Raw genomic sequence first — 81,557 nt, 5'->3', positions numbered from 1 at the left:
CCCACTTTTAAACGCACCTTCCGCAATACGCTTTTTTTGTTTGTGTGGGGGGTTGGTTTTTTTTTATACGCCCCCGGCTGATGACTGGGGGGGGGCGGGCCCGCGCGCGCGCCGGACCCTTGCCATGTGAGCGCTCCCGGGCTAGCTTGGCCCCGCAGGACGTCGCCGCCGTTCCTCAATGGAACGGAGCGACATGAAGACGTTCACACGCCTTGCCGCAACGGTTCTGTGCGCGGCGGTCCTCGTCACGCCCGGCACCGCGAACGCGGCGGACCTGAACGACCCGCGCCTCAAGGACATCGCGATGCAGCTGGTGTCCAGCGCGGAGAACTCCTCTTTGGACTGGCGTGCGCAGTTCGGCTACATCGAGGACATCGACGACGGCCGCGGCTACACCGCCGGCATCATCGGCTTCTGCAGCGGCACCGGCGACATGCTCGACCTGGTGCGCCTCTACCGCGACTGGAAGCCCGGCAACGTCCTGGAGAAGTACCTCCCCGCACTGGAACGGGTGAACGGCACGCCGTCGCACGATGGCCTCGACCCGGACTTCCAGGGCGACTGGGAGTCCGCGGCGCGGGACGGCACGTTCCAGGGCGCGCAGGAACACGAACGCGACCGCGTCTACTTCGACCCGGCCGTGAACCGCGCGAAGCAGGACGGTGTGCAGGCGCTCGGCCAGTTCGCCTATTACGACGCAATCGTGATGCACGGTGACGGTTGGGGTGATCTGGACTTTTCGAGCATCCGCCAGCGCGCTCTGAACACCGGAGCCCGTCCGCCCGCTCAGGGCGGCGACGAAACCCAGTGGCTGCACGCGTTCCTGGACGCACGGGTGTGGGCGATGAAGCAGGAGCCCGCGCACGAGAACACCAGCCGCGTCGACACCGCGCAGCGCCGCTTCCTCGACGAGGGCAAGCTCAACCTCGAAACCCCGCTCCAGTGGCACGTCTACGGGCAGCAGTTCGACATCGCGTGACCTGACGTTCCGGCGGAAGCGTGTGCAGGACAAGCGTTTCCGCCGGAATGCGCCACCAGAAGGCAATTGTCCGTTTCGCGAATTAGTAAAGACTCTTGCTAATAAAGGTGTGGACCCCTTACCGTTGCTCCCACGCCGCCCGGGCCCCCACAATCCCTGCCCCGGAGGGAACTTCGTGAAAATCACTGGTCGCATCGCGGCCGCACTGCTGACGTGCGCCGCTCTCTTCACCACCACCGTCGGCACCGCCTCGGCGGCCAACCTCGACGAACCGCGCCTCAAGGACATCGCGATGCAGATCGTGTCCAGCGCGGAGAACTCCTCCACGGACTGGAAAGCGCAGTTCGGCTACATCGAGGACATCGACGACGGCCGCGGCTACACCGCCGGCATCATCGGCTTCTGCAGCGGCACCGGCGACATGCTCGACCTCGTCGAGCTCTACAAGACCAAGAAGTCCGGCAACGTGCTGGAGAAGTACCTCCCCGCGCTGCGCAAGGTGAACGGGACCGACTCCCACTCGGGCCTCGACCCCAACTTCACCAAGGACTGGAAGACCGCCGCCAAGGACTCCGTCTTCAAGGCCGCGCAGGAGTCCGAACGCGACCGCGTCTACTTCAACCCCGCTGTGGCACAAGGAAAGGCCGACGGCGTGCGCGCCCTGGGCCAGTTCGCGTACTACGACGCGATCGTCGTGCACGGTGACGGTGGCGACAAGACGAGCTTCAGCAACATCCGCAAGCGCGCGCTCGGCAAGGCGAAGCCCCCGTCGCAGGGTGGCAACGAGACCACGTGGCTCAACGCCTTCATGGACGCCCGCGTGTGGGCCATGAAGCAGGAAGCGGCGCACGAGGACGTCTCGCGCATCGAGACCGCTCAGCGCGTGTGGCTCAAGGCCGGCAACTTCGACCTGAAGACGCCGCTCAAGTGGAAGGTCTACGGCGACAGCTTCTCGATCAGCTAGACGGTTCACGCATGAGAACGTGGAGGGCGTCCTGACCAGGGCGTCCTCCTCTTTCGTAAATTTGTAAACAGTCTTGCCGATAGAGGTCTGAACCCCTTACCGTTGCCACACCGCCGCCCGGGACATCCCGGGAGGAACCGCGTGAAGATCTCAGGCCGCATCGCGGCCGCAGTTCTGACCTGCGTCGCGCTCGCCACCGCGACCACAGGCACCGCTCAGGCAGCCGACCTGAACGACCCGCGCATGAAGGACATCGCGATGCAGATCGTGTCCAGCGCGGAGAACTCGTCCACGGACTGGAAAGCGCAGTTCGGCTACATCGAGGACATCGACGACGGCCGCGGCTACACCGCCGGCATCATCGGCTTTTGCAGCGGCACGGGCGACATGCTCGACCTCGTCGAGCTCTACAAGTCCCGCAAACCCGGCAACGTGCTGGAGAAGTACCTCCCCGCGCTGCGGCGGGTGAACGGCACCGACTCCCACTCCGGCCTGGATCCCAACTACACCAAGGACTGGAAGACCGCCGCCAAGGACTCCGTCTTCAAGGCCGCGCAGGAGTCCGAACGCGACCGCGTCTACTTCAACCCGGCCCTGCGCCAGGCGAAGGCCGACGGCGTCCGCGCGCTCGGCCAGTTCGCGTACTACGACGCGATCGTGATGCACGGTGACGGCTGGGGCAGCCTGGACTTCTCCGGCATCCGCAAACGCGCACTGGCCAAGGCGAAGCCGCCGTCGCAGGGCGGCAACGAGACCACCTGGCTCAACGCGTTCATGGACGCCCGCGTCTGGACGATGAAGCAGGAGCCCGCGCACGAGAACACCAGCCGCGTCGACACGGCGCAGCGGGTGTGGCTCAAGGCCGGCAACCTCGACCTCACCACCCCGTTGAAGTGGAAGGTCTACGGCCAGAGCTTCAGCATCAACTAGCCCGGACAGCAGAGGAGGGGCACCCCGACCTGGGGTGCCCCTCCTCCCCGGTCCTACAGCTGGGTCCAGTCCAGCACCGGTGCCGCGAAGTCGCGGATCGACGCCAGCAACCCGAGCCGCGCGGCCTTCACCTTCTCGTCCTCGGCCATCACGAGCACCTCGTCGAAGAACGTGTTGATCGGCGCGGTCAGCCCCTCGGCGGCGGCGAAGAACGCGGCCAGGCCGACGACGTCACGAGAGACCCCGTCGAACGCCTTGTGCAGCGCCACCTCGGCGGGCTCGGACAGCACCGAGGCGTCGTAGGAGGCCTCGACGGTCCCCGGCACGATCCTCCGGACCCGCTGCAGCGCGGCCGCCAGCGCGTCGAAGGACTCGTTGCCCGCCAACGACTCCAGCTGCGTCAGCGTCTCGTCGGCGAGCACCGGCGAGTCGGCCAGCGGCAGCACCGCCTGCACGAACCGGTGCTCGTGCCCGCCGTCGAGCAACGCCTGCTCGTACCGGCGGACCGCGAACTCCCGGGCCGTCTCCAACGCCTCGGCGGAGACCTCGAGACCTTCGGCCGCAAGGGAGAGCGCGACCGGCAGCGTGATCGCCCGCAGGTCCGGGAACGCCCGCAGCACCGTCACCGCACCGAGAGCGGCGCGACGCAGACCGAACGGGTCGGACGAGCCGGTCGGCTGCGCACCGATCCCGAACAGCCCGGCCAGCAGGTCGAACCGGTCCGCCAACGAGAGCAACGCGCCGGGCACCGACGACGGCAGCGCGTCACCGGCCGACCGGGGAAGCTCCATCTCCCACAGGGCCAGGGCGACCTCGGTGGTCTCCCCCGCCCGTGCCGCGTACTCCCGCGCCATCACACCGGCGAGCGACGACAGCTCGATCACCATCTGCGAACCGAGGTCGAACTTGGCCAGCGCACCGGCCCGGTCCAGCGTCTCGCGGTCGACCTCGACCACCGACGCGAACCGGCCGGCGAGCGAGGCGATGCGTCCCGCGCGGTCCGCCATCGAGCCGAGCTTGTCCGCGAACGTCAGCTTCGCGAGGCCGGCCTTCATCTCCTCCAGCGGCGTCTTGAGGTCCGCCCGCCAGAAGAACGCCGCGTCCTCGTACCGCGCCCGCAGCACGGCCTCGTTGCCCGCCCGGACCAGGTCCGCGTCGACGGACCCGTTCGCCACGGCCACGAAGTGCGGCAGCAACGACCCGTCCGCCGCGCGCACCGGCAGGTACCGCTGGTGCTTGCGCATCACGGTCGTGAGGATCTGCGCGGGCAGCTCCAGGTACCGCTCCTCGAACGAGCCGAGGATCGGCGTCGGCCACTCGACCAGGTTCGTGACCTCGTCCAGCAGGCCGTCGACCTCGACGACACCGCCGACCGACGCCGCGAGCTCCTGCGCGGCCTCGACGATCGCGGCCGACCGGGCGGCCGCGTCGACCTGGATGCCGTGCGAGGACAGGAACTCCAGGTAACCGTCCGCGGTGGACACCGCGACGACCGGTTCGGCGGCGGTCCGGTGCACGCGCGTCGTCGTGCCCGAGGCGAGCGAAGACACCGCGACCGGCACCGGGGTCTCGCCCAGCAGCGCGAGCAGCCAGCGGATCGGCCGGGTGAACGACAGCTTCGGGTCGTTCCACTTCATGTTCTTCTCGGAGCGCAGGTCCGACACGACCTCGCCCAGCAGGCCGCTCAGCACCTCGACGGCGCCACGACCGGCGTCGGACTTGGTCAGCGCCACGAACTCGACGTCGTTCTCGACCACGCGGCCCAGCGCCGAGACCTCGACGCCCTGGCCGCGGGCGAAGCCCTGCACGGCCTTCGTCGGGTTGCCGTCGGCGTCGAAGGCGGCCGAGACGCGCGGGCCGCGCACGGTGCGTTCGGCGTCGGGCTCCCGCGGCGAGACCGCGGGCACCAGCACGACGATCCGGCGCGGCGTGCCGTGCACGGTCACCTCGCCGAACGTCAGCCTGGTCGCGGCGAGCTTCGTCGACACGGCCGAGCGCACCGCGTCGACGGTCCGCAGCACCTCGTGCGGCGGCAGTTCCTCGGTGCCGATCTCGAACAGCAGCGTCGCCGGGGCGACGACCTCCGCGAAGGACGAGGGCTTCTCGACGGCGGCGGGCAGTTCCGCGACGCCCAGCGGGTGCCCGAGCTCGGAACGACGCTCGGCCCACAGCGCGGCGACCTCACGTGCCAGCCCGCGCATCCGGCCGAACGCACGGGCGCGCTCGGTCGTGGAGATCGACCCGCGCGCGTCCAGCACGTTGAAGATGTGCGAGCACTTCAGCACGAAGCTGTGCGCCGGGACCGGGAGGCGGGCGTCGAGCATGCGCCGGGCCTCGGCCGCGAACTCCTCGAAGAGGCGCTTGTTCGCCTCCACGTCCGCGTCGTCGAGGTAGTACCGCGACATCTCGTACTCGGCCTGGCCGAACGCCTCGCCGTAGGAGATGCCCGGCGCGTAGGCGATCTTCTTGAAGTGGTCGACGCCCTGCAGCGCCATCATGATCCGCTCGATGCCGTAGGTGATCTCCACCGACACCGGGTCCAGCGTCATGCCGCCGGCCTGCTGGAAGTAGGTGAACTGGGTGATCTCCAGGCCGTCGAGCCAGACCTCCCAGCCGAGGCCCCAGGCACCGAGGGCGGGCGAGGCCCAGTTGTCCTCGACGAACCGGACGTCGTGGCCGCGCACGTCGATGCCCAGCGCCTCGAGCGAACCGAGGTAGAGCTCCTGCGGGTCGCCCGGGTCGGGCTTGAGGATCACCTGGAACTGGGTGTGCGTCTGCAGCCGGTTCGGGTTCTCGCCGTAGCGGGCGTCGTCGGGCCGCACGGACGGCTCCACGTAGGCGACGCGCCACGGCTCGGGACCCAGCACCCGCAGCACGGTGGCCGGGTTCAGCGTCCCCGCCCCGACCTCGGTGTTGAACGGCTGCACCACGATGCAACCTCGGTCGGTCCAGTACTTGGTCAGCGCGAGCAGCGCGTCCTGCATCGTCAACACGGCGACGAGTCTACGAAACAGACGAAACCGCTGGTCAGGGGGCCTTGATCAGGTGGTCCTCGCCACTGTGTCACCCTTTGCACAACCGAGTGGACCTCCCGCACGTCTACTTGGGGTACCCGGATGTGCTGAGAGGAGTGGGTGTGGACAACCGGCCGCCGCGGCCGGGAGACCCGAACGGGAATCCCAGGCGACCTTCCGCCCCGCGTCCTCAGACGGGCCAGCCCCGCCGCCCGCAGGTGCCACCGCGGGCCTCCGAGCCCCCGCGCAAGCCGGGCCGGGCCGAACCCCCGCGCCGGGAGCCCCCGAAGCGCTCGGAACCACCGCGCGGCGAGCCTCCCCGCAGCGATACCCCCCGCCGGGAGTCCGCCGGCCGCAGCGAGCCCCCGCGCCGTGCCACGTCGTCCGCCCCGCGCCCGCGTCCGGTCGCCGACCGCCCCACGGTCCGCACCACGCCCGCGAAGGCGAAGGCCGCCGCTCCCGCGCCCCGGCCGAGGCCCAGGCCCGCGGCCGCCCGCAGGCCGAGCAGGGCCGACCGTGGCGCGCCCACCGGTGCCAAGATCTTCATCAGCATGCTGTCCGCCACGATCCTGCTGGTCACCGGCATCGCGTGGCAGAACCTGACGGCCCTGACCGACGGCCTGACCAAGCAGGACCTGAACCTCGCCGACGCGGGTGAGAAACCCGCCGACGGCGCGATCGACATCCTGCTCGTCGGCATGGACAGCCGCACCGACTCCAAGGGCAACCCGCTGCCGCAGAACATCCTCAACGAGCTGCAGGCGGGCGGCACCGACGACGGCGGCTTCAACACCGACACGCTGATCCTTCTGCACATCCCGAACGACAGCGGCAAGGCCTACGCCGTGTCGTTCCCGCGCGACTCCTACGTGAAGATCGCGGGCGGGTACGGGCGACACAAGATCAACTCAGCCTACGGCTACGCGAAGAACGACGCGGCCGAGAAGCTGCAGGGCAGCGGCAAGACCGGGCCCGAGATCGAGATGGAGTCGCGCAAGGCCGGCGCGAACAACCTCATCGAGACCATCCAGACCCTGACCGGCGCGACGATCGACCACTACGCCGAGGTCAACCTGGTCGGCTTCTACGACATCACCAAGGCCATCGGCGGCATCGACGTCTGCCTCAACACGAAGGTCCGCGACAGCTTCTCCGGCGCGAACTTCCCCGCGGGCCAGCAGACGATCGAGGGCAAGAACGCGCTCGCGTTCGTCCGGCAGCGCCACGGCCTGCCGATGGGCGACCTGGACCGAGTCGTGCGCCAGCAGGTCTTCATGGCGGGTCTCGCCAAGAAGATGCTGTCGGCGGGCGTGCTCACCGACAGCACCAAGCGCAACGACATGATCAAGGCCGTCAGCGGCGCGATCGTGCTCGACGACGGCTGGGACATCACCAAGTTCGCCCTGCAGATGAAGGACATGACGGGCGGCAACATGACGTTCCAGACGATCCCGACCGGCAACCCGGACCTGCAGACGCCGGAGGACGGCTCCGCGGTCGAGGTGACCGAGTCCGAGGTGCGCACGTTCGTCAAGAACCTCGGCAAGGCGCCCGCGACGTCGAACCCGGCGGACCCGAAGTTCGACAAGTCCGCGGTGACCGTCGACGTCCGCAACGCCTCCGGCCAGCCGGGCCTCGCGGGCCAGGTGCTCGGGTCGCTCGTCGCGAAGGGCTTCAAGGAGGGGCAGGCGGGCAACGCCGCGGCCCTCGCGAAGTCGATCGTCCGCTACGGCAAGGGCGGCGAGGCGGGTGGCAACGCCGTCCAGGAGGCTCTCGGCGGCCTGAAGGTCGAGGAGGACGTCAACATCCCGGCCGGCACCGTCCGAGTCTTCCTCGGGGCGGACTACTCGGGTCCCGGCGCGCAGGGTTTCACCGGTTCCGGAGTACTCGCCCTGGACGGTGCGCGTCAGCAACCGGCTGACCCCGCGGCCCCTCCGCCCATCTCCGCAGACGGCGTGCGCTGCGTAAACTGATACTCAGAGTAGAGATGTATAGCCCGTTCGGGGGATTCTCCCAGTAAGTTGCGTAAGCGACGAAGCAATGGCGCCTTCCATCACCGTGAGACCCGCTCACGGGGTGGAGGGACCAGTGCAGACTGCGAACGGCCAAATCGACACAGCGGCGTACCAGCGCGTGCTCGGTGATGAGATCCGCAGCCTTCGCAAGCAGCGCGGATGGACCCGCAAGGAACTGAACAAGCGGCTGCAGACCGAGATCTCGCTGCAGACGCTGGCGACGTACGAGCTCGGCACGCGGCAGTGTTCCGTCGTGCGTCTCGTCGAGATCTGTCACGCGCTGGACGTGCCGGCTCATCAAGTGCTCGCGCGTGTCCACGAACGCTTCTTCGGCGACACCCCCGCCGGGCACCTGTCGCTGAGCCTCACCGCGATCGCCGCGACCGACAACCCGCGCATCCTGCCGCTCAAGCGGTGGGCGGCCGGACGGCTGCACGCGCTGCCGCCGGGTGCCTCACCGGAGGTGCACCTCGACCTGCCCGCGCTGGAGAACATGGCGCAGCTGTGTCAGCTCCCGACCGTGGAACTGGTCCGGATCCTGCGTGGTCTGTCCCGATGACGAGCACAGGTGCCCGATCAGGCAATGCTGGAGAACATGACTCCAACGACTGTCAGCTCCCAACCGTGGAGCTCGTCCGGATCCTGCGCGGACTGAGCCGGTAGTTGTACCGAACCCCGTTCACACCAACGCAACGACCGTCCAGAAAGGGCGAATTCCAACGCCGGTAGAGTCGCTGGGGTGAACGATTCCCCCGCCCGCCTCCCTCTGCGGACCGCAGCCGCCGTGAAGCTGGGCAACCTGAGCTCCACGTTGTCGCAGAAGATGGGCCTCGGCGCCGGTGGCATGATCGGCGGCCGGGTCGCGCTGAAGCTGGACCCGCAGGCGCTCAACCGCCTCACCCAGGGCCGCAGGGTCGCCGTCGTGACGGGCACCAACGGCAAGACCACCAGCACGATGATGCTGGCGCGGGCCGTGGGCGCGCTGGGCGAGGTCGCCACCAACCACAGCGGCGCGAACATGCCCGACGGCCACGTCACGGCGCTCTCGAAGCAGCCGGACGCGCCGTACGCGGTGCTGGAGTGCGACGAGGCCTACTTCCCGGCCGTCGCGGGTGCCAGCAACCCGTCCGTCGCCGTGATCCTGAACCTGAGCCGCGACCAGCTCGACCGCGTCGGCGAGGTCCGCACGATCGAGCGCTCGCTGCGCGACGCCGTCAACAAGCTGCAGAACTGCACGATCATCGCGAACTGCGACGACGTGATGGTGACGAGTGCGGCGTGGAACGCCTCCAAGGTCGTCTGGGTCGCCACCGGCACCGGCTGGCACCACGACTCGGCGAGCTGCCCGCGCTGCGGCAACCCGATCCGCTGGCAGGGCGAGCACTGGCACTGCACGGGCTGCGACCTCGCCCGGCCGCACCCGAACTGGATCACCGCCGACGAGGCGATGATCACGCCGGAGCACCAGAAGCTCGAGCTGCGCCTCACGCTGCCGGGCAAGTTCAACCAGGCCAACGCCGTCATGGCGTCCGCGGCCGCCCACGCGATGGGCGTCTCCGCCGACGAGGCCGTGCGCCGTCTGCGCGGCGTCTCCAACGTGAGCGGCCGGTACCGCACGATCCAGCGCAACGGCCGCAGCGCGCGCCTGTTGCTCAGCAAGAACCCGGCGGGCTGGAGCGAGACCCTCACGGTCGTCAAGGAGGCCAACCACCCGGCCGTCCTGGTGATCAACGCCCAGGAGGCCGACGGTCGCGACCTGAGCTGGCTGTGGGACGTCCCCTTCGAGCGCCTGCAGGGCCGCACGGTCATCGCGTCCGGCGAACGGGCGACCGATCTCGCCGTCCGCCTGACCTACGCCGAGGTCCAGCACACGATCGTGCCCGACCCCCTGAAGGCCATCGACCAGATGCCCCAGGGCGCCGTCGAGGTCATCGCCAACTACACCGCGTTCCGCGACTTGAATGCCAGGGCTGCCGCTGATGAGTGAGTCGACAATCCAGATCGCGCTCGTGCTGCCGGATCTCCTCGGTACGTACGGGGACTTCGGCAACGCCGTGGTCCTCGAGAAGCGCATGACGTGGCGCGGGATCAAAGCCGAGATCGTGCCGATCAACTACGGGCAGCCGGTACCGGACTCGTGCGACATCTACGTCGTCGGCGGCGGTGAGGACACCGCGCAGACGCTGGCGGTGAAGCACCTGCGCGAGCACCCCGGCCTGCAGCGCGCCGTCACGAAGAACGCCGTGGTGCTGGGCGTCTGCGCCGGCATCCAGATCTTCGGCGAGAGCTTCACCCGCGCCGACAACGTGACGCACCCCGGCATGGGCCTGATCGACTCGTCCTCGCACGCCGGCGGCAGCCGCGCGATCGGCGAGGTCGTGGCCGAGCCCGCGGACGGCATGTTCGCCGGCCCGCTGATCGGGTTCGAGAACCACCAGGGCCGCACCACGCTGGGCCCGGCCGCCCGTCCGCTCGCGCACGTCAAGGTGGGCACGGGCAACGACGGCAGCGTCGAGGGCGCCGTCCAGGGCCGGATCGTCTGCACCTACCTGCACGGTCCGGTGCTGCCGCGCAACCCCGCGCTCGCGGACATGCTGATCGAGTGGGCCACCGGTACCAAGGTCGCGCCGATCGACCTGCCCGCCGTGACCTCTATGCGTGCTGAGCGGGTGAAGGCAGCTTCTTGACCGGAGCGAAAGGGCGTGCGGTCATGGGAACCACGACCGCTTGCTTTCACTCCGATCAAGCCTTCGGTTGCAGGAGTTTCACAGCCACACCCGGCCAGATCACGTTCATCACGTAGTCGGTCGCGAGCGCAGGTCCTACCGAGGGCCTGCGCTCCATCCACACCGCGAGCCGTTCCGTCGCGCCGACGACGATCTCCGCGAACGCCTCCGCCTCCAGCGGGTCGATCTCCGGCGTGAACGACGCCAGCACGGCCCCGATCATGTCCGTCTGCTGCTGACGGATGCCTTCCACCTCTTCTTGGGCCGACGGCACGGCCACGGCCGCCTCCTGCCGCAGCAGCGCCCACGACCGGCGGTGCTCGTCGATGAACTCGAAGAACGCCAGCAGGCCCAGTCTGAGGAACTCCTCCGGGCTCGCCGCGCCCGCGATCGCCGCCGCGGTCTTCTCCCGCAGCTCCGTGCGCGCGCGGTGGATGCAGCCGATGAGCAGGCCTTCCTTCGAGCCGAAGTACTCGTAGAGCATCGGCTTCGAGACGCCGACGCGTTCGGCGATCTCGTCCATCGACGTGGCCAGGTACCCCTGCTCGGCGAAGATCTCCTCCGCGACGGTGAGCATTTGAGCCATGCGCTGGGCCTTGGGCATGCGGCGCCGCGGAGCAGTCACGAAGGGAGTCTACCGCTCGTAACTTACTTCGAGTAACCTACCGAGAAGTAGCCACCGCGAGCGGAGGGACCTTCCCATGCACCGAGAGACGAAAGTGCTCGTCATCGGCACCGGCTTCTCCGGCCTCGGCATGGCCATCGAGCTGAAGCGCCGCGGCGAGCACGACTTCGTGGTGCTGGAGAAGGCAGCCGACCTCGGCGGCACCTGGCGGGACAACTCCTACCCGGGCTGCGCCTGTGACGTGCCGTCGCACATGTACTCGTTCTCGTTCGAGATGAACCCGAAGTGGTCGCGGATGTTCGCGCAGCAGGGCGAGATCCAGGGCTACCTGCAGCGCGTCGCCGAGAAGTACCGGCTGCGGCCGCACATCCGCTTCAACACCAAGGTGTCCGGCGCGCAGTGGGACGACGAAGCGAAGCGCTGGCAGGTCACGACCGAGCAGGGCGACACGTACACGGCGCAGGCACTGGTCGCGGGCGTCGGCGCGTTGCACATCCCGAACGTCCCGGAGCTGCCGGGCATCGAGAACTTCAGCGGCAAGACGTTCCACTCCGCGCAGTGGGACCACGACTACGACCTGACCGGGAAGCGCGTCGCCGTGATCGGCACGGGTGCGTCCGCGATCCAGTTCGTGCCGGAGATCGCGGGCCAGGTCGGCTCGATGAAGATCTTCCAGCGCACGCCGCCGTGGATCATGCCCAAGGCCGACCGCGAGATCAACGGCTGGGAGCAGAAGCTGTTCCGCGCCCTGCCCTTCACGCAACGGGCGTACCGCAACTTCGTGTACTGGACGCGGGAGTCTTCCGCGCTGGGCTTCGCGGTGAACCCGAAGATCATGCAGTTCGCGCAGGGCATCGCGTTGCGGCACCTGAAGAAGCAGGTGCCGGACCCGGCGCTGCGCCGCAAGCTCAAGCCCGACTACACCATGGGCTGCAAGCGCGTGCTGATCTCCAACGACTTCTACCCCGCGCTGGGCTACCCGAACGTCGACCTGGTGACGGACAAGGTCTCCGAGGTGCGCGAGAAGTCCATCGTGGACAGTGCGGGCGTCGAGCACGAGGTCGACGTCATCATCTACGGCACCGGGTTCCACGTCGTCGACTCGTTCGACTACCTGGACATCCAGGGCAAGGGCGGCGTCGACCTCGCGAAGCAGTGGCGTCAGGAAGGCATCGAGACCTACTTCGGCATCACGGTCTCGGGCTTCCCCAACCTGTTCTTCCTGCTGGGCCCCAACACCGGACTCGGGCACAACTCGGTCGTGTTCATGATCGAGTCGCAGATCCGGTACATCTCGCAGTGCCTCCAGCTCCTCGACAAACACCGCGCAGCGGAGCTGGACGTGCGGTTGGAGGCCCAGCAGGAGTTCAACACCGAGCTCCAGCGCAAGCTCACCAAGGGCGTGTGGACCCAGGGCGGCTGCAAGAGCTGGTACCTCGACGCGCAGGGCGTGAACCGCACCGTGTGGCCGGGATTCACCTGGCGGTACTGGATGCGGACCAAGCGCGTGCGCGCCGAGGACTACGTGCTCACGGCTGGACGATGACCTTCAGGGCGGTCCGCTCGTCCATCGCCTGGTAGCCCAGCGCGACGTCGTCGAGCGAGACCGTCCTGTCGAACACGGGACCGGGGTCGATGCGGCCGGCGAGCACGTCGGCCAGCAGCTCCGGCAGGTATGCGCGTGCCGGGGCGACACCGCCGCCGATGGCGATGTTGCGGCCGAACAGCTTGCCCAGCGGCAGCCCCGGCATCTCGTGCGGCACGCCGACGTACCCGATGCGGCCGCCGTCGCGCACGATGCCCATCGCGGTCTCCCACGACTGCTCGGTGCCGACGCACTCCAGCACCGCGGACGCGCCGAGGCCGCCGGTCATCTCCTTGATGCGCTCGATCGCGGCCTCACCGCGTTCGGCGACCTGGTCCGTCGCGCCGAAGAGCGTCGCGATCTTCGCCCTGTCCTCGTGACGGCCCATCGCGATGATCCGCTCGGCACCGAGCCGCTTGGCCGCCAGCACGCCGCACAGGCCCACGGCGCCGTCACCGACGACCGCGACCGTCGCGCCGGGACCGACCCCGGCGCCCATGGCGGCGTGGTGGCCGGTGCCCATGACGTCGCTCAGGCTCAGGAACGCGGGCAGCAGCGACGCCGGCGCGTCCGCGGGGACCCGGACCAGCGTGCCGTCGGCCTGCGGCACCCTGACCGCCTCGCCCTGCCCGCCGTCGCTGCCCTTGCTGCCCCAGAACCCGCCGCTGCGGCAGGACGTCTGCAGCCCGGCCTGGCAGTACGCGCACGTGCCGTCGCTCCAGACGAACGGCGCGATGACCCGGTCACCGACCTGGACGCTCTTCACGTCCCCGCCGACCTCCTCGACGATGCCGAGGAACTCGTGGCCGATCCGCTGCCCGTCCGCGCGCTTGGCGACGCCCCGGTACGCCCACAGGTCGCTGCCGCAGATGCACGCGAGCTCGACCCGGACGACGACGTCGGTGGCCTCCTGGACGGCCGCGTCCGGCACCTCCTCAACGCGGATGTCTCGGGTGCCGTAGATCGTCGTAGCCCGCACGGGCGCCTCCTCTTCGTTCGTTGCCCAACCGTCACAGCGTCCTCCTGTCCCGGCGTTTCCGCCGAATCGAGACGCTGTGGAATTGGTTACGCGTGCTTAGTATCGAGAGCGTGATCACTTCCGATGGCCTCGTCCGGGCACGCGGTATCCGTTATGCGACAGCCGCCCGATTCGCGCCACCGGAGCCGTTGCCCTACGACGGTGCGCGCCCCTCCGACCGCGGTCCCGCCTGCCCGCAGCCGCCCTCGGCGCTGGTCGCGGTGGTGGGCAACTCCGTCGAGGGGCTGTCCTTCGACGAGCACTGCCACGTGCTCTCGGTGACCGCTCCCGCCGGCGCGTCCGGCCTGCCGGTGATGGTCTGGTTCCACGGCGGCGCCTACGTGACGGGCAGCGGCGAGTCCGCGAAGTACGAGACCTCGCTGCTGGCCTCGGAAGGCGTGGTGGTCGTCAGCGTCAGCTACCGCCTCGGCGTCTTCGGGTACCTGCACGACAACCTGGGGCTGCTCGACCAGCTCACGGCGTTGCGGTGGGTGCGGGACAACATCGCCTCGTTCGGTGGCGACCCGGCGAACGTGACGGCGTTCGGGCAGTCCGCGGGTGCCGACTCGGTCTACGCGTTGATGCTCACCGACACGGAGGGCCTGTTCCACCGGGCGATCCTGCAGAGCGCGCCGCTGGGCACGCGCAGCCCGGAACGTGCCGAGATGACGGCCGCACTGCGTGCCGCGGTCTCGGTCGACGGCTCCACCTCCGTCGAGGACGTCCTGGCGGCCCAGCTCGCCGCCGTCGCCGAGGTGGGACCGAAGTTCGCGCCGTCCGGCGGCATGCCGTTCGCCCCGGAGCTGGCCCCGGCCGATCTCTCCACCGCGGCGCCGCGCGTCGAGCTGCTCGTCGGGCACACGGCCGACGACGGCAGCCCGTACGTGCCGAGCCGCGAGCACTGGGAGGCCGTGACCGAGCTGATCTTCGCCGCCGGCGCCCGTGAGCTGGCGCGGGACTGGGCCGTGGCGGGTGGCCAGGTCGCCACCTACAGGTTCACGTGGGCACCCGCCGACGCGCCGCTGGGGTCGTGCCACTGCATGGAGCTGCCGTTCCTGTTCGACCCGGAGGCCTGGCTCGGCGCGGGCATGCTCGCGGGACAGGAGCCGGATCCCGTGCTGGCCAAGACGATCCGGGGAACCTGGGCCGGGTTCGCGCGAAACGGGATGGACGCGCTGCCGTCCCGGTCGCTTGAATTCGGCGGGTGACCGACCGCGAGCGTTTGCGCACCACGTTCGGAGAGGACGCGGCCCGCTACCACCGGGCCCGTCCCACCTATCCCCCGCGGCTGTTCGAACGGCTGCGCGGCCCGCGCGTCCTGGAGATCGGCCCGGGCACCGGACAGGCGACGCTGCCGCTGACCGCCCTGGGTTCGGTGACGGCCGTCGAACTGAGCCCCGACCTGGCCGAGGTCGCCCGTTCCCACGCACCCGAGGCGGATGTGGTGGTGGCGGACTTCGACGTCTGGCCGTTGCCCGCGGAGCCGTTCGACCTCGTCGTGTCGGCGACGGCGTTCCACTGGCTCGACCCCGCGACCCGGATGGCGCGCTGTGCGGCGGCACTGCGTCCGGGCGGCTCGCTGGCCGTGATCTCGACGCACCACGTCCTGGGCGGGACCGAGCGGTTCTTCGCGGACGTGCAGGAGTGTTACGAGCGGTGGGACCCCACCACGACACCGGGGTTCCGGCAGTCCCCCGCGTCGGCGATCCCTTGCGAGTTCGACGAGAGCCCGCTCTTCGGCGAGCCCGAGTTCCACCGGTACGAGTGGGAGCAGGCCTACGACACCGAGGCCTACGTGGACCTGCTGCTGACGTACTCGAACCACATCGCGCTGCCGGACCGCGACCGGTTGATCGCGGACATCCGGCGGTTGGTCGACACGCGGCACGAGGGGCGGATCGTGAAGCGGTACATGACCCAGCTCGCCCTGGCGACCAAGAGGTAGTCCTTTGTGGACACTTCCGGACGGCCTCCGGCGTAGATCACTCACAATCCAACCAAAGACATCAGAATGCAACAAACCGGGTGCTGCTCACCCTGCAAGAGGGGCAAGACGCCTAGGATGTGCCGCCAAAGGGGCGGGGAGGACACGCACTAGCCGTGCCCTGGTACGAGGAGGTGGCATGGCCGTGTCGACAACGGCGTTCAACGAGGGAAGGGTCCCCCAGCGGGGCCGTCCTCGCGACGCCAGCAGGGACGACGCTTTACGTCAGGCAGCGCTCGAGGTGATGGCCGAGGTCGGGTACCGGGCCCTCACCATGGACGCGGTGGCGGCCCGTGCGAGAGCGGGCAAGGCGACGATCTACCGGCGGTGGGAGTCGAAGCTCGATCTCGTGATCGACACGTGCACCCAGCTCGCCACGCAGAACCTCGCGGCACCGGACACCGGTTCCCTGGCCGGAGACCTGCGCGAGTTCCTCTCGTCGTTCGCCGCGTTCCTCTCCGGACCGATCGGCAAGGCCGCGCAGGCACTCGTGGGCGAGCTGCCGCACGAACCCGAGCTGGCGACGGCGTTCCGGGAGACCTTCCTGATCTCGCAGCGCGACGTGCTGCGCGGCATCCTCGACCGGGCCGCCGAACGGGGCGAGCTGAGGGCCGACGCCCCGCGCGGCATGGCGGTCGAGATCGCGGGCGCCGCCCTGATCTACCGGCTGATGCTGACCGGGGACCCGCTCGACGAGCCGTTCGTGGAGAAGGTCGTCGAGCAGGTGCTCCTGCCGTTGGTGCGGGTCTCCTAGCGGAAGAGCTTGCGCACCAGCGCGAAGCCGACCACCGCGCCGACCGCGATCAGCGTGTACTTGACCTTGGGCTGGCTCAGCACGTCGAGCACGGACGACTTGCCCTGCTCGACGAGCTTCTGCGGGTTGGCGCGCTCGCTGAGCTCGTCCAGGGTGGCGGCCAGCGCGGTGCGAGCCTGCTCGATCTCGCGCTGGATGGTGTCGGGATCGCGAGCCACATGTCCTCCTAGCAGCGGTTCTGCCCGCAACCGTAGTGGACGGCCGGTGGCGGGGCTTCGCGCGACCCGCGAGAGCGAGTCCATGGACGGGCTATAGGCTTCCAACCGAGGGGTCGTAGCCCAATTGGCAGAGGCACTGGGTTTAGGTCCCAGCCAGTGGGGGTTCGAGTCCCCCCGACCTCATTGATCAGCGGTTATGAGTGGCTCGCCGCGGGGGTTGCCCCGCGGCGGACCGGTTCCCGAGTGCTCCGCCAGCCGTTCCCTGCCGTAGAGCCGGACCGACTCCAGCTGCTCGAACCGGCCGGCGCCGGTGAACGTGAGCAGCGACTTGGCCACGAGCGCGGACAGCAGCACCAGCACCCGGTCCGAGGGCAGGTCGCACGCCTGGACCGCGCCGTCGAGCCCGAACCCGCCGGGCCCCTGCGAGATGCACCGGAACACGTGTTGCTCGTCGGCGCTCAGGTGGTCGTAGCTCCAGCTGATCGCGGCGCGCAGGCTCTGGTGACGTTCGGCGGCGGTGCGGTTGCCGCGGTTGAGGAGCTCGAGGCGGTCGTCCAGCCGCGCCAGCAGCTCCTGGACGGGCAACAGGGTCACGAGCCTCGCCGCGAGCTCGATCGCCAGCGGGAGACGGTCCAGGCGCGCACACAGGGCGGCCAGCGCGTCCCGGTCGCCGAGCCGCAGTCCCACCTGGTTCGCGCGGGCCCGGTCGGCGAACAGCTCCACCGCGTCCGTGATCGACAACGGCCGCACCGCGAACAGCACCTCGCCGGGCACCCGCAACGGTTCCCGGCTCGTCGCGACGACCGTGAGACCGGGACAGCCGAGCAGCAACGGCTCCAGCAGCGTCGCGCACTCCGCCGCGACGTGCTCGCAGTTGTCCAGCACCAGCACCGTCTCGCGGCCCGCCAGCGCGTGCACCAGCGTGCTCAGCACGGGCTCCTCGGCGGGTTCGCCGAGCGCCCTCGCGCACGCCCGCGCCACGTCCGTCGCCGAGGCGAGCTCGACCCACGTCGCCCGGTCCCCGGTGAACTCCTTGACCAGCCTGCTCTTCCCGACACCCGCGGGTCCGACGAGCGTGAGCACGCGCGTGCCGACGATCCCGCCGAGACGGACGAGTTCTGCGTCACGCCCTATGAAACTGTCCAGTGCCGTAACGGGTTCGTTGACGCGCTGCCGGTAGGCCCGCTGGCGGCAGGCGTTCGAGCAGTACCGCGCGTGTCTGCGCCGGGAGGTGGCGGTCGAGGTGCCGCAGATCGCACACGTCCCCACCTGGTCAGCCATCGAAGTCCATCGTAGTCAAACGATTACATGCCGGAAAGGCCTTTCCGGCACCTTGTAGACCAATGACCAGTCTGGTCTTTTGTGGACTGATCCCTTTTGGTGGCGACGCGTGCGTGCGATCACACGTCGTGAAGATCAAGAGAATCCCGTTCACCGCCCGACGTGAGGACTCTCACCCTGCGCGTTCTGGCTGGTGAAGCGCCTGCACGCTTCTCGATGCGACACAAGGATTCACGACCCGTAGGGGTCATCACCGAGAAGGAGGTGAGGTTTACCCCACCCCAACCTTGCGGTTTCCCCCAATGTCCCCCGCCCTCCCCCTCCGTACCGTGGATCCCATGAACTTGGTCGACTGGGTCACCGACCTGATGCACACGGCCGGCGCACCCGGAGCGGCTTTGGCGATCGCGCTGGAGAACCTGTTCCCGCCCCTGCCCAGCGAGGTCTTCCTGCCCCTGGCCGGCTTCACCGCGGCCCAGGGCAAGATGTCCCTGCTCGACGCCATCGCGTGGACGACGCTGGGCTCGGTCGCGGGCGCGCTGCTGCTGTACTGGATCGGCGCCCTGCTGGGCCGCGAGCGGGTCCGTCGCATCGCCGCCCGCATGCCGATGGTCCGGGTGTCCGATGTGGACAAGACGGAGGCCTGGTTCCTGCGCAACGGCTACCGCGCGGTCTTCTTCGGCCGCATGATCCCGGTCTTCCGCAGCCTGATCTCGATCCCGGCCGGCGTCGAACGCATGCGATTAGCACCGTTCCTCGCCTACACCGCGGCGGGCAGCCTGCTGTGGAACACGGCGCTGATCCTCGCGGGCTACCTGCTGGGCGACAACTGGCACCTCGTCGAGCAGTACGTGGGCATCGGCTCGAAGGTCGTCCTGGGCCTGGCCGTGGTGGCCGCGCTGATCTTCGTGGTGACCCGAGTGTCGAAGAGGCGCGAAAAGTCCCGCGTCTGACCGCCGCCCACTGGTCGGCAGCAATCCGCAGTGCGGACACGACACCCACCATCGCGCCCACCGCGTGTCTCCAGGGGCCGCCCCACCCCGCGCCTGACGGCCCCGCACCGACCTGCGGCGGTCGGCGGCACAAACACAACGCCCACCACCATGCCTACTGTGCGTCTCCATCAGCCGCCCCACCCCGCGTCTGACGGGACCGCGCCGGTCCGAGGCCTGGGCACGACACTCACCACCGCGCCCACTACGTGTCTCCACCCAGCCGCCCACCCCGCGTCTGACCGCCCGCACCAGTACGCAGCGGTCCGCAGCGCAGACACGACACTCACCACCACGCCCACCGCGCGTCCCCGCCAGACGCCCCAACCCACGTCTGACCGCTCCACAGCGGTCTGCGGCGCAGACACGACCCACCACCGCGTCCACCGCGCGCCTCCACCAGCCGCGTCAACTCCGGCAGCGTCAACCCCAGCCGCACCAACCCCAGTAGCGAAGCGGCCGTCCCTCAAGACCCGCGGTTCTCCACGAGCCCCTCGGGCTAGTTCGCGACCCTGAGGCTGTCCAGGTACCCCGTCAACTCCCGAACGGCACTCCGCCCGGCCCGGTTCGCGCCGATCGTGCTGGCCGAAGGCCCGTACCCCACAAGATGAATCCGCGGGTCGGACACCACCCGAGTCCCGTCCACCTGGATCCCCCCGCCCGAAGCACGCAGGTGCAACGGCGCGAGGTGGTCGAGGTCGTGCCGGAACCCGGTGGCCCACAGGATGACGTCGGCGTCGAAGCGTTCCCCGGACGCCCACTCGACACCCGCCGGCGTCACGCGCTCGAACATCGGCCTGCGGTCCAGCACCCCGGAGGCCAGGGCCGCGCGCGTCGCGTCGTTCAGCGGCAGCCCGGTGACGCTGACGACGGAGCGCGGGATCAGGCCTGCGCGGACGCGTTCCTCGACCATTCCGACCACCCAGCGGCCGTAGTCCTCGGTGAACGGGCCCTCCCGCCACACCGGTTCGTGCCGCGTGACCCAGCGGGTCTCCGCTGCGAGAGGAGCGAGCTCCATCAACAGCTGCGTGGCGGAGGCGCCGCCGCCCACGACCACGACGCGCTTGCCCGCGAACTCGGCGGGGCCCTGGTAGTCGGCGGTGTGCAGCTGGCGGCCCCGGAACGTCTCCTGGCCCGGGTAGTACGGCCAGAACGGGCGGCGCCACGTGCCGGTCGCGTTGATCAGGCCGCGGGTGGTCCACACGCCATCGGTGGTCTCGATTTTGAGCAGCGGGCCGTCGTTCACGACCTGGGTGACGTTGACCGGGCGCACGACGGGCAGGTCGAAGAGCTGTTCGTAGCGCTCGAAGTAGGCCGGGATCGCCTCGTTGGCGGGCTCGTCGGGTGCGGGCTGCTCGAACGGCATGCCCGGCAGTTCGTGGATGCCGTGCACGGTCCGCATGCGCAGGCTCGGCCAGCGGTGCAGCCACGCGCCACCGGGTGCGGTGTTCGCGTCCAGCACCACGTGGTCGACACCGCGCCGCTGCAAGAAGTACGAGGCGGACAGGCCCGCCTGTCCCGCGCCGATCACCACCACATCCGTCACATCACGAACAACGGGAGGAGCCGGTCAGTCCTTCTCACCTGTGACCCACAAAACATCGCACAAAAGGATCAGGTTGCCGCTAGCTTCCGGGGGCGTGCACCTAATTCTGACGATGGCGTTGCTCGCGGCACCTGTGTCCACGACGGCGCCGGTCCCCGAACCGACTGCCTCCTATGCGGTCTACGACCGGATCACGCACAAGGTGACCGGCCGGGACGTGCACAAACCGATCAGATCCGCCTCCCTGGTCAAGATCCTGATCGCGATCGAGCAACTGGAGACGCGCGGCGACGACCCGCGCATCGAACCGATGCTGCGCGTCAGCGACGACAACGCGGCGAGCGAGCTGTGGGTCGAGAACGGGTGGGAGCAGCTCGTCGTGCGCACGGCCGAGCGGCTCAAGCTCGACGACACGCGCCCGCCGGAGAACCGGGGCATGTGGGGCTACACGGCGGTGAGCGCCTCGGACGTCGTGAAGATCTACCGGTACGTGCTGGAGAAGGCGAAGCCGAAGGTCCGGAACACGATCATGGGGCACCTGCAGCGGGCCGAGAAGTGCGCGTCGGACGGGTTCGACCAGTCGTTCGGGCTGCCGTCCGCCACGTGGAAGCCCGCGTTCAAGCAGGGCTGGTCGGGGTTCGGCGACCCGACGAAGCCGTGCGTGGACAGGCCGCGGCCGCGCATCCAGTGGGAGCTCGACACCAAGTCGCCGGCCCTGCACACGTCCGGGACGTGCTGGTTCAGCATCGTCGCGGTGCTGACCCTGCACCCGGAGGGCACGACCTACGAGAAGGCCGCGAAACGAGTTACCCGGCTCACGGAAGAAGTCGCGAAGTATCGGTGTTGATCGATGTATGAGCCGTCTGAGTGAGATCCCGCTGTCCGTTCTCGACCTCGCGCCCATCACCTCGGGGTCGGACGCGACGACCGCGCTGCGAAACTCGCGGGAGCTCGCTCAGCAGGCCGAACGCCTCGGCTACCACCGCTACTGGTTCGCCGAGCACCACAACATGCCCGGCATCGCCTCGTCCGCGCCCGCCGTGCTCATCGGCCACATCGCGGACGCGACCGAGACGATCCGCGTCGGTTCGGGCGGCGTCATGCTGCCCAACCACGCGCCGCTCGTGGTCGCCGAGCAGTTCGGCATGCTCGAGGCCCTGCACCCCGGCCGCATCGACCTCGGCATCGGCCGCGCGCCCGGCACCGACCAGAAGACGGCACGGGCGTTGCGGCGCACCGAGGCGGGTCTGTCCGCGGAGAACTTCCCGCAGGAGCTGACCGAGCTGATCAAGTACTTCGAGGGCACCGCCGAGCTCAACGCCGTGCCCGCGGCGGGCAACAAGCCGCCGATCTGGCTGCTCGGCTCGTCGGGTTACAGCGCGCAGGCCGCGGGGATGCTCGGCCTGCCGTTCGCGTTCGCCCACCACTTCAGCGCGCAGAACACGTTGCCGGCGCTGGAGCTGTACCGGCGGCACTTCCGGCCGTCCGAGGTGCTCGACGAGCCCTACGCGATGGTGTGCGCCTCGGTGGTCGTCGCCGACACCGACGAGCAGGCCCGGTACATCGCGGGCCCGGGAGCGCTCTCATTCGTGAAGCTGCGCCAGGGCCGTCCGGGGCCGCTGGCGACCCCGCAGGAGGCGGCGGACTACCCGTACACCGAGATCGACCAGCTGGTGATGGAAGATCGGATGGCCACCCAGATCATCGGGTCCACCTCGACGGTCCGTTCCGGACTGGACGAGTTGATGGAGTCGACGGCGGCCGACGAGCTGATGGTGACGACGATCGTGCACGGCCACGACGACCGTCTGCGGTCGTTCGAACTGCTGAGCGAGGTCGCCGAACGGACGCCGTCCCTGGGCCGTTCAGCCGCACATACGTGAGTCGGCCAGGCGTGACCTTCACGTTTCGTACGACTGGCACTGCTCTGAACGGGTGATAAACGGCTCCGCTTGTAGCGCGGGGCACACAGTGGGCGATGATCGGTGTGAGCGCGCACGCCCCCCGACGCGCTCCCTAGCGTGACCCGCGGCCTCGGCCGCACGGACGGCGTGGGGCCGGCGCACTTGTGGCGCCGCCCACGCCGCCCATCACGAGTCGGCCACGTCCCGGCACCAGGTCCGCTTCAGAGGCCACTTTCGTTCGCACTTCCCTCTTCGGCACCGTCACAGTTGACGTGAGTCGTTCACACCCACCGCCGGGGTGGGAAAGGGGAGTTCGTGAAGTTCGCCAAATCGGCCGCGGGCCTGTGCCTGTTGCTGGCCGTGGCGGGATGTGCGGGCCCCAGTGTCGCCGTCACCCCCGACGAGAACCTGACGGTCGAGCAGCGAGCCGAGACGCCGAGCGCGTCCGGTGCCGCCGCCTTCGGCACGCAACGCGTGTGGGCCTCGGGCCTGTCCGTCGTGGTCTCCGCCCCGCGCTCCCTCGTCCCGTCCGAGACGGCGATCCCGAAGGCAACGCGCACAGCGGTCTTCACGATCACCGTCTACAACGGCTCCAAGGCGCCCTACCAGTCCTCCCAGCTGGCCGTGAGAGCGACGGCGGACGGAGAACCCGCCGCGGAGCTCGTCGACTCCGTGCAGGGCCTCAACGGCCTCGCGGCCGCCGTCGCCGAACTCCCGCCGGGCCGCGACACGCAGCTCCAGCTGGCGTTCGCGGTCTCCGAGGCACCGGTGCGCATGCAGCTGACGATCCAGCCGGGCGGACAGGGCCAGGACGCGCCCACCGTCTTCGAGGGCCAGGCGTAGCACCCGGAATAGACTCTGGGGCATGACCAGTCGTCTCGAACCTGGTGACACCGCGCCCGCGTTCACGCTGCCCGACAGCGAGGGCAAGCCGGTGTCCCTGTCCGACTACCTCGGCAAGTCCGTGGTCGTGTACTTCTACCCGGCCGCCAGCACGCCGGGCTGCACGAAGCAGGCCTGCGACTTCCGCGACAACCTCGGCGTGCTCGCCGACTCGGGCTACGAGGTCGTCGGCATCTCGCCCGACAAGCAGGAGAAGCTCGCGAAGTTCCGCGACGCCGAAGAACTCACGTTCCCGCTCCTCGGCGACCCGGACAAGAAGGTCCTCACCGAGTGGGGCGCCTTCGGCGAGAAGCAGAACTACGGCAAGACCGTCCAGGGCGTCATCCGCTCGACGTTCCTCGTCGGCCCGGACGGCAAGATCGTCAAGGCGATGTACAACGTCCGCGCCACCGGCCACGTGGCCAAGCTCCTGCGCGAACTCCCCGCCTGACTTCCGATGCCAGCTGAGGCCGCCGTCGCTTTCCTGCGACGGCGGCCTCTCTTTCGGGTATGGTCGAACAGAGGGCGTGCAACAAAGCCGCCCCTGTTCCGGTGAGGGTGATACACCGTGTGTCGTTTGACGGCACCTAACGGCCCCGACATCCCGTCTGATTTCACCTTGCGAGTCCACTTCCCCGCACGCGGCGGCTGACCAGGGCTTTTCGCCCACCAGTCATCCGTTCTCTTCAACACGCGCGCCTGGCGTCGCGTGCATTTCGTGCTGGGAAAATTCAATGCTCAAGTGGATCCTGCTCGCCCTCGCCGTGGGCGCGGAAGTCTTCGCGACCCTCTGCCTCAAATACTCCGACGGTTTCACGAAACCCTGGCCGACCGCAGGACTCGCGGCCGGCTTCCTGACGGCTCTCTACCTCGAATCGCTGGTGATCAGAATGGGCGTCCCGGTGGCCATCACCTACGCCATCTGGGCAGGCGCGGGCATCGCCCTCGTCGCCATCACCAGCCGCGTGCTGTTCGCCGACCCGCTGAATCTGGCGATGCTCGCCGGCATGGCCCTGATCGCCGCGGGCGTGTGCGTGGTGTCGGTGGCCTCGCACGCCCAGGCAGCCGTCTAATCTCGTTTGGGTGAGCTTGGAACTCGCTGCCGCCAGACTCGGTCAGACCATCGCGACCCGCGCGGCCACCGCATGGCTGGCGGGCCGCAACAGGGAGAAGGCACGAACCTCCTCCCTGGCCGACCTGGCGGCAGCAGAGCTGGCGAAGCCCGTCCAGAAAGCCAAGCTCGACACCCTGGTGCAGAGCATCAGCAACACGGTCGCCGAACAACTCGAACAGGTCTTGCAGCGCTGCCCGGAAGACGAGATCGAGCCCTCGCTCGCCGCCGTCGAGGTAGCGCTGCAGTCCATCGACCTGTCCGACGAGGCCCTCCTCGCCGACGACGCGGACCCCGAAGTCCTGGCCCAGCGCATCCGCCGCGAACTCCCGCGCCAGGACCTGGGCCGCTTCTACGACATCGCCCTCGACCAGTCCTGCCGCTACCTGATCCAGGTGATCAGGCACCTGCCGTCCTTCCAGCCAAGAGCTCTGGCAGAAGTCCTCTCCCGAGCCACAGCCCAGACCGCCCTGCTGGAAGATGTCCTGTCCCGTCTTCCTCTCAGTTCCCTTTACGCACCTCAAGGCACGGACCACGACGGCGAGTTCCGTGACTCGTACCTGCGTTTCATCGGGGACACGCTCGACCGCATCGAAATCCTCGGCCTTCCGGTACGGGAGCGTCGGCGGCTGGCGCTGAGCGTGGCTTACCTCAGCCTCACGGTGTCAGGTGAGGAAGGAGCCCGAGGCACCGCCGAGCCCCACCCGCACTCAGGCGTGCGTGTCGAGTCTGCGATGGTCGACCGCACCTTCGTGAAAGGGCACGCGGGTTCCGGCAAGACGACGCTGCTCGACTGGCTCGCAGTAACGGCCGCTCGTGGCGGATTCACCGGCAACTTGATGTCCTGGAACGGGTTGGTGCCCTTCCCCATCCGGTTGCGCACCTATGCCGACAGTCCCCTGCCCAAGCCGGAGGAGTTCGTCCCCGGCCCGCTCAGCGGTGTCATGCCCGCAGGCTGGGTCCACCGCACCCTCCGTGCAGGCAAGGGCCTTCTCCTGGTGGACGGCGTCGACGAGGTGCAACCGCACAAGCGGCCGAAGGTCAAGGAGTGGCTGCGCGACCTCGTCCACGTTTTCCCCGGTGCACGCGTCGTGGTGACGTCGCGACCAACCGGTATCGACGTGAAGTGGTTGGCAGACCTGGATTTCTCGTCCGTCGTGCTCGACCAGATGAGTCCTGGCGACGTGCGCGTGTTCCTCCGACGCTGGCACGAGGCCGCAGACGCACCTGAGGAAGCGCATCGACGGCTCATCAATCAACTCGACAGCCGGGAACACCTCCAGAGTCTGGCCGCCACGCCCCTGCTCTGCGCGATGTTGTGCGCTCTCAACCTCGACCGGGCCTCGGAACTCCCGCACAACCGCATGGAGTTGTACGCGGCGGCCCTCACGATGTTGACGGACCTGCGCGACGCCGAACGCGACATCGCCCGCATCCTCACCGCGTCGGACAAGACCGTGCTGCTCAGAGACCTGGCATGGCGTCTGCAAGAGGGCGGACTGTCACAGCTGCCGACCTCCAAGGTGCACGAGCACATCAGCCGCAAGATCCGCTCCATGCCCAACGTCGACGAAGAGTCCCACACCGTCGTCGATCACCTGTTGGAACGCAGCGGTGTCATCCGCGAACCCGTACCCGGCCGCGTCGACTTCGTGCACAGGACCTTCCAGGAGTACCTGGCGGGTGAGGAAGCCATGCAGGACGGCCGGGTCGAAGCCCTTGTCGCACAGGCACACCTGGACTCCTGGACGCAGACGATCGTGCTGGCCTGCGGCCACGGCCAGCGCTCTCAGGTGAACGAACTGCTGACCGGCGTGCTCGACCGCGCCGACCGCGAGCCGCGCAAGGCTCGCCGGCTTCGACTGCTCGCGGCCGCGTGTCTGGAAACCGTCGCCGACGTCGACCCCGAGGTCTACGACCGGGTCGACGCAGTGATCAGGGACAGGCTCGTGCCGCCGCGCAGTGAGCCGGAGACGAGATCATTGGCCAGCATCGGCCACCGCGTGCTCCGGTACCTGCCGACGTCGCTCGACGAACTTTCCGAAGCAGCGGCTGCGGCAACGGTGCACAGCGCCGCACTCGTGGCGTCGCCCGAAGCCATGACGAGACTCGCCGGCTATGCGCAGGATCCACGGTCGAAAGTCCAACGAGCACTGATGAACGCGTGGGCGAACTTCGCCCCTCAGCAGTACGCGGAAGAGGTCCTGGCAAACGCGCCGCTGGAGAACGGCAACGCCACGATCACCTCGGGCCGGCTCCTCCCCCATGTCAGGGCGCTCCGCCACTTGGTCGACATCGACCTGTTCCTGTTCGGTGAACCGTTGGAGTGGCTGCGATTCATCGAAGAACCAATAACACTCAACCGACTTTACGTGTGGACGCAGGAGGAGCTCGATCTAAGTCCACTAGCGCGAACACAACCGCGCCTGATCCATCTTTCGAATGCCAAGCGGTATGCGAACGCGGACAGCATCCCTGACGTCGAACAGCTCTCGATCTCTGCGGGGGAACCTTGGCAAAGCCTCGACTTCCTGCGCGGCAAGTCAGTGAGCAGCCTGAGCCTCACCACAGTGGCCCCCGGCTGTGACCTGAGCGTCCTGACCGAGGTCAAGGGCTTGGAAAGCCTGTCCTACACCGGCTCCCACAACCTTGAGTTCATCTCCGCACTTCCTGCCCTGCGGGAACTCACGCCCATGAGCGAAGAGCCGATCGACGTCCGTCCGCTCAAAGGCCGGTCGTTGCAACTTTGGCTGCATCATGACTGCACCTACGTCGGGGTCGAAGATCTCGGCCCCGACGTCGACGTCGAGTGGTACTGACTACGCCAGCTTGCGCAGGTGCGGCACGAGGAGCTTCAGGGCGCGCCCCCGGTGGGACTCCGCGTCCTTCTCCTCCGCCGTCATCTCGGCAGAAGTGACCTCGTACCCCTCGGGCACGAAGATCGGGTCGTACCCGAACCCGTTGGCACCACGACGAGCCCGCAGCAACGTGCCACGCCACTCACCGCGCACCACGACCTCTTCGCCACCGGGCACGACCAGCGCGACCACCGAGACGAACGCGGCACCACGCCGTTCGTCCGGCACATCACCCAACTGGCCAAGCAGCAGGTCGAGGTTCGCGTCATCGTCGCCGTGACGGCCGGACCACCGGGCGGACAGCACGCCAGGCATGCCGTTCAGCTCATCGACAGCCAGCCCGGAGTCGTCGGCAACGGACACCAGACCGGTAGCGGCAGCAGCGTCACGGGCCTTGGCGAGAGCGTTGCCCTCGAAGTCCGGCGCGGTCTCGGGCGCCTCGGGGAACTCCGGCACGTCCGACAGCGACAGCACCTCGATGCCGTCCAACGACTCCGCCACCACGATGCGCTGGAGTTCGCGAAGCTTCTTCGCGTTGCGGGAAGCCAGGAGCAGCTTCATCGCTTACCACCGGACTTGGGCTCCGGCAGGATGCCGGGGTAGGGCGCGGCCAGGGCCTCGGCCTGCAGGCGGTTCAGCTCCGCGCAGCCCTGCAGCGCGATGTCCAGCATGCGGTCCAGAGTGGACCGGGCGAACGTCGCGCCCTCGCCCGTGCCCTGCACCTCGATCAGGGTCCCGGCGTCGGTGGCGACGACGTTCATGTCGACCTCCGCGCGCGAGTCCTCCTCGTACGGCAGGTCGAGACGCACGCGTCCGTCGACCACGCCCACCGAGATCGCGGAGACCGCGCAAGACAGCGGCGACGGGTCGGCGAGGCGGCCGGCTGCGCCCAGGTAGGTCACGGCGTCGGCCAGGGCCACGTAGGCGCCGGTGATCGCCGCGGTCCTGGTGCCGCCGTCGGCCTGGATGACGTCGCAGTCGATGACGATGGTGTTCTCACCCAGCGCCGCGAGGTCGATGCAGGCACGCAAGGAACGGCCGATCAGGCGCGAGATCTCGTGCGTGCGGCCGCCGATGCGGCCCTTCACGGACTCGCGGTCGCTGCGGCTGTGCGTGGCCGAGGGGAGCATCGCGTACTCGGCGGTCACCCAGCCGAGGCCGGAGCCCTGGCGCCACCGGGGGACGCCTTCGGTGACACTCGCGGCGCACAGCACGCGGGTGTTCCCGAACTCGATCAGGACCGAGCCCGCGGGCCAGGTCTGATATCCACGCGTGATCCGGATGTCACGCAACACGTCGTCGTTTCGGCCGTCGCTTCGCACCACGGCGCCTACCCTAATGAACCCTGCGGAGCGCCATGGCGTAGGGAGAGACATGCTGACGATCGACGGTATTCCGCTTCACCCGTTGCTGGTGCACGCGGTGGTCGTGCTGTTGCCTCTCGCGGCGCTCAGTTCGGTCGCGATCGCGCTGGTCCCGCGCTGGCGGCAGAAGTACGCGTGGCCCGTTCTGGGGGTCACGCTGGCCGGTGTCGCCGCTGTTCCGGTGGCCAAGCAGGCCGGCGAGGACCTGCAGGCGGCGCTGCAGAGCAACGGCGTGCAGAACCCCGCCATCCAGACCCACGCCGACCTCGGCGACATGCTGCTGCCCATCGCGCTCGGCTTCGGCGTCGCGGTGATCGCGCTGCTGGTCGCCGGGCGGCTCGCCGACCGCGAACGCCAGGCGGAGGCACCCACCACGAAGACGTGGCGGGTGATCTCAGTCGTGGTGTCCGTGCTGGTGGTGCTGCTCGCGGTCGGGACGACGGTGCAGACCGTGCGCGCAGGTCACAGCGGGTCGGGCGCGGTCTGGAGCGGCGTCGGGAGCTGAAGCGGCGCCGTCGCCGACTGCTTCAACGTCCGCGTGACCGTGCAGAACTGCTCCACGGCGCGCCGGACGACGGTCTCGAGCGCCTCCACGTCCTCCACGGCGGACAGGTCGTACGAGAGCGTCACGGGGATGGAGATCACCTCGTTGCCGCTCTCGGACTGAACCGCGTCCGCTTCGGCTGTCAGCTGGTCGCTGCCGGTTCTGCGCAGGATCAACGTCTCCGACGTGACCATCGCGCACCCGGCGGCGGCCGCGACCAGCAGCTCGACCGGGCTGAACGAGCCCTCCTGGCCCTTGCGGCCGATCTTCACCGACGCACCGCGGCCGTTGGTGGCGACGAACTCGTGCTCGCCCACGCGCTCCAGGTTGATCATGCTCGCTCCCCCACCTCGTACCGGCCGCCCTGCACGACCAGCTCACCGGGCCCGTCGAACGCCGACCGGGCCTCTCCCAGCACGTCCTCGCGCGACGTCCACGGCGGCACGTGCGTGACCAGCAGCCGTCCGGCACCGGCCCGCCGCGCCAGCTCGCCCGCCTCGCGCCCGGACAGGTGCAGGTCGGGCTGCCGGTCCGGGGCGTGCGTCCAGCTCGCCTCGCTCAGCAGCACGTCGGCGCCCGCGGCCAGCGCGTCCAACGAGCCGCAGGGCCCGCTGTCCCCGGTGTAGGCCAGCGTCACGCCGCCGTAGGAGATCCGGAACCCGTAGGCCTCGCAAGGGTGTGCCACCACGGCCGAGTCCACTGTGAACGGTCCGATCTCCACGCGCGACCCCAGGCCGTGGAACGCGAACACGTCGCTGAAGTCGAGCGACTCACGTTCGGCGGCGTTCGGCGCGTAGGAGGCGACGAACCGCGAGTGCGCCTCGGCGGGCGCGTGGACGGGCAGGGGGCTCGAAGGCGGTTCGGGGTGGTACTTCCGCGCCACGTAAAGGGAGGACACGTCGACGCAGTGGTCCGGGTGCAGGTGGGAGAGCACCAACGCGTCCATCGAGAACAGCGGCCGTTCCTCCTGGAACCGCGACAGCACGCCGTTGCCGAACTCCAGCGCGAGCGTGAACCCCTCCGCCTCCACCAGGTACCCGGACGCCGCCGCGCCGGGGCCGGGGATGCTGCCGGAGCAGCCGAGCACGGTCAGCAGCACATCAGCCCCACTGTTCGAAGGTCGGCAGGAACCGGGCGGCGAGCTTCGCGAACCGCTCGGGCGGGCCGGTGCACGTCACCCGGTGCACGGCCGGGCCGGAGCCGGCGAACTCGTCGCGCTCGGTCAGCAGCCGCACGACGTCCTTCACCGTCTCCTCGGCGCTCGACACCAGCGTCACGTGCTCGCCCATGACGATCTGGATCACGCCCGTCAGCAACGGGTAGTGGGTGCAGCCGAGCACGACCGTGTCGACGTCGGCGCGCTGCAACGGTTCCAGGTAGGCCTGTGCCAGCCCGAGGACCTGCCGCCCCGAGGTGACGCCGCGCTCCACGAAGTCGACGAACCGCGGGCACGCCGCCGCCGTCACCGTCACGTCGCGGGCCGCCTGGAACGAGTCCTGGTAGGCGTGCGAGTTGATCGTGCCGACCGTCGCGATCACGCCGACGCGGCCGGACCTCGTCGTCATCACCGCGCGCCGCACCGCCGGGAGGATCACCTCGACCACCGGCACCTCGTAGCGCTCGCGGGCGTCGCGGAAGCAGGCGGCGGACGCGGTGTTGCACGCGATCACGAGCATCTTCGCGCCCTCGTCCACGAGCCTGTCGCAGACCTCCAGCGCGTGCTTGCGGGCCTGCGCGATCGGCAGCGGCCCGTACGGACCATGAGCCGTGTCGCCGATGTAGTGGATCGACTCGCCCGGCAGCTGGTCCATGATCGCGCGGGCGACCGTGAGGCCGCCGACGCCCGAATCCATGATCCCGATCGTCACGCCGTGAATGTAGCCGGTGCCGGCGTGCGCCGGTTGTCGCGAGAAACACCCCAGGCAGCCAAAACGCCGCCTATTGCGCCGAACAGGTGGCCTTCCCAGGACACTCCCGGCTGGCCCGGCAGCACGCCCCACAGCGCGGCGCCGTACAGCGCGAACACGCCGACCGCGATCACCAGCTGCAGCCACGAGCGCGCGAAGACCCCGCGCACCAGCAGGAAGGCGAGGTACCCGAACACCAGCCCGGACGCTCCGATGTGGCTGCCGGGGCTGCCGAACACCCACACGCCCAGCGCGGACGACAGCCAGATGACGGCGGTGACCTGGAAGAACTGCTTGAGCCCACCGGAGTTCGCGAGGAATCCCAGCAGCAGCAACGGAACGGCGTTGCCCGTGAGGTGGCTCCAGTCGCCGTGGATCATCGGCATCCAGAGCAGGTTGTCCCACTCGCCGAAGTCACGCGGCCGCACGCCGTCGTCCTCCAGCGAGCCGCCGGTCGCCACGTCGAAGGCCTCGACGGCGTAGAGGAAGCCGACGAACCCCGCCACGACGAGCAACGACAGCACTGGATGCGGCGGTATTACCCGTTTCGCGAGCGCGGTGCGGTCCACATGTCCAGCGTACGTGGCGTTTAGGGTGGTTGGGTGTCGATCGAAGTAGCGGTACGCGTGTCCGCCCAACTGGGCGAGGGTCCGACGTGGGACCACAGCAGCTCCACGTTGCTGTGGGTGGACATCCTCGCCTCCGAGGTGCACCGGTACGCACCCTCGCGCGACGACGACGCGGTGCTCCCGGTGCCCCAGCACGTGGGCGCGGCCAAGCCTCGCGCGCAGGGCGGCATCGTCTGCAACCTGCGTGACGGCATCGCGCTGATCGACCGCGACGGCGCCAAGAGCTGGCTCGTCTACTGGGCCCGCGAGGGCGTGCGCGGCAACGACGCGGGCGTCGACCCGTCCGGACGGTTGTGGGCCGGCACCATGCGCTACGACCAGGCCGCGGACGAGGGCTGGCTCGCCAGGATCACCGGTGACGGGTCCGCGAAGGTCATGGTGGACAAGGTGAACACGAGCAACGGCGTCGGCTGGAGCCCGGACGCGAAGCTCATGTACTTCATCGACACGCCGACCCGCCGCATCGACGTCCTCGACTTCGACAACGCCACCGGCACCGTCTCGAACCGCCGCCCGCTCACCCACGTCGGCCACACCGACGGCTGGCCGGACGGGCTGACCGTCGACGCCGAGGGGTGCGTCTGGGTCGCGTTGTGGGGCGGGCGCGCCGTGCGCCGCTACACGCCGGCCGGTGAGCTCGACCGCGAGATCGAGGTGCCGGTCGACAACCCGACCGCGTGCTGCTTCGGCGGGCCCGACTTCACCGACCTGTACGTGACGTCCGCCCGCGTGGGCCTGTCCGACCAGGCACTGATGGACCGGCAGCTCAACGGTTCGGTGCTGGTGCTGCCCGGCGTCGGCCAGGGCGTGCCGAGCGTCGCGTTCAACGGCTGAGGCGCGCTGTCGCAGGGGTCCGGTGCTGGTGCTGCCCGGCGCCGGCCAGGGCGTGCCGAGCGTCGCGTTCAACGGCTGAGGCGCGCTGCCGCAGGGGTCCCCCCGAGCTGGGAACCCCTGCGTCACAACCTACTCGGCACCACCGACAAGATCGGCTGGCCCGCTCACGCCCAGAGGTGGCCGTCGAGCCTGGCGGCCGCCTCGTCCAGGGTCCCGGCGTAGGCGCCGGTGGACAGGTACTTCCACCCCGCGTCGCAGACGATGAACACGATGTCCGCGGACTTCCCCGCCACCTCGGCCTTGGTCGCCACGGCCAGCGCGGCGTGCAGGATCGCCCCCGTCGAGATGCCGGCGAAGATCCCCTCGGTCTCGAGCAGCTGCCGGGTGCGGCGCAACGCGTCGTACGAGCCGACCGAGTACCGCCCGGTCAGCACCGACTCGTCGTACAGCTCCGGCACGAAGCCCTCGTCGAGGTTGCGCAGGCCGTAGACCAGCTCGCCGTACCGGGGTTCGGCGGCGATGATCTGCACGTCCGGCTTGGCCTCGCGCAGGTACCGGCCGACGCCCACCAGCGTGCCCGTCGTGCCGAGCCCGGCCACGAAGTGGGTGATGGAGGGCAGGTCCGCGAGGATCTCCGGCCCGGTGCCGCGGAAGTGCGCTTCCGCGTTCGCCGGGTTCCCGTACTGGTAGAGCATGATCCAGTCCGGGTTCTGCTTGGCGAGCTCCTTCGCCGTGGCGACGGCCTGGTTCGACCCGCCCGCGGCGGGTGAGAACACGATCCGCGCGCCGTACGCCTGCAGCAGCTGCTTGCGCTCGGTCGAGGTGTTCTCGGGCATCACGCACACCAGGCCGTAGCCCTTGAGCTTCGCGGCCATCGCCAGCGAGATGCCGGTGTTGCCGGACGTCGGCTCCAGGATCGTCGCGCCGGGACGCAGAATCCCGTCCCGCTCCGCCGCCTCGATCATGGCCAGCGCGGGCCGGTCCTTGATCGAGCCGGTCGGGTTGCGGTCCTCGAGCTTCGCCCAGATGCGCACGTCCTCGGACGGCGACAGGCGCGGCAGGCCCACCAGCGGCGTGCCGCCGAGCGCGTCCAGGAGCGAGTCGTAGCGGGCCATGGGGAGGATCAGCCGCCCGCGACGGCCGGGAGGATGGTGACGTTGTCGCCGTCCTTCACCTCGGCCGCGAGGCCACCGGAGAAGCGCACGTCCTCGTCGTTGACGTAGACGTTGACGAAGCGGTGCAGCGTCCCTTCCTTGACCAGGCGGGCCTTGAGGCCGCCGTGGTTGTTCTCCAGGTCGTCGATGACCTCGGCGAGCGTCGTACCGGCAGCGGACACCGACTTCTCGCCCCCGGTGTGGGTGCGCAGGATGGTCGGGATCGACACGGTGACTGCCATGGTGGTTCTACCTCCGGGAAACGGGTGCAACTCAGGATTCGATGATCTTGACCGGTTCCTCGGTCACGACACCGTCGACGATGCGGTACGACCGCAGCTCGTGCTCGATCGGGTCACGCGTGGAGACCAGCACGTAATGGGCCTCCGGCTCGCCCGCGAACGAGATGTCGGTGCGGGACGGGTACGCCTCCGTCGCGGTGTGCGAGTGGTAGATGACCACCGGCACCTCGTCGTTCGCGTCCATCCCGCGCCACACCTTGAGCTGCTCGGCCGCGTCGAACCGGTAGAACGTCGGCGACCGCTCCGCGTTCTCCATCTCGATGAAGCGCTCGGGGCGGTCGGACCCGTACGGCCCGGCGATCACCCCGCACGCCTCGTCGGGATGGTCGCGGCGCGCGTGGGCCACCATCGCGTCCACCAGGTCACGGCGAATCACCAGCACGCGCTCAATCCTACGGGCTGGCGAGACTTGTCTCGGTATGCGAGATAACACCCCGTGTAGCTGGTTTAACCTGGTCCGATGCGCTTCACGAAGGAGGTCGTGCTCGAGCAGCCGATCGAACGGGTGCGGGTGCTCACGTCCGACCCCGCGCACCTGCACGCCTGGCAGCCGGACCTGGTCGGCATCACCCAGCACAGCGACACGCCCGGTGCCGCGGGCGCCACGGCGACGCTCAGGTACCGCAGGTTCGAGCTCGAGGAGACCGTGCTGTCGGCGAACGCCGACGAGCGGATCTCCCGCTACGAGACGCGCGGCATGGTCCACACGATCACCAACCGCTACTCGGCGCTCGACGACCGGCGCACGCTCCTCGTGTGCGACAACGAGTTCGCCTTGTCCGGCCTGCTCAAGCTGGGCCGCAGGGTGCTGGAGAGGTCGCTGCGCGAGCAGGTCGAACGCAACGTCGGCAACTTCAAGGCGTTCATCGACGCCGGCTGAGCACCACCACGAGGTAGAGGGCCAGCAACGCCACGCCCCGCCGCCGTTGCCCCTGGTCGAGCCCACGCCACGCGGCCAGTTCCGCCCACGCGGCGAGCGGCGTGACGGCGACGCCCAGCTTGATCAGCACCTTGCCCACGCCCGGTGGCACGAGGAACGCCGCCGCGAACAGCCCGGCGGGCGCGACCACGGCCAGTTCCCTGCCGGGGATCTCCCTCGGCGCACCGGGCGGTGCCAGCTCGGTGACGACGCCTGCTGCTTGATCGATGACATCGGCCATATCAGCCGGATACCCGTTTCAGAGGTCGCGGAACGCAGCCACGCCGTTCAAAGTCGTCGCCTCGCGCACGCTGGACACCACGGCCTCGGCGAACATCTCGGCGGCGGCGGTGCACAGGGCGTCCAACGCGAACGCGCGCGGCTCCGCGAGGGGCACCGCGCCCGTGGCCAGCGCGAACACCGTGTCGCCGTCGAACATCGAGTGCGCGGGACGCACGGCGCGCGCCAGGCCGTCCTGCGCGGCCATCGCGAGCCGCTGACACTCCGCTTTGGACAGCTCCGCGTCCACCGCGACCACGCCGATCGTGGTGTTGAGGCCCTCGGGCTTGGATTCGGGCAACGCCACCGGTGACGTCCCGAGCGACGGCAGCCACGGCAGCCCGGACGCTCGGTCGACGACCTCACCGGACGCGTTCACCACGGCGAGCGCGCCGATCTGGTGCGCGCCGACAGTGGCCGACGCGAAGCCGATGCCGCCCTTGAGCGAACCGCACCGCGCCCCGGCTCCCGCACCGACGCAGCCCAGGTCGAAGGTCTCCGAGGCGGCCTCGCAGGCCGCGTAGCCGAACGAGGCGTCCGGCCGGTTGCCCCACTCCGACAGCGGCAGGTCGAAGATCACCGCGCCGGGCACGATCGGCACCACGTGGTGCGGCTGCGCGCCGACCTGGAAGCCGATCGACCGTTCCGAGAGCCAGCGCATGACGCCGTCCGCGGCCGCGAGCCCGTACGCCGACCCGCCCGACAGGCAGATCGCGTGCACCCGCTGGACCAGGTTCGCCGGGTCCAGCAGGTCGGTCTCGCGGGTGCCGGGCGCGCCTCCGCGTCCGTCGACCGCGCCGACCGCGCCCTGCGGGACCAGCACGACGGTCGTGCCCGTCGCCCAGCCCTGCTCGACGCGGTGGTGGTGTCCGACGAGGACGCCGGGGATCACGGCATCATCGCCTCGACCAGGGTGTCCTGCACCCAGGTCAGCCAGTGGTAGACGCCGAGGTGCGGTGACCTCGGGTCCTCCGGCGGCAGCTCGTCCGGCATGTCCTCGGTGACGTCGAGCGCCGTCCCGAGGGCCAGACGCACGTCGTTGAGCGACGCCATCCAGGCCTCGGCCTGCGCGATGGTCAGCCGGATCTCACCGCCGTCGGGCGAGCACGTCTGCAGCACGGTCTCGGCCGCACCGGTCTTGTGGTCCAGAAGCTCCGGTTCGTGCAACGAGCGCAGCGCCCCGGCCGAGTTGACCTCGTCCGGGTCCGGCGCGTCGTCGTCGAGGCGGTGGAAGTCGGGCAGCAGTCTGCCCAGGATCGGATCGTCGGGAGCCTCCGACGGGCCCGTCCTGATGCCGGTGAGCTCCGCGAGCTCGTCCTGGGGCGCCTCCTCGGCGCGGGCCAGCAGCATGTCCTGGATCTGGCTGACCAGACCGCGCACGACCGCGGCCTCCTGCCGGTCCAGGCGGCCGACGACGACGTCGCCGTCGCGGATCCACCTCTTCACGAGGCCCGCTGCATGGTCGCCCAGAGCCCTGCCGCGTGGAGTTTCGCCACGTCGGCCTCCACCTTGTCCTTGGTGCCCGATGTCACGATCGCCTTGCCCTTGTGGTGCACGTCGAGCATCAGCTTGGTCGCATGGTCCCTGCTGAACCCGAACAGCTTCTGGAACACGTACGTCACGTAGGACATCAGATTTACCGGGTCGTTCCAGACCACGGTCTGCCAGGGTCGGTCCTCGGCGGCGACTTCCTCACCGACGGCCTCCGGCTGCGTCCGTTCCTGTTCGACGGGCGTGGTCATACCGCCAATGGTGTCATGTTCGCCGCAGTGACGGAGACCGCGTGCGGGTAAACCGGATGCGACCTTAGGGTTGGTGACCATGAACTCGACGGCGTTGCTGACGGACCATTACGAGCTCACCATGCTCGCGGCCGCGCTGCGTGACGGTACTGGTGACCGTCCGTGCGTGTTCGAACTCTTCGCGCGCCGGTTGCCCAACGAACGGCGCTACGGCGTCGTCGCGGGGACGAACCGGCTGCTCGACGCGATCGCGGACTTCCGCTTCGGCGAGGAGGAGATCGACCAGCTGCGCCGCAACGCCGTGGTCGACGATTCCACCTTGGAATGGCTCTCGAACTACCGGTTCTCCGGCGAGATCGACGGCTACCCCGAGGGTGAGCTGTACTTTCCCGGTTCCCCGGTGCTGACGGTCCGCGCGTCGTTCGCCGAGGGCGTCGTCCTGGAGACGCTCGCGCTCTCCATCCTCAACCACGACAGCGCGATCGCGTCCGCCGCCGCTCGCATGGTGACCGCCGCGAACGGCCGTCGCATGATCGAGATGGGCTCGCGCCGCACGCACGAGGAAGCAGCGGTGGCGTGCGCCCGGGCGTCTTATCTGGCGGGCTTCACGGCGACGTCGAACCTGGAGGCCGGGCGCAGGCACGGCATCCCGACGGCCGGCACGTGCGCGCACGCGTTCACGTTGCTGCACGACACCGAGGAAGAGGCGTTCCGCAGCCAGGTCGAGGCCCTCGGCGCCGGCACGACGCTGCTGGTCGACACCTACGACATCACCGAGGGCATCAAGACGGCCGTCGCGGTGGCCGGCCCCGACCTCGGCGCGATCCGGATCGACTCCGGTGACCTGGGTGTTCTGGCGCGGCAGGCTCGTGACCAGCTCGACTCGCTGGGCGCCCGCAACACCCGGATCGTCGTGTCGGGCGACCTGGACGAGTACTCGATCGCCGCCCTGCGCGCCGAGCCGGTGGACGCGTACGGCGTCGGCACGTCGGTCGTGGTCGGGTCCGGCTCGCCGACCGCGGGCATGGTCTACAAGCTGGTCGAGGTCGACGGCAGGCACGTCGAGAAGCGCAGCACGTCGAAGCAGTCGCGCGGCGGCTGGAAGAAGGCGTTGCGGCGCCACAAGGACACGGGCACGGCGCTGGAGGAGGTCGTGTTCCAGGCCTCGGCGCAACCCGAGCTCGGCCCGTACGACAGGCTCGTGCAGATCCCGCTGATGCGTGGTGGCAAGGTCACCGACGAGGTGCCCACGCTGGAGCAGAACCGCGAACGACTGCGTGCGGCGCTGGTGAGCGTGCCGTGGGAGGGCCTCAAGCTCTCGCGCGGCGAGCCCGCGATCCCGACGATCTACCTGGAGAGCTGACCATGACCAAGGCACTGATCGTCGTCGACGTCCAGAACGACTTCTGCGAGGGCGGCTCGCTGGCCGTCGCCGGTGGCGCGGCCGTCGCGGCGGCCATCTCGCAGCACATCGCCACCTCGGCGTACGACCACGTCGTGGCGACGCGTGACTACCACGTCGACCCCGGCGGGCACTTCTCGCTGACGCCGGACTTCATCGACTCGTGGCCCGTGCACTGCGTGGCGGGCTCGCCCGGCGCGTCGTTCCACCCGGAGCTCGACGTGTCGGGGATCGAGCAGGTCTTCTCGAAGGGCCGGTTCGCCGCCGCCTACTCGGGCTTCGAGGCCGAGAACGACCTCGCGGGCTGGCTGACGACCAAGGGTGTGACCGAGGTGGACGTCGTCGGCATCGCGACGGACCACTGCGTCCGCGCCACGGCCCTCGACGCGCAGCGCAACGGCTTCCGCACGAGGGTGCTCGTCGACCTGACCGCGGCCGTGGCCCCGACGACCCGCGACGCCGCCGTTGAGGAGCTGATCGCCGCGGGGGTCGTCGTCTCCTAAGGGGTCGGCGAGCAGGCCGTCGTGCCGAGCGTGATGCTGCCCGTGTAGCCGGACGACGGCTCGAAGGTGATCTTCAGCAGGGTCATCGAGATGCTGCCGTCGTTCGGCACCGGGAGCACAGTGTCGGCGAACTTCGCCCTGGCGAGCACGGTTCCGTTGCTCGCCTTGACGTCGTGGACGTGCCCGGACGGCAGCGGGTTCGGCAGCTCACCCCAGCCCGACATCTTCTTGAGCGTGTACCCGACCGTCGTGCTCTTCTCGTCGGCGGAACAGGTGACCGTCCACTCACCGATCTTGAGCCGCGGGCCCTTCTTCCCACCGGGAAGGCCGGCGAGCGCGGACAGGTCGAAGCCGGTGCCCCTGGCCTCCGACGTGGTCTTGCTGAGGAACTGGGCCTGGTTCACCCACTCGGTCTTGCAGGCCGAGGTGGTCTCACCGATCAGCAGCCCGGTCCGGCTCACGGCCGGGCTGGAACCGGTGACGGTGCCCGCCGTGTCCGGGTTGACGTCGCACACCGCCAGTGGTGCCACCTTGAACGCCTGGTCCGCCTTCGCGAAGTCCGCGGACCCCGACGACGCGGTGCCGGGCGGATTCGCCGCGAGCGCGGGGGCCGCGGTCGCGAACGTCAACGCGACCGCAGCGCCTGCGATCAAACTCTTGCGCACTTTTCGCATTGCCTGGATTCCCACGGCCCGATAATGGTTGTGTTGGGCGGCGCTGATAACAGCACACCAGCGCATGTCACCCTTTCGTGTGGGCAATTACCTGATTGAGTGACAAGCGCTTTGGGTCAATGCACCCCGACGAGCGTGGCGAACGGCTCCCGGCGCGGCAGGGCAGTGGGAAGGCCGGCCAGCCTTTCCAGTGCGGAGCACACCCTCACGGCGGCACGCCCGTCGCCGAACGGGTTGCGCCCCAGGGGAAGCCGCAGCCGGGAGCCGAGCACCCAGCCCGCCTCGGCGAGGATGCGGGTGGTGTCGGTGCCGACGAGCCAGGCGCACCCGGCGTCGACGGCGAGCATGCGTTCGGTGGTCTCGCGCAGCACCAGGACCGGCACGCCGAACGTCGGCGCCTCCTCCTGGATGCCCCCGGAGTCGGTCAGCACGAGTGCGGCGCGCCGCAGCACGCGCACCAGGTCCGGGTAGTCGAGCGGGTCGGTGATGACGACGCGTTCGTGGCCGCCGAGCAGGGACACGACCTGCTCGCGCACACCGGGGTTCGGGTGCGCGGGGATCAGCACGTGCAGGTCGGGGTGGCGGTCGGCGATGGAGCGCACGGCGTTGAGCACGCGCATGAGCGGGCGGCCCCACGACTCGCGGCGGTGCACGGTGAGGAGCATGAGCCGGCCGCCGGTGGCGTCCAGGGTCCGTTCGAGGGCGACGAGGTCGGGGCTCGACGCGGGCAGGTCGGCGGACGCGACGCGTTGCACGGCGTCCACGACGGTGTTGCCGGTGACGACGATGTGGCTGTCCGGCAACGACTCCGAGCTCAGCGCGTTGGCGGCGTCGTCGGTCGGCGCGAGGTGCAGCGACGTGATGCGGGAGATCATCTGCCGGTTCCCCTCCTCGGGGAACGGGCCGTACAGGTCGCCGGTGCGCAGACCGGCTTCGAGGTGCGCCACGGGGATGCCGCGCCAGAACGACGCGAGCGCCGCGGCCAGGGTCGTCGTGGTGTCGCCCTGCACGAGGGTGACCGCGGGGTCGCGCTCCTCCAGCAGGGCGTCGAACTCGGGCAGCAGCCGGGAGACCAGTTCGGCCTGCGTACCGGTGGTGCGGGGGATGTCCAGCCGGATGTCCGGCACCAGGTCGAACGCCGCGAGGGCCTGCTCGACCATGCCGGAGTGCTGTCCGCTGTGGACGATCGTGGGCCGCAGGCCGGGGTGGCCCTTCAGGGCGATGGCGACCGGGGCGATCTTCAGTGCTTCTGGCCGCGTACCGGCCACCAGCAGAACCTCTTTGCTCACCGTTGTCCTCTTCCTCGCAGGCGATCGGGGAGGTCCGTCCCGGGGCCGGGGGCAACCCCGGGACGGACCATGTCAGCCGGCTCGATTCGGTCTGGTCTGGACGGGGACGGGGACGGCGCGCCGCCTCTTCCGTGCCGAGTGCAGGACGACCGCACCCGCGACGAGAAGGACGATTCCCGCGACGATCCACCACGTCACGTCCGCGCCGGTGACCGCGAGGGCACCCACGCCCGTGCCGACACCCACGCCGGTACCGGGGACCTTGTACATCTGCCGCTCTCCTAGGTCAGGCCGCGTTCAGCGACGCGCGGCGGCGCAGCGCCACGAAGGCGACCGGAGCGGCGACGACGCCGAGCAGGCCGAGACCGATCCACAGGCCCGCCCCCGACGCCATCGGGATGGGCAGGCCGGCGGGACCGCACGTGGCGGACGAGATGATCACGTCGCCGGTGCCGATGGAGCCGAGAACGCCCTGCAGCAGCTTGATGTGGATCGCGTTCACGGTGAGGCTGCCGTCGTTGTTCCTGATCTGCTCGTTGAAGATCACTTCAGCGATCTTGATTCCGGCGACCTGCACGTCGAGCTTCGTGTTGGCCGCCGGGTCGGCGTTGACCTGGCCGAGCTTGCCGAGGTTCACGCCCGCGAGCTTGGCGGCGCCGGCCAGGCCCTTCTGGGTGGCCGTGCACTCCGCCTCCACCAGTTCGGCGGAGATCTTGCCGGTGACCTTGGAGAGCAGGTCGACCCGGACGTCCGCGGTGCTCGCCCGCGAGTAGACGCCACCGGAGTTCTCGTCCCGCGTCGCCGAGGCGTTGATGAGACCGGTCTTGAGGATCCCGGTGAGGTCGACGCCTGCGAACGAGCTCTTGGTCGGGCCGTTCGCATTGGCTGCGGCGAACGGTTCCGCGTTGACCGCGGGGTTGCCGAGCAGCGTCACGTTGAGCTTCGCACCGTAAGCCGAGGCGTCCCCCGGAGCGGCAGAAGCGGGTGCGGCACCGACCAGGAGTGCGGCAATCGCGATGACTCCAGCCAGTCCCGTCATTCGGACACGCATGAAACTCCTTCCCTTGATTCCTCCGGCCCCAGGGCGCGTCGATACCAATCTGGTTTCACGCTTTCCGGGGGCAATTACCGGCATCGGCTTTCTTTCGAGGGAACTGAGGGTTACTCCCCGTATCGGGCGACACGACCACTCGACTTGCCCAACCAAGGCCACTCATCGTGGGGTTTTTGATCAATTTCCGGTTACGGCGTCACCCGATCCGGGGGTGAGGGATGACGTTGCGTCTACCGATGGAACGTCAAGTAGCCCGTCTGGGCGCTCCCTCATCGGTGGAAAGGATCTTCGGGTGACGCTTGCCGTGCGCCGCACCGCATTCCCGAGCCGGGTGACGGTGGTCGCCCTGCTTCTCGTAGCGGCAGGACTCGTGTTCGCACACCGGCTGTACCGCACGGCGGAGATCTCGCTGTCCGGCGCGATCCTGAGCGTCATCAGCTCCTACGGCGTCGACGTGGTCCCGGAACGCCAGACCGTCTACTTCGGACTGGGTTCGGACACCCCGCTGGGCCTGCGGATGACGCCGGAGTGCACGTCCGCGTTCCTGGTGCTGCCGCTGATCGTGGTGGGCGCGGTGATGATCGCGTTGCGCCCGCGCATCCAGAACCGTGTGCTGTTCGCGCTGGGGGTCGCCGCGCTGGCCGTGGTGATCGTGAACCAGTTCCGCGTGCTGACGCTCGTGGGGCTGGTGAACTGGCTCGGCGTCGACACCGGCTACTACTGGGGTCACACGCTGCTCGGGTCGATGGTGAGCGTTTTCGGTGGCGCGGCCGCGTTGGTCGCGTTCGTCTGGCTGGCCACGCGCAAGTGAGCCTCGACCTCGTCCTCGGGTTCACGCAGGCGCTCGCACTGACGATGAGCGTCGCCTTCGTGACGTACGTGTTCGTGATCGTGATCCCGTACCTGCGGCGCAAACCCGCGCCCGTCGGTGAGCCCTCGTCGCTGGAGTGGCACTTCTTCGTGCCGTGCCGCGACGAGGAGGCCGTCATCGGTGAGACGATCCGTTATCTGAGGGGCACTTTCCCCATCGCGCACGTGTGGGTCATCGACGACGACTCGGACGACCGCACCGCCGGAGTCGTGCGGACGTTGAAGCGCAACGGCGGTGTGCGCGACCCGCAGATCCACCTCGTGCAACGCCAACGCCCCTATGCCCGCACCGGCAAGGGCAACGCGCTGAACGACGCGTACCGCACGTTGAAGATGTGGATGGGCCGGCGCGCGGACGCCGACCGGGCGATCGTCGTGGTGGTCGACGCCGACGGCCGTCCCGCCCCGAACTGCCTCGAAGTCTGTGCGGCACAACACCTCTTCGGCAACCCGCGGATCGGCGCCGTGCAGGTGGACGTGCGGATGATCAACGCGGGCCAGCGGCAGCCGGGCGTGACGTGGTGGCGGCGCGCGTTCGGCGCCGGGCTCGTGCGGATGCAGGACCTGGAGTTCCGCACGGCCATCGCGGCGATCCAGATGTCGCGCGGCGCCACCGGCACGATCTCCATGGGCGGCAACGGACAGTTCACGCGTCTGTCCGCTTTGGACTCGATCGCCGGGCCGACCGGATCACCGTGGCGCGGGTCGTTGCTGGAGGACTTCGAGCTCGGCGTGCACCTGCTGACGGCGGGATGGCACACGGGTTTCTCGTTGGACACGCACGTGAACCAGGAGGCGTTGTACTCGTTGCGCCGCTTCCTGGCGCAACGCACGCGGTGGGGCCAGGGAACCATGCAGTGCATGCGTTACCTGCGGCGCATCTGGGACTCCGACCACCTGACGACTCTCGGCGCCGCGGAGATGATGTACTACCTCGCGCAACCGTGGATGCAGTTGCTGGGCACGCTCATCTACCCGATTCCGATGGCGATGATGGCGTACCGGTTCGCGGTGTCACCGTCCGAAGTCGTGACGTGGTTCTTCGACGGTGCCTGGATCCTGTTCACCGTGTACGGCGCGTTCGGATTGCTGCCGTTCGTCCTGTGGGGACCGGTGTACCGCGCACGCTGTGTGCCCGTCGGATTCTGGAAGTCCGTTGCGTACGGGTTCGGCTACGCGCTGTACATCTACACCTTCTACATCACGTCGTGGCGCGCGTTGATCCGTTTGGTGCGCGGCAACAACGGTTGGACCAAAACGCGGCGCAACGAGGACAGGGTGGCCGGCAAGGTCGCCCTGGATGTGTGACCGGTCACTTTGTAGAGTTCGAACAAAGACGTTCTCCAGTCGGCGTGGTTAACCTCGGTTCACTCGATTCCGCCTGGGAGGGAACCGTGACTCTCGCACTCGCGCCCCGTCGCACCGTGCTCGCCGACTTCGTGCCGGGCGCCCTGGCCCGCGACCTGACGCTGGTCCTCGCTGGTGCCGCCTTCACCGGTCTCGCCGCTCAGGTGGCGCTGCCGATCCCCGGCAGCCCGGTCCCGCTGACCGGTCAGACGTTCGCGGCCCTGCTCGTCGGCGCCTCGCTCGGCTGGCAGCGCGGCGCCACCTCGATGCTCCTGTACCTGATCGCGGGCGTCGCGGGTGTGCCGTGGTTCCAGGGCGGTTCGTCGGGCGTCCCGGTGTCGCTCGGCTACGTCGTCGGCTTCGTGTTCGCCGGTGCCCTGGTGGGCTACCTGGCCGGCCGGGGTGGCGACCGCACGCCGTTGCGGACGATCGGCACGATGGCGCTGGGCAACCTGGCGATCTACTCCGTCGGCGTGCCGTGGCTGATGGCGGCCGCGGACCTCTCGTTCGGCAAGGCGCTCGCGGTGGGCGTGCTGCCGTTCCTGATCGGCGACGCGCTGAAGGTCGCGCTGGCCGCGGGTGTGCTGCCGGGAGCCTGGGCGCTCGTCCGCCGTCGGTAGCTTGGACCGGGTGGTGACACCTGGGGAATACCTCGCGTTCTTGGATGCGCGCCTGCCCGGTCTCGTGGCAGGCGCGCATGTTTATGGCTCGACCGTGCTGGACGACGTCGTTGCCGACTCCGATCTGGACATCGTGATCGAGCTTTCCTCGGCTTGTGATCTGCCTTCGTTCGAGGGCGCCGACGTCGCCGTGGTGCTGGCGGGTTCGCTGGAGAAGCCGGTCTTCGACGTGACGCCGCTGGCCGGTGAGATCACACCCGTGCTGTGGCAACAGCTGCGGACCATCGGTCTGACCGTGCGCGGCCCACGTCCCACATGCCCTGGCACTGCCGCTGACGTCGAGGCGTACTGCCGCACGAACCTCGTCAGCTACTGGAAGCTGGACTTCGACCGCTTCCGCTCGGTGGCTCCCACGCTGGACCCCGAAGCCCTCATCCCCCGCGACTCGCTGCTGTGGGTGGGCCTCGGTCCGGCCAGGCTGTGGCACACGATCCGGACCGGGGAGATCGTCAGCAAGTCCCGCGCGGGCGAACTGGCCGCCGCCCGCTGGCCCGACCTGCCGGTCCTGGACCTGGTCGCCTCCCGCCGGGGCGCGGACGTCCCGCTGAAGGTCGCGCACGCCCTGGCCAGCCTCGAACTGTTCGACCGGATCATGGCCGACGTAACGACGTAACCCTCGCGGCCGAGAAATCCGCGTGACGACGCATACCCCCGAAGAGCTGGGCTGTCTGGCGGGCGGCCCGGCCCGCGCGGCCGAGGTGGCCCTGGCAAGCCTGATCCAGGCGGGCCTGGTCCGGGTCTCGCGCGAGGGCGTGCTGAGCGCCGTCCACATCCCCGGCCGAGGCCCCGCCACGCCGCTGGAGGCGCAGATCCTGAGCGGCCTGCGCCACGGCCGCCACCTGAACGACGTCATCCACGGCGCGTTCAGCTCACCCGAGGCGGAGGGTCTGCGCTCCCACCTGGTCAACCGCCGCCTGCTGCGCCGCCGCCGTTCCCTGCGCCCGCGCCTGTACCCGTGGCTGTTCCTGTTCGGACCGCTGCTCGTGGTGCTCGGGTTCCTCAGCCTCGTGTGGCCGGAGCTCCCGCGGGAGTGGGTGCCGCAGGTGGCCGAGTACCCGTTCTGGTACTTCATCGCGGCCGGCGTCCTGCTGATCGTCTGGGCCTCCGTCCTGGGCGCGCGCGATCCCGGCCGGCTGCGGACCAGGGCCGGGTACGTCGCGGTGAAGCGAGCGCAGCGGCGGGTGGACCCGCGGGACCCGATCGGCGCGGTCGCGACCCGCGGGATGCGCGGGCGGGTCGGCGGGCTGGCGGTGGCCGGGCTGTTCGGGCTCTCGGCCGTCGCGGTCGGGATGCTGCCGGGGCGGGAGACCACGACCAGCAGCAGCTGCGGGGGTGGGTGTTCGTCGTCGAGCTCCTGCTCGTCCGGGGACAGCGGTGGTGGGTGCGGCGGTGGTGGGTGTGGCGGCGGAGGCGGCGGGGACTGAGGTCGTAACGGTGTTCAGACGGCTGGCGACAGGGCCGGCATGAGCCTGAGTCTGTGGGAAGAACACGGCATCCAGAACAAGGTGACGGCCGCGCTGGACCAGGACGGCCGGCCCTACCTCACCGCGTACCAACTCGCGATCAAGCTGGAACGTGCTCATCCCGGCCTGGCGGAGAGGCTCGGCAAACCGCTCGGCGGTATGGGCGTCGGAGTCCGGAACAGCCTGGCCGAGTACCTGGGCGCCCAGCTCGCCGGCCGCATCGACCGCGAGGGCCCGGCCTTCCCCGTCGAACGCGCGCACCTCTCCAGCGAGGACGTGCGGGAGATCCGCTTCGCCGGCCTGGACGGGGGCGACTTGGTCAGCAGTGTCACCGGCAGCGGCTACCACCTGTCCCTCTACCGGTTGCGGACCTCGGCCCGCGACGCCTGACGGGACTGTCGGACCTGCCGGGTACGGTCTCCCTCGTGCCTGAAGTTCCCCCCACCCTGAGCCTGCTCGAAACCGCCGTCCACGCCGTCGGTGGCGCGGAGCGTCCTGGTCAGGTGGAGATGGCCGAGGCCGTCGACCACTCGATCCGCACGGGCGAGCATCTCGCGGTGCAGGCGGGCACCGGCACGGGCAAGTCGCTCGCGTACCTGGTGCCGTCCATCCGGCACGCGGTCGCGGAGGACGAGACGGTGGTCGTCTCGACGGCCACGATCGCGCTGCAGCGGCAGCTGGTGGACCGGGATCTGCCCCGGCTCTCCAAGGCGCTCAAGAAGGAGCTGGGCCGGGAGCCCACGTTCGCGATCCTCAAGGGCCGCAGGAACTACCTGTGCATGCACCGGGTGCACAACGGCGCGCCGGACGAGCCCGAGGAGGACGCGCTGTTCGACCCGTTCGCGGTGTCGAAGCTCGGGCGTGAGGTGAAGCGGCTGCACGAGTGGTCGTCGGACACCGAGACCGGTGACCGAGACGAGCTGGTGCCCGGTGTCAGCGAGCAGGCGTGGCGGCAGGTCAGCGTCACGGCCCGGGAGTGCCTCGGGGTCAGCAAGTGCCCGATCGGGTCCGACTGCTTCGCGGAACGGGCCCGGGCCGAGGCCGGCAAGGCCGACGTGGTCGTCACGAACCACGCGATGCTCGCCATCGACGCGTTGGAGGGCTACCAGGTCCTGCCCGACCACGACGTGGTGGTGATCGACGAGGCGCACGACCTGGTGGACCGCATCACGTCCGTGGCGACGGAGGAGCTGAGCGGCGCGAGCGTGAGCATGGCCGCGCGGCGGTGCGGCAGGCTCATCGACCAGGACATCGCGGACCGGCTCGCCGAGGCGAGCGACGGGCTGGCGATGATCCTCGAGGACATGCCGTCGGGCCGCCTCGACGCACTGCCGCGGGCGCTCGCGGGGGCGTTGGCGGCCACGCGCGACGCCGCGCACAACTGCGTGTCGGCCATGGGGCCGGAACGCAAGGAAGACCCGGAGGGGGCGACGGCGCGCAAGCTCGCGCTCGCCCTGCTCGAAGAGGTGCACGACTGCGCGGTGCGGGTGCTGGAGGCGTTCGACGAGGAACGCGACGTCGTCTGGGTGTCGGGTGACTTCAACCAGAAGGCGCCGGCGCTGCGGGTCGCGCCGCTCGGTGTCGGCGGGCTGCTGCGGGAACGGCTCTTCGCCAAGCGCACCACCGTGCTGACGTCCGCGACGCTGACGCTCGGCGGCGCCTTCGACACGATGGCGCGCCAGTGGGGGCTGCCACCGTCGGAGAAGGTCCGCAAGATCGAGGGCGCGGCCACCGAGAAGGGCATCGACGGTCCCAAGTGGAGCGGCCTCGACGTCGGGTCTCCGTTCCAGCACGGCACGAGCGGAATCCTCTACGTGGCACGGCATCTGCCGCAGCCGGGCCGTGACGGCCTGCCGCAGGAGTACCTCGACGAGATCGAGGGCCTCGTGAACGCGGCCGGTGGGAGGGCGCTCGGCCTGTTCTCCTCGACGCGTGCCGCGAAGCAGGCCACCGAGGCGCTCAGGGACAAGCTCGAGTACCCGATCCTGTGCCAGGGCGACGACGCGACGGGCCTGCTGATCAAGAAGTTCTCCGAGGACGAGCGCACGTGCCTGTTCGGCACGCTGTCGCTCTGGCAGGGCGTCGACGTGCCGGGGCCGAGCCTCCAGCTCGTGATCATGGACCGGATCCCGTTCCCGCGGCCGGACGACCCGCTGGCCTCCGCCCGGCAGAAAGCGGTGAGCTCGCGCGGCGGCAACGGCTTCCTGACCGTCGCCGCCACGCACGCCGCCCTGCTCATGGCCCAGGGCGCCGGCCGGTTGCTGCGCTCCATGTCGGACAAGGGCGTGGTCGCCGTCCTCGACCCGAGGCTCGCCACGGCCCGCTACGGCGGGTTCCTGCGGGCCTCACTCCCCCCGTTCTGGACGACCTACGACCCCGAGGTGGTCAGGGCCGCTCTCAAGCGGTTGGACGCGGCTCAGACGAAGTGATCCGCTCGACCAGTTCGTCGCGGTAGGCCTGGGCATCCGGCAGTTCCGGCTCGGTTCCGTCGGCGTGCTTCAACGCGCCTTCGAGGATCTTCAAGGCCTGCCGCTCGTCCCCGCGCGCGTCGGCCTGCCGCGCCGCGTTCTCCATGGCCTTCGCGAGCTTGGTCTTCGCTTCGGGTTCCTGAACGGCCTTGCTGAACCGGACCCAGTTGCCACCCGGATCCACCACGACGAACCCGGTGTACCGGTCGTTGCGCAGCCGCGGCCGGGTCATCCGCGGAATGCCGGAGATCAGCACCTTCCCGTACGCCTCGCGCATCCCCGCCGCGAACGCCTCGTACACCGGCCCGGTGTCCTCGACGATGACCACGCACGTGCTGTGCGATTCCTCGGGAACGTGCCCCGGCATCCCGTAAAAGTGCAGGTTGATGTCTTCACGCTTCATAGCGACGTACGGGTTCGGCTTCATCTGCCGGTACGTACGAACAAAGCCGAGCATCTCGTAAAAAGCCGCCATCTCGTCGATGTCGACACACGGTAGAAGCGGGATTGTCAGTTCGTTTGCCACCGCCCGAAGCTAAGCCCGGACCAGCCAAAACGACACGGAGCTATTTGCTCAAGCGAACAGCAGCACGATCCCACCCAGCAACATCAACGCCGACACCACGGCGATGACGAGCACCCGCGCGCGCGACGTCCCGGCGTGCTTCAACGCAATCCCCAACGGTCCGACCACGACAACTCCCTTCGAAGGCATGACAACGGCAGCCCGCACGACCCCGAACGCCACCGAGAACGGCGATATGCCGAGTTCATGCGCGCCAACAACATCTGCTTCCCACTGCTCGCGATAGCGCTCATCAGGCGCCACCAAGCGCACCAACAACAACGCCGCCCTCACGTCGCCGTCCGAGGAACGAACCGAGGCGAAGGAGCAGCCCGCGCGACGACCTTCCGCGCCTCCGCGGCCCCGTCGGCCGTCAGCCGGTACATCCGCCGGCGCGGCCCACGGCGTTCCGCGTCGTCGTCCCAGGCCGAGGTGACCCACCCGGCGCGCTCCAGCCGGTCCAGCAACGGGTAGACGCTGCCCGACGGCCTGCCGGTGAGCTTGATGATCTCCAGGCCCCAGCGCGGCTCGTCGGCGCCGAGCAGCACCTCGAGCACGTCGACGGTGGCCTTGCCGATGCGTTGCAGTGGCTCCACACCACTAAGACTACCTATGTAGATTAAGCCGTTCAAGTAGCTCTTCGCGGAACTCCAGCGCCGACGCCCGCTCCTCCTCCGAAGCGTGCACCTCCCGCACCAGCGCCCCTTCGAGGATCTTCAACGCCTGCCGCTCGGCCCCGTGCGACCCGGCCAGCGTCACCGCGTTGGTCAACGCGCGCGACAACCCGTTCCGCACGGTCTCGCGCTCCCGCACCGCGGGCACGACCCGGATCCAGTTGCCGCCGGGGTCGACGAACAGGAACCCGTCCCGCCGCGGCCGCGTCATCCGCGGAATCCCCGTGAGCAGCACCTGCCCGTAGACCCCGCGCATGCCGGAGGCGAACGCCTCGTACAGCTCACGCGGGTCCTCGGCCTGGATCAGGCACGAGCTGTAGGACTCCGCGGGGTCGTAGCCCGGGATGCCGAAGAAGTGCAGGTTGATCTCCGAGCGGCGCACCGACAGGTATGAGGTCGGCCGGTACTGCCGGTACGTGACCGTGAACCCGAGCATCACGTAGAACTCGGCCACCTCGTCGATGGAGGCGCACGGCAGCAGCGGGATCGTCACCTCGTTGGCCACGCCGCCAAACTAGCGCCGCAGGTCAGCCGTCGACCAGCAATCCACGTAACGGTCCTTGCAATCTTCCGGCACGGCGGGACACACCGGGCAGCGGCGTCACCCGCCCGGCCCCCTTCAGCTCGGAACGCCAGATCTCGTCGACCACCTCGTGCGCGGGGCCGGACACGTCCTTGCCCAGGTGTTCGGTCCACAACCTCAGCCGCGTCGCGCGCACCACCTCGGCGTCGTCCGTCACGACGTTGACCTCGGTGTCGTTGAACAGCGAGTGCTCGTTCAGGTTCGCCGACCCGATCGACATCCACTTGTCGTCCACAATGGACAGCTTCGCGTGGATGTAGACCGGCGCGTCCCCGTGGGAGACGAGGGTCGCGGCGACGACTCGCCCACCGGAGTCCGCGTCGAGCAGGCGGCCGAGCTGCCCGCGGGTGGTGTCGGCTCCGTTGCTCGGCTTCTGCGGCAGCAGCAACACCATCCGGAACTCGTCGGACGGCGGGTTCCTCAGCTTCTCCAGCAGCACCTCGGTGATCTCGGGCGACCACAGGAACTGGTTCTCGATGTAGATCAACGACTCCGCCGCGCGCAACGCCCGCAGGTACGAGTCGAGCAGGCTGAAGTCACCGTGCGGGGAGAAGGAGTAGGTCTTCTCCGGGATCGTCCGCACCATCTGCACCGACGACGACCCGGCCTCGGGCGGCACCTCGGGCGCGGGCAGGGTCTCCCCCGCGATCTCCAGCCACCGCGCCGCGAAGTGCGAGGCCACCTCCGCCACGACGGGACCTTCGAGCTTGGCGATGTGGTCGTGCCAGCCGAGGTCGCGCGGCGGGTGCTCCGGCGAGTCGTGGCGGTCGCCCTCCACCGCGGTCATGTCGAGGCCGCCGACGAACGCCACGTCGTCGACGATGACGATCTTCTCGTGGTGGCAGTGCAACGTGCGCTCCCGCGCGTCCAGCTCGCACCGGACGGCGCCGCACTCCCAGAAAGCCTTCTGTGCGGCCAAAGCACGCTTGCGCGTCGGCTCGAACATCGGGAACGGCGGTCCGGCCCAGAGCAGCACGCGCACCGGAACCCGTTCCGCGGCAGCCGACAGCAGCTCGCGCAGCTGCGGCGCGCCCGGCTCGCGCGTCAGCCGGAAGTCCGGCGAGGCGTGCCAGTTCGCGATGTGCACGTACTTCTGCGCGTTCTCGATCGCCTCCGCGATGACGGGGAACGCGTTGGCGCCGTCGACCAGAACCTCGATCTTGCACCCGCGCTGGACCGGCCGGCGCGGCGTGAACCACCCCGCGCCGTCCCCGGCGAGCACGTCGCCCCACCCCAGCCGCGTCAACCGGCGGGTGTGGTGCGAGCACAGCATGTTCTCCAGCCCGTCTCCGAGCCGGGCGTCAAGAACGTCGAGTAAGCCCACGAGACGCGGATTTACCCGTTTCGCGTGCTTCTAAACAGCGAGCACCGTCGTGGTGCCCGGCTCGACCTCCGTGAAACCCGCGTCCCGCACGGCTACGACGTCGCCGCTGTGGACCAGCGAGTCCCACTCCGCAACCGATGGCGTCCGCACCGCACACCGGTAGTCCAACTCCGCCCACGCTTTCAGCTCCGCGTCGGACAAGCGTGGCGCGAGCAGCATCGACGCGTGCCCGACCTGCGCCGCGAGCTTGCCCGCCGACATCTCGACGCGCGGGTTCACGTACAGCAGCCGGGCGCCCTCGGGAACGGCGCCGGGCTCGTCCACCGGCAGGTCGGACCCGGAGATCTGCAGCTTCGCGACCTCCCGGGGCGTCTCGGACACCAGCACGGGCAGCAGCGAGCGGACCGAGGCGCCGTCCACGGTGATCGTCACGCCGGGCAGGTCCTGCACGGCCTCCCACTGCACGCCACGGGCCCGGCGCGACACCTTGCGAATCCGCCCGGCCACCCACGCCCGCACGGCCTCGTGCCACTCCCCGCCGACGTCGGCACGCGGGTCGAGGCACACCGCGACCGCCGACGCGGCCGCGGCCTCCAGCAGCGCTGTCCGCGACGGCGGGTCGACGCGTTCGATGCGCAGCACCATCGGCATCGCGCGCACCTCGGACTCCTCGGCGTAGTTCCGGGAGGCGATCAGGTCCAGGATCATCACAGCCGGGTCAGCTCCAGGCCGTCCGCCGCGTCCGCGGCCTCCACCTCGGCCCGCGTGACGCCGAGGATGAACAGCACCGCGTCCAGGAACGGGTGCGACAGCGCGGTGTCGGCCACCTCGCGCAGCGCGGGCTTGGCGTTGAACGCGATGCCCAGGCCGGCCGCGTTGAGCATGTCGATGTCGTTCGCGCCGTCGCCGACCGCGACGCACTGGGCCAGCGACACGCCGACCTCCTCGGCGAACCGGCGCAGCGCCACGGCCTTGCCCGGCCGGTCGACGATCTCGCCGACGACCTGGCCGGTCAGCTTGCCGTCCACGACCTCCAGCGTGTTCGCCGCGCAGAAGTCCAGCTGCAGCTCGTCCGCGAGGCCCGTGATCACCGACGTGAACCCGCCGGACACCACACCGCAGTAGAAGCCGAGGCGCTTGAGCGTGCGGATCGTCGTGCGCGCACCGGCCGTGAGCTCGAGCGTCGCCCCGACCTCGGCCAGGACCTTCTCGTCGAGGCCTTCCAGCAACGCGACCCGGCGCCGCAGCGACTCGGCGAAGTCGAGCTCACCGCGCATCGCGGCCTCGGTGATCTCGCGCACCTGCTCCTCGCACCCGACGTGCGCGGCCAGCATCTCGATCACCTCGCCCTGGATCAGCGTGGAGTCGACGTCGAACACCACGAGGCGCTTGGCCCGGCGGGTCAGCCCGGCGCGTTCGACGGCGATGTCGAGGCCCACCCGGACCGACACCTCGGCGAGCGCGGACCGCAGTGCCGCGTCGTTCTCCATCGTGTCGTCCGCAACGGAAACGCGCAGCTCAAGACCGGTGACGGGATAGTCGGCGACGCCGCGGATGGCGTCGATGTTGACGCCCAGCGACGCGAGCCGGCGCGCGACCTCGGTGAACGCCTTCGCGGTGACGGGGCGGCCGAGCACGATCAGGACGTGTGAGGACTCCAGGCGGGCGGTGCGCTTCGAGTCGGCGCCGATCTCGATCTCGACGTGCATCGAGACGGTGGCCATGGCCTGCTCGACCGACTCCTGCAGGCCCTCCGGGTCGTGGTCGGTCGAGACCAGCGCGCCGAGCACCAGCCGGCCCCGGATCACGACTTGCTCGACGTCGAGCACCTCGACCCCGTGCCGGGTGAGCACGGCGAACAGCACGGAGGAGACGCCGGGCTTGTCGGGACCGGTCACGGTGATGAGCACGGGCGTTTTCACGTCGTCGTCTCCTCGTAGATGCGAAAAGCCCCGGCCGCGTGGAAGCGGCCGGGGCTCAACGGTGAACCTGTTACTGGCAGGTTACTTGTCGTGGTCCGGTTCTTCCTTCTCGGAGGCCGTACCAGACTTGATGGCCGCCGCGGCCAGCTCGGACGGAGCGGGCTTGGCGTCCTTGTGCGGGATCGTCTTGCCGGTGAAGGACACGTGGCCCTCGTTCCGGATGCGTTCGATCATGTGCGGGTAGTGCAGCTCGAACGCCGGGCGCTCCGAACGGATCCGGGGCAGCTCGGTGAAGTTGTGGCGCGGCGGCGGCGACGAGGTCGCCCACTCGAGCGAGTTGCCGTAGCCCCACGGGTCGTCCACCGTCACGACCTCGCCGAAGCGGTAGCTCCGGAAGACGTTCCAGATGAACGGCAGCGTCGACGCGCCCAGGATGTAGGCGCCGATCGTCGAGATCATGTTGAGCGTCGTGAAGCCGTCGGACGCGAGGTAGTCGGCGTACCGGCGCGGCATGCCCTCGTTGCCCAGCCAGTGCTGGACGAGGAACGTCGCGTGGAAGCCGAGGAACGTCGTCCAGAAGTGCAGCTTGCCGAGCGGCTCGTCCATGAACCGGCCCGTGATCTTCGGGAACCAGAAGTAGATACCCGCGAAGGTCGCGAACACGATCGTGCCGTAGAGCACGTAGTGGAAGTGCGCGACGACGAAGTACGTGTCGGACACGTGGAAGTCGATCGCCGGGGCGGCCAGCAGGATGCCGGACAGACCACCGAAGAGGAACGTCACGATGAAGCCGATGCTGAACAGCATGGGCGTCTCGAACGTCAGCTGGCCCTTCCACATCGTGCCGATCCAGTTGAAGAACTTCACACCGGTGGGCACTGCGATGAGGAACGTCATGAAGGCGAAGAACGGCAGCAGCACGGCGCCGGTCGCGTACATGTGGTGCGCCCACACGGCGACGGACAGGGCCGCGATGCCGAGCGTCGCGTAGACCAGGCCGTTGTAACCGAAGATCGGCTTGCGGCTGAACACCGGGAAGATCTCCGACACGATGCCGAAGAACGGCAAGGCGACGATGTAGACCTCCGGATGACCGAAGAACCAGAAGAGGTGCTGCCACAGGATCACGCCGCCGTTGGCGGGGTCGAACACGTGGGCGCCGAGATGCCGGTCCGCCAGCAGGCCCAGCAGGGCCGCGGTCAGGATCGGGAACGCGAGCAGCACCAGCACCGACGTCACCAGGATGTTCCAGGTGAAGATCGGCATCCGGAACATCGTCATGCCGGGCGCACGCAAGCAGACCACGGTGGTGATCATGTTCACCGCGCCGAGGATGGTGCCGAGACCACCGACCACCAGGCCGGAGATCCACAGGTCGGCGCCGACGCCGGGCGAGTGGATGGCGTTGCTCAGCGGCGTGTACGCGAACCAGCCGAAGTCGGCAGCACCACCGGGGGTGATGAAGCCCGCCATCACGATCAGGCCACCGAAGAGGTAGAGCCAGTACGAGAAGGCGTTCAGCCGCGGGAACGCGACGTCGGGCGAGCCGATCTGGAGCGGGAGCACGAAGTTCGCGAAGCCGAAGACGATCGGCGTCGCGTACAGCAGCAGCATCACGGTGCCGTGCATCGTGAAGAGCTGGTTGAACTGTTCCTGCGAGAGGAACTGCATGCCGGGCCGGGCCAGCTCGGTCCGCATCAGCATGGCCATCGCGCCGCCGACCATGAAGAAGGCGAACGAGGTGACCAGGTACATGATGCCGATTTGCTTGTGGTCCGTGGTGCGGAACATCCGCAGCAGGAAGGACCCCTTGACCGCAGTGCGCGTCGGATAAGGACGCGTTGCGATCGGCTGCGGGGCTACGGCCGTCACGGTACCTCCAGGCCTTGGTGGGACCAGTAGTTCGGGAAACTCCCCGGATATTAGACGCAGCCGATCAGCTCCGTTCGGGTGGCCCACGGCCGGTGGCCAGCGGCGTAGCGCAAGTCACACGTATCCTGCCGCCGTGCTCCGATTGCTCGCTGTCGCTTCTGTCCTGTTGCTGGCCGCCTGTGGCTCTCCCGCCACGCACAACTCCGCGGACGTCGCGTTCGCCCAGGGGATGGTGCCGCACCACGAGCAGGCGCTGGAGATGTCCGGGCTCGTCGCGTCCCGCACGGAGAACCCGCGCGTGATCGACCTGGCCCAGCGCATCGCGAACGCGCAGAAGCCCGAGATCGACCGCATGAACGGCTGGCTCCGCACGTGGAACGCGCCCGTGCAGGCCTCCTCGCACACCTCGCACGGCCACTCCGAGTCGCACGGCATGGTCGAGCTGGGCAACCTGGCCGACCTGGACGACGCCGACTTCGACCGCCAGTGGCTCTCGCTGATGATCCAGCACCACAGGGGCGCCGTGGAGATGGCGCAGAAGCACCTGGGGGCCGGCACCGACCCCGAGGCCCGCAAGCTCGCCCAGGACGTCGTCAGCCACCAGGAGAAGGAGATCGCGGAAATGGAGTCGCTCCTCCCCCAGGGCTGATGCCAGCCTTCGTGCCGTGGATGCAGGTGTACGCGCGGCCGTCTCGTTCGCGGCCTCACACGGCCTGAGGTGCTCCGACCCTCTCGTGCTGAAGCACGGCAGCAACGTCCTCGTGCACCTGCGCCCGGCTCCGGTCGTGGCCCGCATCGCCGCGCGCACGGCTTTGATCCGGCCTTCCGTCTTCGCGCACTTCGCCCGTGACCTGTCGTTGTCGGCTTTTCTGGCTTCGCGCGGTGTGCCGGTCGTGACGCCTTCTGACGAGCTGCCCGCCGGCCCTCATGTCGTCGACGGCTTCGTGCTCTCTTTCAGCGCGTACGTCGCGCACGAGCCCGGCGTACGGCTTTCCAGCGGGGAGGTTTTGGCGCTCCTACCGGACCTGCACGCCGAACTGCGGCTGTACGAGGGCGAGCTCCCGTTGCGCGGCCCGTTGGACGACGTCGACAACATCCTGAGCTACCTCGACGGCTTGGGCGTGCCCGACCTGGACCGCTTCCGCACCTGGCGCGACTCCCTGAACTGGACCGAGCACCACAACGACGTCCAGCCGCTGCACGGCGACTCCCACCCCGGAAACCTGCTGGTCACGCCCTCAGGTCCGGTCTGGAACGACTTCGAGGACGCCTGGCACGGTCCGATCGCCTGGGACCTGGCGTGCGCTGGAAACGAAGAAGCCGCCCAACGCACCGTAGAGATCTACGGCGGTGGAGCGGCTTCTTCGGACGTGGAGTTCCACATCGAGACACGCAGGATGTTCAGCACGCTGTGGGGCGTGCTCGTGAAGTGGTCTTAGACGCGACGCCTGCGCATCACGAGCACAAGTGCAGCACCGGCCGCCACCAGTGCGGCACCGAACCCGAGCAGCCACGGAGACCCGAACCCGGTCGCGGCCAGCCCGCCCTCGTTGGCGACGGGGACGATCGCGGGGGTGGTGGTAGTGGTCGGCGCGACCTCGGACGAGCTGGAAGCGCTGGTCGTGGTCGTGCTCGACGGGGTCGACGAGTGCGTCACGGTCGACTCGGACGTCGTGGTCGTGGTCGTCGTCGTAGTGGTCGTCGTGGTCGTCGTCTGGTCCTTGACGCCACAGCCGTACCAGTGGCTGATCTGCGGGATCTGCCCGCCGTTGTTGAACGGCGACCGCAGCTTCTCCCACGGCAGTGCCGGGCCGAGCTTGTCGGCGAGGTAGACGTTGAACCTGTCCCCGCCCTTCACCAGGATGCCCGTGATCTTGATACCGGCGGGCACACCCGTGATGTCGAGGTACTGCTGGTTGTCGCCACCCGTGTAGGTGAACAGGTTCGGGTGAACCGTAGACCCGCTGAGCCCACCGACGGTGCACGCCTCGGGGTGGTTGATGTCGACGTTCTTGAGGTACGGCGTCGCACGGGGGTCGTCCGTGGTCGGCACCTCGGGCTGCGCGAGGGCCGTGGTCGCGAGGACCATCGTGGCCACGGCGGCCATGGCGGCCGAAGCGAGCAGGCCGGCTCTTCTCAAAGGCGTCAAACGCATCGGGTTACTCCGTGAGGGTTGGCGGATGCGGCGATCTAAGACGATCGACGTCGCCCGAACGGCGTAGATGACGATCAACTTCGTCCTTGTGGCCGATTCGTTACTCGTCTGTGAAGTGGCATCCCCAAACGACCGAACGCCGAGGCGCCGGCGGAAACCGGCCCTCGGCGTTCGGAAGTGTCAGGAATCAGTCGTTCTGCGCGACCTCAGCCGGACGCAGGTAGACGGTGGCACCGCCGTTGGGCATGTGCCGGAAGAAATCGACCTGGTTCACAGGCTGGCCAACCACTGGACCGCCACCCTGGGGCAGGTGGGGGGTGCGCCCGCTCGGCATCGGCGGCGTCATCGGCAGGCGGACTGGCTGGTTCGGGGTCACGTCATCGGATCCTTGCTCGATTGGGATGGTGCGTCTTTTGACCCGATGAGCGACGATCTCAGAAGTGATTGGAGCACGACGAAGAGACGCCGGGTCGCGGCGTCTTCGGTCACACACCATTCTTTGGTCGCCACGGCCAGCATGGACGCTGGTTCTATCGTTTCGCCTTCGCCGCCCCTGAACTGAGCTATTACCCAGGTGGAGTCGGTATCGAGCCAAAAGATGTCGAGGGGACGGGTCGCCGTCGCCACCACAGACCGCCCGGACGCCGCTCGCGCGTGCCTCAATCCGGGTGCGAGCTGGAGGTGACCGTTGTCCAGGTCCTGTCCCGTGAGTGACGTACCGTCCATCGTGGACGGCATCTCACCTGGACCTGGAGATATGTCGAGCAGTGCGTGCAGGAGCCAGCGCGCGTCCGAGCACAGGGCGTCCTCGTGCTCGACGAGCCAGCGCCCGATCTCGGCCGCACGGTCCCTCGCCTTCGGCAGCAGGGACACCGGGCTGAGCTCCTGGGATTCACACACGCGGTGAAACTGGCTGAGAGCCGTGTAGGCATGCCAAGCGGCAAATGCCTGTTCCAGCGGCCACTGTACCTTCGACCACGAGTTGACGAAATGCTCAGTTTGATGCGACCGGCTGTCGAGGAATTGCCGCGCTACCGCGAAGTCGAAGAATTTGAGATGCGAGCACTCGTGCACGAGTGCTTCGGCGATCTCCATCGCGGTCGTGGGCTCGTCGATGAGCACCAGGCCCGGCAGATAACGGGTCGACGCCGACACGACGCCCCCCGAGGTGCCGGATTTCAGCACTGCGAACAGGTCGAGGTGCGCGAGGAGGTCGTCGGACATCTCCGGCGCGAGACCGCGGAACAGCCGAACGGCCTCGGCCACGAGCGCGAGGGCCGAGGTGAACCGCTCACCGTCGGCCTCGGTGAGGATCTGCGGCCTGGCACCGGCCGGCGCGATGATCCGCAGCGCGGTGGCGAGCTTGCGAACAGCTTCCGGATCGGAGACGACGTCCACGCCCTCAGCGTCTCGCACATCGATGCTCGCCGCTTCGAACAGCGTCTCGGCGTCCAGGTCTTCATGGCCCGCCAGCGCACGACCCAGCTCGTAGCGGACCGCCGGGTGGTCCAGCAACTTGTCCGACAACCTCGCGCCGGGCGCGAAGATCTCACCGGCGAGCCGGTAGAGCGTGCGCCGCTCGTCGACCAGCACACCGGCGGGCGCGATGGCCGCATGCATGGCGTGCGTACTCGCGACAGTCGGCACAGCCGAACCCATCACCAAAGCAGTTACTCCGGTACTCGTCTGTCCCGACGCGAAAGCAGGCATGGGCGCCACCGCTGTCGCGATAGCGCCCTCATGCTGCTGGCGCGAGAGCTTATACGCGTACCACGACCGGTGTGACACCGGCCACCCCCAAAATACCGATGCCCGTGCTACCTGGGGTTTCAGGCAGCACGGGCATCGATCCCCCTCCCCCCGAGACGGCTAGCCCAGAACGATGCTGGTCACGTTGACGAAGCCGACGACGGCGAGCGCGACGATCGACACGGCGATCATCGTGAGGACGGTGCGCCAGCCGATGGCGGTGACGGCGACTGCTACGGCGGCGGCGATTCCGAGTGCACTCCCTGCAGACATGGTTTCTTCCTTCCCGACTAGGCGAGTACGCAGTCCTGGGCGTGGGCGGTCCCAGGCGTATCGCCATGGTGAAAATTCTGACCGGTTGTAGGTTGTCTGTCAACGGTCGACCGGTTGCCAGACAAGTTGCAACCAGACTGCCCAAGGCCTAAGCTGGACCAATGCCCGCCGACGAGGTCCATCCCGGCGAGAGCTGGTCGCTCTCGCCTGATTCGCGACGGCCTCTCCCGGAACTCATCGAGCTCAAGCTCCGCGAACTGATCATCAGCAAGACGTTCAAGGCGGGCGATCGCCTCCCCACCGAGCCCGTGCTCGCCGACAAGATGGACGTCGCCCGGTCATCTCTGCGCACGGCACTGCAGCGCCTGCAGCTGCAGGGCATCGTGGAAGTCCGCCGCGGCCTGGGCTGGTACGTGCGCCGCACCGATCTCTCGGCGGTCGACGAACACCTCGAAGGAAAGCTCGCCACCAAGCAGTTCTCCCAGACAGATCTGCTGGAGACGCGGATCGCCCTGGAGACCACGGCCGCTGCCCTCGCCGCTCTCCGCGCCGGGGACGGTGAGCTGGACGAACTGGCGAAGCTGAGTCGTCGCTACCAGCGCGCCGCGGTCGACGACACGCAGGAGGTGCTGGACTCGGACGAGGAGTTCCACCTGGCGCTGGTCCGCGCGTCGCACAACGATCTGCTGGTGCAGATGTACCAGGCACTCGTTCCGGGGCTGCGGGACTGCAAGCGGCACGCGCAGCCGTCACGCGAGGTGCACATCAGGTCGGCGAACGACCACGAGCAGGTCGTCTGGTTCATGCGCAGGCGCGACCCGGACGGCGTCAAGAGCACACTGGCAACTCATCTGCTCGGCCTGTACACCGATCTCGCGGCTGACGACACACACGAACCGGCGACGCTGAACACGTTCGTGGGATCCGACGACGACCCGCTGTACCAGCAGATTGACCGACGCCGCTGATACGACGTCCGCCGAAAGGCTCTGGCGCCGATCCCGCATCACTCCCACCATGTATGACAGTCGGTGGAGCGAGGGGGCGGGCGACGAGTGGTGACGGCACAACCCCGCAGGCGCTGGCGGGCCGTCGCGATCGCCGCCGGCTTCCTGGCCGCCGCCACCGCTGACCTGGTCGCGGTGCTGCTGTGGCACCCGTCCTCCCCCGCGGGCGAGCTGATGCACCAGGTGCTCTTCGTGGTGTGGCCGTTCCCGTTGCTCGTCGCACTGGTCGTCGGTGGCTACGAGCTCTTCCTGCACCGCCGGCTGATCAAGGAGGTCGGCCTGATCTCCGGGCCGAGCATCCTCGCGCACCTGCTGCCCAGCGAGGTGCTCCGAACGTTCCTGTCGTCGATCTACGGCCCCAACGAGGCGAACCAGGACGTCGTGTCCGGCCTGCTGGGCGGCGAGGGAGTGAACCCGCGCGGCGGCGACCTCACGATCAGCACGAACACCACGGTGAAACTGGAACTGGAGGGCATCGACAGCAGGGCGTACCACCTGATCACGACGCAGAGCTACCAGTTCCGCCACACCGTCCCGGTCGACCGCTTCGTGCTGTTCGTGACCAGCAGCGTCCTGCTGCGTGACACGATCACCGCCGCCTGCCGATACCCGTTGTTCGAGCTCTACTTCGTGCCGGACCAGACGCAGTTCCTCGACTCGGTCGACGACTTGCTGCACTCGACCCAGATCGCGATCGACTACATCGACCACGACAACAACCGGCGGTCTGCCGAACCCAGCCAGATCCCCCTGGCCGAGGTGCGCTTCAGCGAGTGGTCCAACTACCTCACCTTCTTCCGCGAGGCCATGGGAGCACTACCGAAGCTGAGCCCGCACGCCCACACAGGAGATCTCCGCATCTTCGAGTGCGACCTGAGCGGCATCGCCGACGACCACGTGGTCAGGGCGATCTGCGGACTGACGATCAACTCGCGCACGGTCCAGAGCATCAACGACGGCTTCTGCTACTGGCAGTCCCCGTATCCGTCTTACGTGGAACGGATCACCTTCGACGTGCGCCGTCTGGCGCTGGATCATGCCCCTGAGCAGGAGTTCAGCGTCATGCCGTTCACGTTCCGCTCGAACACGCTGCCCGCGCAGTGGCTGAGCGCGGAGGACCTGAGCGACCTGTACGTCCGCTCGTGGGTGCTCCCCGGCCACGGCATTGCGCTGCTGTGGCGCGAGACGCGCGACTGAAACCGCCGTCAGTCCTCCGACGACACGAAGACCGTGCCTCCGGTCGGAGCGTTGCGGAACCAGTCGACCTGACTCACCGGCTGGCTGTCAGGACGGCGCTGCTCCGGCGCAGGGGGAATCGCCGGCGCCGGCACGACCGGGTTGTGCTCAGGGGTCATCGAGGTCTCCTCCGGGTCGAGGCGGCAGTTCGAGGGTATGTCGGTGCCCGCCCTCAAAGCTTCGACCGGGCGGGTGAGGGCAAAAGACCCTGGTGGTGTTGGTGTTGTGCGAGGGCCGAGGCACCAGTTCGAGATCACGCCTGCCCGAGACCTGGACGAGCTCCCGCGCGGCGAGACCGGGTCGCCAGCTACGGCCCCTTTGACGTGGACACGTCGTAGCGGGTGGCAACCCGACACGTTGTGGATCGAACCCACTTGAAGCAGATCGGGACGAGCAGCACCAGCACGAGGTCCTCAGTAATGGAGCTCGGTCTGTGCGCTATCGCATGAGATCGGGTCTGCGGCCATCGCGGTCTTCCTCGCTGCGGTGACGTCCGAGCCGAGTGGGTGATCGAGGCGCTGCAAGCGGACGCAAGAAATTGCGTACACTTGCGCCATGACGCAACGGAGGCTGGCCGAGGTCGCGGCCAAGGTCGGGGTCAGCGAGGCCACCGTCAGCCGGGTGCTGAACGGCAAGCCAGGCGTCTCCGACGCCACGCGCAGCGCCGTCCTCACCGCGCTTGACGTGCTGGGTTACGAGAGGCCGACGCAACTCAGGGGCGAACGGGCGCGGCTGGTCGGCCTCGTCCTGCCGGAGCTGCAGAACCCGATCTTCCCCGCGTTCGCGGACGTGGTGGGCAACGCGCTCGCGCAAAGGGGTTTCACGCCTGTCCTCTGCACGCGCACGGCTGGTGGGGTCACTGAGGCGGAGTACCTGGAGCTGCTGTTGGAGCAGCACGTCAGCGGGATCGTGTTCGCTGGCGGGCTGTACGCCCAGAAGGACGCGAGCCATGGGCACTACCAGCAGATGATGTCCCGGAAGTTGCCTACGGTGCTGGTCAACGCCGCTATAGACGATCTTGCGTTCCCTCGGGTGTCGTGTGATGACGCGGTGGCGGTGGAGCAGGCGTACGGGCACCTGGTCTCCCTCGGGCACAAGCGGATCGGGGCCGTGCTCGGGCCACCTGACCACGTGCCCAGCCAGCGCAAGCAGGTGGCGATCGACAAGTGCGGCGGGGCCGATGTCGAGCACGCGATGTTCAGCCTCGAGGGTGGGCAGGCCGCGGCCACCAAGCTCGTGCAGCGCGGGGTCACTGCGATCATCTGCGCCAGCGACCCCCTGGCGCTGGGTGCGATCCGGGCCGTGAGGCGTGCCGGGCTGGACGTTCCCAAGGACGTGTCGATCATCGGGTACGACGATTCCGCGTTCATGACCTGCACTGATCCGCCGTTGACGACGGTGCGGCAGCCCATTGAGGCCATGGGGCGGGCGGCGGTGGAGCTGCTGGCCAACCAGATCTCCGGCAACGCCGTGGCTCCGGACGAGTTGCTGTTCGAGCCCGAGTTGGTGGTGCGGGCGTCCAGTGCGCCGGTGAGGTAACGAACGAAGTCAGCTTCTTGCGAGTTTTCGTCTGGATATTGCGTTCAGATGTAACGGCGCCTTATGGTCGCCGTCACATCGACGCGCTCGCGAGAAGGGCGGCCCCACCATGAAGAAGTCCGCTGCCGTGCTGATTGGCGGTGTCCTGGCCCTAAGCTCCGTCGGCTGTGGGAGCGGTTCCACGACCGAGCCCGGCGGCAAGGTCCAGATCAACATCAACGGTCAGCCTCCGCAGACGCAGGCGTTCGACCGCAAGGTGTTCGACGAGGACGTCGCGGAGTTCGAGACAGCGAACCCGGACATCGACCTCGTGCCGCACGAGGGGTTCATGGACCCGAAGACGTTCAGCGCCAAGCTCGCCGGTGGCCAGCTGGAGGACGTCTTCTACGTCTACTTCACCGATCCCGCCGCTCTCATCGCACGCAAGCAGGCCGCCGACCTCACGGACTACGTCAAGGACGTGCCGCACTACGGCGACCTCAAGCAGGAGCTCAAGGACGTCTTCACGGTCGACGGCAAGGTCTACGGGCTGCCGACGGCCAACTACACGATGGGCCTGCTCTACAGCCGCGCCAACTTCACCAAGGCAGGCCTCGATCCCGACTCGCCGCCGAAGACGTGGGACGAGGTGCGCAGCGCCGCGAAGAAGCTCAAGGACGCCGGCGTCACCGGGTTCGCCGAGTACAGCAAGAGCAACCAGGGCGGCTGGCACTTCACGACGTGGATCAAGTCCGTCGGCGGTGACGTCGCGAAGAAGGACGGCGACAAGTACGTCGCCGACTTCAACAACGACAAGGGCAAGGAAGTCCTGCGCAGGCTCAAGGAGATGCGCTGGGACGACAACTCCATGGGCGAGAAGCAGCTCCTGGAGATCGGCGACGTGCAGAACATGATGGGCGCCGGGCAGCTCGGCATGTACCTGGCCGCGCCGGACAACGTCGCCGCGATCGTCAACCAGTTCAAGGGCAAGTACGACGACTACGGTCTGGCCGCGATCCCGGAGCAGAAGGGCACCCTGCTCGGCGGCGAGGGCTACATGATCAACCCGAAGGCCACGCCGGAGAAGATCAAGGCCGGCCTCAAGTGGATCCAGTGGAAGTACCTGAACCCGGACCGGCTCGAGGGCAACCTGCAGAAGTACAAGGACCGCGGTCAGCCCGTCGGCCTCCCGATCCCGCCGATCGCCGACATCTGGACCGGTGGGCCGCGGCAGAAGCAGGAAGACCTGAAGGCCAAGTACGCCACCATGCCGGTGAAGAACTTCCAGGCCTACGTGGACGGTTCCGAGAAGACCAAGGGCTCGCTCGAACCGCCGCAGGCGCAGCAGGTCTACGCGATCCTCGACAGCGTGGTGCAGGCGACCCTGACGAACAAGGACGCGGACCACGCGGCACTGCTGAAGGACGCGGAGACCAAGGTCAACGCCGTTCTGGCGCAGGTGAAGTAGGTGCGGCGCCACGTCACCGCGTACGGCTTCCTGAGTCTCGCGCTGGTCGTCTTCGCGATCTTCTCCTGGTGGCCCGTCGTGCGCGGGGTGGTCCTGAGCTTCCAGCAGGTCAACTTCGTCACGAGTCCCGACTGGGTCGGCTGGGAGAACTTCGAACGACTCTTCGCGGACCCGCTGTTCGGGGTGGCGTGGCGCAACACGCTGTACTTCACGCTTCTCGCGCTGGTCCTCGGGTTCGGGGTCCCGTTCCTGACGGCCGTGGTGCTCAACGAGCTGCGGCACGCCAAGGGCTACTTCCGCCTGCTGGTCTACCTGCCGGTGATGTTGCCGCCGGTCGTGACGGCCCTGCTGTGGAAGTGGTTCTACGACCCGGGACCGGGCCTGTTCAACTCCGTCCTCAGAGGACTGAACCTCCCCACGCTCCAGTGGCTGGACTCCGCGAGCACCAGCATGGTCAGCCTCGTCCTGGTGATCACCTGGGCGAACATGGGCAGCGCGACGCTGATCTACCTGGCCGCGCTGCAGACCATCCCCGGTGAGCTCTACGAGGCCGCGGACCTGGACGGCGCGGGGATCGTCAAGAAGGTCTGGCACGTCACGATCCCGCAGACCAAGTTCGTGATCCTCATGCTGTTGCTGCTGCAGGTCGTGGCGACGATGCAGGTCTTCACCGAGCCGTTCATCATGACCGGCGGTGGGCCGGAGGAGTCCACGGTCACCGTGCTGCTCCTGCTGTACCGGTACGCCTTCTACTACAACGACTTCGGCACCGCGAGCGCGCTGAGCCTCATCCTCTTCGCGGTGCTGGGCGTCTTCTCCTTCCTCTATCTCCAGATCACGAAGAAGGCCGACGCATGAGGACTCTCACCAGGGGCACCGGCCCGCTCTACTGGGTCGTTCTCGCCGGCACGCTGGTCCTGTTCACCGCGGCGTTCCTGCTCCCGCTCGTGTGGGTGCTGCTCGGCGCGTTCAAACCGCCGGCGGAGCTGGCCCAGCAACCACCGACGATCCTGCCGCGGACCTGGGAACCGGGCGCGTACGTCGACGCCTGGAACTACATGGAGCTCGGCAAGTTCTTCGTCAACACGCTCGTCGTCGCGATCGGCGCGTGGGCGGTGCAGATGGCCGTGATCGTTCCCGCGGCCTACGCGCTGAGCAAACTGCGGCCGATCTTCGGCAACGTGATCATGGGCCTGATGCTGGCGACGCTGATGTTGCCCTCGACGGCCGTGCTGGTCCCGGTCTACCTCACGCTCACGGACCTGGACCTGCTGAACAACCCGGCGGGCATCTGGTTGCCCGCCGCGGCGAACGCGCTGAACGTCTACCTGCTCAAACGCTTCTTCGACCAGATCCCGGAAGAGCTCCTCGAAGCGGCCAGGATCGACGGCGCGAACACGTGGACGACGCTCGTCCGCATCGTGCTGCCGATCTCACGCCCCATCCTCGCCGTCGTCTCGATCTTCGCGGTCGTGGCGGCGTGGAAGGACTTCATCTGGCCGCTGCTCGTGTTCCCCGATCCGGCGAAGCAGACGCTCAGCGTTGCGCTTCAACGCTTCGCGCCGGACACACCGATCAACCTCCTGCTCGCGGGCCTCGTGCTGGCGAGCCTGCCGATGGTGGCGCTGTTCCTGGCGTTCCAGCGGCACATCCTCGCGGGGCTCACCGCGGGCGGCGTAAAAGGGTGAAAGGACACCACATGAGTTGGTGGCGCAACGCATCCATCTACCAGGTCTACCTGCGCAGCTTCGCGGACGGCAACGGGGACGGCATCGGTGACCTGGCCGGTCTCCGCGCCAGGCTCCAGCACATCGCGAGCCTCGGCTTCGACGCGATCTGGCTGAACCCGTGGTACCCGAGCCCTCTCGCCGACGGCGGCTACGACGTGGCGGACTACCGCGACATCGAGCCGGTGTTCGGGTCGCTCGCCGACGCCGAGAAGCTCATCGCGGACGCGCACGGCCTGGGCATCCGGATCATCATCGACCTCGTCCCGAACCACAGCAGCGACCAGCACCCGTGGTTCAAGGACGGCCTGTGGGACCGCTTCCACGTCCGGGACGGCGACGAGATCCCGAACGACTGGCAGTCGCGCTTCGGCGGTCCGGCGTGGAGCAGGCTCGACGACGGACGCTGGTACCTGCACCTCTACGCCGCCGAGCAGCCGGACTTCAACTGGGAGAACAAGCTCGTCCACGACGAGTTCGAGGACATCCTGCGGTTCTGGCTCGACCGCGGTGTCGACGGCTTCCGCATCGACGTCGCCGACGGCCTGGTCAAGGACTTCAGCAAACCGAACGCGGACCTCCCCTACTCCGACCAGGACGGCGTGCACGACATCTACCGCCGGTGGCGCGAGATCGTCGACGAGTACGACGGCGACCGCATCCTCGTCGGTGAGATGTGGCTGCCCGACCCGGTCCGGTTCGCCCGGTACCTCCGGCAGGACGAGATGCACAGCGCGTTCAACTTCGACTTCCTGTGCTGCCCGTGGAACGCCGGCGAGCTGCGCAAGGTCGTCGACTCCACTCTCGCCGCGCATGAACCCGTTGGCGCACCGCCGACCTGGGTGCTCTCGAACCACGACGTCACGAGACACGTGACCCGCTACGGCCGCGAGAAGACCGGGTTCTCCTTCGCGGACAGGCAGCACGGCGCCCCGACCGACTTCGAGCTGGGCACGCGCAGGGCCCGTGCGGCGATCATGCTGACGGCGGCACTGCCCGGCGGCGTCTACGTCTACCAGGGCGAGGAGCTGGGACTCTGGGAGGTCGAGGACCTGCCGGACGAGCTGCGCGAGGACCCGGTGTGGCACCGCTCGGGCTTCACCGACCGGGGCCGGGACGGGTGCCGCGTGCCGCTCCCCTGGTCCTCTGAGGACGGTCCAAGCTGGTTGCCGCAGCCGGAGAACTGGCAGGACTTCTCGGTCGCGGTGCAGACGGACGACCCGGACTCGATGCTCTCGCTGTACCGGCAGGTGTTCGCGCACCGCCGGGGCGTCGACGGCGACCTGGAGTGGCTCGACCTCGGCGAGAACGTGCTGGCGTTCAAGCGGAACGACACCACCTGCGTCGTGAACCTGTCGGACGCGCCGATCGATCTGCCCGGCGTGCCAACGTTGTCAAGCGTCCCGCTGACGAACGGCCAGCTCCCACCCGACGCGGCGGCCTGGCTCAAGTAGGACGGGGGCCGGGGGTGGCCGGGAGTGCCACCCCCGAACCTCACCTGGTCGCGTAGGGCGAGTCGTCGGCCTTCGCGGCCTCGGTCGGCAGGTTCTTCACGATGCCGATCGAGGTCGTGTCGACGATGGCGTCCGCCGCGCCCTTCGGCATGATCGCCGCCAGGCCGGTCTTGCACTTCTCCAGGACCTCGAAGATCTTGTTGACGACCTTCGACAGGTTCCGGATCGTCGTGATCACCTTGTCGAGCCAGTCCGAGACCTTCTTGGCCCACTTCATGATCAGCCGGATGCCGTCGGCGACGATGCCCGGCGTCGCGAGGCCGACCGTGAGCAACGCGGCCGCCGCCCACCGGATCAGCGCCTGCACGAGCTCGCTCATCGCCATCGAGATCAGGTCGCGCACGATCGTGCGCACCGTGGCGACGGCGACGCCCGCGCCCGTCAGTGCGGCGCCGACGCCCTCGGCGGCGAGACCGGCGGCTTTCACGCCGAGCGTCTCGGCCTTCGCCACTGCGGTGTACGCGGAGACCGCGGCACCCTGCCACGCGCTGGTGTCGGCGTCGACCAGGCGAGCCATGTCCTCGCCGGCCCTCTTGAGGTGGTCACCGACGTTGCCCCAGGTGGCGGCGTTCTGGTTGATCACACCGGGGTTGCCGGCCAGCGAGTCGAGCATCGACTTCAGCGGCTCGACGTGCTCGATGAACCACGCGAACGCCGACGACAGCAGCGTGCCGAACGGGTCGGTCAGGAAGCCCAGCGCGTCGATGCCCGCGCCGAGGACGTTGATGCCCGCCTCCGCCCAGTCACCGCGCTGGACCGCCGAGACCGCGTCCGCCGCCGGCTCGACCAGGTTGAGGCCGGCCAGAGCGCCGGGAGCGTCAGGGGCCTTGGCCACCAACGGGTTCGGTGCGGTCATGACGTCAGCTCCCCGAGCTTCTCGACGATCTTCTGGAAGTTGCCGCCGACAGCCCGGTCGACGTTGTCGTACACGTCCGCCATCCCGTTGACACCGTCCACAGTGGCGTCGACGACGCCGTGCGCGGTGTTGACGGCACCGGTGCCGGCGGCCTCGATGGTGCCCATGATCGGCTCCAGCAACGGGCTGCAGAGGATCCCGTACGCGTTGGCGCCGTTGATCTGCGCCTGCCCGATGGCCTGCTGGGCCATCTCGATCTGCCTCACGATCCCGGCGAGCCGGTTGGCGTGCTCGCGCATCGCCTGCGTCTGGACGTTGAACCCTGCCGCGGTCACGCTGATCACCAGCCCTTGTCGTCGCGGGCGAAGTTGTGCCCGCCGAAGTCGTCGTCGTCGGAGGGACCGGTGGGACGCGGAGGCGTCGGGTCCACGGGCGGGGGCTCGGGGAAGCGCTCCTCGTAACCGCCCATGAGCGCGTCCATGGTCGCGGAGTCGTTACCGATGATCGGCGCCATGACCTCCTGCATCCGAGCCGCGATCTGCGCCTGAGCCGTCCTCATCGCACCGAGGATCTCGGCAGAGAGCTGCGCGGGCTGCTTGCGCAACGCCGCGTCGGTCAGGTCCAGCGCCGAGACGACACCGTTCTGGTCGACCGTGACGGACAGCGAACCGTCAGAAGAACGCTGTGTCACCGACACGGCGTTCGCGACCTGCTTCATCTCGTCGGCCTGCTTGAGCTTGGCCTGGATCTGCTCGTTCCACTGACGCATCATCGCGTCGGGATCAGCTGCTGCCGGGTTCATCTAGTAGTCCCTCTCCTGTGCCTTCTTGCGACGGGACGCCACCGTGCCCAGAACGGCCAGCGCCCCGATTCCACCTACCGCCAGACCTCCGAGCACCGATCCGATGCCGAGCACGACGCTCGGCTCGAAGTCGGCCCGGTACACCGGCGGGTTGCCCGAGCCGTTGCGGACCTTGCCCTCGCCCCGCTGCACCACCGGCACCTCGGACCCCTGGTCGGACGGCGTGAGCTGGCCCGGTTCGGCCGTCACCCGTGCCGTGCCCCCGCTCTGCCACTCGACGTCGGCCTGGCAGATCCACCAGGTTCCGAAGCCGTGCCTGCTGACCGGTCCCCTGCTGGTGCAGCCGGTCACCCGAGCCACACCGGAGTCCGCCACGGGCTTCGTCCCTCCGGCGGGATCGAACTTCGTGAAGCCCGTCAGTCCCAGAAGGACACCGGCCCCCAAGATCACCAGGGCGAACAGCCCAGCGATCCACTTCATGCGCTCGTCCCCTCGTCCGACCCCTGTTCGACTGCGATCCGATCCGCCCGGTTCCACCGAATTCACCAACGATCTGGAGGCCATCCGGGCACGTCTGGACGGCGGTTCGGGCGTGCCCAGTCTGGTCGACCTGCGTGAACACCTCGTCACACACGGCGAAGCGGGCGAAAATCGGGCAGGATGTCACCCAGTTGTGGTGGCGACCACAGTGTTTCCAGGGTGTTTCATCTATGCACGGCCCGAACGGGCAAACCGAGAGCCGAGTGGGCAGGTGACATGCGAGCCGAGGAACGCAAGCGCCGCATCCTGGCCAGGGCCCGCGCCGACGGCCGCGTCGACGTGGTGGAGATGGCGCAGGAACTGCGCGTCGCGCCCGAAACGGTCAGGCGCGATCTTCGCGTGCTCGACGAACACGGCCTGGTGCGCCGCACGCACGGTGGCGGTGTGCCGGTCGAGAGCGCCGGCTTCGAGACAGGGCTCCGGTTCCGCGCCGGGTCGCACGTCCCGGAGAAGCGGCGCATCGCGAAGGCGGCCGCAGAAAGGCTCGACGACGCCGAGACGGTCTTCATCGACGAGGGCTACACGCCGCAGCTCGTCGCGGAGGCGTTGCCCACGACCAACCCGTTGACCATCATCACGGCAAGCCTCCCGACCGCGGCGGCGATGTCCGAGCACCCTTCGTGCACCGTCCTGCTGCTGGGCGGGCGCGTCAGGGGCCACACACTGGCCACTGTGGACCACTGGACCACCAGGATGCTCGGCGAGATGGTCATCGACCTCGCGTACATCGGTGCGAACGGCATCTCCCGTGAGCACGGTCTGACCACGCCCGACCCGGCGGTCGGCGCGGTGAAGTCGAAGGCGCTCGCCGCGTCCCGGCGCAAGATCTTCGTCGGGACGCACACGAAGTTCGGCGTGTCCAGCTTCCACCGGTTCGCCGAGGTCTCCGATCTGGAGGCAGTGGTCACCGACAGCGGCCTCACCGCGCACGAGGCCCACCGCTACACGTTGCTAGGCCCCAAGGTCATCAGAGCCTGACCGCCCTCACAACATTTGGGCGCGGACTTCCCCCGTCTTCAGCGCGCCCAAAAACCCTTGAAAGGAACCGACGATGTCGTCGATTCGCACACTCGGAGCCGCTACCGCCGTGTTGCTGCTCGCGTCCGCCTGCTCGGGAGCCGGCGGCGGGGGCGGTGGTGAGAACTCGGTGAACGTCCTGATGGTGAACAACCCGCAGATGCAGGACCTGCAGAAGCTCACCGCGGACAACTTCACGAAGGACACCGGCATCAAGGTGAACTTCACCGTGCTGCCCGAGAACGACGTCCGGGACAAGATCAGCCAGGACTTCTCCAGCCAGGCGGGCCAGTACGACGTCGCGACGATCTCCAACTACGAGACGCCGATGTTCGCCAAGAACGGCTGGCTCGCGCCGATGGACGACTTCGTGTCCAAGGACAGCGCGTTCGACCAGGCCGACATCCTGGAGCCGATCAGGCAGTCGCTGACCGCGGCGGACGGCAAGGTCTACGCGCAGCCGTTCTACGGCGAGTCGTCGTTCCTCATGTACCGCAAGGACATCTTCGAGGCCAAGGGCGTCACGCTGCCCGAGAAGCCGACCTGGCAGCAGGTCGCGGAAGCGGCGCAGAAGGTCGCGACGCCCGAGGTGCGCGGCATCTGCCTGCGCGGCCAGCCGGGCTGGGGCCAGGTCATGGCGCCGCTCACGACGGTCGTGAACACCTTCGGCGGCACGTGGTTCACCAAGGACTGGCAGGCGCAGGTCAACGCGCCGGAGTTCAAGGAGGCCACCAAGTTCTACGTCGACCTGGTGCGCAACTACGGTGAGGCGGGCGCCCCGCAGGCCGGTTTCGCCGAGTGCCTCAACAACATGACGCAGGGCAAGGTCGCGATGTGGTACGACGCCACGGTCGCCGCCGGCCTGCTCGAGGCCGACGACTCGCCGATCAAGGGCAAGCTCGGCTTCACCCAGGCGCCGGTCGTGAAGACCGACAGCTCCGGCTGGCTCTACACGTGGGCGTTCGGCATCCAGAAGGCCTCGAAGAAGCAGGACAACGCCTGGAAGTTCATCTCGTGGGCGTCCGGCAAGGGCTACGAGGAGCTCGTCGGCAAGAACCTCGGCTGGTCGAAGCTCCCCGACGGCAAGCGCTCGTCGACCTACCAGCGTCCCGAGTACAAGCAGTCCTCCGGCAGCTTCTCCGCGATGGCCGAGGCCGCGATCAAGGGCGCGAAGCCGCTCAACCCCGGTGTGCAGGAACGTCCGGCCCCCGGCATCCAGTTCGTCGGCATCCCCGAGTTCACCGACCTCGGCACCCAGGTGTCGCAGCAGATCAGCTCGGCGATCGCCGGTGCGGTCACGGTGGACGACGCGCTGAACAACGGTCAGGGACTCGCCGAGAAGGTCGCCGCGAAGTACAAGGGGCAGTGACATGGCGGTCATAACGAGGGAGCGGTCGGTCGTCGACCGGCCGCCCCCCGTCCCCCGCAAGGGGTACTCGAAGTGGACGCGGCGGGCGCCTCTGCTGCCCGCCCTCATCTTCCTGATCGTCGTGACGCAGCTGCCGTTCGTGGCGACGCTGGTGATCTCGTTCATGAAGTGGAACTCGCTCGACCCCACCAACCGCGGGTTCGCCGGGTTCGACAACTACGTCAACGTCTTCACCGACCCCGACCTGCGCTCCTCGGTCGTCAACACGATCGTGCTCACGGCGTCGGTGGTGCTGATCAGCCTGGTCCTCGGGCTGGGCCTGGCTCTGCTGCTGGACAAGAAGTTCAAGGGCCGCGGGTTCGTGCGCACCATGCTCATCGCGCCGTTCCTCGTCGTCCCGGTGGCGGCGGCGCTGATCTGGAAGCACGTGCTCTACAACCCGGAGTACGGCCTGTTCAACGGAATCCTGAACTGGCTGGGCTTCGACGCCCAGCCGGACTGGATCTCCACCATGCCGATGAGCGCCGTCGTGCTGTCGCTGGTGTGGCAGTGGACGCCGTTCATGATGCTGATCCTGCTGGCGGGCCTGCAGTCCAAGCCGATCGAACCGGTCGAGGCGGCCACGATCGACGGCGCGTCGTCGTTCCAGATCTTCCGGTACCTGACGTTCCCGCACCTGCGCCAGTACCTGGAGCTCGGCGGGCTGCTCGGGTCGATCTACATCGTGCAGAACTTCGACGCGGTCTTCACCATCACGTCCGGCGGTCTGGGCACGGCGAACCTGCCGTACATGATCTACCAGACCTTCTACCAGGCCCACGAGTACGGCGAGGCCTCCGCGGCCGGCGTCATCGTGGTGGCGGGGTCGATCCTGATCGCGACGTTCGCGCTGCGCACGGTGTCGTCGCTGTTCAAGGAGGAGAAGCGATGAGCAGGATTTGGGGCGTGCTCGCCTGGTTCTCCGGCCTCGTGTTCTTCGCGCCGGTGGCCTGGATGTTCCTGACGTCGCTGCACAGCGAGTCGGACGCCGCTACGAACCCGCCGTCCCTCACGGCGCCGCTGACGCTGGACGGCTACGCCGAGTTCTTCGACGCGGGCGCGTGGCCGCCGCTGATCAACTCGTTCAGCGCCTCGATCGGATCGACGATCATCGTGCTGCTGCTGGCGATCCCGGCCGCGTACGCGTTGTCGATCAAGCCGGTGGAGAAGTGGACGGACGTCCTGTTCTTCTTCCTCTCCACCAAGATGATGCCGGTCGTCGCGGCGCTGCTGCCGATCTACCTGATCGCGCAGTTCTCCGGGATGCTCGACAACATCTCGTTCCTCACGCTGCTGTACTGCTCGATGAACCTGCCGATCGCGGTGTGGCTCATGCGGTCGTTCCTCGCCGAGGTCCCCAAGGAGATCCTCGAAGCGGCCTCGATCGACGGCGCCGGGCTCGTCACGACCCTGCGCCGGGTGGTGGCACCGATCGCCATGCCGGGCATCGCGGCGACGGCGTTGATCTGCTTCATCTTCAGCTGGAACGAGTTGCTCTTCGCACGGGTGCTGACCGGTGTCGTCGCCGGTACCGCCCCCGTGTACCTCACCGGGTTCGTCACCTCCCAGGGCCTGTTCCTGGCCAAGGTGTGCGCGGCCGCGGTCGTGGTCTCTCTGCCGGTGCTCATCGCCGGGTTCGCCGCCCAGGACAAGCTCGTCCAGGGCCTTTCGTTGGGAGCGGTCAAGTGAAAGCAGCAGTGATCACGGGCGTCGGGTCCGTCGAGGTGACCACTGTGGACGATCCCAAGTGCGGTCCGCGCGAAGTGGTCGTGGACGTGGCGGCGTGCGGACTCTGCGGCACCGACCTGCACATCCTGCAGGGCGAGTTCGCGCCGACGCTGCCGGTCGTGCCGGGCCACGAGTTCGCCGGCACGATCGTCGAGATCGGCTCGCAGGTCAACGAGCTCCAGGTCGGCGACCGCGTGGCCGTCGACCCGTCGCTCTACTGCCACGAGTGCCGGATGTGCCGCAACGGCAAGAACAACCTCTGCGAGCGTTGGGCCGCCATCGGCGTCACCACGGCCGGTGGCGCGGCGGAGTTCGCCGTGGCGCCCGTCGCGAACTGCGTGAAGCTGCCCGACCACGTGCGGCTCGAGGACGCCGCGCTGATCGAGCCGCTGTCGTGCGCCGTGCGCGGCTACGACGTGCTGCGGTCGCAGATGGCGTCCCGGGTGCTGATCTACGGCTCGGGCACGATGGGCCTGATGATGCTGCAGCTCGGCAAGCTCACGGGCGCGTCGTCGATCGACGTGGTCGACCTCAACGAGGAGCGCCTCAAGACCGCCGTGCAGCTCGGCGTCACCAACGTGGCCACGGGGGCGGACGAGCTGGACCGGCCGCAGGGCTGGGACGTCGTCATCGACGCCACGGGCAACGAGAAGGCCATCCAGGACGGCATCAACCGGGTCGCCAAGGGCGGCACGTTCCTCCAGTTCGGCGTCTCGGACTACTCCGCCCGCGTGACCATCGAGCCGTACAAGATCTACAACCAGGAGATCACCATCACCGGCTCGATGGCGGTGCTGCACTCGTTCGAACGGGCGGCGGACCTGTTCGCGACCGGAGTACTGGACCCCGAGATCTTCATCAGTGACAGGGTGCCCCTGGACGGTTACGCGGGGGCGTTGGACCAGTTCAAGGCGGGTGTGGGCCGCAAGATCCAGGTCCTGCCGTGAGCTGATCCGAGAAAGTTCTCAGAAGTTCGTGGGCACTCGTGTATCCAGACGAGTGCCCACGACTCCTTCCAGGCATGTCGAAGTCCGGGCAGAAAGTAACGCCGCCGTACTTTTCGCACATGTCCGACGAAGAGCTCCTCGCCTGGTACGCGGAGCTTCAGGTGCGCGCGATGAACGCGCCGCCTGGGGACGTCGATTTCGATCACAGCCACAAGCCCGCCGAACCGAAGACCGTGGAAGAGCTGCGTCACCGGATCATGACGTTCCAGGGCTGGCCGGGAGGCCTGTCCACGCTCGACGCCGGTTCTCCGTTCCACAACCTGTGGCACTGGCTCAGCGACTGACGCGACGCGAGGTCACCCTCGCTCGCGTCATTGGTGCGTTGGTGGCCGCGTGTGTGCTCTTCGCCGTCGTGCACACAGCGGTCACCGGCGCCGTCTCGCATCCGCGGAACTGGCTGGTCGCGTTCGCCTGCACCCTTCTCGGGGTGCGCGTGATCGGCCACGTCCGCAGGTCGTCCGTCGGGTGGCTGCTGCTGGTCATGGGCGTGTTCGGCGGCATCGCTGTCGCGGTCGCGGGGCAGCCGGAGGACCATCCCGCCCGATGGGTCGAGGCGTGGGTCTGGTGGCCCACGTACGCGCTGTTGCCCGCTGTGGCGCTGGTCTTCCCGAACGGCAGGCCCCTGAGCAACCGCTGGTGGATCGCCATCGGCGCGTCGCTGTTCAGTGCTGTCGTCGGCACGATCGGGATCGCCTGGGCCTCGTGGGGCGATCCCGCGTCGTTCTGGCAGTCCGGCGGGGGCGGGCTCGCGAAGACGATCACGCTGGTCGCCGTGCTCGCGGCCGGGGTCTCGGTGCTCGCGGCGGTCGTGTCCCTGGCTCTGCGGTGGCGGAGGGCCGAAGGGGACGAACGCCGGTTGCTCGTGTGGGCGTTCGCGTTGCTGACGCTGGCGGGCGTCGCGACCGTGGTGGAGACGACGGACGGCCACATCGCGTGGATCGTCGGTGTGCTGGCGTTTCCGGCCGCCGCGGTGATCGCGATCGTGCGGTACGGGCTCTACGACATCAGCCTGCTGATCCACCGGTCGTTGCTCTACGGCTCGTTGACGGTCGTCCTGCTGCTGCTCTACCTCGGCGTGATGATCGGGGCGGGCGAGCTGTTCACCAACGACGCCGAGGTCATCGGGGTCGTGGCCGCGGGACTGGCGTTCGCGCCGATCCGCAGCTGGTTGCAGCGCAGGCTCGACCTCTGGCTGTACGGGCAACGTTCTGACCCCTACGCGACGCTGTCCATGTTGAGCGAGAAGCTCGAACGGTCGCAGGACGTGCTTCCGACCGTGGCCCAGACCGTCGCCGAGGCGTTGAAACTGCCGTACGTCGCGATCCGCGGTGGGTCGGTGCTGGCCGAGCACGGACGCAGCCGCGGGTGGCCGCAGCTGCGCTTTCCCATGACGTACAGGGGAACACAGGTCGGCGATCTCGTCGTGGAACCACGTGCTCCCGACGAACGGCTGAGCGATCGCGAGCTGATTCTGCTGGTGGACCTCGCACGCTCCACCGCTCCGGCCGCGCAGTCGATCAAGCTGACCGCCGATCTGCAGCTCGCCCGCGAACGGCTCGTGCGCGCACGAGAAGAAGAACGGTTGCGGCTGCGGCGAGACCTGCACGACGGCGTCGGGCCCGCGTTGGTCGGGATCCGGTTGCAGCTCAAAGCGTTGCGCCGCTCGCTCGGCGACGTGCTCGACCCGGTGCTGGCCGACGTCGACACCACGGCCGTCGAGGTGCGCAGCCTCGTCGACGGGCTGCGGCCACCGATCCTCGACCAGGGCCTGGCGCTGGCCGTGCGGGACGAGGCCGCCCGCTTCAACGGTGAGCTGCGGGTCGAGGTGGAGGCCGAACCGATCGAGGGGCTGTCCGCCGCCGTCGAGGTCGCCGCCTACCGGATCGTCGCGGAGGCGCTGACCAACACCGCACGCCATTCCGGCGCGTCGACCTGCATGATCACCGTGCGGGCCGACGGTGATCTCGTGGTGGAGATCGTGGACGACGGACGCGGCGTCGCGGCCGGCTCCAGGCCGGGAGTAGGTCTCGACTCGATGCGCGAACGGTGCGCGGAGCTGGGTGGATCGTGCACAGTGGGACCCGCGCGACCACACGGCACTCGGGTGGTGGCGCGGATCCCGTTGGAGGCCCAGTGACCCGGGTTGTGATCGCGGACGACCATCCGGTGTTCCGGCGCGGCTTGAAGGCGTTGCTGGACGGCGAGGACGGCATCTCCGTGGTCGGCGACGCCGCCGACGGGCAGGAGGCCGTCCGCGTCGTCCTCGACCTGGAGCCGGACGTCGTCGTGATGGACCTGCACATGCCCGTGCTCGGCGGGGTCGAGGCCGCGAAGCAGATCCGCGAGGTGTTGCCGGACGTCGGTGTCCTCGTGCTGACGATGCACGAGGACGACGAACTGGTCTTCGCGGCGATGAAGGCCGGCGCCCGCGGCTACCTCGTGAAGACCACGGACGACGACGAGATCGTGCGCGCGGTGCAGGCGATAGGAGCCGGCGAGGCGATCTTCAGCGCCACCATCGCCCAGCGGATGATGGGCTACTTCACCGCCATCTCGTCGTCCAAGGCGGTGTTGTTCCCGCAGCTGACGGATCGCGAACGGGACGTGCTGGAGCTGATGGCGTCCGGCCTCGACAACCCGTCGATCGCCCACCGGCTGACTCTGTCGGGCAAGACCGTCCGCAACCGGGTGTCCGCGATCTTCACCAAGCTCCAGGTTGCCGACCGCGCCCAGGCCATCGTGCGGGCCCGTGAGGCCGGGCTGGGAAGTCCCTCCTAGATCGGGACAACGGTCACCTGACGACGGGACAGAACCCCCGATTGGATTGGCGTATCCGCCAAAGGGGGCCCGATGGACATCACCTGGGACGTCGCACACGCGCGGCTCAGCCACGACCGAATGCTGCACATCGCACAGGCGCTCATCTCGATGCGCCCCGAGACCGTCACGCTGGGCGGCGGCGAGCCGCTGGGAGTGCCCGGCCTGTTCGAGATCGTCGAACAGTTCCGCGCCGCCGGCATCGACGTCGTCCTCCGCACGTCCGGCAAGTCACTGCACCCGTCGATGGTGCGGACGCTGCTCCTGTCGTGCTCGCGCATCGAGGTGTGCGCGATGGCGTTCACGCACGCCATGCACGCGCTGCACCTGTTCGACATCGGTGCCGCGAAGCTCGACCGGCACGCCACGTTCGGGCTCGACGCCACCGGCATCCGGCGCGGGTTCGACCGGCTGGAGGACTTCTGCGCCACCACGGCGTTCGAACTCCCCCGGCTGGCGTTCATCGCGTTCAGCGAGACGATCGGGTCGGACCACGCGCAGTACCTGCAGGCGCTGGCGCCTCAGACCGTGCGGGTGACGGTCGAGACCGCGAACACCTCGGTCGTCAGAGCGAGTTGAGCAGGGCGCGCCAGGCAGAGGTGGAGAACGCGAGTACCGGACCGCTCGCGTTCTTCGTGTCCCGGACGAGCGCGTCCTGAGCCAGCGACACCTCCACGCAGCTGTTCGCGGTACCGCCGTTGCTGTAGCTGCTCTTACGCCAGGTCCGTTCCGCCATGAGGGTCCTCTCGAAGTCCGCTGACGTACTCAGCCAGCATGCGCTTCGATTGTTCCGCATCCAGGGCGACGGCATCCAGCCGCTGAAAGAGGCGCCTGGCACGCGCGACAGCAACGCTGTCCTGTGCCCAGACCTGGGCCGTCTCGGACTCGCTGTACACGACCGGGGACGCCTTGCCGAACTCGTAGAGCGTGACCGGAGAGCGGAAGGCACAGATGTCTGCGGGCACGATCCTGAGGATGTGGGTGTTGAACAGCAGGCGCAGGTACTGATCTTCGCGGATGCGCGCGTCACCCAGCTTCATCCGCAACGCCAGTTCGTGCACGAAGAACACGCACTCCGGGCGGTTCGGCCGCCGCATGATCGCCTGTCGGTCCATGCGTGCCTGGACGAGCCTCGCGATGTCCTCGGGTGCTTCGATGTGGGAGTCGACGAAGAGCTGGAACGCGTACTCCTCCGTCTGCATCAGGCCGTGCATGATCAGGACGTCGTAGGAGAAGATCTTCGTCGCCATCGCCTCTGTCATCGCGAGTGTGCCCACGTTGTCCGACATCTGAGCGAAGTACAGGTCGAAGGCGTTGTAGTAGCGACGGCGGAACGCCTCGATGAAGTCGATGTTCTTGCCGCAGGTCGCCAAGTACTGCACGACGTCGACATCGCTCGCGCGCACCTTGCCGAGTTCCACGTCGGACACCTTGCTCGGGTCCCAGCCCAGCTGGACTGCCATGGCGCGGCCGTGGAACTGGGTGCTCGTCTCCCTCAAGCGGCGTAGCTCATCGCCGAGCTCCCGGCTGCACGGGGTGGAAATGATCGCGGTCATGCCCAATGACGGTATGGCTTGGATTTACTCCATGCCACTGGCTCGTTCGGGTGAAAAAGAGCTAGAAAACACCGCCGCGAGCTGCGAAAACGTCCCCGACAGGCTGCATGGCGCCGATAGCGAGACGCAGCAGCACGCGTGACTTGCGAGGGCACAGCCACCCGGCCATGATCGCGCCGCGCTGGATCAGGTCGGACTCGGACCCGACGAAGCCGTAGGTGCTGCGGAACGTCGGCCCCGCGCCCGTCCTCGACGCCACCACGACCGGGACCTGGGCCCGGGAGATCGCCTCGGCCATGCCCGCCGACACGTGTCCGGCGCCGGTCGCCGCGACCACGACACCCTTGACGTTCAACCAGTCCAGGATCGAGCCGTCATCGTCCACAGTGGCCTCGATGAGCGGGACCGCGGGCGCGTCGAGAGGCCTCGGCAAGGAGAACAGCTTGTGCGCGGGGTGGAAGTACTGCGGGGAGCCCTCGACGACCATGCCGAACGGGCCGGGGAACGACTCGAAGGCGTTCATCCGGCTGCTGTGCGCCTTGCGAACCCAGCGGGCGGCGTGGATCTCGTCGTTCAGCACCAGCAGCGAGCCGCGTCCGCGGGAGTTCTCGGACGCCGCCACCGCGACGGCGGCGGCGAGGTTGGCCGGGCCGTCCGCGCCGGGGAGTCCGGGGTGGCGCATCGCGCCGGTGACGACGACCGGTTCCTCGTGCGGCCACAGGCAGTCGAAGAAGTACGCGGTCTCTTCGAGGGTGTCGGTGCCCTGGATGACGACGACGCCCCGCGCGCCCTCGGACACCCGCTTGTCGGCCCAGTCGAAGGCTTCCAGCAGGGTGGCGAAGGTGAGCGAGGCGCCGGGGATCGTCGCCAGGGTGGCGATCTCGCCGACCTCGAGGCCCGCGACCAGGTCCTGGGCGCCCAGGGTCGGCGACACCGCGCCGGAGCCCGTCATCGTGATCGTGCCGCCGAGCGATGCCACCGCCACCTGTGAGCTCATGACCTCACTCTAGGGTCGATCGCGTGACCGAACCCGGATCAGTTGACTGGCCACCCACCCCGATCAGGACCGAGCGGCTCGTGCTGCGCGCGTCCGAGGCGGGCGACCGTGAGGCGTTCGTCGAGTTGTTCTCGTCGCCGGAGGTGGGCACCTACATCGGTGGTTCACCGTCGCGGGAGGAGGTCGACCGCACGGCGCCCGCGGTGCCGGGACGGCGCACGGGCTTCTTCGTCGTCGCTCTCGACGGCGCGATGATCGGCATGGTCTCGTTCGACCCGCACCACGAGTCCGGAGAACCCCAGCTGGGGTACCAGTTCCTGCCCGAGTTCTGGGGGCAGAACCGGGCGGCGTGCTGGTCGTCACCGGCCCTCCCGGCATCGGCAAGACGTCGGTCGCGGTGGCCGCCGCACAAAGGATCGCGGCCCGTTTCCC

General features: G+C 68.7%; 93 protein-coding genes and 1 tRNA gene. 50 read left to right on the top strand and 44 right to left on the bottom strand.

What is annotated here, in order from left to right; genetic code table 11:
- Positions 1 to 193 precede the first annotated feature (193 nt).
- From ACWF7A_RS20045 to ACWF7A_RS20035, 3 genes are all read left to right on the top strand, one after another.
- Positions 194 to 979, top strand: a complete 786-nt coding sequence (locus ACWF7A_RS20045) for a chitosanase (RefSeq protein WP_452251956.1) — start codon at positions 194 to 196, stop codon at positions 977 to 979.
- Positions 980 to 1,154: 175 nt separating this feature from the next.
- Positions 1,155 to 1,943: a chitosanase gene (locus ACWF7A_RS20040; RefSeq protein WP_452251955.1), complete on the top strand. Its 789-nt coding sequence runs from the start codon at positions 1,155 to 1,157 to the stop codon at positions 1,941 to 1,943.
- A gap of 141 nt (positions 1,944 to 2,084) precedes the next feature.
- Positions 2,085 to 2,873 carry a chitosanase gene (locus ACWF7A_RS20035; protein ID WP_452251954.1) on the top strand — a complete coding sequence of 263 codons (789 nt, stop codon included), beginning with the start codon at positions 2,085 to 2,087 and terminating at the stop codon, positions 2,871 to 2,873.
- Positions 2,874 to 2,926: 53 nt separating this feature from the next.
- Here ACWF7A_RS20035 and ACWF7A_RS20030 read toward each other — a convergent pair whose 3' ends face one another.
- Both ACWF7A_RS20030 and ACWF7A_RS20025 read right to left on the bottom strand, forming a co-directional pair.
- Positions 2,927 to 5,857 (bottom strand): glycine--tRNA ligase, encoded by a 2,931-nt coding sequence (locus tag ACWF7A_RS20030; RefSeq protein ID WP_452252187.1) that lies wholly within the window; start codon positions 5,855 to 5,857, stop codon positions 2,927 to 2,929.
- A 220-nt stretch (positions 5,858 to 6,077) separates the two neighbouring features.
- Positions 6,078 to 6,434 (bottom strand): hypothetical protein, encoded by a 357-nt coding sequence (locus tag ACWF7A_RS20025; protein ID WP_452251953.1) that lies wholly within the window; start codon positions 6,432 to 6,434, stop codon positions 6,078 to 6,080.
- A gap of 4 nt (positions 6,435 to 6,438) precedes the next feature.
- Here ACWF7A_RS20025 and ACWF7A_RS20020 point away from each other — a divergent pair, with 4 nt between their 5' ends.
- The 4 genes from ACWF7A_RS20020 to ACWF7A_RS20005 all read left to right on the top strand — a co-directional run bounded on the left by ACWF7A_RS20020 (position 6,439) and on the right by ACWF7A_RS20005 (position 10,589).
- Positions 6,439 to 7,860 (top strand): LCP family protein, encoded by a 1,422-nt coding sequence (locus ACWF7A_RS20020; protein ID WP_452251952.1) that lies wholly within the window; start codon positions 6,439 to 6,441, stop codon positions 7,858 to 7,860.
- A 115-nt stretch (positions 7,861 to 7,975) separates the two neighbouring features.
- Positions 7,976 to 8,461 carry a helix-turn-helix domain-containing protein gene (locus tag ACWF7A_RS20015; protein ID WP_452251951.1) on the top strand — a complete coding sequence of 162 codons (486 nt, stop codon included), beginning with the start codon at positions 7,976 to 7,978 and terminating at the stop codon, positions 8,459 to 8,461.
- Between the two features lie 180 nt (positions 8,462 to 8,641).
- Positions 8,642 to 9,889, top strand: coding sequence for a MurT ligase domain-containing protein (locus ACWF7A_RS20010; protein ID WP_452251950.1), 1,248 nt, complete (start codon positions 8,642 to 8,644; stop codon positions 9,887 to 9,889).
- Positions 9,882 to 10,589 (top strand): type 1 glutamine amidotransferase, encoded by a 708-nt coding sequence (locus ACWF7A_RS20005; RefSeq protein ID WP_452251949.1) that lies wholly within the window; start codon positions 9,882 to 9,884, stop codon positions 10,587 to 10,589. Before ACWF7A_RS20010 ends, ACWF7A_RS20005 begins: the two co-directional genes overlap by 8 nt.
- Before the next feature lie 55 nt (positions 10,590 to 10,644).
- Here ACWF7A_RS20005 and ACWF7A_RS20000 read toward each other — a convergent pair whose 3' ends face one another.
- On the bottom strand, positions 10,645 to 11,214 hold the full coding sequence (locus ACWF7A_RS20000; RefSeq protein WP_452252186.1) for a TetR/AcrR family transcriptional regulator: 570 nt from the start codon (positions 11,212 to 11,214) through the stop codon (positions 10,645 to 10,647).
- A 115-nt stretch (positions 11,215 to 11,329) separates the two neighbouring features.
- On the opposite strand from ACWF7A_RS20000, the gene ACWF7A_RS19995 reads away from it, so the two are divergent.
- Positions 11,330 to 12,799 (top strand): flavin-containing monooxygenase, encoded by a 1,470-nt coding sequence (locus ACWF7A_RS19995; RefSeq protein WP_452251948.1) that lies wholly within the window; start codon positions 11,330 to 11,332, stop codon positions 12,797 to 12,799.
- On the opposite strand, the gene ACWF7A_RS19990 is transcribed toward ACWF7A_RS19995, so the two are convergent.
- On the bottom strand, positions 12,783 to 13,817 hold the full coding sequence (locus ACWF7A_RS19990; protein ID WP_452251947.1) for a zinc-dependent alcohol dehydrogenase family protein: 1,035 nt from the start codon (positions 13,815 to 13,817) through the stop codon (positions 12,783 to 12,785). The genes ACWF7A_RS19995 and ACWF7A_RS19990 overlap by 17 nt on opposite strands.
- A 110-nt stretch (positions 13,818 to 13,927) precedes the next feature.
- Between ACWF7A_RS19990 and ACWF7A_RS19985 the strand changes: the two genes are divergently transcribed.
- The 3 genes from ACWF7A_RS19985 to ACWF7A_RS19975 all read left to right on the top strand — a co-directional run bounded on the left by ACWF7A_RS19985 (position 13,928) and on the right by ACWF7A_RS19975 (position 16,594).
- The gene (locus tag ACWF7A_RS19985; protein WP_452251946.1) at positions 13,928 to 15,064 is read left to right on the top strand and encodes a carboxylesterase family protein; all 1,137 of its coding nucleotides are present in this window, start codon (positions 13,928 to 13,930) and stop codon (positions 15,062 to 15,064) included.
- The gene (locus ACWF7A_RS19980; RefSeq protein WP_452251945.1) at positions 15,061 to 15,801 is read left to right on the top strand and encodes a class I SAM-dependent methyltransferase; all 741 of its coding nucleotides are present in this window, start codon (positions 15,061 to 15,063) and stop codon (positions 15,799 to 15,801) included. The genes ACWF7A_RS19985 and ACWF7A_RS19980 overlap by 4 nt, the downstream gene beginning before the upstream one ends.
- A 178-nt stretch (positions 15,802 to 15,979) precedes the next feature.
- Positions 15,980 to 16,594 (top strand): TetR/AcrR family transcriptional regulator, encoded by a 615-nt coding sequence (locus tag ACWF7A_RS19975; protein ID WP_452251944.1) that lies wholly within the window; start codon positions 15,980 to 15,982, stop codon positions 16,592 to 16,594.
- Here the strand turns inward: ACWF7A_RS19975 and ACWF7A_RS19970 are convergent.
- Positions 16,591 to 16,812, bottom strand: a complete 222-nt coding sequence (locus ACWF7A_RS19970) for a DUF3618 domain-containing protein (RefSeq protein WP_030469566.1) — start codon at positions 16,810 to 16,812, stop codon at positions 16,591 to 16,593. The two genes, ACWF7A_RS19975 and ACWF7A_RS19970, sit on opposite strands and share 4 nt — an antisense overlap.
- Positions 16,813 to 16,921: 109 nt before the next feature.
- Between ACWF7A_RS19970 and ACWF7A_RS19965 the strand changes: the two genes are divergently transcribed.
- Positions 16,922 to 16,995: transfer RNA gene (locus ACWF7A_RS19965), tRNA-Leu, on the top strand.
- Here ACWF7A_RS19965 and ACWF7A_RS19960 read toward each other — a convergent pair.
- Positions 16,993 to 18,093: an ATP-binding protein gene (locus tag ACWF7A_RS19960; RefSeq protein WP_452251943.1), complete on the bottom strand. Its 1,101-nt coding sequence runs from the start codon at positions 18,091 to 18,093 to the stop codon at positions 16,993 to 16,995. The genes ACWF7A_RS19965 and ACWF7A_RS19960 overlap by 3 nt on opposite strands.
- A gap of 338 nt (positions 18,094 to 18,431) precedes the next feature.
- Between ACWF7A_RS19960 and ACWF7A_RS19955 the strand changes: the two genes are divergently transcribed.
- Entirely contained in the window at positions 18,432 to 19,046 is a 615-nt protein-coding gene (locus ACWF7A_RS19955; protein WP_452251942.1) for a DedA family protein, read from the top strand.
- A 538-nt stretch (positions 19,047 to 19,584) separates the two neighbouring features.
- On the opposite strand, the gene ACWF7A_RS19950 is transcribed toward ACWF7A_RS19955, so the two are convergent.
- Positions 19,585 to 20,631: an FAD-dependent oxidoreductase gene (locus tag ACWF7A_RS19950; RefSeq protein ID WP_452251941.1), complete on the bottom strand. Its 1,047-nt coding sequence runs from the start codon at positions 20,629 to 20,631 to the stop codon at positions 19,585 to 19,587.
- A gap of 94 nt (positions 20,632 to 20,725) precedes the next feature.
- Between ACWF7A_RS19950 and ACWF7A_RS19945 the strand changes: the two genes are divergently transcribed.
- From ACWF7A_RS19945 to ACWF7A_RS19920, 6 genes are all read left to right on the top strand, one after another.
- The gene (locus ACWF7A_RS19945; protein ID WP_452251940.1) at positions 20,726 to 21,478 is read left to right on the top strand and encodes a hypothetical protein; all 753 of its coding nucleotides are present in this window, start codon (positions 20,726 to 20,728) and stop codon (positions 21,476 to 21,478) included.
- Positions 21,479 to 21,485: 7 nt separating this feature from the next.
- Positions 21,486 to 22,514, top strand: a complete 1,029-nt coding sequence (locus ACWF7A_RS19940; RefSeq protein WP_452251939.1) for an LLM class flavin-dependent oxidoreductase — start codon at positions 21,486 to 21,488, stop codon at positions 22,512 to 22,514.
- A gap of 336 nt (positions 22,515 to 22,850) precedes the next feature.
- The gene (locus ACWF7A_RS19935) at positions 22,851 to 23,378 is read left to right on the top strand and encodes a hypothetical protein (RefSeq protein WP_452251938.1); all 528 of its coding nucleotides are present in this window, start codon (positions 22,851 to 22,853) and stop codon (positions 23,376 to 23,378) included.
- 22 nt (positions 23,379 to 23,400) lie between these two features.
- On the top strand, positions 23,401 to 23,868 hold the full coding sequence (gene bcp / locus ACWF7A_RS19930) for a thioredoxin-dependent thiol peroxidase (protein WP_452251937.1): 468 nt from the start codon (positions 23,401 to 23,403) through the stop codon (positions 23,866 to 23,868).
- Between the two features lie 283 nt (positions 23,869 to 24,151).
- Positions 24,152 to 24,490: a DMT family transporter gene (locus ACWF7A_RS19925; protein WP_452251936.1), complete on the top strand. Its 339-nt coding sequence runs from the start codon at positions 24,152 to 24,154 to the stop codon at positions 24,488 to 24,490.
- 10 nt (positions 24,491 to 24,500) lie between these two features.
- Positions 24,501 to 27,347, top strand: a complete 2,847-nt coding sequence (locus tag ACWF7A_RS19920; RefSeq protein WP_452251935.1) for an NACHT domain-containing protein — start codon at positions 24,501 to 24,503, stop codon at positions 27,345 to 27,347.
- On the opposite strand, the gene rdgB is transcribed toward ACWF7A_RS19920, so the two are convergent.
- Positions 27,348 to 27,947 carry an RdgB/HAM1 family non-canonical purine NTP pyrophosphatase gene (gene rdgB, locus ACWF7A_RS19915; RefSeq protein ID WP_452251934.1) on the bottom strand — a complete coding sequence of 200 codons (600 nt, stop codon included), beginning with the start codon at positions 27,945 to 27,947 and terminating at the stop codon, positions 27,348 to 27,350. It lies immediately after the preceding gene.
- Positions 27,944 to 28,711 (bottom strand): ribonuclease PH, encoded by a 768-nt coding sequence (rph, locus tag ACWF7A_RS19910; protein WP_452251933.1) that lies wholly within the window; start codon positions 28,709 to 28,711, stop codon positions 27,944 to 27,946. Before rph ends, rdgB begins: the two co-directional genes overlap by 4 nt.
- Positions 28,712 to 28,760: 49 nt before the next feature.
- On the opposite strand from rph, the gene ACWF7A_RS19905 reads away from it, so the two are divergent.
- Positions 28,761 to 29,255, top strand: a complete 495-nt coding sequence (locus tag ACWF7A_RS19905) for a DUF2231 domain-containing protein (protein ID WP_452251932.1) — start codon at positions 28,761 to 28,763, stop codon at positions 29,253 to 29,255.
- On the opposite strand, the gene ACWF7A_RS19900 is transcribed toward ACWF7A_RS19905, so the two are convergent.
- From ACWF7A_RS19900 to ACWF7A_RS19885, 4 genes are read right to left on the bottom strand one after another with little or no spacing between them, the layout of a single operon-like run.
- Complete coding sequence (locus ACWF7A_RS19900; RefSeq protein ID WP_452251931.1) at positions 29,213 to 29,629, bottom strand: OsmC family protein; 417 nt, start codon at positions 29,627 to 29,629, stop codon at positions 29,213 to 29,215. The two genes, ACWF7A_RS19905 and ACWF7A_RS19900, sit on opposite strands and share 43 nt — an antisense overlap.
- Positions 29,626 to 30,393, bottom strand: a complete 768-nt coding sequence (locus tag ACWF7A_RS19895) for an MBL fold metallo-hydrolase (protein ID WP_452251930.1) — start codon at positions 30,391 to 30,393, stop codon at positions 29,626 to 29,628. The genes ACWF7A_RS19900 and ACWF7A_RS19895 overlap by 4 nt, the downstream gene beginning before the upstream one ends.
- A 1-nt stretch (position 30,394) precedes the next feature.
- Positions 30,395 to 31,147 carry a glutamate racemase gene (murI, locus tag ACWF7A_RS19890; RefSeq protein ID WP_452252185.1) on the bottom strand — a complete coding sequence of 251 codons (753 nt, stop codon included), beginning with the start codon at positions 31,145 to 31,147 and terminating at the stop codon, positions 30,395 to 30,397.
- A gap of 11 nt (positions 31,148 to 31,158) precedes the next feature.
- Positions 31,159 to 31,770, bottom strand: coding sequence for a rhomboid family intramembrane serine protease (locus ACWF7A_RS19885; RefSeq protein WP_452251929.1), 612 nt, complete (start codon positions 31,768 to 31,770; stop codon positions 31,159 to 31,161).
- Between the two features lie 33 nt (positions 31,771 to 31,803).
- Here ACWF7A_RS19885 and ACWF7A_RS19880 point away from each other — a divergent pair, with 33 nt between their 5' ends.
- A complete protein-coding gene (locus tag ACWF7A_RS19880; protein WP_452251928.1) occupies positions 31,804 to 32,664 on the top strand; it encodes an SMP-30/gluconolactonase/LRE family protein in 861 nt (286 codons plus the stop codon).
- Positions 32,665 to 32,828: 164 nt separating this feature from the next.
- On the opposite strand, the gene ACWF7A_RS19875 is transcribed toward ACWF7A_RS19880, so the two are convergent.
- The 3 genes from ACWF7A_RS19875 to ACWF7A_RS19865 are packed head-to-tail and all read right to left on the bottom strand — an operon-like array spanning position 32,829 to position 34,502.
- Positions 32,829 to 33,779, bottom strand: a complete 951-nt coding sequence (locus tag ACWF7A_RS19875) for a PLP-dependent cysteine synthase family protein (protein ID WP_452251927.1) — start codon at positions 33,777 to 33,779, stop codon at positions 32,829 to 32,831.
- Between the two features lie 8 nt (positions 33,780 to 33,787).
- On the bottom strand, positions 33,788 to 34,060 hold the full coding sequence (locus tag ACWF7A_RS19870) for a MoaD/ThiS family protein (protein ID WP_030479225.1): 273 nt from the start codon (positions 34,058 to 34,060) through the stop codon (positions 33,788 to 33,790).
- Positions 34,061 to 34,091: 31 nt separating this feature from the next.
- The gene (locus ACWF7A_RS19865; RefSeq protein WP_268241277.1) at positions 34,092 to 34,502 is read right to left on the bottom strand and encodes a M67 family metallopeptidase; all 411 of its coding nucleotides are present in this window, start codon (positions 34,500 to 34,502) and stop codon (positions 34,092 to 34,094) included.
- Between the two features lie 78 nt (positions 34,503 to 34,580).
- On the opposite strand from ACWF7A_RS19865, the gene ACWF7A_RS19860 reads away from it, so the two are divergent.
- A complete protein-coding gene (locus tag ACWF7A_RS19860) occupies positions 34,581 to 35,000 on the top strand; it encodes an SRPBCC family protein (protein WP_452251926.1) in 420 nt (139 codons plus the stop codon).
- Here ACWF7A_RS19860 and ACWF7A_RS19855 read toward each other — a convergent pair.
- Genes ACWF7A_RS19855 through clpS form a run of 4 tightly spaced genes read right to left on the bottom strand, consistent with a single transcriptional unit; the run spans position 34,984 to position 37,060 of the window.
- Positions 34,984 to 35,280, bottom strand: coding sequence for a hypothetical protein (locus ACWF7A_RS19855; protein ID WP_452251925.1), 297 nt, complete (start codon positions 35,278 to 35,280; stop codon positions 34,984 to 34,986). The genes ACWF7A_RS19860 and ACWF7A_RS19855 overlap by 17 nt on opposite strands.
- Positions 35,281 to 35,298: 18 nt before the next feature.
- Entirely contained in the window at positions 35,299 to 36,210 is a 912-nt protein-coding gene (locus ACWF7A_RS19850; protein ID WP_452251924.1) for a P1 family peptidase, read from the bottom strand.
- Positions 36,207 to 36,764, bottom strand: coding sequence for a DUF2017 domain-containing protein (locus tag ACWF7A_RS19845; protein ID WP_452251923.1), 558 nt, complete (start codon positions 36,762 to 36,764; stop codon positions 36,207 to 36,209). Before ACWF7A_RS19845 ends, ACWF7A_RS19850 begins: the two co-directional genes overlap by 4 nt.
- Complete coding sequence (gene clpS, locus ACWF7A_RS19840; protein WP_030479230.1) at positions 36,761 to 37,060, bottom strand: ATP-dependent Clp protease adapter ClpS; 300 nt, start codon at positions 37,058 to 37,060, stop codon at positions 36,761 to 36,763. The genes ACWF7A_RS19845 and clpS overlap by 4 nt, the downstream gene beginning before the upstream one ends.
- Positions 37,061 to 37,139: 79 nt before the next feature.
- Here clpS and ACWF7A_RS19835 point away from each other — a divergent pair, with 79 nt between their 5' ends.
- Both ACWF7A_RS19835 and ACWF7A_RS19830 read left to right on the top strand, forming a co-directional pair.
- Positions 37,140 to 38,423, top strand: coding sequence for a nicotinate phosphoribosyltransferase (locus ACWF7A_RS19835; RefSeq protein ID WP_452252184.1), 1,284 nt, complete (start codon positions 37,140 to 37,142; stop codon positions 38,421 to 38,423).
- Between the two features lie 2 nt (positions 38,424 to 38,425).
- Positions 38,426 to 38,965 (top strand): isochorismatase family protein, encoded by a 540-nt coding sequence (locus ACWF7A_RS19830; RefSeq protein WP_452251922.1) that lies wholly within the window; start codon positions 38,426 to 38,428, stop codon positions 38,963 to 38,965.
- On the opposite strand, the gene ACWF7A_RS19825 is transcribed toward ACWF7A_RS19830, so the two are convergent.
- From ACWF7A_RS19825 to ACWF7A_RS19810, 4 genes are all read right to left on the bottom strand, one after another.
- Entirely contained in the window at positions 38,962 to 39,630 is a 669-nt protein-coding gene (locus ACWF7A_RS19825; RefSeq protein ID WP_452251921.1) for a hypothetical protein, read from the bottom strand. The genes ACWF7A_RS19830 and ACWF7A_RS19825 overlap by 4 nt on opposite strands.
- A 125-nt stretch (positions 39,631 to 39,755) precedes the next feature.
- Positions 39,756 to 40,928, bottom strand: a complete 1,173-nt coding sequence (gene wecB, locus ACWF7A_RS19820) for a non-hydrolyzing UDP-N-acetylglucosamine 2-epimerase (protein ID WP_452251920.1) — start codon at positions 40,926 to 40,928, stop codon at positions 39,756 to 39,758.
- A 72-nt stretch (positions 40,929 to 41,000) separates the two neighbouring features.
- Positions 41,001 to 41,198 carry an LPXTG cell wall anchor domain-containing protein gene (locus ACWF7A_RS19815; RefSeq protein ID WP_452251919.1) on the bottom strand — a complete coding sequence of 66 codons (198 nt, stop codon included), beginning with the start codon at positions 41,196 to 41,198 and terminating at the stop codon, positions 41,001 to 41,003.
- Positions 41,199 to 41,214: 16 nt separating this feature from the next.
- The gene (locus ACWF7A_RS19810; RefSeq protein ID WP_452251918.1) at positions 41,215 to 41,979 is read right to left on the bottom strand and encodes a choice-of-anchor P family protein; all 765 of its coding nucleotides are present in this window, start codon (positions 41,977 to 41,979) and stop codon (positions 41,215 to 41,217) included.
- A 295-nt stretch (positions 41,980 to 42,274) separates the two neighbouring features.
- Here ACWF7A_RS19810 and xrtP point away from each other — a divergent pair, with 295 nt between their 5' ends.
- From xrtP to ACWF7A_RS19775, 7 genes are all read left to right on the top strand, one after another.
- Complete coding sequence (gene xrtP, locus ACWF7A_RS19805; RefSeq protein ID WP_452251917.1) at positions 42,275 to 42,793, top strand: exosortase P; 519 nt, start codon at positions 42,275 to 42,277, stop codon at positions 42,791 to 42,793.
- 44 nt (positions 42,794 to 42,837) lie between these two features.
- Positions 42,838 to 44,160 (top strand): glycosyltransferase, encoded by a 1,323-nt coding sequence (locus ACWF7A_RS19800; protein ID WP_452252183.1) that lies wholly within the window; start codon positions 42,838 to 42,840, stop codon positions 44,158 to 44,160.
- 86 nt (positions 44,161 to 44,246) lie between these two features.
- Entirely contained in the window at positions 44,247 to 44,819 is a 573-nt protein-coding gene (locus ACWF7A_RS19795; RefSeq protein WP_452251916.1) for a biotin transporter BioY, read from the top strand.
- A gap of 13 nt (positions 44,820 to 44,832) precedes the next feature.
- Positions 44,833 to 45,492, top strand: coding sequence for a hypothetical protein (locus ACWF7A_RS19790; protein ID WP_452251915.1), 660 nt, complete (start codon positions 44,833 to 44,835; stop codon positions 45,490 to 45,492).
- Positions 45,493 to 45,514: 22 nt separating this feature from the next.
- Positions 45,515 to 46,303 (top strand): TIGR04222 domain-containing membrane protein, encoded by a 789-nt coding sequence (locus ACWF7A_RS19785; protein WP_452251914.1) that lies wholly within the window; start codon positions 45,515 to 45,517, stop codon positions 46,301 to 46,303.
- Between the two features lie 39 nt (positions 46,304 to 46,342).
- Complete coding sequence (locus ACWF7A_RS19780) at positions 46,343 to 46,732, top strand: hypothetical protein (protein WP_452251913.1); 390 nt, start codon at positions 46,343 to 46,345, stop codon at positions 46,730 to 46,732.
- Between the two features lie 119 nt (positions 46,733 to 46,851).
- Positions 46,852 to 48,771: an ATP-dependent DNA helicase gene (locus ACWF7A_RS19775; protein ID WP_452252182.1), complete on the top strand. Its 1,920-nt coding sequence runs from the start codon at positions 46,852 to 46,854 to the stop codon at positions 48,769 to 48,771.
- On the opposite strand, the gene ACWF7A_RS19770 is transcribed toward ACWF7A_RS19775, so the two are convergent.
- The 8 genes from ACWF7A_RS19770 to ctaD form a co-directional block, all read right to left on the bottom strand.
- Positions 48,740 to 49,336, bottom strand: coding sequence for a hypothetical protein (locus tag ACWF7A_RS19770; RefSeq protein WP_452251912.1), 597 nt, complete (start codon positions 49,334 to 49,336; stop codon positions 48,740 to 48,742). The two genes, ACWF7A_RS19775 and ACWF7A_RS19770, sit on opposite strands and share 32 nt — an antisense overlap.
- A 48-nt stretch (positions 49,337 to 49,384) precedes the next feature.
- Positions 49,385 to 49,669 carry a hypothetical protein gene (locus tag ACWF7A_RS19765; RefSeq protein ID WP_452251911.1) on the bottom strand — a complete coding sequence of 95 codons (285 nt, stop codon included), beginning with the start codon at positions 49,667 to 49,669 and terminating at the stop codon, positions 49,385 to 49,387.
- Positions 49,666 to 49,971: a helix-turn-helix transcriptional regulator gene (locus ACWF7A_RS19760; protein ID WP_452251910.1), complete on the bottom strand. Its 306-nt coding sequence runs from the start codon at positions 49,969 to 49,971 to the stop codon at positions 49,666 to 49,668. Before ACWF7A_RS19760 ends, ACWF7A_RS19765 begins: the two co-directional genes overlap by 4 nt.
- A gap of 10 nt (positions 49,972 to 49,981) precedes the next feature.
- Positions 49,982 to 50,554 carry a hypothetical protein gene (locus ACWF7A_RS19755; RefSeq protein ID WP_452251909.1) on the bottom strand — a complete coding sequence of 191 codons (573 nt, stop codon included), beginning with the start codon at positions 50,552 to 50,554 and terminating at the stop codon, positions 49,982 to 49,984.
- Positions 50,555 to 50,576: 22 nt separating this feature from the next.
- Positions 50,577 to 51,956 (bottom strand): phospholipase D-like domain-containing protein, encoded by a 1,380-nt coding sequence (locus ACWF7A_RS19750; protein ID WP_452251908.1) that lies wholly within the window; start codon positions 51,954 to 51,956, stop codon positions 50,577 to 50,579.
- Positions 51,957 to 51,986: 30 nt separating this feature from the next.
- On the bottom strand, positions 51,987 to 52,664 hold the full coding sequence (locus ACWF7A_RS19745) for a peptidyl-tRNA hydrolase (RefSeq protein ID WP_452251907.1): 678 nt from the start codon (positions 52,662 to 52,664) through the stop codon (positions 51,987 to 51,989).
- Positions 52,664 to 53,878, bottom strand: coding sequence for a phosphoserine phosphatase SerB (gene serB / locus ACWF7A_RS19740; protein WP_452251906.1), 1,215 nt, complete (start codon positions 53,876 to 53,878; stop codon positions 52,664 to 52,666). The genes ACWF7A_RS19745 and serB overlap by 1 nt, the downstream gene beginning before the upstream one ends.
- A gap of 81 nt (positions 53,879 to 53,959) precedes the next feature.
- Positions 53,960 to 55,750, bottom strand: a complete 1,791-nt coding sequence (gene ctaD / locus ACWF7A_RS19735) for an aa3-type cytochrome oxidase subunit I (RefSeq protein WP_452251905.1) — start codon at positions 55,748 to 55,750, stop codon at positions 53,960 to 53,962.
- A gap of 133 nt (positions 55,751 to 55,883) precedes the next feature.
- Between ctaD and ACWF7A_RS19730 the strand changes: the two genes are divergently transcribed.
- Both ACWF7A_RS19730 and ACWF7A_RS19725 read left to right on the top strand, forming a co-directional pair.
- The gene (locus ACWF7A_RS19730; protein ID WP_452251904.1) at positions 55,884 to 56,399 is read left to right on the top strand and encodes a DUF305 domain-containing protein; all 516 of its coding nucleotides are present in this window, start codon (positions 55,884 to 55,886) and stop codon (positions 56,397 to 56,399) included.
- 16 nt (positions 56,400 to 56,415) lie between these two features.
- Positions 56,416 to 57,189: a phosphotransferase family protein gene (locus tag ACWF7A_RS19725; protein WP_452251903.1), complete on the top strand. Its 774-nt coding sequence runs from the start codon at positions 56,416 to 56,418 to the stop codon at positions 57,187 to 57,189.
- On the opposite strand, the gene ACWF7A_RS19720 is transcribed toward ACWF7A_RS19725, so the two are convergent.
- The 4 genes from ACWF7A_RS19720 to ACWF7A_RS19705 form a co-directional block, all read right to left on the bottom strand.
- Positions 57,186 to 57,905, bottom strand: a complete 720-nt coding sequence (locus ACWF7A_RS19720; protein ID WP_452251902.1) for an LPXTG cell wall anchor domain-containing protein — start codon at positions 57,903 to 57,905, stop codon at positions 57,186 to 57,188. The genes ACWF7A_RS19725 and ACWF7A_RS19720 overlap by 4 nt on opposite strands.
- Before the next feature lie 187 nt (positions 57,906 to 58,092).
- The gene (locus tag ACWF7A_RS19715) at positions 58,093 to 58,281 is read right to left on the bottom strand and encodes a hypothetical protein (protein WP_452251901.1); all 189 of its coding nucleotides are present in this window, start codon (positions 58,279 to 58,281) and stop codon (positions 58,093 to 58,095) included.
- The gene (locus tag ACWF7A_RS19710; RefSeq protein ID WP_452251900.1) at positions 58,278 to 59,525 is read right to left on the bottom strand and encodes an aKG-HExxH-type peptide beta-hydroxylase; all 1,248 of its coding nucleotides are present in this window, start codon (positions 59,523 to 59,525) and stop codon (positions 58,278 to 58,280) included. Before ACWF7A_RS19710 ends, ACWF7A_RS19715 begins: the two co-directional genes overlap by 4 nt.
- A gap of 249 nt (positions 59,526 to 59,774) precedes the next feature.
- A complete protein-coding gene (locus tag ACWF7A_RS19705; protein WP_452251899.1) occupies positions 59,775 to 59,927 on the bottom strand; it encodes a hypothetical protein in 153 nt (50 codons plus the stop codon).
- 161 nt (positions 59,928 to 60,088) lie between these two features.
- Between ACWF7A_RS19705 and ACWF7A_RS19700 the strand changes: the two genes are divergently transcribed.
- Positions 60,089 to 60,895: a FadR/GntR family transcriptional regulator gene (locus ACWF7A_RS19700; protein ID WP_452251898.1), complete on the top strand. Its 807-nt coding sequence runs from the start codon at positions 60,089 to 60,091 to the stop codon at positions 60,893 to 60,895.
- A 90-nt stretch (positions 60,896 to 60,985) separates the two neighbouring features.
- Entirely contained in the window at positions 60,986 to 62,131 is a 1,146-nt protein-coding gene (locus ACWF7A_RS19695; protein ID WP_452251897.1) for a hypothetical protein, read from the top strand.
- An 8-nt stretch (positions 62,132 to 62,139) separates the two neighbouring features.
- On the opposite strand, the gene ACWF7A_RS19690 is transcribed toward ACWF7A_RS19695, so the two are convergent.
- On the bottom strand, positions 62,140 to 62,289 hold the full coding sequence (locus tag ACWF7A_RS19690; RefSeq protein ID WP_452251896.1) for a hypothetical protein: 150 nt from the start codon (positions 62,287 to 62,289) through the stop codon (positions 62,140 to 62,142).
- Positions 62,290 to 62,725: 436 nt separating this feature from the next.
- Between ACWF7A_RS19690 and ACWF7A_RS19685 the strand changes: the two genes are divergently transcribed.
- From ACWF7A_RS19685 to ACWF7A_RS19665, 5 genes are all read left to right on the top strand, one after another.
- The gene (locus tag ACWF7A_RS19685) at positions 62,726 to 63,709 is read left to right on the top strand and encodes a LacI family DNA-binding transcriptional regulator (RefSeq protein ID WP_452251895.1); all 984 of its coding nucleotides are present in this window, start codon (positions 62,726 to 62,728) and stop codon (positions 63,707 to 63,709) included.
- 109 nt (positions 63,710 to 63,818) lie between these two features.
- Positions 63,819 to 65,156 carry an ABC transporter substrate-binding protein gene (locus ACWF7A_RS19680; RefSeq protein WP_452251894.1) on the top strand — a complete coding sequence of 446 codons (1,338 nt, stop codon included), beginning with the start codon at positions 63,819 to 63,821 and terminating at the stop codon, positions 65,154 to 65,156.
- A complete protein-coding gene (locus tag ACWF7A_RS19675; protein ID WP_452251893.1) occupies positions 65,157 to 66,014 on the top strand; it encodes a carbohydrate ABC transporter permease in 858 nt (285 codons plus the stop codon).
- A complete protein-coding gene (locus ACWF7A_RS19670) occupies positions 66,011 to 66,844 on the top strand; it encodes a carbohydrate ABC transporter permease (RefSeq protein WP_452251892.1) in 834 nt (277 codons plus the stop codon). Before ACWF7A_RS19675 ends, ACWF7A_RS19670 begins: the two co-directional genes overlap by 4 nt.
- An 11-nt stretch (positions 66,845 to 66,855) precedes the next feature.
- Complete coding sequence (locus ACWF7A_RS19665; protein WP_452251891.1) at positions 66,856 to 68,337, top strand: glycoside hydrolase family 13 protein; 1,482 nt, start codon at positions 66,856 to 66,858, stop codon at positions 68,335 to 68,337.
- 40 nt (positions 68,338 to 68,377) lie between these two features.
- On the opposite strand, the gene ACWF7A_RS19660 is transcribed toward ACWF7A_RS19665, so the two are convergent.
- From ACWF7A_RS19660 to ACWF7A_RS19645, 4 genes are read right to left on the bottom strand one after another with little or no spacing between them, the layout of a single operon-like run.
- Positions 68,378 to 69,253: a WXG100 family type VII secretion target gene (locus tag ACWF7A_RS19660; protein ID WP_452251890.1), complete on the bottom strand. Its 876-nt coding sequence runs from the start codon at positions 69,251 to 69,253 to the stop codon at positions 68,378 to 68,380.
- Positions 69,250 to 69,588, bottom strand: coding sequence for a type VII secretion target (locus tag ACWF7A_RS19655; protein ID WP_452251889.1), 339 nt, complete (start codon positions 69,586 to 69,588; stop codon positions 69,250 to 69,252). The genes ACWF7A_RS19660 and ACWF7A_RS19655 overlap by 4 nt, the downstream gene beginning before the upstream one ends.
- 5 nt (positions 69,589 to 69,593) lie before the next feature.
- Positions 69,594 to 70,055, bottom strand: a complete 462-nt coding sequence (locus ACWF7A_RS19650; RefSeq protein WP_452251888.1) for a YbaB/EbfC family nucleoid-associated protein — start codon at positions 70,053 to 70,055, stop codon at positions 69,594 to 69,596.
- Positions 70,056 to 70,535, bottom strand: coding sequence for a DUF6346 domain-containing protein (locus tag ACWF7A_RS19645; RefSeq protein ID WP_452251887.1), 480 nt, complete (start codon positions 70,533 to 70,535; stop codon positions 70,056 to 70,058). It abuts the gene before it with no gap.
- Positions 70,536 to 70,811: 276 nt separating this feature from the next.
- On the opposite strand from ACWF7A_RS19645, the gene ACWF7A_RS19640 reads away from it, so the two are divergent.
- The 9 genes from ACWF7A_RS19640 to ACWF7A_RS19600 all read left to right on the top strand — a co-directional run bounded on the left by ACWF7A_RS19640 (position 70,812) and on the right by ACWF7A_RS19600 (position 79,151).
- On the top strand, positions 70,812 to 71,573 hold the full coding sequence (locus ACWF7A_RS19640) for a DeoR/GlpR family DNA-binding transcription regulator (protein ID WP_452251886.1): 762 nt from the start codon (positions 70,812 to 70,814) through the stop codon (positions 71,571 to 71,573).
- A 73-nt stretch (positions 71,574 to 71,646) separates the two neighbouring features.
- Positions 71,647 to 72,981 (top strand): ABC transporter substrate-binding protein, encoded by a 1,335-nt coding sequence (locus ACWF7A_RS19635; protein WP_452251885.1) that lies wholly within the window; start codon positions 71,647 to 71,649, stop codon positions 72,979 to 72,981.
- A gap of 1 nt (position 72,982) precedes the next feature.
- On the top strand, positions 72,983 to 73,912 hold the full coding sequence (locus ACWF7A_RS19630; protein ID WP_452251884.1) for a carbohydrate ABC transporter permease: 930 nt from the start codon (positions 72,983 to 72,985) through the stop codon (positions 73,910 to 73,912).
- The gene (locus ACWF7A_RS19625; RefSeq protein ID WP_452251883.1) at positions 73,909 to 74,709 is read left to right on the top strand and encodes a carbohydrate ABC transporter permease; all 801 of its coding nucleotides are present in this window, start codon (positions 73,909 to 73,911) and stop codon (positions 74,707 to 74,709) included. The genes ACWF7A_RS19630 and ACWF7A_RS19625 overlap by 4 nt, the downstream gene beginning before the upstream one ends.
- On the top strand, positions 74,706 to 75,695 hold the full coding sequence (locus tag ACWF7A_RS19620) for a zinc-dependent alcohol dehydrogenase family protein (protein WP_452251882.1): 990 nt from the start codon (positions 74,706 to 74,708) through the stop codon (positions 75,693 to 75,695). The genes ACWF7A_RS19625 and ACWF7A_RS19620 overlap by 4 nt, the downstream gene beginning before the upstream one ends.
- Before the next feature lie 119 nt (positions 75,696 to 75,814).
- Complete coding sequence (locus tag ACWF7A_RS19615; protein ID WP_452251881.1) at positions 75,815 to 76,039, top strand: hypothetical protein; 225 nt, start codon at positions 75,815 to 75,817, stop codon at positions 76,037 to 76,039.
- 41 nt (positions 76,040 to 76,080) lie between these two features.
- Complete coding sequence (locus ACWF7A_RS19610; protein WP_452251880.1) at positions 76,081 to 77,892, top strand: ATP-binding protein; 1,812 nt, start codon at positions 76,081 to 76,083, stop codon at positions 77,890 to 77,892.
- Positions 77,889 to 78,533: a response regulator gene (locus tag ACWF7A_RS19605; RefSeq protein ID WP_452251879.1), complete on the top strand. Its 645-nt coding sequence runs from the start codon at positions 77,889 to 77,891 to the stop codon at positions 78,531 to 78,533. Before ACWF7A_RS19610 ends, ACWF7A_RS19605 begins: the two co-directional genes overlap by 4 nt.
- 72 nt (positions 78,534 to 78,605) lie before the next feature.
- Positions 78,606 to 79,151 (top strand): hypothetical protein, encoded by a 546-nt coding sequence (locus tag ACWF7A_RS19600; protein ID WP_452251878.1) that lies wholly within the window; start codon positions 78,606 to 78,608, stop codon positions 79,149 to 79,151.
- Here the strand turns inward: ACWF7A_RS19600 and ACWF7A_RS19595 are convergent.
- The 3 genes from ACWF7A_RS19595 to ACWF7A_RS19585 form a co-directional block, all read right to left on the bottom strand.
- Entirely contained in the window at positions 79,138 to 79,308 is a 171-nt protein-coding gene (locus ACWF7A_RS19595; RefSeq protein ID WP_452251877.1) for a DUF397 domain-containing protein, read from the bottom strand. The genes ACWF7A_RS19600 and ACWF7A_RS19595 overlap by 14 nt on opposite strands.
- Entirely contained in the window at positions 79,286 to 80,128 is an 843-nt protein-coding gene (locus ACWF7A_RS19590) for a helix-turn-helix domain-containing protein (protein WP_452251876.1), read from the bottom strand. The genes ACWF7A_RS19595 and ACWF7A_RS19590 overlap by 23 nt, the downstream gene beginning before the upstream one ends.
- 61 nt (positions 80,129 to 80,189) lie before the next feature.
- Positions 80,190 to 81,125, bottom strand: a complete 936-nt coding sequence (locus tag ACWF7A_RS19585) for an asparaginase (RefSeq protein WP_452251875.1) — start codon at positions 81,123 to 81,125, stop codon at positions 80,190 to 80,192.
- A 23-nt stretch (positions 81,126 to 81,148) separates the two neighbouring features.
- Here ACWF7A_RS19585 and ACWF7A_RS19580 point away from each other — a divergent pair.
- The coding region (locus ACWF7A_RS19580; RefSeq protein ID WP_452251874.1) for a GNAT family N-acetyltransferase at positions 81,149 to 81,557 on the top strand (409 nt) is incomplete at its 3' end.

The organism is Lentzea sp. NPDC055074 (assembly GCF_053608005.1).
Note: the sequence above shows the minus strand (reverse complement) of the source record. Positions and strands in the feature narration are given on the sequence as shown.

What these genes read in the sequence shown, in the direction of transcription:
- ACWF7A_RS20045 (WP_452251956.1), top strand. Translation starts at nt 194, where the DNA reads ATGAAGACGTTCACACGCCTTGCCGCAACGGTTCTGTGCGCGGCGGTC.
- ACWF7A_RS20030 (WP_452252187.1), bottom strand. Translation starts at nt 5,857, where the DNA reads ATGCAGGACGCGCTGCTCGCGCTGACCAAGTACTGGACCGACCGAGGT.
- ACWF7A_RS20025 (WP_452251953.1), bottom strand. Translation starts at nt 6,434, where the DNA reads ATGAAGATCTTGGCACCGGTGGGCGCGCCACGGTCGGCCCTGCTCGGC.
- ACWF7A_RS20020 (WP_452251952.1), top strand. Translation starts at nt 6,439, where the DNA reads ATGCTGTCCGCCACGATCCTGCTGGTCACCGGCATCGCGTGGCAGAAC.
- ACWF7A_RS20005 (WP_452251949.1), top strand. Translation starts at nt 9,882, where the DNA reads ATGAGTGAGTCGACAATCCAGATCGCGCTCGTGCTGCCGGATCTCCTC.
- ACWF7A_RS20000 (WP_452252186.1), bottom strand. Translation starts at nt 11,214, where the DNA reads ATGGCTCAAATGCTCACCGTCGCGGAGGAGATCTTCGCCGAGCAGGGG.
- ACWF7A_RS19995 (WP_452251948.1), top strand. Translation starts at nt 11,330, where the DNA reads ATGCACCGAGAGACGAAAGTGCTCGTCATCGGCACCGGCTTCTCCGGC.
- ACWF7A_RS19975 (WP_452251944.1), top strand. Translation starts at nt 15,980, where the DNA reads ATGGCCGTGTCGACAACGGCGTTCAACGAGGGAAGGGTCCCCCAGCGG.
- ACWF7A_RS19960 (WP_452251943.1), bottom strand. Translation starts at nt 18,093, where the DNA reads ATGGCTGACCAGGTGGGGACGTGTGCGATCTGCGGCACCTCGACCGCC.
- ACWF7A_RS19955 (WP_452251942.1), top strand. Translation starts at nt 18,432, where the DNA reads ATGAACTTGGTCGACTGGGTCACCGACCTGATGCACACGGCCGGCGCA.
- ACWF7A_RS19940 (WP_452251939.1), top strand. Translation starts at nt 21,486, where the DNA reads ATGAGCCGTCTGAGTGAGATCCCGCTGTCCGTTCTCGACCTCGCGCCC.
- bcp (WP_452251937.1), top strand. Translation starts at nt 23,401, where the DNA reads ATGACCAGTCGTCTCGAACCTGGTGACACCGCGCCCGCGTTCACGCTG.
- ACWF7A_RS19925 (WP_452251936.1), top strand. Translation starts at nt 24,152, where the DNA reads ATGCTCAAGTGGATCCTGCTCGCCCTCGCCGTGGGCGCGGAAGTCTTC.
- rdgB (WP_452251934.1), bottom strand. Translation starts at nt 27,947, where the DNA reads ATGAAGCTGCTCCTGGCTTCCCGCAACGCGAAGAAGCTTCGCGAACTC.
- ACWF7A_RS19905 (WP_452251932.1), top strand. Translation starts at nt 28,761, where the DNA reads ATGCTGACGATCGACGGTATTCCGCTTCACCCGTTGCTGGTGCACGCG.
- ACWF7A_RS19900 (WP_452251931.1), bottom strand. Translation starts at nt 29,629, where the DNA reads ATGATCAACCTGGAGCGCGTGGGCGAGCACGAGTTCGTCGCCACCAAC.
- murI (WP_452252185.1), bottom strand. Translation starts at nt 31,147, where the DNA reads ATGGATTCGGGCGTCGGCGGCCTCACGGTCGCCCGCGCGATCATGGAC.
- ACWF7A_RS19875 (WP_452251927.1), bottom strand. Translation starts at nt 33,779, where the DNA reads ATGGCCCGCTACGACTCGCTCCTGGACGCGCTCGGCGGCACGCCGCTG.
- ACWF7A_RS19870 (WP_030479225.1), bottom strand. Translation starts at nt 34,060, where the DNA reads ATGGCAGTCACCGTGTCGATCCCGACCATCCTGCGCACCCACACCGGG.
- ACWF7A_RS19860 (WP_452251926.1), top strand. Translation starts at nt 34,581, where the DNA reads ATGCGCTTCACGAAGGAGGTCGTGCTCGAGCAGCCGATCGAACGGGTG.
- ACWF7A_RS19855 (WP_452251925.1), bottom strand. Translation starts at nt 35,280, where the DNA reads ATGGCCGATGTCATCGATCAAGCAGCAGGCGTCGTCACCGAGCTGGCA.
- clpS (WP_030479230.1), bottom strand. Translation starts at nt 37,060, where the DNA reads ATGACCACGCCCGTCGAACAGGAACGGACGCAGCCGGAGGCCGTCGGT.
- ACWF7A_RS19835 (WP_452252184.1), top strand. Translation starts at nt 37,140, where the DNA reads ATGAACTCGACGGCGTTGCTGACGGACCATTACGAGCTCACCATGCTC.
- ACWF7A_RS19830 (WP_452251922.1), top strand. Translation starts at nt 38,426, where the DNA reads ATGACCAAGGCACTGATCGTCGTCGACGTCCAGAACGACTTCTGCGAG.
- ACWF7A_RS19815 (WP_452251919.1), bottom strand. Translation starts at nt 41,198, where the DNA reads ATGTACAAGGTCCCCGGTACCGGCGTGGGTGTCGGCACGGGCGTGGGT.
- ACWF7A_RS19810 (WP_452251918.1), bottom strand. Translation starts at nt 41,979, where the DNA reads ATGCGTGTCCGAATGACGGGACTGGCTGGAGTCATCGCGATTGCCGCA.
- ACWF7A_RS19800 (WP_452252183.1), top strand. Translation starts at nt 42,838, where the DNA reads ATGAGCGTCGCCTTCGTGACGTACGTGTTCGTGATCGTGATCCCGTAC.
- ACWF7A_RS19780 (WP_452251913.1), top strand. Translation starts at nt 46,343, where the DNA reads ATGAGCCTGAGTCTGTGGGAAGAACACGGCATCCAGAACAAGGTGACG.
- ACWF7A_RS19775 (WP_452252182.1), top strand. Translation starts at nt 46,852, where the DNA reads ATGGCCGAGGCCGTCGACCACTCGATCCGCACGGGCGAGCATCTCGCG.
- ACWF7A_RS19745 (WP_452251907.1), bottom strand. Translation starts at nt 52,664, where the DNA reads ATGATCCTGGACCTGATCGCCTCCCGGAACTACGCCGAGGAGTCCGAG.
- ACWF7A_RS19720 (WP_452251902.1), bottom strand. Translation starts at nt 57,905, where the DNA reads ATGCGTTTGACGCCTTTGAGAAGAGCCGGCCTGCTCGCTTCGGCCGCC.
- ACWF7A_RS19710 (WP_452251900.1), bottom strand. Translation starts at nt 59,525, where the DNA reads ATGCATGCGGCCATCGCGCCCGCCGGTGTGCTGGTCGACGAGCGGCGC.
- ACWF7A_RS19705 (WP_452251899.1), bottom strand. Translation starts at nt 59,927, where the DNA reads ATGTCTGCAGGGAGTGCACTCGGAATCGCCGCCGCCGTAGCAGTCGCC.
- ACWF7A_RS19700 (WP_452251898.1), top strand. Translation starts at nt 60,089, where the DNA reads ATGCCCGCCGACGAGGTCCATCCCGGCGAGAGCTGGTCGCTCTCGCCT.
- ACWF7A_RS19690 (WP_452251896.1), bottom strand. Translation starts at nt 62,289, where the DNA reads ATGACCCCTGAGCACAACCCGGTCGTGCCGGCGCCGGCGATTCCCCCT.
- ACWF7A_RS19685 (WP_452251895.1), top strand. Translation starts at nt 62,726, where the DNA reads ATGACGCAACGGAGGCTGGCCGAGGTCGCGGCCAAGGTCGGGGTCAGC.
- ACWF7A_RS19680 (WP_452251894.1), top strand. Translation starts at nt 63,819, where the DNA reads ATGAAGAAGTCCGCTGCCGTGCTGATTGGCGGTGTCCTGGCCCTAAGC.
- ACWF7A_RS19670 (WP_452251892.1), top strand. Translation starts at nt 66,011, where the DNA reads ATGAGGACTCTCACCAGGGGCACCGGCCCGCTCTACTGGGTCGTTCTC.
- ACWF7A_RS19665 (WP_452251891.1), top strand. Translation starts at nt 66,856, where the DNA reads ATGAGTTGGTGGCGCAACGCATCCATCTACCAGGTCTACCTGCGCAGC.
- ACWF7A_RS19660 (WP_452251890.1), bottom strand. Translation starts at nt 69,253, where the DNA reads ATGACCGCACCGAACCCGTTGGTGGCCAAGGCCCCTGACGCTCCCGGC.
- ACWF7A_RS19650 (WP_452251888.1), bottom strand. Translation starts at nt 70,055, where the DNA reads ATGAACCCGGCAGCAGCTGATCCCGACGCGATGATGCGTCAGTGGAAC.
- ACWF7A_RS19645 (WP_452251887.1), bottom strand. Translation starts at nt 70,535, where the DNA reads ATGAAGTGGATCGCTGGGCTGTTCGCCCTGGTGATCTTGGGGGCCGGT.
- ACWF7A_RS19640 (WP_452251886.1), top strand. Translation starts at nt 70,812, where the DNA reads ATGCGAGCCGAGGAACGCAAGCGCCGCATCCTGGCCAGGGCCCGCGCC.
- ACWF7A_RS19635 (WP_452251885.1), top strand. Translation starts at nt 71,647, where the DNA reads ATGTCGTCGATTCGCACACTCGGAGCCGCTACCGCCGTGTTGCTGCTC.
- ACWF7A_RS19630 (WP_452251884.1), top strand. Translation starts at nt 72,983, where the DNA reads ATGGCGGTCATAACGAGGGAGCGGTCGGTCGTCGACCGGCCGCCCCCC.
- ACWF7A_RS19625 (WP_452251883.1), top strand. Translation starts at nt 73,909, where the DNA reads ATGAGCAGGATTTGGGGCGTGCTCGCCTGGTTCTCCGGCCTCGTGTTC.
- ACWF7A_RS19615 (WP_452251881.1), top strand. Translation starts at nt 75,815, where the DNA reads ATGTCCGACGAAGAGCTCCTCGCCTGGTACGCGGAGCTTCAGGTGCGC.
- ACWF7A_RS19600 (WP_452251878.1), top strand. Translation starts at nt 78,606, where the DNA reads ATGGACATCACCTGGGACGTCGCACACGCGCGGCTCAGCCACGACCGA.
- ACWF7A_RS19595 (WP_452251877.1), bottom strand. Translation starts at nt 79,308, where the DNA reads ATGGCGGAACGGACCTGGCGTAAGAGCAGCTACAGCAACGGCGGTACC.
- ACWF7A_RS19590 (WP_452251876.1), bottom strand. Translation starts at nt 80,128, where the DNA reads ATGACCGCGATCATTTCCACCCCGTGCAGCCGGGAGCTCGGCGATGAG.
- ACWF7A_RS19585 (WP_452251875.1), bottom strand. Translation starts at nt 81,125, where the DNA reads ATGAGCTCACAGGTGGCGGTGGCATCGCTCGGCGGCACGATCACGATG.